The sequence below is a fragment of the Yoonia sp. F2084L genome (genome assembly GCF_023015625.1).
In the GTDB taxonomy this organism is placed as follows: domain Bacteria; phylum Pseudomonadota; class Alphaproteobacteria; order Rhodobacterales; family Rhodobacteraceae; genus Yoonia.
The window spans coordinates 1-115,343 of sequence record NZ_JALKAH010000001.1; the positions used below are offsets into that span (position 1 = coordinate 1).

A 115,343-nucleotide genomic window follows, 5' to 3' on the forward strand; every position below is an offset into this window, starting at 1 on the left:
GCTGGAACCCATCGGGAATATCCCGCCTGCAGAAGCCGAGGCAAACTTCTACGCGGCTCTGGAAAGATCAGACATGGCCGCGTAACTAAGACAAATCAGCCTCCGGCAAACCCGGCGCGGTTCATATCCCCGGTCGCCAGCCGCTTCATTGATTGGGCGAGTTGTAGAATGGCGCTGGACACCGATCGTCCAATCATCGAGGCGACAAGGCCGCCCAAAAGAATGGTCGTCAAAACAGCCAGTAGGATCGACCGATCCTTGGCAGTTTGTGCCGCGACGGCGGCCCCTTGCCGGACAACCAAAAGGTCACGCTCTTCCGCAATGAAGGCGGCCATTTCACCGCGAAACTGGTCAAAATAGAATTTTCCGCGTTCTTCGCCGACGAATTGCGCAAGCTCATCCATGGATTTTCCGCCCAACACGTCACCGCGCAGTTGCAACATCCGAGAGACGACCCGCTGATCCCATTCCTGTATGGTACTTCTGATCTCTTCCAGCCTGACAACCTGTTGTGGATTGTCGCTGACAGTTTGAATCAATGCATCCACGCGTGCCTGAAAATCGGCGCGTCCAGCATTCAACGGTTCCTGAAACTGTTCGTCACCTGCTAAAAGATAGCCACGCATCCCGGTTTCCATATTGATGGCAGCGGTCAAAATTGCCTTCGCCTCTCCGATGACGGCATATGTATGTTCAACCCACTCTACGGATGCCTGAATATCCTCACGACTTGCCGTGCCGCTGTTTAGCGCAGCGCTGAAGTCAGCGGTGCGTTGCGCAAGAAGCGTCTCTTCCACATCAATGAATTCCTGAATCTGGCCGCGAAAGCCATCAAAGTAAGTCTTGCCCTCCGCGCGTTGTACTTCGGCAGCAACGTCATTCATTGTGCGGGCTTGTAAAATCTCGCGACGCAAAGCGATCATGGGTTCGGCGACTTCACCTTGCCAGTCCTGAAGGATCGTTTTTGCATTGCCCAGCCGTGCGACCTGTGCAGGATTGTCACTGACGGTTTGTTTCAGGTCCGTCAAACCATTGTACGCGCGGTCTTTACCGCTATCGTAGTGTGCGAGGAAAGCATCTTCACCGGCAAGCAGGAAGCCACGCATCCCTGTTTCCATGTCAACAGCGGCAGCGACAATAGCTTCGCCTTCGAAAATGACTTTTTCGGTATGTGCGATCCATTTGCGTGTTTCGCCGACGTCGCCTGTGTTCCCCACAGCGATCACCCCGATGCCCACCGTAAACAGCAATGGAAACAATGCCACCAGCCGGATTTTTGTTCTCATTGAGACATTTGCAAGCAAGGATCGCAGAAACATCGTTGGCTCCGTTTTCGTTAACGAACATCTGCTTAACCGCAGTCAGTTAAGACTTTGTTGCTTGCACTGGCTTCGTCTCAAACAAGTAATGATGCGTGTCAGATGCAATCACGCTCAGAACGCGGCGGCGCATGTGTGTTCATGAACCATCCCCAAAAAGCAAAAAGCGGCCATGCCCGGGAGGAGGTGGGCATGACCGCTCTTATTTATCGGCGCCTCCCTGCGTCTCGGGAGGAGAAGAAGCAAGGCGCGTCCTCGCTGGCGTTGCTCGGGAGGAGGTGAGCGCGGCTAGCGGTATGATCGGTTCCAACCCGGGAGGAGGATGGGCGGTTCCGAAACTGGTGTCATAAAGCGGCGGCACCCGGGAGGAGGTGGATGCCGCCACCTTATTGTTGACCTCGCGCCTCGGGAGGAGGTGAAGCGAAAGGCCGTGTCCAGATCTGCCTGAAGGGAGGAGGCGGCAGATCCGAATTCCGTAACTTACTTGCCGTAGGCCGCTTCATACGCGATCGCTTTGATGGCACTGCGGGTGATACCCAAATCTGCCAGATCACGTGATGAAAGGACTTCAAGTTCGGCCAAGGTTGTGCGGTAGGTTTTGCGTTTCGCGGCGCGATCCGCCATATCAGCCCGGAATGCGGCAAAGCGCTGTCCAAGTGAGAAACCGGCAAAGCCTGTGTCTGTGTTATATGTCATTTGCTCATCTCTATTTGTATCAGTCGGATGATGTATTTCATCCTGTTGCCGTTAACATGTATGATGATGCTGCAGGTGCACAATGGTCGTTTCCGCAATGCTGCCATGCAGAAAATGCATAAACATTGCTGACCTATCATCATCAATCTGTCGCAATTTTGTGCATCTGTTTCCAAGCCCTTGCGCTTTGCCTAAAACATGCCAGATGGTGGATGGAATTTAGACACTTTTGAAACTTGAGGTCTCAATATGGCGGTTACCCGTGATGAAATCCTAGACGCGCTGTCGCGACTCACTTTGCCTGGTGGCGATGATCTGGTGTCGCGCGACATGATCCGCGCGCTGAACATCGAGGGTGGCACTGTCCGCTTTGTGATTGAGGCCGCTGATCCGGGCGAGGCATCCAAGATGGATGGGGTCCGCCGTGCTGCTGAAGATATCGTGCGGCGGTTGCCGGGAGTGGAGAGTGCGACTGTTGTGCTGACTGCCCATGGGCCAGCACCAAAGGCGCCAGAGCCGCCATCTTTGAAAATTGGCCGCCATCCGACGCCGCAGGCCGGTCCAGCCAAGGTGTCTGGTGTTGATCGCATTTTGGCCATTGGTTCGGGAAAGGGCGGTGTGGGCAAATCAACCGTTTCTTCGAACCTTGCCGTGGCCCTGGCCCGAGAAGGCCGTCGTGTCGGTTTGTTGGACGCTGATATCTACGGGCCGTCTCAGCCGCGCATGATGGGCGTGAACAAGCGACCGGGCAGCCCTGATGGCAAGACGATCATTCCTTTGCAGGCGCACGGTGTGACGATGATGTCCATTGGTCTGATGATGGAAGAGGGTAAAGCCGTGGTCTGGCGCGGCCCGATGCTGATGGGTGCGTTGCAGCAGATGCTGGGGCAAGTGCAGTGGGGCGAGCTGGATGTTTTGATCGTCGATTTGCCGCCCGGCACCGGTGATGTGCAACTGACACTCTGCCAGAAGACTGAGTTGACGGGCGCGGTGATTGTCAGCACCCCGCAAGATGTGGCGCTACTTGATGCCCGCAAGGCGCTGGACATGTTCAATTCGTTGAACACTCCCGTGCTTGGCATGATTGAGAATATGTCGACCTTCGTTTGCCCGACCTGTGGGACTGAAAGCCACATCTTCGGGCAGGGCGGCGTCGCGACCGAGGCTGAAAAGATCGGTGTGCCATTCCTTGGTGCTTTGCCCATTGATCTTGATACGCGCCTAGCAGGTGATGCGGGCACACCTATCGCTGCGGGCGACAGCCCTATGGCTGATGCCTATCGCGCGCTGGCGCGCCGGTTTATCGAAGGTGGCATCGCCTGATGGAAATCCGCGCAGCAGGGCCTGATGATTTCGATCTGATCTGGCCCATGCTGCGCGACGTCTTTCGTGCAGGCGACACCTATGCGGTCGATCCCAGAATCAGCAAGGCAAAGGCGCATGCCTATTGGATGACGCAAGCCCGCGCGACCTATGTTGCCGAAACTGACGCTGGGGTTGTCGGCACCTACTATATAAAGACGAACCAACCCGGTGGCGGCGCGCATATCTGCAATTGTGGATATATTGTCAGTCCGGTGGCGCGCGGGCAGGGGATCGCGGCGATGCTTTGTGCCCATAGTCAGGATGAAGCGCGTCGTCTGGGGTATCAGGCGATGCAGTTCAACTTTGTGCTGGCAAGCAATGACGGGGCTGTGCGCCTTTGGCATCGGCTGGGGTTTGAAACGGTTGGCACGATCCCAGATGCTTTTGCGCATCCGCAGCAGGGCCTTGTCGATGCTTACGTCATGTACCGGCGACTTTGACGTCGGAACACGCGCCTCGCGGGGCAAATGCATCACAGTTCCGGGAATTCATGGAATCAGGACACGATTCGGATCGTTGTTCTCTAATTCCGTGGCTAGAAGTTCGATAATAAGAGCATCTGTGCGCAAAATACAAAATTAATTGGGATTTTCTGGTGCCTCAATTCCATGGTGAATTATCACTATATATAGTAGATCATGACATGAATTACCCTACAATTATTACAAAATCGCCTATGAGATATCAATATCTTGTTTTGTGACAACGCAAAAAACACCATCTAGTACCATGAATTCCCAAAAAGTTGTTGCTTGGTGAGCGATGTGGTGTCACAACGGTTGCACGGTAATGACGAACACGACTTCAAAGGGGCATCTTAAGAACCCCAACCGGCACAAAGCAGGTTTCATACAGGCTTCGTCATTACCCAATAGATCCGGCGCGTGAGCGAGCAGACATCCCCCCAGGTGGCACGCGCAGTCGGACTTCCCTTTACGGGACGAGGCGGCGGATTGATCAGTGGCAGCAGATCAATCCGCCGTTCTCACATCTAAGGCAAATTTTCGGGGGCAAGTGAGGACCGAGGGACAGTGGTTCTGAGTTTTACAGGCGAACACACCCAAAAGGTGGACGGTAAGGGGCGCATGTCGATCCCTGCCGATTTTCGTCGTGTGCTTGAAGCTGGCGATCCTGAGTGGACCCCGGGCCTGTCCCCCCGCATGTACCTGCTTTATGGCGATCATCTGAAAAACCAACTGCATGGCTATACAGTTGATGAGTTCAACGCCGTTGTAAGCCAGATTAACGCAATGCCGCGTGGCTCTGCGGATAAGAAGAAACTGTCGCGCCTGATCATTGGTCAGTCGATCAAGCTGGACGTTGATAAGGATGGCCGCACGGTCATGCCGATTAAGCAGCGTCAGAAGCTGGGGCTGACGGATGGTGAGTTAACCTTTAGCGGGTTGGGTGATCATTTTGAAATCTGGAAGGCCGAGACATTTAGCAAAGAGGTTGCCGATGACCTCTCTGGCTGGTTGGGCGAACAGGAGGATGGGTATGACCCTCTCATCCTGTTGGATGGTTGAGCGATGCCTGCTGCCGCTGAAACCTCACCCCATATTCCTGTTCTGATTAGACCGCTCATCGCAGCGGTCTCGCCCGTTTCTGGGGTCTGGTTGGATGGGACGTTTGGAAATGGCGGATACACCCGTGCATTGCTGGCCGCTGGTGCGGATAAAGTGATTGGTGTGGACCGTGATCCGCTGGCGTTTGAAATGGCGGCGGAGTGGGTCAGTGCGTTTGGTGACCGGATTGAGACGGTAGCAGGCGTATTTTCGAAGTTGGATGAATATGGCTCTGATCTGGACGGCGTCGTGCTGGACCTCGGTGTCAGTTCCATGCAGCTTGATCTGGCCGAGCGTGGGTTTTCCTTCATGCGCGATGGGCCGCTGGATATGCGGATGTCTCAGGATGGACAGTCTGCGGCTGATCTTTGCAATGAGGCGGACGAAGCTGAACTTGCTGATATCATTTATCTTTATGGCGAAGAGCGCGCCTCTCGTCGCATTGCGAAGGCGATTGTGGGAGCGCGTCCCCTGACGACGACGCTGCAATTGGCGAAGATCGTGGAGGGGTGTTTGCCCCGGTCCAAACCGGGCCAATCACACCCGGCGACGCGCACGTTCCAAGCGTTGCGGATTGCCGTGAATAACGAATACGGCGAATTGGCCGAAGGGTTGATGGCCGCAGAACGCGCGTTGAAACCCGGTGGGCAACTGGCTGTTGTGACCTTCCATTCGGTTGAGGATCGTATGGTCAAACGTTTCTTGCAGGCACGGTCGGGCAATACCGCGAATGCGAACCGCTATGCGCCTGAGATTGAACAGGTCACACCCGCTTGGCGTATCGAAAAGCGTAAGGCGATTGGCCCGGATGAGGCGGAACTGGCTGAAAATCCGCGTTCGCGGTCCGCCAAGCTGCGGGTTGCGATCCGCACGGATGCACCCGCCGAAGCGATTGATCCTGCGGCGTTGGGTATGCCGATGAAAAAGAAAAAGGGGGGCCGGTAACGTGCGTGGTCTGCTTTATGTTTTGACAGCCATCGCTGTCATGGGGCTCGCGTTTTGGGCCTATCAGGAGAACTACAAAACCCAGTCTGCAATTGCCGAAGTGCGCGGCTTGCACGGTGAGATCGGTGCCGCACACGAGCGTCTTGGCATGCTGCGTGCTGAATGGGCCTATCTGAACCGCCCGGACCGCCTCGCTGATCTGGCCGACCTGAACTTCGACCGTCTGGGCCTGTTGCCGCTGATGCCTGATGCATTCGGTGCGGTTGATCAGATCATCTACCCGCTGCCCCCGATCCTGCCGATCACGAACCCGATTGAGCTGTCTTTTGACCAGCTTGAGCAGATGGAGAACGACCTATGAGCCGCGCGCCACTGCGCCCGCTGGCGCGTATCCTCAAGGCACGCGAACGGGGTGAAAACCCCGATGCGATTGAGGCCGAAAACCGCGCCCGCCGTCACGAGGCGATGGCCGATAAGCAACGCCAGCGTGCCGAAGGGCGGCTGCTTGTGCTGGGGCTTGCGTTCTTTTGCGCCTTTGGGCTGATCGGTATGCGGATGAGCGCCTTGGCGTCGTCAGTCCCGGAAGAGCCGCGCGCTTCTGCGGTTGGCAATCCTATCATTGGGCAGCGCTCTGATATTGTTGACAGAAACGGGCGTATTCTGGCGACGAATCTGCAAACTCATTCACTCTATGCCCATCCGCGTGACATGATTGACCCGGCCCATGCGGCCAAAGAACTGGCTGCAATCTTCCCCGAGTTGGACGAAGCAGAGCTGCTCAAAGACTTTGAAGGTGACCGCCGGTTCCTGTGGATTCGTCGCCAGATCAGCCCCGAACAGATGCAGGCCGTGCATGATATCGGCTCACCCGGATTGCTATTTGGTCCGCGTGAAATGCGTCTTTATCCCAATGGCCCGATTGCGGCGCATATTCTGGGTGGTGCCAGCTATGGCCGCGAAGGCGTCGCCAGTGCCGAAGTCATCGGCGTGGCGGGGGTTGAGCGCAAATTCGACGGATTTCTGCGCGATCCGGCCAATGAAGGCGCGCCACTGCAATTGTCGCTGGACCTGACCGTCCAAGCCGCAGCCGAACAGGTGCTGGCCGGTGGCATGTCGATCATGAACGCCAAGGGTGCGGCTTCGGTGCTGATGGATATTCATACAGGCGAGATTATCTCGATGGTGTCCTTGCCTGACTTTGACCCCAACAACCGTCCGCGTGTGCAGGCGACAGGTGACCAATCGGACAGCCCCCTTTTTAATCGCGCAGTGCAGGGTGTTTACGAACTGGGATCGGTGTTCAAGATCTTCACTGTCGCGCAAGCGATGGAACTTGCTTTGGTGAACCCAAATACGATGATTGACACGCAGGGACCGCTGACCTGGGGTCGTTTCCGTATCCGCGACTTTCATGACTACGGTCCCGAGTTGAGCACGACTGACGTGATTGTGGAAAGTTCCAACATCGGCACCGCACGCATCGCGATGCAGATCGGGGCAGAGAGGCAGCGGGCGTTTTTGGACTCCTTGGGTTTTCTTGAAGCCACGCCGTTGGAAATGGTCGAGGCGCCTACCGGCAAGCCGTTACTGCCGCGCAACTGGTCCGAGATTTCGACAATGACGATTTCCTACGGTCATGGTTTGTCGTCCTCGCCGGTGCATCTTGCGGCAGGTTATGCGTCATTGCTGAACGGTGGCACGCGGGTAGAACCGACGCTTTTGCGCCGCGAAACGGTGGAACAGGGGCCGCGCGTTGTCAGCGAAGCTGTCAGCGCACGGTCGCGCAGTATGTTGCGGCAGGTTGTCACCCGTGGAACCGCGTCTTTTGGCGAAGTGCCTGGGTATGAGGTTGGTGGTAAAACCGGCACGGCAGATAAACCACGTGCAGCGGGCGGCGGATACTACGACGACAAGGTGATTTCGACCTTCGCATCGGTGTTTCCGGCCAACGATCCGCAATATGTTTTGATCGTTACGCTGGACGAACCGTCTGAGAATTCAGGCGATGAACCACGCCGCACCGCAGGCTGGACCGCTGTGCCAATTGCCGCCGAAATGATCCGCCGCACCGCACCGCTTTTGGGACTGCGTCCGCAAGTGGACACGCCGCAGCAGGTCGGTGTAACACTCACGTCAAACTGATCGAGGGCGCGCACATGAAATCACTGGCGGAACTGGGGCTCACAGCACGGGGCGGGCGCGAGGCGCAGATCACCGGGTTGGCTGTGGATAGCCGCGAAGTGAAGCCGGGGTTCTTGTTTGCGGCTTTACCTGGTGCGCGCGTGCATGGTGGTGAGTTCATTCAGTATGCGTTGCGGATGCAGGCCGGCGCGATCCTGACCGATGCCAAAGGGGCAGAGATTGCGGCAGAGGAGTTGGCAGCATCTGATGCCGCCTTAATCGTCGCCCAAGACCCGCGTCAGGCGTTGGCACAGACCGCATCGCTTTGGTTCGGGGCGCATCCAGAGATTGTCGTGGCCGTCACCGGCACCAATGGAAAAACATCCGTTTCCACGTTTTGCCGCCAAATTTGGGAAGAACTGGATTTGGCGGGCGTCAATCTTGGCACCACCGGGGTTGAGGGCGCTTGGAACCATCCGCTGAAACACACGACGCCAGAGCCGATTACCTTGCATCGCGTCATGGCAGAAGCTGCAAAGAACAACGTGACCCACGTCGCGATGGAGGCGTCATCACATGGGTTGGATCAGCGCCGTCTGGATGGTGTGGTGCTGGCCGCCGCCGGGTTTTCAAACTTTAGCCAGGATCACCTTGATTATCACGAAACCTTTGAGGCGTATTTCGACGCCAAGATGGGGCTTTTTACCCGCGTGCTGTCCGAGGACGGCGTCGCGGTGATCAACCTTGATGATCCCAAGGGGACTGAAGTTGCGGCGATCTGTACCGCACGCGGCCAAGAGGTGATTGGCGTTGGCAAGCACCCGGATGCGCGCTTGCATCTGACGGGTCAGCGATTTGACGCGACTGGGCAGGATGTACTGTTTGAATGGCAAGGGCGGGCACGGCAGGCCCGGTTGGACCTGATTGGTGGGTTTCAAGCAGAGAATGTGATGCTGGCTGCCGGACTAGTGATTGCTGCGGGTGCCGAACCAGCAGATGTTTTTGATACCTTGCAATATCTCACGACGGTGCGTGGTCGCATGGAACTCGCCGCGACCCGTGAAAGCGGTGCTGCGGTGTTCGTGGATTATGCGCATACGCCAGATGCGGTTGAGACAGCGCTTAAAGCGATGCGCCCGCATGTGATGGGCCGGATCGTTGTCATCGTGGGCGCGGGTGGTGACAGGGACACAGCTAAGCGACCGATGATGGGTGCCGCTGCTGCGCAAAATGCCGATATTGTGATTGTTACGGATGACAATCCGCGTTCAGAAGACCCTACTACGATCCGCGCGGCGGTCATGGCCGGTGCTGTTCAGGCTGGTGGGTCTGATAGTATCACCGAGGTCGGTGACCGGGCCGAGGCGATCTTGCGTGGGATTGATATGCTCGCCGCCGGTGATGCCTTGCTGATTGCGGGCAAAGGACATGAGACCGGGCAGGTTGTTGGTGACACTGTGCTGCCTTTTGACGATGTGGAACAGGCGAGCGTGGCTGTGGCAGCACTTGAAGGCTGGATATGACCGCCCTTTGGACTTCGGGCGAGGCCGCGGCTGCGACAGGCGGGCAGTCCACGCAAGACTGGCAGGCAAACGGTGTGTCGATTGATACGCGGACGATCCAAGAAGGCGATCTGTTTGTCGCCTTGAAGGATGTGCGCGACGGGCATGACTTTGTGGCACAAGCGCTGGAAAAAGGTGCTGCGGCGGCACTTGTGACGCATCGCCCCGAAGGCGTGCCAGATGATGCGCCGCTGTTGATTGTGGGCGATGTATTGGAGGCTTTGGGCGCGATGGGCCGTGCGGCACGCGCGCGGACAACTGCCAAAATCGCGGCGATCACCGGATCGGTCGGGAAAACCTCGACCAAGGAAATGCTGCGTGCTGTCTTGCAGCGTCAAGGCAAATGCCATGCGGCAGAGGCATCCTACAACAACCACTGGGGCGTGCCTTTGACATTGGCGCGGATGCCAGCCGATACCGACTATGCCGTGATCGAGATCGGGATGAGCAACCCTGGTGAGATCACACCGCTGTCCCAAATGACGCGGCCCCATGTGGTGATGGTGACGACGGTTGCAGCGGCGCATCTGGCGTCTTTTGACAGCCTTGCGGGCATCGCGGTTGAAAAGGCCTGCATTATGGATGGGCTGGAGCAGGGCGGCGCTGCCGTTCTGAACAGCGATATCGAAACCAGTCAGATTTTGAAGGATCACGCGCAGGCTATGGGTGCGACACAGGTCCATTTTGGCGAAACCGGTCGCGATTGGATTTTGAAAGATGTGCGGATCACGGGCGATGTGACAGTGATCACAGCCACCGGCGGCGACGCAGAGTATCTTTTCAAGCTTTCCGTACCGGGTCGCCATTTTGCGATGAACGCTGTTGGTGTTCTGGCTGTCGCTGAAGCGCTGGGCGCTGATCCGGTGGCCGCGGCGCTGGACATCGCCGCATGGGTCCCACCAGCGGGTCGCGGGGCGCGTGAAGTGATTGTGACTGACATCGCCAACGACGGTGAAAGCCTTGAACTCTTGGACGACGCGTTCAACGCAAACCCCACCTCACTGATTGCATCCTTAGAGGTGTTGGCCGCCTCAACGCCAACAGACAACGTTGGTCGGATCGTCAAAGGGCGCAGGGTGGCGATTTTGGGTGATATGTTGGAACTGGGGCCGGATGAAGTGGAAATGCACCGCGATATGGCCGACAATCCCCATTTGCAAAGCCTAGATTTGATCCACTGCGCAGGCCCGCTGATGCGGCGTCTGTGGGATGCTTTGCCCGAAGAAAAACGCGGGCGTTGGGCCGAAACGGCCGCTGAGCTTGTGCCGCAGACAACGCGCCTTGTTGATGCAGGCGATGTGGTGCTGGTCAAAGGTTCAAAGGGCAGCAAAGTCAGTCTGGTCGTTGACGCGATCCGCAAACTCGGGCATCGCCGCCCGCAACAAGAATAAGGAACAGCAATGTTATATTGGCTCACGGCACTGTCGGATGGCGGCGACTTTTTCAACCTTTTCCGCTATATTACCTTCCGGGCAGGTGGGGCCTTTATGACCGCGCTGATCTTTGGGTTCATCTTTGGACCACCATTGATCAACGTGCTGCGCCGCAAGCAAGGCAAGGGCCAACCGATCCGTGATGATGGGCCAGAAGGGCATTTTGTCAAAGCTGGCACACCCACCATGGGTGGTTTGCTGATCGTGGGCGCTTTAACTTTTTCAACATTGCTCTGGGCGCGGCTGGATAACCCGTTCATTTGGATGGTGCTGTTTGTGACACTGTCATTTGCGGCAATCGGCTTTGCGGATGATTATGCCAAAGTATCCAAGCAGAACACCGCTGGCGTGTCTGGCAAGGTCCGCATTTTGCTGGGGATCTTGATTGCGGGGATAGCGGGGTACTGGGCCGCGGCCTATCACCCTGACGCTCTGAGCAACCAACTTGCGTTCCCTATTTTCAAGGACACGCTGGTCAACCTTGGCATTCTTTTCATCCCATTTGCGATTATCGTGATTGTCGGGGCCGCCAATGCAGTGAACCTGACTGATGGTCTGGATGGTTTGGCGATCATGCCTGTGATGATTGCAGCGGCCACCTTTGGGATCATCGCCTATGCTGTCGGACGCACAGACTTTACCGAGTATCTGGATGTGCACTACGTGCCGCAAACAGGTGAAATCCTGATCTTTGCAGCCGGGTTGATCGGCGGGGGGCTGGGCTTTCTTTGGTACAACGCCCCGCCTGCGGCTGTGTTTATGGGCGACACGGGATCACTGGCCTTGGGTGGTGCGCTGGGTGCGATCGCGGTGGCAACCAAGCACGAAATCGTGCTGGCGATTGTCGGCGGTCTGTTTGTGGTTGAGGCTCTGTCCGTGATCATTCAGGTCCTCTATTTCAAACGGACAGGTAAGCGGGTGTTCCTGATGGCCCCGATCCACCACCACTATGAGAAAAAGGGCTGGGCCGAGCCGCAGATTGTGATCCGGTTCTGGATCATCTCGCTTATTCTGGCGATGATAGGTTTGGCGACGCTCAAAGTCAGGTAGGTGCGATGCACAAGGCTCTCGTCACAGGTGCAAATCGTGGGATTGGCAAAGCCATTGCGGCTGCCCTCGTTCGTGAGGGGTTGCAGGTGGTTGTCGGCGCGCGCGATCTGTCAGCAGGTCAAGAGACCGCAGCAGAGATTGGTGCCGAGGCTGTGCATCTTGATTTGACCGATCCTGATGCATGCGACCATGCGATCAAGGACGTCACCGTGCTGGTTAACAACGCCGGGGTCCTTTGGGACGGCAATGTCTTTGATGACATGGACCGCTTTGAAACCACAATGGACGTCAGCTTGCATGGCCCGTTTTCACTGATCCGTGCGGCACTCCCCGCGATGAAGGCGGCGAAGTATGGGCGCATTGTGAACGTCTCGTCCGAGTGGGGCAGTTTTGCCCAAGGGCTTGGCGGTGGCGGTGCTTATGGCATTGGTAAGGCTGCGATGAATGCGCTGACGGTGATTGCCGACCGTGATACGTCGGATTTCATCAAGATCAACGCGATGTGCCCCGGCTGGGTGCAAACGCGTATGGGAGGCGCGGGTGCGACCCGCACACCGCAAGAGGCCGCCGATACAGCCGTTTGGCTGGCGACCTTGCCTGAAAATGGCCCCTCTGGCGGGTTCTTTCGCGATCGCAAACCGGTTGCTTGGTAGATTTACAGCTTTGGGGATGGGGCCTTTTGTCTGACATCGCGACTGTTCCCGGATTGTCTTAACTCCTGAAAATGGGCATTGATGCCGCAAAAGCGAGCGAGGAAGACGACATGATACCGGTCCAAGGATATGCTGGACAAACTGTGGCTGTGCTGGGTCTTGGTCGGACAGGGCGCGCTGCTGTCGCCGCTTTGGAAGCGGGTGGTGCGCATCCTGTGGTTTGGGACGACAGTGCTTTGGCGCGTGACGCGGCAGAGGACGCAGGGCTGGAGCTGCGCGATCTTGGCAAGGCGGGTGCGTTTGATCAGGTTGCAGCCCTTGTTGTCAGCCCTGGTATCCCGCATCTGTATCCTGCACCCAATCCTGTCATAGCGGCAGCGTGGGACGCGGATGTGCCGGTGGACAATGACATCGGCTTGTTCTTTCGGTCTTTTGCCACATCAGACTGGGACAGTTTCCATGTCACACCGCGTGTTATCGCGGTAACCGGGTCGAACGGGAAATCGACGACCGCAGCTTTGATCCATCACATCCTCGTCGAGAACGGACGCCCCGCACAATTGGCAGGCAACATTGGGCGCGGAGTGCTGGATATTGAACCCGCCCATGATGGAGAGGTCGTGGTGTTAGAGTTGTCGTCCTACCAGACTGATCTGGCCCGCAGCATGACACCTGATGTGGCTGTTTTGACGAACCTCAGCCCTGATCATCTGGATCGGCACGCTGGCTTGGGTGGGTACTTCGCCGCCAAGCGCAGGCTCTTTGCAGAAGGCGGACCGGATCGGGCTGTCATCGGCGTGGATGAGGCCGAAGGACGCTATATCGCCAACCAACTGATCGAAGGACCGGGCGATGACAGGGTGATCCGTGTTTCATCGGGACAAAAGCTTGCGGGAGAGGGTTGGAACGTTTTTGCGCGCAAAGGGTTCTTGGCAGAGCATCGCAAGGGGCGACAGGTCGGGTCCATTGATTTGCGCCCGATTGCCGGGTTGCCAGGCGCGCACAACCATCAAAACGCCTGTGCCGCTTATGCGGCCTGCCGCACGCTTGGGCTGGGTCCCAAGGGGATTGAGGTCGCGATGCGAAGCTATCCGGGGCTGCCGCACCGCAGTCAGGTTGTGGCCGAGCACGATGGTGTGACTTTTGTGAACGACAGCAAGGCGACAAATGTGGACAGTGCGGCCAAGGCCTTGCAGGCCTTTGCAAAGGTCCGTTGGATTTGCGGGGGGCTGCAGAAAGAAGGCGGGCTTGATGGGCTGCTGCCGCATCTGGGCCATGTGGTGAAAGCCTATGTGATCGGGCGTGAGGCGGAGGATTTCGCGCGCCAGCTCATCGGGGCCAAGGCTGAGGTTTGTGGCGCAATGGGCAATGCGGTTGCGCTGGCGGCCGCGGATGCGCAGCCCGGAGAGGTTGTGTTGTTGGCTCCGGCGGCGGCGTCCTTTGATCAATATGATAGTTTCGAGGCGCGAGGCGATGACTTCATTAAATGCGTGAAAGCGCTGTTGAGGTAAGGTGGATCAAGATCCACCTTACGACCCCGCTATCGCCCGTCCGGCAGCCCAACCAGATGACCATGCCCATTGGAAGTTATAGCCGCCAAGCCAGCCGGTGACATCGACGCATTCACCGATGACATAAAGTCCCGTAAGGTGCTTTGCTTCCATCGTTTTTGACGACAGCGCGCCAGTGTCCACACCGCCAAGTGTCACTTCAGCAGTGCGATAGCCTTCTGATCCCGCCGGGGTCAGCGTCCAGTCTGAGAGGCTTTTGCACAAAGCGGTCAGCTTGGCATCGCTTTGGTCCGCGATGTTGCCTGCCAGGGGCAGCTCATCCTTCAAATGCTCGACCAGACGGGCAGGCAAGTGTTGCGATAGAACCGTCGTTAGCGCCTTGCGTCCATCGCTCTGCCGTTGACCTTGAAGGTCCGACAGCAAGGTGCCCGTGGGGATCAAGTTCACGCTGATCGTTTCACCTTCGTGCCAGTAGGAAGATGCCTGCAACACAGCGGGACCGGACAGGCCGCGGTGGGTGAACAGGATTGCTTCGTCAAAGTTGGCGTTTCCCGCGCAGACGCGCGCGGGTGCGGCGACGCCAGCGAGCGGTTTGAACTTTTCGTCAGAGAACGTCAGCGGCACAAGACCGGGGCGCGGCGTGATGACAGGTAGCCCAAACTGCGCGGCGATTTGATAGCCAAGACCTGTTGCGCCCATCTTGGGAATGGATTTGCCACCACAGGCCACGACAAGGTTGCGGGTTTTCACCGATCGAGTACGGCCCTCTCGGGTCAAGGCGACCGTGAACGCTGTGCCATCATGGCTGATCTCGCCGACATCGGTTTGCAACCAAAGCTGCGCCCCTGCTTTGTCCATCTCGGCGCGCAGCATCGCGATGATGTCTTTGGCGGTGGTGTCGCAAAAGAGCTGCCCGAGTGTTTTTTCATGCCATGCGATCCCATATTGATCGACCAGATCAATGAAATCCCATTGCGTATATCGCCCCAACGCGGATTTGCAGAAATGTTTGTTTTGGCTGATGAAATTCTGTGGGCTGGTATGCAGGTTCGTGAAATTGCATCGCCCGCCACCTGAAATCCTGATCTTTTCGCCAGGTGCTTTGGCATGGTCGACGATCAACACGTCGGGTCCGGCATGAGCCGCGCACATCATGCCTGCGGCACCTGCGCCGATGATCAGAGTTTCAACATTCATGTCGGCTCGTATGGCGCAGCCGGTGAGAGAGATCAAATTTTGAAATTTGATCGTGCCTTCGGCGAAAGTTTGATTGGACGAAGAAAGCCACAGAGACGGTTTTTCAGTGGAATCGTAGTGAATTGAAGGTTAAGGTGTCGGCAGACCCGGCAAACGGGCGATGTAGGCAAAGAGCGGTGATCCATGACGGAAATGGTCTATGGGACGGTCCCGGTGCAATCCGGCGACCCGGTTCTGCCCCGGTGGTGGCGGACAATTGACAAGTGGACGATGTCTTGCATCCTGTTGTTGTTCGGGATCGGTCTGCTGTTGGGCTTGGCGTCGTCGCCCCCCTTGGCTGCCAAAAACGGGCTGGAGCCTTTTCACTATGTAACCCGTCAGGCGATTTTTGGCGGCATGGCGATGACGGTGATGTGCATTGTCTCGATGATGTCGCCTACGTTGGTGCGCCGTTTGGCTGTTTTGGGGTTCTTATGTGCCTTTGTAGCATTGGCGTTTTTGCCCGTCTTTGGCACCGACTTTGGCAAAGGCGCCACGCGGTGGTACTCACTGGGTTTTGCCTCTGTGCAGCCGTCTGAGTTTTTGAAGCCGGGATTTGTAGTGATGGCGGCTTGGCTTTTGGCCGCGTCACAGCAGTTGGGTGGTCCGCCGGGGAAGGTGTATTCCTTTGTGCTGACCATGGTTATCGTGCTGATGCTGGCGATGCAGCCGGACTTTGGGCAGGCCGCGCTGATCCTGTTTGCATGGGGTGTGATGTATTTTGTCGCCGGTGCGCCGATGTTGTTGTTGATTGTTTTAGCCGGTTTTGTGATTTTTGGTGGCGCAGTTGCCTATGCAAATTCAGAGCATTTTGCCCGCCGGATTGATGGGTTTCTTTCACCTGACCTCGATCCAAATACCCAGCTTGGCTATGCCACGAACGCGATCCGCGAGGGTGGCTTTTTTGGTGTTGGTGTTGGTGAAGGGCAGGTGAAGTGGTCTTTGCCTGATGCCCATACGGACTTCATTATCGCTGTGGCGGCTGAGGAGTATGGCCTGATTTGTGTGCTGGTGATTATCGCGCTTTACGCAGTGATCGTGGTGCGTTCTTTGTTGCGGCTGATGAAAGAGCGGGACGTGTTCATCCGTTTGGCAGGCACCGGTCTGGTTTGCATCTTTGGTGTGCAGGCGATGATCAACATGGGCGTTGCTGTGCGTTTGTTGCCCGCGAAGGGCATGACACTGCCGTTTGTGTCTTACGGAGGATCCTCGCTGATTGCGGGCGGTATTGCCGTTGGCATGCTCTTGGCGTTCACCCGAAACAGGCCGCAGGGAGCAATGGAAGATATCTTGCTGCGCCGGGCGAACCGATGACTGCGCCGCTTTTGATTATCGCGGCCGGTGGGACCGGTGGGCATATGTTTCCCGCGCAGGCCCTGGCTGAGGCGATGTTGGAGAAAGGCTGGCGCGTACGCCTATCGACTGATGCACGCGGCGCGCACTATGCCGGCGGCTTTCCTGACGCGGTTGAGGTCAGCGTTGTTGGCAGTGCGACTTTTGCCCGTGGTGGCACTTTGCAAAAGCTTCTGGTGCCACTTCGGATATTGGGCGGCGTCGGTGCCGCCAAATGGCGCATGTTTCGTGATCGCCCGACCGTCGTTGTGGGCTTTGGGGGCTATCCTGCAATCCCGGCAATGTCAGCGGCTTGGGCGTTGCGCATTCCGCGTATGATCCATGAACAAAACGGGGTTTTGGGTCGGGTGAACCAGCTTTTCGCCAAGCGTGTGCATCAGATTGCCTGCGGCACATGGCCCACGGAATTGCCCGGCGGTGTCGAAGGTGTTCATACCGGCAACCCCGTGCGCGCTGCTATTTTGGAACAAGAGCGATCGCCTTATATTCCGCCGGGGGATTACCCGATGTCGATCTTGGTCATGGGCGGCTCTCAGGGCGCGCGTGTCATGTCGGATGTTGTGCCGCCAGCAATAGCCGCGTTGCCCGAACATATCCGGCGCAATATCCGAGTAAGCCATCAGGCACGTCCGGAAGACCTTAAGCGGGTGAAAGAGTTCTATGAAAACGAGATGGTCACCGCAGAGGTGCAGACCTTCTTTGATGATGTGCCGCGCCGCATGGCGGATGCGCAATTGGTGATTTCCCGCTCGGGTGCGTCGACTGTCGCCGACGTCAGCGTGATTGGCCGCCCGGCGATCTGGGTGCCCTACGCAGGTGCCATTCGCGATGAGCAGACAGCCAACGCGCGTCAGTTGGTCGATGCAGGGGCTGCTGTGATCATGACAGAGGCCGAATTTGAGGTGGCACCGCTGGCCGAGAAGCTGACCGAACTGCTGTCGGACGAGAAGCGCATGCTGCAAATGTCCATAGCGGCCGTATCCTGCGGCGTGCCGGACGCCACGGAGCGGCTTGTACAATTGGTTGAAAATCTGGCAGAGGCAGGCAAAAGATGATGGATGGGGACCTGAAGATGAATGCAGCAACGAAACTGCCCCTTGATATAGGCCCGATTCATTTTGTGGGCATCGGCGGCATCGGCATGTCCGGCATCGCCGAGGTTTTGCTGAACCACGGCTATACGGTGCAGGGGTCTGACCTGAAGGCGTCGAAAATTACCGATCGTCTGAAATCGCTGGGTGCGATCATCTACGAAGGTCAGCGGGCCGAGAACCTTGAAGGCGCAGAAGTTGTGGTGATTTCCTCTGCCATTAAACCGGGCAATCCTGAGTTGGATGAAGCCCGCGCCAAGGGCCTGCCCGTTGTGCGCCGGGCCGAGATGCTGGCTGAGTTGATGCGCCTGAAGTCGAATGTTGCCGTTGCGGGGACGCATGGCAAGACGACGACGACCACAATGGTTGCCGCATTGCTGGATGAAGGTGAGATTGATCCGACTGTCATCAATGGCGGCATCATCCACGCCTATGGCTCAAACGCCCGGATGGGGCAGGGCGAGTGGATGGTGGTTGAAGCTGATGAGAGCGACGGCACCTTTAATCGCCTGCCCGCGACCATTGCGATTGTGACGAACATTGACCCCGAACACATGGAGCACTGGGGAACGGAAGAGGCGCTGCATCGGGGTTTTTATGATTTTGTGTCCAATATCCCGTTTTATGGCCTGGCCGTATGCTGCACCGATGATCCTGATGTGCAATCGCTGGTGGGCAAGATCACGGATCGTCGCGTTGTGACCTACGGCTTTAATGCGCAGGCTGATGTTCGGGCGCTGAACCTGACATATAAGGCGGGTGTTGCGCATTTTGATATCGCGTTGCAAGCAGAGGATGCGGTGATTGAAGGTTGTGAACTTCCGATGCCGGGGGACCACAATGTCTCAAACGCGCTCTCTGCTGTGGCGGTCGCCCGCCATTTGGGCATGAAAAAAGATGAGATCCGTGCAGCTCTTAAGGGCTTTAAAGGGGTCAACCGCCGCTTTACCAAAGTGGGTGAAGTCGATGGCGTGACGATTATTGATGACTACGGGCACCACCCGGTTGAGATCGCAGCGGTGCTGAAAGCAGCACGCCAAGCAACCGAAGGCCGTGTCATTGCAGTACACCAGCCGCACCGGTTTACGCGGCTGTCGCATCACTTTGACGAGTTTTGCGCATGCTTCAATGACGCTGATGTTGTCGGTGTCGCCGAGGTGTTTTCGGCCGGCGAAGAACCGATTGAAGGGGCCAGTCATCGTGATCTGGTTGCTGGTCTCATTCGCCACGGTCACCGCCATGCGCGCACGGTCGAGTCAGAGGATGATCTGGAGCGTTTGGTCCGCGAACAGGCCAAGCCGGGTGATATGGTGGTCTGTCTTGGGGCCGGTACGATCAGTGCCTGGGCCAATGGATTGCCTGCCCGTCTTAAGGCGTGAATGACCCCATTATCCTGATTGGTCTTTGGGTGGTCCTTGCCTTTGTGATGGCCGCATTTCCATCAAACGATAACCATTGGCGGCGGGCTTATGTGTTAATCGCTGTCGGTGTGCCGCTATTGATCTGGATATTCTGGCAGCACGGCGTTTGGTTTGGTCTGCTTGGTTTGATCGCTGGTTGCTCGGTTCTGCGCTGGCCGGTGTATTTCGTTTGGCGTTGGATCAAGCAAAGGATCACGAGGTGAAGGTATGACACAACTGATCGTTTTTGGTGGCATGTTGACCTGTGCAATGGTGCCCTTTGCGTTGCTCACATGGTTAATGCGGTCGGGGCAAATCGGGCTGTCCATGACGATCATGTCCGTGATCGGGGCGACATTGGTGATTTTCATTTATGCCAGTGGGCGACCCTTTGGGATTGATCCGCTTTTTGCGATGACAGTTGCGATGCTTGCCTGTGTGCCAGCACTATTGGGCAGTACCGCAGGGGCCCTTCTGGGGTGGCTTTTGCGGCGGCAAGACGACCGGCAAGTCTAGTATATTCTCCAACAGAAAGAAAATACTTGAACAATGTTCACATTTTGGCTAGGTACATGAACATTGTTCACAAAGGAGAAGAATCATGCATGGCGAAGAACTGGTAATTTTCGGAGTTCCACTGGCGGTGTTTTTGGCGTCGCTGTTCACATGTTTTTCGTTTGGCAAACAGCGATACAAAAAGGGGTTGGTCACGATCGGCCTGCTGTTGCTGGGCTTTACAGTTGCGATGTTATTTGGAATCGGAGCATCATCCGGTTGGGACGGGCTGATATATCTGTTTGCGCTGATCGGCATCGGTGCCCCTGCCGGGGTGGGCGCATTGCTAGGCGGGTTGGTCGGCTGGTTTAAAAAGGAAAAGACAGTAGATGCTTAAGCTTCCAACGGTGCGCGGCACCTTGACTGCGCACCGGCCTCTTGCGGATTTGACGTGGATGCGCGTTGGCGGACCTGCCGAGGTTTTGTTTCAGCCCGCTGATATTGATGATTTGTCCGCGTTTCTGGCAGCGCTCGACCCGTCTATTCCGGTGTTTCCGATGGGTGTGGGCAGCAATCTTATCGTCCGTGACGGCGGCATCTCTGGTGTTGTGATCCGCATGGGGCGAGGCTTTAACGGGATTGAGATACACGGAAACGAAGTGATTGCAGGTGCGGCCGCTCTTGATGCCCACGCTGCGCGCAAGGCCGCAGATGCTGGGCTTGATCTGACCTTCTTGCGTACCATTCCTGGTACCATCGGCGGGGCAGTGCGCATGAACGCCGGGTGTTACGGCACATATATCGCCGATGTCCTGACATCTGTCACAGTTGTTTTGCGTGATGGCACCGTCAGTGAAATTGGCGTTGATGCGCTGCAACTTGCCTACCGCCAAAGCGTATTGCCTGATGGCGCGGTGATTGTTTCTGCGCGGTTGTCGCCACCTGCGGCGGATCCCACGGCGCTGCATCAACGTATGACAGATCAGCTTGCAAAACGTGACGAAACCCAACCCACCAAGGACCGAACCGCTGGGTCAACCTTCCGCAATCCTGCTGGTTTTTCTTCGACCGGGCAGGCGGATGACGTACATGACCTGAAGGCCTGGAAGGTCATTGATAACGCCGAGATGCGCGGCGCGCGCATTGGTGGTGCCGTCATGAACACCAAGCATTCCAACTTTCTGACCAATGCGGGGGACGCCACCGCCGCCGACCTTGAGGATTTGGGCGAGTTGGTGCGGAAAAAGGTTTACGCTAGCCAAGGGATTGAGCTACAATGGGAAATTAAGCGGGTCGGTCATCGTCTGGGTGAAGACACCGCAAAATAACAGGCCAAAATGGTCATGACCTTAGGCAAAGGTCGCAATAAATGACGGGTCGCAAAAGGCCCGCGTAAAAGGCGGTAGGGTATGTCGAGCAGGACAAACCCGAAAGTTGTTGTCCTTATGGGCGGCCCCTCAGCGGAACGCGAAGTTTCGCTAAGCTCGGGCCGTGAATGTGCGGCAGCTTTGCGGGAAGCGCAATGTGAGGTGATCGAGGTCGATGCAGGCCGCGATGTCGCTGCGCGTCTGATCGAGATTGCCCCAGATGTTGTCTTTAATGCCCTGCATGGTCGCTGGGGCGAAGATGGTGCGATCCAGGGCATCCTTGAATGGTTGCAAATCCCATACACGCACTCGGGTATTCTGGCTTCGGCGCTGACGCTGGATAAGCAGCGGACGAAGGACGTTTATCGCAAGGTTGGCCTGCCTGTTGTTGATAGCATCTTGGCTGCTGCCGATGATGTCCGCGCAGCCCACGTCATGCCGCCGCCTTATGTGGTGAAGCCCTACAACGAAGGTTCCAGCGTCGGTATTTACATCGTTAACAAAGACGCCAACGGCCCGCCGCAACTGGCCGATGATATGCCAGATGAGGTGATGGTCGAAGCTTTCGCGCCGGGCCGCGAGTTGACGACGACCGTCATGGGTGATCGTGCTTTGACGGTCACGGATATCATCACCGACGGGTGGTACGACTATCACGCGAAATACGCCCCCGGCGGTTCCCGCCATGAATTACCCGCCGATATCCCCGCCGAGATTTTCGATGCTTGCATGGATTACGCCGTGCGCGCCCACGACGCGCTTGGTTGTCGCGGTGTGAGCCGCACCGATTTCCGTTGGGATGAGGCGCGCGGTTTGGACGGCCTGATCCTGTTAGAGACGAATACCCAGCCCGGTATGACGCCCACATCACTCACGCCTGAACAGGCGGCACATGTGGGCGTCAGCTTTCCCGAGCTTTGCCGTTGGATGGTGGAGGACGCGTCATGCGATCGCTGATCCGCCGCACAGTTGTCGACGCTCCGCGCCGCGATCCCGCGCCATCGCGGCTCGACTATCGTTATCAGCGGTTGATGCTGACGCCCGGGTTCCGCGCCTCGGTGCGGATTGGTGTGCCGATTGTCCTGATCCTGACGATTGCGGGCTCTTGGTTTTCGCAGCCAGAGAACCGTGCAGAGTTGGCCGCGACAATTGAGGAAACCAAACAGGATTTCCAGCAACGCCCGCAATTCATGGTGCAGACCATGAACCTTTCAGGCGGTGATCTGGAGATAGCGGCGCAAGTCTCGGCTTTGTTGCCGCGGGAATTTCCGGTCTCATCCTTTGATCTTGATCTGGAAAAAATCCGTGCTGATATCGAAGCGCTGGACCCCATCAAATCGGCCAGCGTGCGGGTCGGGCAGGGTGGCGCGCTTGAGGTGGCGTTGACCCCGCGTGTTCCTGTTGCCCTATGGCGTGACGGGGCGACGTTGCGCCTGATTGATGCTGATGGCGTGCAATCCGGTCAGATTACTGCGCGTGCAGACCGCCTTGATCTGCCGCTAATCGCGGGTGACGGGGCCGAAGACAACATCGACGAGGCGCTGAACCTTTTTGCGGCGGCCGGTCCTTTGATCGACCGGGTCCGCGGATTGGTCCGCATGGGCGAGCGGCGTTGGGACATGGTTTTGGATCGCGATCAACGCATCCTCCTGCCGTCTGAGGGTGCTGTCGCAGCACTGGACCGGGTGATCGCGCTCAATGACGCTCAAGACATGCTGAACCGTGATGTGGCCGTTGTCGATATGCGTAATGCCCACAGGCCAACGCTGCGCATGAATGAAGAGGCAGCCACCGCGCTGCGTCGGGTCAATACAACAACAATTGAAGATAGGGCAGATAACTGATGGGCGATCTATACGACAGCCAACGGGCAATGCGGCAAATGCGTAAAGCGGCGATGCAGCGGGGCGTGGTGGCCATTCTGGATGTCGGCACATCCAAGATCGCGTGTCTGGTACTGCGTTTTGATGGACCTGAACAGTTTCGCAGCAGCGATGGCATTGGCTCGCTCGCCGGACAATCGCAGTTTCGCGTGATTGGTGCGGCGACCACTCGTTCGCGCGGTGTGCGCTTTGGTGAAGTGGATGCGATGCAGGAAACAGAGCGCGCGATCCGGACTGCCGTGCAAGCCGCACAAAAGATGGCAAACGTGCGCGTGGATCATGTGATTGCCTGTTTGTCTGGCGCTCGCCCACGGTCTTACGGCCTCGATGGCACGCTTGATGTGTCGGGTGGTACTGTGACCGAACAGGATATCAGTCAGGTCATGGCGTCTTGCGATGTGCCTGATTACGGCGCGGACCGAGAAGTGCTTCATGCGCAACCGGTGAATTTTGCATTGGATCATCGCTCTGGTTTGGCGGACCCACGCGGGCAAATCGGGAATGTGCTGAAGACGGATATGCACATGCTGACCGTTGATGCACATGCGATTGAGAACATCTTTTACTGCATCAAACGCTGCGATCTTGAACTCGCCGGGCTGGCCTCGTCGGCCTATGTGTCGGGCATGTCATCGCTTGTTGAGGACGAGCAGGAACTGGGCGCGGCTTGTATTGATCTGGGGGGCGGGTCCACGGGCATTTCGGTCTTCATGAAAAAGCATATGATCTACGCGGATTCTGTGCGCATGGGCGGTGAACATGTGACCTCTGACATCTCGATGGGTTTGCAAATTCCCGCGAACACGGCCGAGCGGATCAAGACATTCTATGGTGGCGTTATGGCCACCGGTATGGATGATCGGGAAATGATCGAGATCGGTGGTGATACCGGAGATTGGGAGCATGACCGGCGCACCGTCAGCCGGGCAGAGCTTATCGGGATCATGCGGCCGCGCGTTGAAGAAATTTTGGAAGAGGTGCGCGAGCGTCTGGATGCGTCGGGGTTCGAACATCTGCCAAGTCAGCAGATTGTTCTGACGGGGGGTGGCAGTCAAATTCCGGGTCTTGATGGTCTGGCCAGCAAAATCCTTGGGCAGCAGGTGCGTCTGGGGCGGCCGCTGCGCGTGCAGGGTTTGCCACAAGCCGCAATCGGACCGGCATTCTCCAGCGCAGTTGGCCTCACACTCTTTGCAGCAAACCCACAAGACGAATGGTGGGATTTTGAAATTCCCGCAGATCGTTATCCGGCCAAATCGCTGAAACGGGCCGTGAAATGGTTTAAAGACAACTGGTAATGCGCAATATCTTGCTGATCTGTCGATATCCGGCGGAATAAGGCAAATTTTTGTCCAGATTTGGTGGATATTTTGTGTTTTTGTCGTGACCTTTGTGCATCACTTCGTTAATGTGAGTCCCAATAAGCAGTAAACGCCCGCGGGCACGGGCAAATAAAAAACAGGCGGATCGAGTTATGACATTGAATCTCTCCCTACCGGGGCACGAAGAACTGAAGCCACGCATCACCGTTTTCGGTGTGGGCGGCGCTGGCGGCAACGCTGTGAACAACATGATCGAGCAAGAGCTTGATGGCACGGAGTTCGTGGTTGCAAATACTGATGCGCAGGCGCTGCAACAGTCGCGCGCGACGGCGAAAATCCAGATGGGTTTGAAAGTGACCGAAGGTTTGGGCGCAGGCGCACGGGCAACCGTTGGTGCCGCTGCTGCCGAAGAAAGTATTGAACAGATTGTTGATCACCTTGCTGGTGCGCACATGTGCTTCATCACCGCAGGTATGGGTGGGGGAACCGGAACAGGTGCCGCACCCATCATCGCACAAGCCGCCCGCGAGTTGGGTGTTCTGACCGTTGGTGTTGTGACCAAGCCCTTCCAGTTCGAAGGTGCAAAGCGCATGAAGCAAGCGGAAGAAGGCGTTGATGCGCTTCAGAAAGTTGTCGATACGCTGATTATCATTCCGAACCAGAACCTTTTCCGTCTGGCCAATGAAAACACGACCTTTACCGAAGCCTTCGCACTTGCTGATGACGTTCTTTACCAAGGCGTAAAAGGTGTGACCGACCTGATGGTCCGTCCTGGTCTGATCAACCTCGACTTTGCAGATGTCCGTGCCGTGATGGATGAAATGGGCAAAGCGATGATGGGCACCGGCGAAGCTGACGGTGAAAACCGCGCTGTTCAAGCCGCTGAAAAAGCCATTGCGAACCCACTTTTGGATGAGATCTCGCTCGAAGGTGCAAAAGGCGTGCTGATCAACATTACCGGTGGTTATGATCTGACACTGTTTGAACTTGATGAAGCCGCCAACAAGATCCGCGAAAAGGTGGATGGTGATGCGAACATCATCGTCGGCTCCACGTTGGATACTGGCATGGAAGGCAAGATGCGCGTGTCTGTTGTGGCGACGGGTATCGACGCGTTGGAGAAGTCGACAGAAACGCCTGTGCCGCGCCGCTCAATGGCCGCACCACTCGCACCTGTCGCTGAAGTTGAAGAGATAGCCCAAACACCGCGGCCGGAAGTAGCCGCTGTTGCAGCAGTCGCTGAGCCAGCATCCGCGCCTGCGCCACAAGAGCGTACATTGTTCGAAAATCTGGATGTGCCAGCACCGCAGCCAGCCGCAGCTTACCAGCCACAGCCTGCGCCTCAACCTGCTCCGGCTCCGCAAGCGGTAGAGACCAACGATTTGCCGCCCCCCGCCTATACACCGCGTGCTGAGCCAGCACTGACTGAGGCAGATAACTTTGTGGCACCCCGCGCAGCCGCCCCGGGCACACCTTCACCGGAAGCGCTGGCCCGTTTGCAAGCGGCCGTCAGCCGTGTGCCGAATAGTGAAGCCCCCCAGCAGCAACCACAGGCAGCCGCCGCTGCACCAGTGGCCAGCGAGGCGGACAAACCGCGCTTTGGGATCAACTCTTTGATCAACCGGATGACCGGTGCTCAGACTGACGGCGCACAGCAGCAACCTGCACGCACACAGCCACAAGTCACGGCGTTGCATCAGGAGCCTGAGCACGGTGACGATCAGGAAAAGATCGAAATTCCGGCATTCCTGCGCCGTCAAGCAAACTAAACCCGGCAAACCTGATGCATTGACGTCACGTTTGTATGGCAAGAAAGGTCGCCGTTTGGCGGCCTTTTTTCTTTTGTTTTGAATGGGTTAAAAATGAGGCCTTACGAATGCCACAGTTTGTGACAGCCATGTTTCAGACCGTTGTAAAGAGTGAGTTGAGACATCAGCGGTAGCACCCTAGTTGGGTTGCAGGGACGAAAATGCTGTGAAGGCGAAACACGCGTGCAAACGACACTGAAATCTGACGTCATTTTTGAGGGCACTGGTTTGCACTCTGGCGAAGCTGTGCGTGTTGTTCTGCATCCTGCGTCGGCGAATACGGGCATTGTGTTCCGCCGCACCGATGTTGCTGGTTTTCCAACGCTCCTTGCTGATTTCCGCGATGTGATTGTCTCACCGCTGAATACCCGGCTCAGCAATGCAGACGGCGTGACTGTTTCAACGATCGAACATTTGATGGCAGCGCTTGCCGGTTGTGGCGTTCATAACGCGTTGATCGACATTGATGGCCCCGAAGTGCCGATATTGGATGGCAGCGCCGCAAGCTTCGTGCGTGGTATTGTAAAGGCGGGTTTGACCCGGCTCTCTGCTCCTTTGCGCGCTATCGAGATATTGCGCGAAGTCGAAGTGTCGGATGGTGATGCCACAGCAAAGCTGGCGCCTGCTACGACCCTGCAGATTGATTTCGAAATTGAGTTCAAGGATGCCGCGATTGGCCGTCAGAAGAAGACACTGAACATGGCAAACGGTGCCTTTGTGCGCGAGCTGTGTGACAGCCGTACGTTCTGCCGTTCTGCTGACGTTGATGCGATGCATGCCAATGGTCTTGCGTTGGGTGGTTCCGTTGAAAACGCAGTTGTCGTTGATGGCGACAAGGTTTTGACACCGGGTGGCCTGCGCCATGCCGATGAAGCTGTGCGCCACAAGATGCTTGATGCACTGGGTGATCTTTACACTGCTGGCGCGCCGATCCTTGGCCGCTACACTGGATCGCGGGCTGGGCATGCGATGACGAACAAGCTTTTGCGGGCGTTGTTTGATCAGCCGGATGCGTGGCGTTTTGTGCAATGTGACGTGAAAATTGCGGCACGTTTGCCCGGCGTTGGCGTCAGCGCCGCCGATCTGGATGCTGTCGCTTAGCGCTGACCCACTTACAGTTGATGACAGAGGGATCAAAAGGCATTTTGCCCCCGATTTTTCTATGTTAGACCACAAGCTAACCGCCGGGGCACCGTCCCAAAGGGCGAGCAGTCAAGTGTGAATGAGGACGCATTAATGTCAGTCAGAAAGGGCAGCAACGGCCGTTGGATGTTTCGGGTCGGCGCAGTTGTCAGCTTTGCACTTTTGGCGGCCTGCGCCGATGATCGTGGTGGCGAGCCGCTGGATGATCTGAGCGCCCAGCAGATTTTTGAGCGCGGTGAGCGGCAGATTGAACGGGGTCGTCCCGATGATGCCGCGTTCACCTTTGGCGAGATTGAGCGACTCTATCCCTATTCAGAATTCGCGCAGCGCGCATTGATCATGCAGGCCTTCGCGTACCACCGTGATGAGGATTATCCCAACAGCCGTGCTTCTGCGCAGCGCTATCTTGATTTTTATCCGGCAGAAGAAGATGCGTCTTATGCGGCCTATCTTCTGGCGCTGTCTTATTATGATCAGATTGACGAAGTCGGTCGCGATCAGGGCCTGACGTTCCAAGCCTTGCAATCGCTGCGCCGGGTGATTGAGCAATATCCAGACAGTGAATATGCCCGCACCTCCGTGCTGAAGTTTGATCTCGCGTTTGATCATTTGGCAGCTAAAGAAATGGAAATCGGGCGGTTTTATCTGAAGCGCGGTAATTATGTGGCCGCGTCGAACAGGTTCCGTACTGTCGTTGAAGACTTTCAAACCACCACCCACACCGCCGAGGCTTTGCACCGTCTGGTGGAGAGTTACCTTTCGCTTGGACTTGTGGAAGAGGCGCAGACGGCCGGCGCGATCCTGGGTTATAACTATCAATCCAGTGAATGGTATGAAGCCAGCTTTGCCTTGCTGACAGGGCAGGGGTTGTCTGCCGATGCCGCTGGCGACAACTGGCTCGCCTCGATTTACAGGCAGGTGCTGCGCGGTGAGTGGCTATAAATATCGCGGGGGCAGCCCCGCCCTTTGGGCTCTGACATGCTGCGTGGCTTAGATATCAGGGATATGCTGATTATTGATCGGCTGGAACTTGCGTTTCAGCCGGGTTTGAACGTGTTGACCGGTGAAACAGGTGCGGGCAAGTCGATCTTGCTTGATGCTTTGGGGTTCGTCCTTGGATGGCGTGGTCGCGCCGAGTTGGTCCGGCAAGGGGCCGAACAAGGCGAGGTCACAGCATGGTTTGATCTGCCTTCCGGACACCCGGCTTTTGCCGTTTTGGACGAAGCGGGGATCAGGGCCGATGATGAGTTGATCCTGCGCCGCATCAACACCCGCGATGGCCGTAAAACCGCGTGGATCAATGACCGGCGCGTCAGCGGTGAAGTGCTGCGCAACCTATCCGAGACGCTTGTTGAGTTGCACGGCCAACATGATGATCGCGGGTTGCTGAACCCACGTGGGCATCGGCAGATGCTGGATAGCTATGCCGGGCTGGACGGTTTGCTGGACAAGACGCGCGCCAGTTGGCGGACGCTCTGTGATGCGCAGCGCGCGCTGGCCGCCGCTGAAGCTAAGATCGCCGAAGCGCGCGCCGAAGAAGATTTCCTGCGCCACGCCGTCGCTGAACTCGATACGCTAGCACCTGAGGCAGGGGAAGAAGCCACGCTTGATACGCAGCGCCGACTGATGCAGGCGGCCGAGAAGATCCGCGCGGATATTAGCAAAGCGGCGGATGCTTTGGGGCTGCAAGGGGCTGAAGGTATGGTGGGTGATGCGTCGCGCTGGCTGCAAGGTGTGGCTGGTGATGCAGAAGGCCGTCTAGATGCGCCGTTAGAAGCGCTGGAGCGTGTGTTGCTGGGGTTGGATGACGCGCAGCGCGGCGTTGCAGATTGCCTTGATGCGCTGTCGTTCAACACGTCCGAGCTGGAAGACGTTGAAGAACGCCTGTTTGCCATTCGCGGGCTCGCCCGTAAGCACAATGTGCTGCCAGATGAGCTCCGCAGTTTCGCGGATGATCTGCGCAACCGTTTGGCCGTTTTGGACGATGGCGCGCGTGATTTGGCGGAACTCAGCGCTGCCGTACAGGCGGCTCATGCGAATTATGATGGTGCAGCTTTGGCTCTGCGTCGTAAACGCCAAAAGGCCGCCGTAAACTTGGACGCCGCGATGGCCAAGGAACTTGCCCCATTAAAGATGGAACGCGCAGTTTTTGCCACAACACTGGCCGACGCTGAGCAGGCTGGACCAGAGGGCAACGATGCAGTCGCCTTCACTGTTGCAACAAACCCCGGTGCGCCTGCGGGTCCGCTGAACAAAATTGCATCTGGCGGTGAGCTCAGCCGGTTCCTTTTGGCATTGAAGGTCTGCCTGACCCAAGCCTCTGACGGGTTGACGATGATCTTTGATGAAATCGACCGTGGTGTCGGAGGTGCGACCGCTGATGCCGTGGGGCGACGTCTGGCCGAGTTGGCGGCAGATGGTCAAGTGTTGGTCGTAACGCACTCACCTCAGGTGGCTGCGTTGGGCGGACATCACTGGCGGGTTGAGAAGCAGCAAACGCGTGATGAAACCCGCTCCACCGTTGTCGCACTGGATGAGGGCGCGCGCGTGGATGAGATCGCCAGAATGCTATCCGGCGATACAGTGACGGATGCTGCAAGGGACGCTGCGCGGGCATTGATCAAGGCCTGAAATGAAGCGGGCGTCGCACGAATGCGACGCCCTGAACATATACCTGTTACCCAGCCCACTCATACTTGTATATCTCGGCCACTCACCTCCGCGACATACAATGTTCATTTCCAGAAGAACTCAAAAGAGCCTTCAGTAACCATCAGTACTATCTAGCAAAATTGCTGGTCAGTACTTTTCTACTCACCAATTACACGAGCAATACACGCTCCATAGAAGCTAGGTAACAGAATCGGACAGAGGCCAGCAACCTGTACCAAAGTATGTCACTATTGCTGACCTAACTATCCTGAGTTGTTCGCGATCGGGTGAAGTTGCTTGGGATTTGCTGGGACAGACATGCAGATTCGTCCCGGAATCACCACTAATCAAGGCTATGCTGCTTTGTGGGCTGAATTTTAGTCGTCGGGGTCAAAATGTGGAATTTCAAGCAGTGCTTGTCGAATTGCACGCTTAGGTGGTTCTGGCGACCTTACGTCAGGCTGCCTTTTGGCCCGTCCTATTTGCCTCAAAGTTAATGTCAGTTTTGTAACGATGGACGGCCATGGCGCTGGTAGTGACACTGATTGGTTGCCATTGGGGTCGTGCAAAGCAGCGACAACCAGTTATCAGCGTGAAATCTTGGGTATCCTGAGTCATTTCTGGCCTGTCTTTGCAGACGCAGTGTGCGTCATGGTAAAACAAGCCGCGCTATTCAATGGGTTCTCAGTTGAGCAATCAAAGCGCGCCTTAGCTTTGCTGGGTTACTGTCGTTTTGTTTTCGATGTCCTGGCGCGGTGCAAATGACCACCAAAGGCTTGCGCCCATACCAACAACGCCAGCAAGCACATAGGCAACAAAAGCCGCAAAGAAGCCCGAACCAGACATTAGCATGGCGGCTGCAGCAATAATGCCTGACACGAAACCGAAGGCTATATATACGATAAACATCAACTACTCCTTCATGCTTGGGACTGACACGAAGCGAACAATTTGTGCGCTACGCCTGAACATGCCCAAAGATAGTGTCGAATTTTTGTTCAGAACCTGTCCAGAATGCACGCTTGGCGTTAACATAGAATTAACGCTGCAACTTTATTAACGCTGCAACTTTGGACGGACCCGAATTCCTCCACATATCCACCCGACCATATAGCCGCCTAAGTGTGTTTGCCAAGCGAGCGCTCCGTCGTACCACACGTAAAGAGCGACATTTAGCCCAATTAGAAGGCCAATAATGGCTATAATCGGCAGATTGTCGCGTATTTTGCCACTTCTTTCCCGCCATTGCCACCGCAGCCAAACCCCGGCCAAGCCAAAAATAGCACCCGAAGCGCCGACCATTGGTGTATTTTCAGCACTTAATGCGGCATAGCAAATTGCGCCGCCTAAGGATGTGAGGATGAAAATGACGACAAAGCCCCGTTGTCCGGTGCGATGACAGATCACAGGTCCAAATGACCACAGTGACACAGCGTTCCCAAGCAGGTGACCGACCCCGCCGTGCAAAAACGTATAGGTGATGAACATGGTGACAGGCTGGCCGCGGAAATGCGGTTGCCATTCACCCAGCAGACCCGGCCAGAAAGCACCAAATTGAAATGCCACCAGCCGCCAGATGGGTGATCCGAACACGCCATGGTCCGCAGCAAGCAAAACGCCTTCAATCCCAATAATAATAACAAGGATCGTAGATATAACGCCCGGCAGGGCAGGTCTAACCGACCGCATTCCGCCCTAGGGTCGCCAAGAGATCGGGCGATCAAGTGCCAAGAATACTGTATTACTGCTGGTACGGGTCCCGTCATCATCGCGCACATTCACACGACCACCGATGCTGAGATCCCAGACTTCTGTCAGGCTGATCCCGTAGCTGGCCGATAGACTACCCGTTGCAAGCACATCACTGCCGTCTGGATTGCTGGCCTGTCCAAAGTCAAACCCAAACCGGATATTGCGGACAGGGCTCAGATTTCGCCGATAGCCGGCTGTAATTGTCGTTGTGGCTCGATCCGCGCCTGCGCTAAGACTGCGGATTGCGCTGAAATCAACTTGGCCTGCTGGTCGGGGCAAACTATAAGCGATTTGCCCCGTCATCCGGGCATCTCCGTCTTCGTCCTCAACCACGCCAATCGTGCCGTTCAAGGTACGTCCGGTTAGTTCAAACCGGCGATCAATGGCCGCTGCCCAGAAGACATCACCCTCGATGTCGCGGGTGGCGCTGACACGGGTGGTCAAATCGCCCAAGGGACGATTAAATGTCAGGGCAGTGCTGAGTGTCGTAAAATCCTCTGGTCCGCTGCCGACTTCGTCGGTCTGGGTGTAGCTTAGATCAAGGTTGCCTGTGGTCACTTCATTAAAATTCAGGCGCAAGCCTGCACTGACGCGGCCTGTGTCTTCATCAACAAGCGTCGCATTGGCGTCCTCGTAACGCAAAGCGCGCTGGCTCAGGCTGATGCGATACCCCAGCGGCGCCGTTTCACCCCATCGCAGCGTTGCGCTGATCGTGCCATCGTTGCGAATACCGCTGCCGGTCAGATCTTCGAAGTCGTCCGGCAGAACCAATTCGCCACCAGCGTCGATAAAGTCCGAGGCGTCACGCAGGAAAGAGATATCAGCACGGGTGATACGCGCAGACACATCCAACACTGCATCCGCGCTATTGCGGCGATAGGTCAGACTGACCGTGCTGTCGTCGTTGCTGAAGTCACCGTCCGAAAGCCGGACGCCTGTGTCCAAACCATAAGCGAGGCGGTCGGTGCGTGTCTCGGTGACAGCACCGAAGCTTAGGCTGGTGACGCTGTCAAACCCATCTTCGGTTTGTGTCGTTGCAAGATCACGATCCGTCGTGGCCTCAAGTAACTGGCTGAAGTCGAGTGTGAAGAACACGCCACCAGGTTCGGCCTCTTGCGCAGTAGCGGCGATAGGGCAAAGCGAAGCGACCGCCATCAGGCTGCGTAGATATTTCATGCCCTGGCCCCCCAGCGGTTCCTGATCTTATTCAAAAAGCTTGCGTTGCGGGATGATGATCACATCCCCTTCGCGCATGCGCACAGCACCGTTGCGGCTGCTGCCATCGAGGATTTTGTTATAGTCGATCGTATAGATCTCTGATCCGCGGCGCAGTTGGATGCGCTTGATTGCAGCGAAGTTCGTGAAACCGCCGAATTCAGCAAAGGCCTGCAACAGGGTGCTGCCGGGCTCAAGCTCGATCCGGCCCACGGTTGTTGCCTCACCGACCACAAAGATATTGGTCACAGGGTCGTCTTCCTCGGGTGCCAATGCCTCAAGCCCAACAAAGACACTGGGGCGACTGACGAAACTGTCTTCAAGCCTGCCCGCGAGGTTTGCCTGAATTTGTGCAAGCGTAAGCCCGCCGGCCCGTAACGCACCCGCACCTGGCACGGATATGCTGCCATCAGGCGAAACAAGAACGGATCGGTTCAGGCTGGCATCTTCGATAACCTCGATGCGCAGGGTATCACCGGGTTGCACCCGGTACTCTTGCGCGATGGTTGCCGTTGAAAACAGCATGATAGTCAGAACGGAACCAAGAAAAGTGACAAAGCGGATCATAGAACGGCCTCTTTAAACGACACATTGATAATGCGGACAGAAGGGGCCCGCTTTCTTACGATCTTAACGTCATACCCCAGTCGTCCCAACGCAAAACCAGCCTTCGCGCGGTTCATAACCGCGAAATGGTGCTTTATTGACTCAGTTCTTGCAGCTTTGCGCGGGCAAGATCGAACTGGGGCAGGGTACTTTCACCTGCAAGCTCTAACGCGCGGTTCAGTTGTGCCCGCGCTTTTTCAGCTTCGCCAAGGGCGGCGTAGGTCATACCAAGGTGGTATTGCACCAATGGATCATCGGGCAAACCGGCAGCTGCCGGTTCCAGATAGGTCCGCGCTTCTTGATAGTTTTGCTGCCGATATGCGATCCAGCCATAGGTGTCTTGAAATGGTGGTGCATCCAATTCGCGCAGACGTTTGGCGATGGTTGCGGCCCGTGCGATGCTGTCGGCATCTTCCTTATGGGTCGCAATCAAGGACGCGAGGTTGTTGGCAATCATCACAGCGTTTGAGTTCGCGGCATACATTTCTTCGTAGATCGCGATGGCACCATCAATATCGCCGCGCTCTTCGCGGTGGCCCGCACTGATCCAGCGCAGGTTCATGGCTGCGGGCTGCTGGTCAATCGCCGCTTCAACTATGGCGACCGCCTGTTCGGACTGATCAGTTGAGATCAGCAAATTGTAGAGCCGCAGAACAGGGGCTTCTGCCTGCGGGAAGGCCGCGATCAGGTCGCGGAATACGGTTTCCGCCGCGTCAAAGTCACCCGAAATTGCAAAAAGACTGGCGTTGAGCATCTGCAAGGTGCTGTCGGCTGGATAGTCTGTCAAAGCCTGATCAAGATAGCTGCGTGCTGTCTCGATATTGCCGGATTGCAGGTGAATTTGGACCACTTGGGTGATGGCGTCGATGTCAGCGTTGCCCTCGTCAATCTCGCCTTGAAGAAAGGCAAGGCTGTCCTCGACCCTGTTCTGTCCCAACAACAAAGCGGCTTGAAGTGATGTCGCGGCCTCTTGTGCGGCGGGCGTGCCGAGGGACCGCAAGGTGTTGGCAATGCCCTGCGCCTCAACCCATGCGCCTTCGCCCAATAGAACACGCGCCAAAGCTGTCATGACCTCGACGCTGCGGGGATTTGCAGTGCGGGCATCGCTGAGAACGTTGCGGGCCGCTGCCGTCCGCCCGTCACGCAGCAGGAACGTTGCATAGCGTATCGTTTCTGCCGGTGCAGATCCCGAGACATCAACCGCCAACGCCAATCGTTCCCCTGCCAGCGCAAGGCTGCCTTCGCGTTCATGCGCGTGTGCCATCAGCGTCAAAATCTCTGCGTCTCGTGGTTGCTGGCCCAAGGCTCGCCGTAGATCAAGGATCGCGTCAGGGGCCTGATCGGCCTCGATCGACCATGCCGCGCGCAGTTTGAGGGCTTCAACATTCGACGCATCCAGCGCAAGGATTGTATCGACCTGCGTGCGGGCTGCATCAATGTCACCATATGCGATCAGAAGACGGGCAAGTGTATTGCGGATCCGCCATGTCTGTTCGTTTGGTTCTGCCGCACTGAGGATTTGCTGGAACGTTGCAATTGCGGGTTCTTGTTCCCCTTCTTCAAACCGGATCACGGCGGCCAAGGAACGATAGATATCTGCGTTGGGGGTGCCGTCATTGGCCGTCGCAAGGCGGTCAAGCTCTTGTTTGGCTGCTTGGGATCCTTGCGTGGTCTGGATAAGTTGCACGACAGCCAAATGACCTTCGGGTGCTGCAGTCACATCACCAGCGAGTTCGCGCAGATAACGTTCAGCCCCTTCCAGATCGCCTTGGGTCAGATACCAAGCGATCAGCGATTGTGCCAATTCTTGTTCTTCAGGGAAGAGGGCCACCATGCGGCGCAGTTGTGCACCCACGCCGTCCATATCCTGCACCTGAACCAGCAGCCGCAGCCGCAACGTTTGGTAAAGATTACTGTCGGGATTGGCCGCTATTGCCTGTTCGATCAGCGGCATCGCATCAAGCGGGGCATCGCTGCGCAAGATATCATCAATCACGATACGCCGCGCAACATCATCATCCGGATTTGCTTCAAGCAGTTCGCGTGCTTGTGCCGCAGATCTTTCCAGCCCAGCCGCGTCCGTTGCCAAAGTGGCGGCGCGATAGTCAAGTGCAGCACCTATTGCTTGCGCCCGTGGGTCATCGGGCAGCAATGCCAAGGCGGCTTCGCCATGACGGCGCGCTTCGTCCCAGTTGTTAATGTCGACAGCCACCGACGCAAGGATCAACCGGACATCCGCGGTGTCAGGGTATTGTTCAATCAGGCGCAGATATTGGCTGTACGCGGCCGGAACATTCCCCTGCTCAAGCCGAATATCCGCAAGGGCGCGGCGGGCCTCTTGATGAAACCCATCATGCTGAAAAACATTCAGAAATTCGATGGCTGCACGATCCAGATCGCCCGCTTCCATCAGGCTGAGCCCCGATTGATAAAACGCGTCTGCCTTTTCTTCGTCTGTCTTACAGGCAGCAAGCACCGTTAGACTTACGAAAATCAGGCAAACGCGCAGAAAGCTTTGCATTATAATACCTTACGTTGACTGCCGGTCTGGATCGAACGTTAGTATCCGGTCCCTTTGACCACAACGCGCACAGTCGCCAACAGCAGTTTGATATCGTGAGCAAACGACATGTTCGCGACATAGTCCGTGTCAAAACGTGCACGGTCAGCAAATGTGCTTTCGTTACGCTCAGACACCTGCCAGCTGCCAGTGATGCCGGGACGTTGCGTGTAGTACGCACGGCCAGGATACATATCCATTTGCTCAGGCAGCATTGGACGTGGACCAACAAGGCTCATGTCGCCGATCAAGACGTTCCACAGTTGCGGCAACTCATCCAGAGAGCTTTTGCGCAATAGGCAGCCGATCTTGGTGATGCGTGGGTCACGCTTCAATTTCTGTGTCAGCGCCCACTCCGCCGCAGCGTCGGGATTTTGTGCCAGGTAATCGCTGAGAAGCGCATCTGCATCTGCAACCATCGTGCGCAGCTTCCAGATGCGATACATGCGACCACCACGACCAACGCGGTCCTGACAATAAAATGCGGAACTACCATCACGTGATACCATAAGCGCCAAAATTGCGATTACGGGAACGACAAAAGGAAGTGCGATCAAAACACAGGCAAGGTCAAAGGCGCGCTTGAGGCCAAACTCATAAGGACCCACTTGCGGAAGCGTTGGGGTGATAACGCGCGATTTCGCATGTTTAGGAACTTCAGACAAATCTGTAGTCATTGGAATTGCTCACTCGTTTCTAAAGTACACGTGCCCAAAAATTACGACACATTTTTAACATTGTGGGGTCCGTTGAACCCCGGTCGATTAAATGATTCTTCAATAAGGCAGTCATAACAGCCGCAGCGGCTCTCGTGAACCTATCTTAACGGATAGTTAGCCATAAAAACAGACTTATATTGGTCATAAAAAGCTTTCTGACGTCCGAATAAGAGTTTGATAATGCGAGTTATTCCTCATTGTTGCGGCCTCGGAACCAATGTGTCTTCTATCAGTGTTTACCTAAAGTAAGCGATTCCATACCTTTCGGCTCTCACTGGTGTGAAAACTAGTTATCAGATAGGAATCGGTCTGTGACGAATCGCACCTTTGTCGGCGATCTACGGCCTGACGTAAAAATTTTTTGGGGTTCAGATGAATCACGCGATTAACATCTATCTTGATCATTTTGGATTGCAGGAACGGCCCTTTACGCTGGTCCCGGATCCAGACTTTATTTACTGGTCTGCGATGCATGAACGCGCTTACGCGATGTTCGAATATGGTATCGTGACCCGCGCACCAATCACACTGATCACTGGCGAGGTTGGGGCAGGTAAGACGACACTGCTGCATCATTTGCTGAAGTCGCTTGATGAGACCTACCAGATCGGCCTGATTTCCAATGCACATGGCACGCGGGATGAGTTGCTGCGCTGGGTGTTGCAGGCTTTGGATCAACCAATTCCGCTGCAAGCCGACTATGTCACGCTGTTTGGGCAGTTCGAGGCGTTTTTGATTTCCCAATACAGCGAAGGCCGCCGCGTCATTCTGATCTTTGATGAAGCGCAGAACCTCAGCCGCGAGTCCCTTGAAGAGCTGCGTATGTTCACCAACATCAACGCCAATAAAGATGAATTGCTACAGTTGGTCTTGGTCGGTCAACCCGAGCTGCGCGACAATGTGCGGCATCCCGCTCTGACCCAATTTGCCCAGCGTGTCGCATCAAGCTTTCATCTGCCAGCGTTGAACGCCGAGGCCGTGAGCAACTATATTAATCATAGGCTTGAGGTCGCGGGCGCCCGCGGTGCCATATTTACGCCAACAGCCTGCGATAAGATTTTTAAAGAGACACGCGGCGTGCCGCGACTTATTAACCAACTTTGTGACTTCTCGCTTCTTTATGCCTATACAGACGAGGAGGACATGGTGACTGAAAAGATCGTCAAACAAGTCCTGAGTGACGGTGTCTTTTTCGGTGGTGGCGTGGTGGTTGATGATCCGGAGAAGAATGCGTTCCGGTCAGATGATTTGAATTGAATGGTAAGTGATGGATATTAAATTCTATCTGGCAGTTTTTTGGCGTCGGTTCCCTTATTTCATTATATTGGTGTCTCTGGGGACCGCGGCCGGTCTGGTTGTTGCATTAACAATGCAGCCCATCTACGTGGCCGAGGCCCGTTTGGTCGTCGAACAGCAGCAAATCCCTGACGATCTTGCGGCCTCCACGGTGCGCACGGATGCGTCCGAACAGTTGCAAATCATCAGGCAGCGCATTTTGACGCGGGACAACCTGCTTGAGATGGCAAACCGGCTGGGGATCTATCGGGATGTGGCACCCGAGGATCGCCTCACACCTGATGAGCGGGTACAGGATCTGCGGCAACGCATTAACATCATCACAACGGGAGGTTCGCTCGTACGTGGTCAAGCGACGGCAATCATCGTTAGGGTGAATTTTGATGCGCCATCCGCGCAGATGGCAGCCGCAGTCACCAATGAGGTGGTGACACTTATCTTGCAAGAGAACGTCGAGATGCGAACGACTGTGTCAGGCCAGACACTTGAATTCTTTTCGCAGGAAACAGAGCAGCTTGAGCAGGAGTTATCGCAGATCAGTGCCGAGATGTTGGCGTTCCAAGAAGCCAATCTTGATGCCTTGCCTGACAGCCTTGATTTTCGCCGCGCGCAGCAAGCAGCAGAACAAGAGCGCCTTTTGGAACTGGAACGTGACCGCAGCCAATTGCGGGATCGGCGCGATAGGCTGGTGGATCTTTTTGAACAAACCGGCGAAGTCGGGTTGGTCGGCGCAGTCGCCCGGACCGCAGAAGAGGCCGAGCTACAGGACTTGCAGGATGAACTGACCAGATCATCGGCCGTTCTATCAGCCGGCAATCCACGTATCTCAATACTGCGTGCGCAGATTGCGGCGCTGGAACAGATCGTGTCTGAGCAACAGGCAGCTGCAAGTTCCGCCGGTGTTGGCGAGGAAGGGGCCCCGTTGACGCCTTTCGAGCTGCAGCTTGCCGATCTTGATGGCCAGATTGCCTTTATCGACGAACAAAAAACACTGATTCAAACGAACCTCGATCGCCTGTCGGCTTCCATTGCGGCGACACCTGGCAATGCTCTGACATTGGCAACGCTAGAACGGAATTTCGACAACTTGCGCGCGCAGTATGATCGTGCGGTCCAAAACCGTGCTGCCGCTGAAGTCGGTGATACAATCGAGGCATTGTCTAAAGGGCAACGCATTGCGGTGCTTGAGCAGGCGATTGCCCCTACAAACCCATCCCGCCCGAACCGTCGCCGGATTGCGGCGATGGGTGTGGCCGGTGGACTTGCGATGGGGTTCGGGCTGATCATCCTGCTTGAGCTGCTGAATTCCGCCGTGCGCCGCCCAGCCGATGTGATTAACGGGCTGCAAATTACGCCGATCATGACGATGCCGTATATTCGAACGAAGGGTCAGATATGGCGGCGACGCTTGCTGATACTCGCTGTACTGCTGGCCGTTTTGGTCGGTCTGCCAGCGGCACTTTGGTACATCAATGAAAACATTCGACCGTTGCAACCCATCTTTGATGAGGTGCTGCGCCGGGCCGGTCTAGGGTAGGGGCAAGACGATGGATAAGATTCAAGCCGCAATCGCGAAAGCGCGCGCCGCCCGCAATGAGTTGGGCGGCGAAGCACCTGATATCCCTGCGCCAGCGCCAATGGCCAAAGTGCCGCTGCGGCGGCCCGATGCCATATCAAGAATTCTCGCACCCAAACCGCCGTCACCAAAGATCGCGCGCACATTGGCATGGCAGCCCTTGGCCACCTTTGCACCAAACGCCAAACAGATGGAGCGCAACCGGATCGTCACCTTTAGCACCTCTGGCAAAAAGGCATCTGGTGCCATTGCCTATGACATGTTGCGGACAAAGATTCTGCAAGAGATGCGTGCGAATGGATGGAGGCGGCTTGCCATCACCTCGCCGGGTCCAAAATGCGGTAAGACGACGACGGCGCTGAACCTTGCATTTTCACTGTCCAAGCAACCTGAAACCCACACGATTGTTGCGGAGATGGATATGCGCAGGCCGTCGTTGGCCAAGACGCTGAGTATCTCAGGCGATGTCAGCTTTTCAACGGTGATTGAGGGGAAAGCCGATTTTGCCGATATGGCGATGCGCCCCCGCCCGAACCTCGCGCTTGCAGTGAACCATACGCGTGCGCGTAACCCGTCAGAGCTTTTGCAAAGCTCGACGATCGGGAAAGTATTGTCTGAGATTGAAAAGCAGTTCGACCCGGATCTGACGATTTTTGATATGCCGCCAATGCTTGTCACCGATGATACGATGGCCTTTATGGGACAGGTGGATTGTGTGCTGCTAGTGGCTGCGGCTGAGTCGACGTCGCTGGGTGAAATCGACATTTGCGAGCGTGATCTGGCGGCGCAGACCAATGTACTTGGTGTGATGTTGAATAAGTGCCGCTATATGGACAATGAAAGCGGCAAAGGCCGCTACGATTGATCTGATCACAAAGCAAAAGGGCCAGCACGAGGCCGGCCCTTTCCAATGTCGCGGTCAATAGCCCCTATTTACGCGATATCTGTCTTGCGCCGCATCATGAACGCACCGCCAAGTGCGGACAGCAGCAAAATCAAACCTGCTGGCAATGGTATGGCTGCCACATCAATGCGCAGCGCCATATCGTCAAAATCCCGGTCTCCGGTCGCAATGTCGTCAAACAAAACGTAGAACGAATCTGCGTCAATCTGGATAAAACCCATCGCATAATGCGGAGAGTTGGGGTTTGCCAAACCGTTGTTAAGGAACTCACCAATCGCGCGAAGTGGTGCATACGTTCCAAAAGCAAAGTCCAAAAGACCACTTGTATCCTGAATGACAGTAACCTGGTCACCCACATCGCTGGCGTTGTGTCCGCGATTGAAGAAATCACGACTTCCGGCACTTGCCGCATAGTTTCGGTTCCCGGCTTCGGCGCCAATAAAGGTGTAGGTGACATTTGCAGAACCGCCGGTCAGATCCAGAAACAGCCCATTACCAATGCTTTTCTGGTCGCCAGTAATAATGTCGATTGTTGTGTTGAAGCCTGCGTTGACATCGTTGCGGGTGACCAGATGTGTCTGGTCTGTCCCGACAAAGTTGAGCGTCGCTGCGCTCGCCGCGGTGGCAGAAAGCATCATTGCAGATGCCGCGATAAGTAAGAAGTTCTTGGTCATATATCCACCGTTTAACAAATACGCGGCTGCGGGACAGCAGCGTCGTTAACTAAATCCTAATACTTTGTGCGATGATGCGTGGTGGCTGAGCAAGCAAAAAACGGCGAAATGTGGCACAAAGGATAGTTCGCAGGTGCGATAGCCCAATATCTGACCTTTATCTCAGATCAATTGATCATTTTGACGGGTAATGTTCCCGATTGCGAAACAGCGCAAAAAAATCGAAGGACGATTCGATCCGTCAAATCAGTGACGATTTGATCCCGGACCAAGACCTAATCGGATGGTCCACATGGATAACCCAAGGCTGACAGGTCACAGTCAAGCAACGCCGCGAGGCGCGCATTCGAGCCGCTATAATACGTGCCGATACTGTCTGTTGCGATACGCTCTACCTTTTTCTCAAACCGCTGCCCGAGATTTGTATACTTTTTGGTGAAATCGTCGATATAGCGGACCAACCTGTTTTGGGCGCGCATCGCCAGCGGGTAGTCTTTGTAGTCGGCAGGCAAGTTGCCGGGGTGGTCTACAAACTTGTTAAACACCCGCTCGACCTGTGCTGCTGCGCCGCTGCGCTTTTGATGCACCGCTTTCTTTTGCTCTGGTGGCGTCAGTGTGGTGCCAAGCAGGCCGTTGATCTTTGCGAAGTAGACATCAGGTTGCTGTGCTAGCAATTCATGCGGCAACATCAGCAGCTGGTCATCGGGGAAGTGTTGACTGAAAATGCCATGCATCAGGTCATATTCAAAATGCTCCTTACGGATGACGGGCCGTCGGCCGATCCGAATGTCGGTATCATCAATCAGTCGTTCCAAAGTGTCGGTCCCACCTTGCCTGATGTACTGAAAATACTGCGACACGATCATCGACACCTGTTCGCGGCAGCAGATCAACACCCGCGCATCTGGAAATGTCTTTTTAAGGCGGGCTGCAACTGTTTCCGCGTAATACCAACCTTTAATCGGGTAACCTGACAGATCTTCGTGCGAAATCACCGGAATACGGTCTTGGTACGTACCAAAATCGTCCCGCACGGCGTTAGCGTCAAACTTTTGCGGATGCTCAAGCACAAAGTGCTCAATTGCGGGGGCCGGATGCGCGCCCCAAGGCCGCACAAACACCGTTTCATCCGCGAATATCTTCTTTTGCAAGAAGGTCGATGCCGTTTTTTGATACCCGATATGGATCAGGGGGCGTTGCGTCATACTGATGTCTTTCAGGAATGAATTTTGCTGATGTCAGGCCGTTGTTGTCGCTGCATCAGTGGTATTATTCTTGTGCTGTGTGGGGTCAAGATAGCGTTTGATCAGGTCAGAACGATGCTTGAAGACGCTGACATCGTCGAAAGGGGCGCCGTCCTGTCGTGCACGTGCGATCAAATCTGTCAGCTTGTCGCGGTCGTTTGCCAAGTCGATCAGTATCTTGGCAAGACCATCAGTGTCACCGATAGGAACAAGCGCACCGCCGCCGGATGCAGAAATCAGATCAGCGGCGTAGGCCCCGTCGAACCCCACAATCGGTGTTCCTGCGATCAGGCTTTCTATCAGGCAGCGTGGCGATTCCGGTGTGGTGTGGCAGAACAGGAAAACATGTGCGGCCTGCATTTGTGCGGCAACCGCACCGGCGTCATCGACGAAGCCGTGAAGCGTTGTCTGGTGCTGCAACCCGTCTGCCTGCAACTGCGCGCGCAGGTCCTCCAGCAAGGGACCGTCACCCAGCCAATGCGCCTCGAAGTCGATGCCTGCCTGATGCAGCTTTTGCAAAGCTGTCGCCCACAAAAGCGGGCCTTTCATTGCCGTCGCACGGCCTGCATAGACGATCCGAAGCGGGTCCTTTGCAGCACTGGCTTGCTTTGCTTTGAAAGCGTCTTCCGTAATATGCGCGTCCCGGCCTATGTGAATGTCGTGGACGATCTGGGGATTGCTGCAATAGGGGGCGTAGGTGTCATAGGTTTGCTGGCCGTGAAAAAGCCCAAGGGCGGCGCGCCTGATCACGTATCTCTCTAACTGCGCCATCGGTCGATGAATAACGCGTTTCTTGATACGGCTTTTCAGCGGGCCAGTTTTGGCCTCGATCCTTGTGACCTGCGATTCAACACGGTCGGTCCAGGCTGCAAATTGGCGTCCCATCTTATGCGCTTGCTGCGATGCGACAGCACCCCAGTCGCCAACCAAACCACCGATCGCAAACGACAGGTAGTCCGCGCGATCAATCTCGTCGCGGATAACGGCTTTTGTTTTCCGGTAGGTTTTTGCGAATTTCGCAAGGCTCCATGCTGTCGGGAGGGCCACAATTGTAATCCGCGCGGCATTTTCACCAACCTGATCAAAAGGCACCCAGCCAATAGGCGGCTGTCCGTCCTGATGCGGCATCATGACGGTGACATGGTCAAAGTTCGCAGCCCAAAGCCGCAAGCCATTCGCAGCCTGCCGTTCGACAATCCAGCCGTCGGGCGTTCCAAAGACGGGAACCGGCGCATAGATCAGAAGGCGGCCTTCATCCGGCTTTTCCTGCGTCATACATCCAGCCCCGGCACAAAGCGCGGCAGGACAGTGGTCGTTTCCCGGAACATATCCTGCAGACGTGCTTCGGCCTCAGCCTCGGTTTCGTCCGGCAAGATCGGTGTCGTCAGACGTACCAATGCGCCATCCGTGCGACCAATCGTGATGCTGTCCCAAAGCAGATACATCTTAGCGGCAAAATCCCATGCCGTATGCCGCCCGTGTTGTTCGAACCAGTAGTATACAAGCATGCGGGTCTGGCCTTTTTGAATGACAGCGCGATTGAGGTTGTAGGGCTCGGCAAACCCCATCTGCGGGGCAATGTCGATGCGATCAAGTCTCGCGATTTCCCAGCCTGCACCGGGCAGGCACACCTCAGGTGAATGCGTGCCGCCTTTGGTTTGATCATAGTACCATGCGATGAACAGACCGACGGGGGCCGTTTCAGCCTCGGTTCTGAATTGCACCGAATGATAGTCGTCCGCTGCCAGCGACTTCTGCACGTCAGGTGACAAAGCTTCGGGGATGCCACCCTTCCATGCGCCCAGCCGGGTCGGGAACACGGCAAAAGGTTCACGATCAACGGTTGTGGTGCCGACTTGCGCGCGCGTTTCCCACGCCAGCGCGCCCGCGCCCAACAGCAGCGCTGAAAAAATCAATGCGCGTGAGGGTGCGATCAACGCTACGCGGCGGGCTTGAGTCGCCCAGCCAGTGGTATCAAGATCAAGCGCGTCAACAAGGCTCATCTTGGATCCGGTAAAGCGCAGCATGGCCCAGGCCAGAATAAACAGCAGCACGACGCAGATCATGAAGATGATCCAGCCTTCAAAGAAATGCGTGAACCCTTCAAGGTATTCGAGCCCCACGTAGTTCACCAACCAACCTGCAAAAGCGATCCGTACCGAGTTCATGACGATAGTGATTGGCACCGCGGCCAGCAAAAGCACGGCCTTGTGCCAGACGCTGCCTTTGAAAAGCACCGCGAAGATGTAGGAAAACGACATGATCGGGAACAGGTAACGTAGGCCCGAGCAGGCCTCGGCCACGTGGAGTTTGTAGACACCCAGGTCGATGATGTTGCCTTCCAAAAACACAGGCACACTGATCAATTGCAACATCCAGACGCCAAGCTCGGATGAGATGATCTGCAGGTATGTCGATACCTTGTAGTAAATCAGGCCGGGCAGGGGCAGCATGTAGACCAGATGCACAACCGGCGGCCAAAAGAGCTTGCCCTGCTGCCAGCCCCAAGAAATCAAAAGGATTGCGCCAACCCATAGGATGATCGCATAGGCGACAACCTCGTCAATTTGGCTCAGCTTGCCAATCAACCCAAAGAGTACCGCAAAGATCAGAAGTGCGATGCCCGCGCCACGATCCGTAACTGGCCCGGGTTTGATCGGGACTTCCTTGAGTTGTCTCAGGAACAGCAACAAAGATAGCACGGGGATCAAAGGCCCGTGGCTGTATTCGGGCAGTTGCCACGCCACAAAAAGAGCGTTCAACCCTTCTTGAAAGAACAACAGCGCTGCGATGGTCGCGACCACAAGCCAGAAGACGCCCGCGCTCAAATATGACGCAAAAGCAGCTGGGGGAATTTGTTCGCGGGTTGCGGTCATGAAGAATCACTTGTTACTTTTAGCAATACGATGCCTTTTAAAGCCAAATTCAGACAATCCAATGGCCGTAGGTTTACACGATCATGTCACGCGGTAATAGATCGCTGGCCGAAAAAGACGCAGGATGAGGGATCATTTCTTTGCTGACCGTATATTCTTTTAAAGTGAAAGCTATTCATGCCAAACCATAGAGGCAGTTTATCGTGACAGACGTTGCCATATCGCAAGAGGCGACGCCCCGGTTTGAGACCTATCAGGCGACCCAACACTTTGGCAGCCTCAACGGTTTGCGGTTTTTGTGCATCGCGGCCGTCCTGTGGCATCATGGGCCGGTTTGGACGTCACTTGACGCACCCGCGCAAATTCTGACCCGTGGGTTTGTCGGCGTTGATTTTTTCTTTGTACTCAGTGGCTTCCTGATCACAACGCTTCTGCTGCGTGAGGCTGCAACGAATGGAAGGTTTTCGCTTCGGGGCTTTTATTGGCGGCGTGCCTTACGCATCGTGCCGGTCTATTTCTTCGTCGTCACGATCGTGGCGTTCTACTATATCGGGATCAAAGGTGAGACGCAGTATCTTGAACAACTGCCCTACTACTATCTGTTTTTGTCAAACTTCCTGACGTCCGACATTCCGCTGTTGTCGCCCACATGGTCACTTGCCGTGGAAGAGCAGTACTATCTGATCTGGCCGCTAATGCTGATGATTTTGCCGCGCAAGCTGCTGATGCCTGCGTTGGTGTTCACCATAGTGCTGAACGTGGTTGCGGTTGTGGGGTGGCTGACCCCGCTTGGCATCACCGCATTCGACTGGGGCGTGTTGCGTTTTGCGATGTTCAATACGACCTATGCACCGATCCTGATCGGCTCTGCGCTGGCATTGTTGCTGCACCAACAGCGCGGCTTTGCCGTTCTTGCGCGATTGTTCGGTAATGCGCCGGCTGCTGTTGGGACGTTTTTGCTGGTGCTGGCATTGCTCCAATGGCTGCCGTCTGATCTGCGCGGCTGGCCTAATTTGGTGCTGCATCTGACGATGGCTGCGGTTTTGATCACCATAGTGGTCCGTGAAGACAACGCGCTCAGTCCGGTGTTACGGTTTCGCCCGCTCGCACGGATCGGCGAAATCAGCTACGGTATATATCTCTATCATCTGATAGGTTTGCATGTGACGAACGTGGCTTTGGGTCGGCTGGGGCTTGGGGAACAGGGTTGGTTGATTTTGGGCGTCTATTTTTTGCTTTCAGTCGTGATTGCCGAAATCAGCTTTCGCACGTTTGAAAGCTTTTTCCTGAGCTTCAAACACAAGAAATGGGGCAAGGCACCGCGCAGCGTTTAGAAGGCGTCTCTGAAAGAAGCGAGGTCATTGAAGGCGAGATTATTTTGAGAGGCGGGGTCTTGATCTGTCGACCCGCACCTTAACTATGAAAGGCATCCGGTCTAGTCTTGTGCGCAAGCGCGGCCCAGTGGGCACTTTTTATCAGTTATTTATTAAGCAAGGAAATGTTGATGCCACGATTTTTTTCCAAACAACAAAAGCTTCATGACAAACAGCAAACGCGCCCGAAATTTGCGGCCCTGTTGGTGGCGCTGGTGTTGATGGGCGGGACGCAGACAGTCTCTGCGCAACCTGCAAATGGGCTTGAAAACCCTACACTCTCTCTCAATCTCGCTGGTGCAAACGATTTTAGCGCAGGCTTTCAATTCATTGACCTGATGAAAATGATGCGCCCCTGGATTGGTCATGAAGCCAAAAATGGCTGGGGTGGCATGAACGAAGCCGAGTTGCGGGCGGGCGGTTTTCTGGATGCTGACGGATGGGTCAAGGCGATCCCACCTGGCTTTGATCGTGTCGGTACGCTGTGGGAATGGTCGAGCATGCGCGATGATGCCGGCACCGGTCACGCTGGCACCTATGTGCTAACCTACGACGGTCAAGGTGAAATCAACCTGCGCGGCAGTGCTCGCGTTCTTGGGTCCAGCCTTGGGCGGATCAACTTTATCAATGAGGATGCCGGGACGTTCATCATGGATATTGTCCGCACCGATCCGAACGGCACAGGTGACTACATCCGCAACATCTCGATCGTGGCGGAAAGGCATATGGACCTGCATCAGGCGGGTGCCGTATTCAACCCCGCTTGGCTGGAAACCATCGCGGACGCGCGCGAATTGCGCTTTATGGATTGGATGCACACGAATGGCTCCACGGTCACCTCTTGGGACGACATGCCTTCGGTCAACGGACCTGCATCGCGACGTGGGATGCCGGTGGAACATATGGTGCGGCTGGCAAACGAAGTTGGCGCCGATCCGTGGTTCACGATGCCGCATCTGGCCGACGACACCTACATTCGCAATTTCGCGACTTACGTGCGTGACAACCTTGACCCGGAACTGACCGCGCGCGTCGAATACACCAACGAGGCCTGGAATTTTGCCTTCAGCCAAACGCATTGGCTGCGCGATCAGGCCTCGGCGGCTTGGGGTGAAGAGGCTTATGTCGATTATCATGCAAAGAAGGCGGTCGAGACTGCGTTGATCTGGGAAGACGTCTATGGAGATGAGGCCGATAGCGGCCGTCTGACTAATGTGCTGGGTGCATTCGTGGCGAATACTTGGTTGAACAACCGGCTGCTGAAAGCGCCCGTATGGCGCGAAAATGAGCCTGATGCCTTTGTTGATCCAAAGTCGGTCTTTGAGGAAATTGCGATTGCCACCTATTTTGGTGTCCCGACCATGGGCAACGCGGAGATGCGCGCAGAGCTGATCGCGAAAGTGAATGATCCTCAGGTAGACGCGCAGGCGTGGCTGGCAGAACGCTTGCTTGACCCCGACTACAACGGCTCTATCCCGCAGATTGCTGAGCTTATTGCGCAGAGCTCGCAGATTGCCGCAGATAACGGGCTGCGTCTTGTCACTTATGAAGGCGGCCAGCACGTCCATCATTCATTTGCAGTCGCAAGCATGACAGAGCAAGATCTGGCAGCGTTGAACGCCTTTATGAAGGATTTTATACGTGGGCCTCATATGGCGACATTGTACCAGGCCCTTTGGGATACATGGAAGATGCACGGCCATGGTGCCTTCATGCAATTCACCGACATTGGCGGGAGCAGTCGCTGGGGCACATGGGGCTTGCGCAACAGCCTGACGGACACCAACCCACGTGCTGATTTGTTGGTTGCGTTGAATGCGGCGACGACACCTTGGTGGGATGGCGCAAAGGGCGGTGCATTCCGTCAGCAAGGTGTTACCACATGGGGGACCTCGGATGCCGATATGTTGGTGGGCACCGATCAGGAAGATTACCTGATGGGTGGACGTGGCGATGATACATTTGCTGGCGGATTGGGTGATGACGGGATCAACGGCGGCCCCGGGTTCGACCGCGTTGAACTGACGGGTGATCCATCGCAGTACACGATGCGCGTAGACGGGGACGGGTACCGCTTGAACGGTCCTGAAGGCCGCGATTTCATCATTCATGTTGACGCCCTGACATTTGCTGATGGGCAGCAGATCGGCATGGACGAATTGCAGATCGACCCAGGTGGTGCGGTCGTATGGCCTGCTGTCGTTGAATAGTGGGCCGTCCCTGACCCTGAGATAGATTGGGAATTGGGGTTAACCGAGCCATATTCTTGCCGCATCAATCGGCCAGAAAGTTGGTGGCAGGGTGCATTATTGGCCATGTGTATCGAGTATGAAGATCAATCTGATTTGAAAGAACAGATTTAAAGGACGACAAATTGCACTCTTATCGTAGAGATATTGATGGGCTTCGCGCGCTTGCAATTCTGCCGGTGCTGCTCTTTCACTTTGATATTCCCGGCTTTTCTGGCGGATTTGTCGGTGTTGATATCTTCTTTGTCATCTCGGGCTTCTTGATCGGCGGTATCCTTTGGGCCGAGTTGCAGGAAACTGGCCGCATTCGATTGGGCCATTTCTATCTACGCCGTATTCGCAGGCTCGCGCCGGTCTATTTCGCCGTCATTCTGACCTGTCTTGTGGTTGGCTGGTTCATCATGTTGCCGTTTGATTTTCGCGCTTTGGGCAAGGAAATCATCAGCTCATCCGTTTACCTCTCCAACGTCTACTTTTTCACCGAGGCCGGGTATTTCGACACTGCGGCGAAGGAAAAGATCCTGCTGCATACGTGGTCACTTTCGGTCGAGGAACAGTTTTATATCTTTCTGCCGCTGACCCTTTTGTTACTGAAAGGCGTGCGCTCATCGTTGCCTGTCGTTTTGGCTGTTCTGGCGGCCGCCTCATTGATCGCGTGCATCTTGATGACACCGCAGTCACCGACCGCCGCGTTTTATTTGTTTCCTTTCCGCGCGTGGGAAATGTTGGCTGGCGTCCTGCTGGCGATTGCGGGGCATCAGTTGAAACTGCAATGGGATGTGCATGCCGCGCTGTCTTGGGCGGGTATTGCGCTGTTGGTGGCGGGTGTAACCTTGCTAAGTTCCGACCCAAGTTTTCCGGGTTGGAAAGCACTGATCCCTGTCCTCGGTGCGGTGCTGATGATCGCAAATGGGCGCAACGATAACATCGTTAATCGTCTTCTTTCTTCACGCGTTTTGGTCTTTATCGGGCTGATTTCCTACTCACTTTACCTGTGGCATTGGCCGATTGTGACCTTTGCGGCTTACTATTTTGGTGATACCGGCACATTGTGGTTCCGCCTGTTTCTGATTGGCCTGTCAATCGGCGTCGCCTACATAAGCTGGCGCTACATCGAAGGTCCGACGCGGCGAGCCAAAGTTGCACCCGGCAAAATCTTTGTGGGTGCCGGGGCTGCGACGGCCATGACGCTTGGGATGGGGGCGCTGCTGTACTTGCAGGATGGGCTGCCCAGCCGGTTCAATCCCGACGTTCGCACCCACATCGCGGCAACAGGGGATTTCTTGCAAGACTGGCGGCGTTGCGAGGTTCCCGCGACCGGTGATTTTGCCGGCATTGAGATCTGCCCCATAGGCCCAGAAGGCCCCGCAGAGGTTCTGATCTGGGGCGATAGCCATGTGCGTGCTTTCAAAGAAGGTTTGGAACAAGCCGCCTTTGAGGCGGATACGCCTGCGCTGATCATCTGGCGCGCGGGTTGTCCGCCTGTGTTTGGGATCGAGAAGGTTGAGAATACGTCGACACCCATCCAAAATGCTGCCTGTGGTACGGCGAACCGCCAGATCGAAACTGTGCTGCGGAACGGCCAAGACTTTCCGACAGTTCTGCTGATCGGGCGCTGGGCGTATTATGCGCAAGGCAGCGGAGTAGGCGATGACAGCCACAACACCATCAGTCTGTCCGGGCTGAACACATCTGCGGGTACGCAGGTTGATGTGTTGACCACCGAAATGCAGGCCAGCGTTGAACAGATGCAGGCGCATGGGCGTGAGGTTTACTTGCTTCGGCAAGTCCCTGAAATATTTCACTATAGTTCGCGCAACGTTGCTCGCGGATTGGTCCATGGCCGCTTGTCACAGGATGATGTGGCACAGATGGCAGTCACATCACTGGCCGATCTGACGCAGCGCAACGCAGAAGCCGACCTCATGAGTGCAGCAATTGGTGCCAAGACAATTGATCCATGGCCAGAGTTTTGTGATGACACAGCCTGCTCGGCGATGGCGGGCGGTTTTGCGGGTTACTTTGACAACAATCACATCACCAATACCAACGCTCGCCGCATCCGGCATCTGTTTGATCCAGTATTCGTCGAGGCAACGGAATGACCCCACAAGACGCGCTTGCCCAAGAGTGGGATGTCATTGTGATTGGCGCAGGGATGGGCGGTGGCATGATCACGCGCAGCCTTGCAGAGCAAGGTTTGCGCGTCTTGGTGCTGGAACGAGGACCCGAGGGTTACGCACATGAGCAGCAAGCGCTTAACGTGAAGATCACCGATCCGCATGCCCGCCATATTCGCAGCTTCTGGCCTACCAAAGTGCATGGGACCGTCGATGGTCGTCCGTCGGCGTTTTTTGCCGCATTGGGCAGCGGGCTTGGTGGTTCGTCTGTGTTCTATGCGGGCACGCTTGAACGGCCAGAGCGCCATGATCTTGAACCAACCGATCAGATGCCTCACCCCACGGGTGGCTGGCCGGTGGGCTACGACGCATTTGTCCCATATTTTGCCAAAGCAGAAGAGCTTTTGCACATCTCGGGAACACATGATCCATTGTCGACAGAGCCGCCCACGCAGTTGAAAGAACCGCCCAAGATTGATGCCAATGAAGCAAAGATGCTTGATGATCTGGCCGCCAGCGGCTTGCATCCTTACCGTCAGCATCTGGCGCTGCGGAACCTGCCGGGCTGCATGTCATGTCTGGGTCGCAAATGTCCACGCAACTGCAAAATGGACGGGCGATCAGCCGGGATAGTCCCGGCGCTTGCGACGGGCAACGCCCATGTGCTGACCGAATGCACCGCGACCCAAATCCGGTTTGAGGCCGGGCAAGTCACTGGCGTTGACGTGTCTTATTCCGGGGCCGAAACCACATTGAAAGCGCGGACCTATGTGCTTGCAGCAGGCGCTTTGCACTCACCGCGGCTGTTACTAAAATCACAAGATGCAGGCGGGCGGGTTTGCGCAAATTCCAGCGATTGGGTTGGGCGCGGACTCATGTTTCATCTTAACGAGATGTTTGCGCTTTGGCCCAAACGTGATGGCCGTTTCAGTGGCGCAACTAAGGCGATTTCGTCCCGCGATCTTTACGCGGTGCAAGGCAGCCGTATGGGCACCATCCAGTCAATGGGCTTGCCTGCATCCTTTGGAAACATCGCGGCCTATCTTGCAGGGCGTCTTGATCAGTCACCTTTGCGTCGGCTCGGCAGCTTGCGCTACCTGACGAACATCGTGGCACTGATTGCGGCACGTATCATGGGCGAAGCGAAGGTTTTCGTGGGGATCGTCGAAGATCTTCCTTACCCGGAAAACCGGGTACTCTTGCATGACGCAGACCCAGATATGCCTTGTTTTACCTATACGCTTAAGCCGGAACTTCTAAAGCGCCGCCAGCTGTTTCGGCAAACGATCAAGAAAAGGTTTCGCGGGTTTCGGCCTATGTTGATGGGGCTTGCTCCGCAGCTGAACTACGGCCACCCATGCGGCACACTGCGGTTTGGTTCAGACAGTAAGTCATCGGTTTTTGACGCAGACTGCCGGTCGCATGATCTGGACAATCTTTATATCGCGGATGCGTCGTTCTTTCCGACCTCTATGGGGGTCAACCCAAGCCTGATGATCGCGGCAAACGCCCTGCGCGTTGGCGATATCATTGCCACGCGCGCCAAATCGGAGATCAATGTTGAGTAATAGTAAAAAAAGCGCAGGTGGTGTGATTGTTGTCACCGGTGCGGGCAAGGGGTTGGGGAAGGCTCTGTGCCTCAAACTGACACAACAAGGCCATAGGGTCGCAGCGTTTAGTCGGGCGGCTTCGTCTATAGACGATATGACCCAGTCGCTCCCCGATGATCAGTTCCTTGCGGTCACTGTCGATGTTGTGGATCCAGCGGCGGTCGCGGCGGGCTTTGATGACGTTCGGCAAAAGATGGGACCAGTTTCGGCTTTAATCAACAATGCAGCTGTGTATCCACGGCGGGACATTCTGGATGAGACTTACGAGAGTTTCATGCACACGGTCGCGGTCAATCTGGGTGGCATGGTGGCCTGCACACAAGAGGCCTTAAAGGACATGGTCGCGGCAGGCGAGGGACGCATCATCAATGTGACCAGCTATGCGGGCTGCGCACCTGCACCGGCAAGTGCGGCCTATTCGGTGTCAAAGGGTGCAACGCGTATTTTCACCAATGCGCTTTTGGCTGATTTGGGGGACAGGTTTCCCAAAATTGTCATCAACGAATGGCTTCCGGGGCAGTTGAACACGGATATGGGCATACCGGATGGAATCGCGCCCGCGCAGGCGGCGTCCTGGGGGGCAAAGCTGATCGAGATGAAAGATCCTGCTGTTGCAGGTCTCGTCTTTGATCGTGACCGGTCGGTGCCGCCACCTGCTGGGTTCAAAAGGCGCGTCTTGAACCGGCTCTTGCGGCGGCAGGCGCGCGTTGTCCATCTCGGGTAGTGCTAAGGGTTGCCCGTTGTACGGACTTGGTATCGCGTACATGCGGACGCCTTTCAAAACGCCCGAGTAACGCGCCAGCAAGAAGCCAGGTCAATGGGGTCAATCCAGAATTGGGGATCAGGTCAATCAGATTTGCCACCAGAATAAGACACAGGCCTTGACTGGCGATTGAGTTGCGAAGTTCTCCTCGACTGAAGAAATAAGCAAAGATTGGCAGCGTAAGCAGCCCAAATTGCGCCAGATAGCCAACCCAGCCTGAAACACCAAAAATGATCACCCACATGCCATCGGGGACTGATGTCACCCGGCCATCCCATTGACTGTATAGCAGGTTACGCCCCCAGCCGCCCCAACCCAGAAGCGGTTTTTCGGCGGCGCGTGCCAGCAAGATGTCTTCATTGTCGAGCCTGAATTTAAATGACTGCGCCCGCTCTTCGTTGATCGCCAATGCAAGTTCGTGGATTTGCTCTACAGGTGCCAGACCGGCCGAACGCACCATCGGGTAAAGCAGTACGATGAACGCAAACGCTGCAGCCAAATAGCGCCATTGGTGCGGTTTGGCCAGAAGCATGAAGGGCACAAAGATGCACGCGATCGCGAGGGCCCCAAGCGTTTTACAAAGAATGAGGATGACGAAGAGATAACATGCGACATAAAACGGCAATCCCTTGTCGCCCGCAGGAAGTGTCACCCCACGGCCCAACCGACCGGCGACTGGTTTATGCGATGCGTGAATTCTGTACAGTGTGAATGCCGCAATGACAGCCAGCAGAATAAACAGACCGACGCGCAAACCATGTTGGATAAACACCATCGGGCGGAAACCGTCACCGCGGACCTGTTGCCCGAACTGATGTGCGTGAAACCCGTAGAGCCATCGGTGAAGCTGGGGGCTCAAGCGTATCTCAACCAGGATCAACAGCGAATATACCAAGGCACCGATCACAAGCGCCCAAAGCAAACGCATATGAGCTTCATGCGTATTCAGGTAGCGCCGCGCCAGCAGGAACGGCAACAGCATTACCGCCGTGCTGAGCATCATTGAGAAGATGTCATAGGTGCGCAGACCCGCGATCATGCGTATGCCCGCGTTGACCCAGTCAGCATTTGTCATCACGATACCAACGGGCGCGATGAACAAAACAAGGATGCACAAATTCGCTAATTTGCTTTGGCGCGGCACAGTCGCTGCGACGGTCTCACTGTCAGGTACGGCAGCAGCGCCGCGCTGCGGTCGGGCAGCACCCCGGCGCAACTGTGCATGCGGTTTTGCCATCAAGCACATGATCCCCGCCATCAGACTTGGCACCAGTGTCTTGTCCAAGGCAGGAAGCAGCGGCAGATCGACTTCTGTCAATTCCGGTAGGAAGAGATATCCAGACAGGATCGACCATATCAAAGCCTGCTCCAATGGCAGGCGCCGAAACAGCACGATCACCACAATCGGAAAGCTAAAAAGCACAATAAAGGCAAATGTATTTGGCATCAGCGTATCAGGCGTTTCTCTGCTTGGGTCGAACTTGTAAATACTTTGGGCGCGTCGTGTCCGCACCATTTAAAGACAGCTTGGATGCCGCGTAATCTGTGCTATGTTGAGACGTTATTTTTCGTTTGGCAACGCATTCTCACGCAGCTTTGTATACATGGTATCATTCAGTCATCCATATCGTAAGGTTCAGCATGAAGACGTCTGCCAAACCGATGCAGGAATGACAGCTCAGATGTCGCGGCGATCATCTTCATGACAGACCCACATCAGGATATTGGCGTCGTTATCATCGGCCGCAATGAAGGTGCCCGCTTGCTGGCCTGTCTTGCATCCTTGGGGGCGGACTGTGCGCGTGTGGTCTATGTTGACAGCGGGTCGACGGATGGATCGGTGGCAGCCGCACAGAATGCCGGTGCAGAGGTAGTGACTTTGGACACAGATGTGCCGTTCACCGCCGCCCGCGCCCGCAACGCAGGGATCGCCGCGTTAGAGCAGGGGGCCGTACCGACATTTGTTCAGTTTATTGATGGGGACTGCGCCTTGGATACGCAGTGGATTGCGACGGCGCGCAGGTTCCTGACCGACAATCCAGATGTCGCCGTGGTTTGTGGACGGCGGCGTGAACGCTTTCCGGACGCATCTGTCTACAACCGCATGTGTGACGCGGAATGGGACACACCTGTCGGAGAGACACAGGCTTGCGGGGGCGATGCACTGATGCGCTGGCAGGCGCTTGACGCCGTTGGCGGATACAACCCCGATCTCATTGCAGGCGAAGAGCCAGAGATGTGTTTGCGGATGCGCCGAAAGGGGTGGAAAATCTGGCGGCTGGATGCCGAGATGACATTGCATGATGCCGCGATGACGCGACTGGGGCAATTTTGGAAACGGGCCGAGCGCGCGGGCTATGCCGCTGCAGAAGGCCGGGCGATGTATGGTATCGCACCAGAGAAACACGGTGTCACGGCCACGCGGCGTGCGGTGCTATGGGGGATGGTCATACCGCTGATCATAGTGATCGGCTTGCTTGTTGCAGGCCCGATCGCATTGTTGTTGATGCTTATCTATCCCGCCCAGGTGGCCCGGCTTGCCTTACGCGAAGGCGGCGGTCGCTTTGCCTGGGAACAAGCCACACTCTTGACCTTGGGCAAGTTTGCTGAGACCCGCGGCATCGTTGCGTACCATTGGCGCAGATGGCGCGGCCATCAGGCGCAACTGATCGAGTATAAATGACAGATCCGACACCACAGCCCGCACCGCAGCCAGTCTCGCTTGGGCGGCGTGTTCTGAAGGCGGGCAGTTGGAGCCTTGTTCAGGTCGTCGTGGTCAACGGTTTGCGGCTTGCAAGTAACCTGATCATGACGCGCCTGTTGCTGCCGGATGCTTTTGGCCTGATGGCCATGGTCGGCATTCTGATCGCAGGTATGACGCTTTTTACCGATATCGGGATCAACCGTTCGGTAGCGCGCGAACCTGACGGTGATCAGGATCACTTCTTGCGGGCCGCGTGGGTTTTCAGGATTTTCCAAAGCATCCTGATTGCGTCAGGGGTGCTGTTGGCGGCGGTCTGTTTGTGGACCTTCGCGCCCACCTATGCAGCACCCGGGTCGGTTTACGCTGATCCGCGCCTGCCCGGACTTGTCGCAATCTCGGCTATCGTTCCTTTGATGTTTGGGGCGGAATCCATGTCGTTTGCGCTCGCGATGCGCAATCTCAAGCTTCAGTATGTCACCGTGATTTCGATCATTACACAAGCCATCCAAATTGGCGTAATGATCGTCTTTGCTTCGTTTTCCCCAACCGTATGGGCGCTGCTTGCGGGTATGATGACCGGTACCTTGCTTAAGAGCGTGGCCAGCCATCTCTTTGTACCGGGCCCACGCATGGGCTTTGTGTGGGATCGCGAAATCGCACTGCGCCTGTGGCACTACGGCAAGTGGTTGATGGGATCGTCCATTTTCTCTTTCGTGGCGCTGAATGCGGACCGGATCATTCTGGGGGGTCTAATGAGCGTTACCCTGTTCGGGATATTTGTCATTGCGCAGATCTGGATTGGGACCGTATCGATGGTGATCGGCCGTTTGATTGATCAGGTTGGTTTCCCCACGATCAGCGAAATGATCAGGACACGTCCCAAGGACGTACCACGGCTTTATCGCAAGCTGCAGACCGGCGTCGATGTTATGTGCATCGCGGCGTTTTTGACGATGCTGTTTGGAGGGCAACTGCTGATTGATTTGCTCTACACCGACACCTACGAAACCGCCGGCCGCTATACGCAGATCCTGTCGTTGTCTTTTTTGACGTTGCGGTTTTACAGTTTGAACACGCTGATCATGAACATTGGCAAGAGCAAGGAGATGATGTTCATCTCTGCCATGCGCGCAGCATCAATTTGCGTATTATTGCCGCTGGCGTATCATTATCTTGGGTTGGATGCGGCACTGCTGGTTGTCGCCTTGAATCCGCTAATTTCAAGCTTCTATGCGCTATCGCTCTTACGGCCGTTTCTGGGCGAAAAACAAGTGCGGTTTGATTTGCTGTGGGTGCTGCTGACCTTGTTGATCGCAGCATCTGTCTTCTATTACATCTAGGGCTACACGTCGGCGGATCAAAGCGTGGCAGAGCGTGTAGGTCACACCCCTGCCGGTCAGTCTCGACCGCGCCGCCAGATAAAGTCTTGGCCGTTCATTGTGCGCTTGGCCCTCAGATTGCTGACAAAGTAGACCGTCACAAATACCGCCGCGGAAAACGGCGTGCGAAACAGCCGCCAGATATTGTTACTTGTCTTGTTGCGCTGGCGGTCGTTGCTGATCAAGGCGGGATATTGTTCTTCAAGTTCCATATTTCCTTCGCTCCAGCGATGGCGGACATGCATCAGGTTGCCAAAACCTTCTGGGAGCGGCCAGTCATAGGTCGCTTTGGTTTTGAATCGCTCATGCGGCGCAAACTGAAGGCGCACAAAGCGGTCGTCGGAATAGATTGCGGGAAACTCGGCCCAGCGAGCGCGGCCCGCGCCATTCATTGCATAAAGGCCGATGCCCGGCACACCATCGCGAACAAAGGGCAGGTTGGACCACACCTTTGCGTAGGCACGGCTGACAATGCTGGCTGGGCGCGGAATGTTGATCGTGCCACTCGCATAGCGCGGTGCATTATCATCCAGCAGTTCAGATAACTCGCGCAGAAGGGTAGGGCTGATGATCACATCGGCATCGAGAAACGCTCGCGTTGGATATTTTGTGATAGCTTCCGCCTCGTTCAATGCGTTCATCTTATTGCCGCGAACGATGTCGAGCACCTTCAACGTGAACCCTTTGTCTTCTAATGCGGGTATCTTTGCCTGCGCCAAGGCAACGGTTTTGTCCTTACACCCGTTTGCCGCAACGATGACTTGAATCCCATGATCTGCGGGGAGGTCACTTTGTGCCATCACCGCATTCAGACAGGCCTCAATGTAGTTCTCTTCGTTGTAGCTGGGGATAATGACTGTGAGCACTGAAAAACCTATAGGAAATGGGTATTCGGGATATGCCGCCATGCGCGCAATGAAGCAAGAGCGGTATAGACCAATACATGCGATACCCGGCCACGTTGGTCAGCGATTTAACGATTTAATATGCGCCTAAAAGCAAGCCAAGGCCAGCCGGTGACAGTGTCAGCGACGAGTTGGCAATATCATGCAGCGGCAGATTTGCCAGCTCTGCGCTTCAATCCAAGTGCACCCAAACCCGTCAAAAGCAGCAGCCCACCTGCGGGCAGGGGTACTGCGGGTACAACAGGTGCCAGATCACCGGCAAAAGCCAACGAATCTGTATCAGAACTCCAGGTCATGTCACCCGTGAACCCGCCATCGGCGAGGCCTGTAAAATCAACAAGCAGATGTGTGAACGCATCTTCGCCTGTCAGGTGATCACCGATCTGTACACGATCCGAATAGCTTGCCCTAATTTCGCCTTCGAGCGCGTCGCTGTTGCCGGACCGCACACGGAATTCATGACCGACCTTGGTGGTTGGAGAGTTCCGGGGGTCTGAATCTACGTAGTCACCAACGTCCCAAATTGCGTTCGCACCAACGAGGTCAAACGCGAGCGATGCCAAGCTTTTTACAGCATTGATTGCAAAGCGACCATTAATTACGTCAATTGTTAGGTCGTTACTGATATGATCGGTCCCGGCTTCCCAGATTGAGTATGGGTTGGTGTAAACCCAATCCCAGACTTCAGTCGTGCCATCTGTGTAGGTGGCCAAAATGTCCATACCGACGAAATCACGGATTGCGGTTGCAGTATTACTCCGGATCCCATGCTCGGAATGATACGCCAGTTCCAGATCATAGCTGACCTCAACTGTCGCGGCGTGCACCGGCGATAAGAACGCCATTCCGGCGAAAGCTGTGGGGAAAAGGACCGCGCTGAGGAACTTCATAATGTACCAATCAATCAAAAACTAAAAAGTTACTAACACAAAAAAGACCGATGAGAAGCGATTCATGTAGTTTTTGCCCTAATTGATCAACAACCGGTCATTTTTGTATGATGCAAGCGAAGTAATCACAGCTCAATTCGGACATTGTTTCGGAAGGCGATGCAATGATTAACTGCCTGAAGTTGGGATAACCTGACTGGACTGTCGGTGCATCATCACGAATAATAGAGAGGATCTTGGTTAGCGGCTTCTTGTTGCTGATCTAAAGGTGACATATTTTTGACTATTCTTTGCAGTACCCAAGTGCTTGGCACGATAACATGTGGTTGATTTAATGGTTCTGAATTTATCTGACTTTGGCGCGGCTGAAACCGACATTGCGATTGTCGGCATGGCTGCCCACTTGCCTGGCTCGGACACGGTCGCAGCCTATTGGGACAACCTCAAGAACGGGATCGAATCGATCCGCCACTACAGCAAAGAAGAGCTGTTGGCGGCGGGCGAAGCGGCGCATCGCCTCAATCGTCCCGACTATGTGCCTGCGGCAGCCCCGCTTGATGGCTATCAGAACTTTGACACTGAATTTTTCGGCCTCTCCGCCAAGGAAGCCGCGATCATGGACCCCCAGCATCGGCGTTTCCTTGAGGTATCGTGGGAGGCATTGGAAAACGCGGGCCATATGCCCGAACACGCCAAGGGCCCCATCGGCGTCTTCGCGGGTTGCGGCATGGGCAGCTATTTCTACTTTAACATCTGCTCGAATCCCAAACTGGTCGACAATGTTGGTATGTTCCTGCTGCGCCACACGGGCAACGACAAGGATTTCCTGTCCACCCGTCTGAGCCATATCCTTGACCTTAAGGGGCCCAGCGTGAATGTACAGACCGCCTGCTCGACCTCATTGGTTGCCACGCATTATGCCGCGCAGGCCCTGTTGTCGGGGGAATGCGATACTGCCTTGGCCGGAGGCGTCACCATCGAGCTGCCGCAGGATCGCGGATATATCTACAAGGAAGGCGAAGTGCTGTCGCCGGACGGCCATTGCCATGCCTTTGACCACCGTGCACAGGGCACCGTGTTTGGATCGGGTGCCGGTGTGGTTGTCCTGCGTCGTCTGAAAGATGCAATCGCCGATGGCGATCATATCTGGGCGGTGATCAAGGGATCAGCGATCAACAACGACGGCGCTGCCAAGGCCGGTTATCTGGCCCCTTCTGTTGATGGGCAGGCCGAGGCCATTGCTGAGGCACAGATGATCGCGGACACCCCCGCCGACACCATCGACTATGTCGAATGCCACGGCACCGGTACCTATCTTGGTGACCCGATCGAGGTTGCCGCGCTGACCCAGGCGTTTCAGGAAACAACCGATGAGGTCGGTTTTTGCCGCATCGGTTCGGTCAAGACCAATATCGGCCATCTGGATACGGCCGCCGGTGTTGCCAGTCTGATCAAGGCCTCGCTGTCGCTGCACCACAAGCAGATCCCGGCGTCATTGGGTTTTGAAAAGCCGAACCCGGCGATTGATTTCGAAACCTCGCCGTTCAAGGTCAATGATACGCTGACCGATTGGATCAGTCACAAGGGCCCGCGCCGGGCCGGTGTGAATTCACTGGGGGTGGGTGGCACGAACGCCCATGTGGTTCTACAGGAAGCCCCCGTTTTGCCTGCATCTGAACAGTCTGAATGGCCGTTCCAGATTCTGACTGTTTCGGGCCGGAACAAGGCCGCACTTGATGCCAACTGTGCCGCACTGGCGGCCCATCTGCGCGATAACCCCCAACAGCCGCTTGCCGATGTGGCATGGACCCTGCAAAAGGGCCGCCGCGCGTTTGAGCGTCGCCGTGTGGTCGTGGCCGAGACCCATGAAGATGCCGCTGCACAGCTAGAAAAGAACGATCCGCGCCGCGCGTTCAGCCATACGGTCGTGGGCGAAGACCCGGACTACGTTTTCATGTTCCCCGGCGGTGGCGCGCAATACGCAGGCATGGCGCGGGATTTGTATGAGACTGAGCCGGTTTTTGCGGAATGGATGGACCAAGGCCTCGATATTCTGCAACCCAAGCTGGACTACGACATTCGCGCGCTTTGGCTGCCAGAGCCAGGTCAGCAAGAGGCTGCCGACGCCAAGCTGACCCAGCCGTCTGTGCAATTGCCGCTGATCATGATCGTTGAATATGCGCTGGCGCAATTGTGGATGAGCTGGGGTGTTAAGCCCGCCGCCCTGACCGGTCATTCGATGGGTGAAAACACCGCCGCCTGCGTGGCTGGCGTCATGTCGTTCGAAGACTGCATCGGGCTGGTGCATCTGCGTGGCAAACTGTTTGATACCGTGCCAGCGGGCGGCATGTTGTCGATTGCCCTGCCCGCAGATCAGCTTGAACCGCTTTTGGGGGATGATCTTGATCTGGGTGCGGTCAACGCGCCGCAGCTAAGCGTGGCAACAGGCCCGCAATCCGCCCTTGATCATCTTGAGGCGCGGCTGAAGGCCAAGGATATCGACTGCCAGCGCATTCCAATCGATATCGCGGCACATTCGCGAATGCTGGAACCGATCCTGAAGGACTTTGGCGACTACCTGCGGTCGATTGACCTGCACGCGCCGCAAATTCCTTTCACCTCGAACCGCACAGGCGCGCTGATCACAGATGAGCAGGCGCAGGACCCCGACTATTGGGTTGGCCATTTGCGCGGCACGGTCCGGTTCGCCGATTGCCTGACCACGCTCGCCGAAAAAGACGACCGTGTGTTCATCGAAGTTGGCCCCGGCAAGGCGATGTCCTCGCTCGCGGGACAACACGGCAAGGTGACGGCGAACCAAGTGATTTCCAGCCTGCGCCACCCCAATGACGACATTGCAGATGACGCCTATTTTATGGCGATGCTGGGCCGCGTCTGGGCTGTCGGCGGTACGTTCGACTGGGGGCAGATCTGGGGCGACGCGCGGCGCTTGCGCGTGCCGCTGCCCACCTACGCGTTCCAGCATGCCGCGTATTTTATCGAACCCGGTACGATCACATCAGACGAGGCCAGCGAATGGCTGACCCGCGCGGAGACACCTGAAAACTGGGGCTATCGCCCCGCGTGGCTGCCCCGGTATGCCGCTTGTGATGTGGACGTGACCGGCGATCTGTCCGAGGTAGAAAAGCAAACTTGGCTGGTCTTCGCAGATGATGCGGGCTTGGCAGGATCAGCGGCGCAAAGGTTGCGCGATGCAGATCACGATGTGATCACTGTGCGTCCCGGCGATACGTTCGCTCGCGATGGCGAAGGCGGTTATTTCATTGCCCCTGAACGGGGCCGCGAAAGCTATGACCAATTGATCGCTGATCTGAATGCGCGCGACCTCATCCCCACCCGTATTCTGCACGGTTGGATGATCACGGCTGACGACAGTTTCCGCCCCGGCTCCAGCTTTTTTCACCGGGTGCAGGAACAGGGGTTCTATAGCCTGTTCTTCCTTGCGCAGGCCATCGGCGGCGAAGACCTGCCCGGCGATATCCACATGACTGTGCTGACAAATGGAGCAGCGCAGCACAAAGACGAAGCGCTGCCGTATCCTGAAAAAGCGACCCTCGCAGGCCCCGCCCGCGTTGTTCCGCGCGAATTCCCACATGTGACGGTGGCAACGCTTGATCTGCTGCTGCCCGCCCCGACAGGCCGTAAAAAGCGTGGCCTGACGAAGGCAGAGACTGACCAACTGGTTGATCACATCCTCGAAGATGCATTGGCCGATCCCGGTAATAGCACTGCGCTTGTGCGCAATGGCAAACGGTTCGAACTGACCTATAAACCTGCAGCATTGACCGATCTGCCGGACGGCCCGCTGCCTGTGCTGAAAGATAAAGGCGTCTACCTGATCACCGGTGGTTTTGGTGGCATCGGCCTGACGCTGGCGGAGGCCCTGATCAAAAACAGCAACGCGCGCATAGCACTCGTGTCGCGCAGCGGTCTTCCCCCACGCGATGCTTGGGAAACGACATTCAAAAACACGCCGCCCACAGCATCACTCGCCCGCCGCATCAAGGCGGTGCAAGCGTTAGAGGCATTGGGCGGTGAAATCCTGCCCGTTGCCGCAGACGTCAGCAATGTCGAAGATATCCGCGACGCGCGTGCCCAGATCGAAGCGGCCTTTGGCCCCGTTAACGGCGTGATCCATGCCGCAGGTCACATCGACGACGCCCCGATCATGGCCAAGGATGTGACCAGCATCGAAGACGTCTTTGCCCCCAAAATTCACGGCACGCAGGTCCTGGACGAAGTGTTCCCCGACGGTGATTTGGACTGGCTGGTACTTTTTGCTTCCAGTTCCACCGCGACGGCACCCATCGGGCAGGTCGATTATGTGGCCGCGAACGAGTACCTCAACGCCTATGCCAAATCGCGCAGTGGTGGCGAAACCACCGTGCGCGCGATCAACTGGGGCATCTGGGCGGATGTGGGTATGGCTGCGGATGCGATGGAAGCCCGGACCGGCACGGTCGCACCTGCCGAAGTCATCGACGTGAACGCCCCAATGCTTGATCAAGCGACGTTCGACCGAGCAGGCGCGCGGGTGTTCACGGCGTCTTATACTGTCGCTGACCGGTGGTTCCTTGATGAACACCGCACCAAGGCGGGCGACGCGCTGGTGCCCGGTACCGGCTATTTGGAAATGGCTGCCGAGGCGCTGCAAGAGATGGGCGAGACAGCGGAATTTGAGATCCGCGACCTGTACTTCCTGCGCCCCTTTGCCGTGGGCGACACAGGGTCAGTCGACCTGCGGCTGAGCCTGCCGCGCAGCGACGCGGGCTATGAGTTGTTGGTCGAAAGTGGCACAGACAGCGCCTTCGCGCAAAACGCACAAGCCAGCTTGCAAATCCTGCCACTGGCCGCCCCGGCACCCTTGGATATCCCCGCGATTGCCGCACGTTGTGAAGCGCCCATAGAGGCAGGCGACCTCGGCTGGATCGCGTCGCCGCAAGAGGCCCACCTAAAATTCGGCCCGCGCTGGCGTGTTTTGCAGTCAACTGCATTTGGAGACGGCGAAGGGCTTGCGACATTGGCGTTGCCGGAAGCCGCCGTGAATGATCCTGCTGCAGGTTACCGCCTACATCCGGGCATGATGGACCTTGCCACCGGTTGGGCGATGAAACTGATCAAAGGTTATGCCGCGCAGCACCTTTGGGTGCCAGTGTCCTATCGGTCGGTTAAGGTTTACGCTCCGCTGCCCGCGCAAATCGTTAGTTGGGTGCGCAACGCGCGCGACAATACATCCGACGGTGACATTGCGAGCTTTGACATCACGCTGGCCGCCCCTGACGGCACCATTTGCGTTGAAATAACTGGCTTTTCAATCCGGCAAATGGCTGAACTGGCAGGTTTCGGTGCGCAAGAAGAGGTGAAGACTTCTCAGGCTGAAGATGAAGCCGCACGCCCCCTGTCCCCCGCAGAAGAACGCCTGCGCCACAACCTGTCGCAAGGTATTCGCGCCGAAGAAGGGGCGGACCTGTTCCTGCGTGCGCTGATCAGCCCGCATCAGCAGGTCATAGTGTCATCGCTCGATCTGGATGCGCTGATTGCGCAAGCCGGCCAAAGCGATGACGAGGATGCCGAGGACGGGCAGAAATTCTCGCGTCCGCAGCTCGACAGTGATTTTGTCGAACCCGAAGGACCCATCGAAGAACGGCTGGCCGCGTTCTGGCAGGACCTGCTCGGCGTTGACCAGATCGGTGCAGAGGACAGTTTCTTTGACCTTGGCGGCCATTCTCTGATCGCGGTCCGCCTGTTCGCGCAAATCCGCAAAGCGTTTCAGGTCGATTTCCCCATTTCGGTCCTGTTCGAGGCGCCCACAATCCGCAAATGCGCCGCGCTGATCGCCGAACGTGGTGTCACGGTCGAGGGTGAGGATGCACAAGCTGACGCGCCTAAGGCGCCGACCCGCCGGTTCACCCATCTGGTGCCCATGCATCAGGGCGAAGGCGGGCGCAAACCGCCGTTTTTCCTTGTTGCCGGCATGTTTGGCAACGTGCTGAACCTGCGGCATCTGGCCCATCTGATTGGCAGCGACCGGCCTTTTTACGGGTTGCAGGCGCGTGGTTTGCTGGGCGACGAAGAACCCCACCGCACGATAGAGGCGGCGGCCACGGATTACATTGCCGAGATGCGGCAAATTCAGCCGCATGGGCCCTATCATCTGGGTGGTTTTTCGGGTGGCGGGATCACCGCCTATGAGATCGCGCATCAGTTGCGTGCGCAGGGCGGAGAGATCGCCGCACTCGTCTTACTTGATACGCCTTTGCCGGTGCGGCCCGGTGTGGACCGCGCGGACAGGCTGCGCATGAAGTTGCAGGATATCCAGCGTGGCGGGCCGGGGTATTTCTTCAACTGGGCGAAATCACGCATCGCCTGGGAACTCGAAAAGCGGCAAGGCCGCGATGAGAGCGCCGAGGAAGGTCAGCAGTTCCACAATCTTGCGATCCAGGACGCGTTTTTGGAAAGTGTGGGGGCGTATCAGGTCAAACCGTGGGACGGCACGCTGGCCTTGTTCCGACCGCCACTTGTTGCTGAATGGACGGTTGGTGGACGGCTGATCAGTCGCGAACGCGTCTATCTTTACGACGATAACGACTGGACCAAATTTGTGCCGCATATCGAGGTGTTTGAGGTGCCGGGCGATCATGACAGTATGGTGCTGGAGCCCAATGTGCGTGTGCTGGCCGCCCGTATCCGGCGCTATTTGGAGCGTCCGGTTGTGGCTGCACCGATCTCTTACAAGGAAGCGGCTGAATAGATGTCTGACCCGCGTATTCTGACCATCGTGTTGAATTACAAAACCGCAGAAATGACACTGCGCGCCGCTGATGCGGCCCGTGTCGCCATGCAAGGCCTGCCCGGTGAACTGGTGATTGTTGATAACGACAGCCAAGACGGTTCGTTTGATACCATCAGCGCGCATGTGCTGGCGAGCGGTTGGGACAATACACGTGTGATCCAGTCAGGTCGCAACGGCGGCTATGGTGCGGGCAATAACGTGGGCATCAGGTCCGGCATGTCGGATGGCAGCAGGCCGGATTACGTTTATATTCTGAACTCTGACGCCTTTCCCAAACCGGATGCCATCAGAGTGCTTTATGAGCACTTGAACACCACACCCAGCACCGGCTTTGCTGGCAGCTTCATCGAAGGCGAAGATGAGGTGCAGCACATCACGACCTTCCGCTTTCCCTCGATCTGGAGTGAATTGGAAGGATCCATTCACTTTGGGCCCGTCAGCAAACTGTTGAAGTCCTATCGCGTTCCCCGCGAGCTGACCGAGACTGTGCCAGTTGACTGGCTTGCCGGGGCCAGCGTGATGATGCGCCAGGATGTGCTGGACGACATCGGGCTCTTTGATGAGACGTTTTTTCTCTATTTTGAAGAAACAGACCTGTGTCGTCGCGCCCAAAAGGCAGGTTATCAGGTGATGTTTTTGGCCGATAGCGTTGTCACGCATCTGGGGTCGGTATCCACAGGTATGAAAGAATGGAAGCGTGTCCCCGACTACTGGTTCGCTTCACGCTGGCATTATTTCAGCAAGAACCACGGACGCGCATACACAGCCTGCGCGACCTGTTTGCACTTGATCGGCGGCAGTCTGCATTGGCTGCGCTGCAAACTGACGGGCAAGACCCACAAAGGTGCGCCGCATTTTCTGCGCACCTTGGCCCGTCACGATGCAAAAGCCCTATTTACGCCTCAGCGGGAGCGGCCCATGCAGCCAAGCCCCCAAATTGGAGAATGATTTGATGTCTGCTTTCCGCGCCGTTGTTATCGGCAATGAATCCCTCGCGATCCAATGTGGTGAGATGCTGCGCGAGGCTGGTCATGCGATCGCTGCTGTCGTTACCCGAAATGCTGATGTTGCGGATTGGGCCGAGACCGCTGGTTTGCATGTTGTGTCCTCCGATGCTGATTTGGTTGCGGCCTTGTCAGACATCCCCTTTGATTGGCTGTTATCCATCGCGAACCTCGATATGATCCCCGATGCCGTGCTGGCGCTGCCTGCGCGCGGGGCAGTTAATTTCCATGATGGTCCGCTGCCGCGCTACGCGGGATTGAACGCTCCGGTCTGGGCTTTGCTGGCTGGTGAGGTTGAGTATGGCATTAGCTGGCATATGATTTCCGGTGGTGTCGACGAAGGTGGCCTGCTGGCGCAAAGCTTCTTTGATGTGACCCCCGATGAAACGGTTCTGACGCTGAACACCAAATGCTATGCCGCAGCGATTGACAGCTTTGGCACGGTGATCGAGAAACTGAGCAGCGATGCACCCGTCGTGACGCCCCAAGACCTGTCGCAGCGCAGCTATTTTGCCAAGAACGACCGGCCTGCCAATGCTGCCCGGCTTGATTTCAATCAGACGGCGCGCAAGATCACGACCTTGGTGCATGCGCTTGATCACGGCGACTATTGGAACCCTCTCAGCTGTCCCAAGATCGCGACAGACGAAGGCGTGTTCCTTGTTGGTAAGGCGGTCGCCGAAAAGACGACTTCGGATGCGGGGGCAGGGACCGTTATCGCGGTGGGCGACGATTATTTGACCGTTGCGACGGCAACGGCCCCGGTGACTTTGCGTGGTTTGCGAAGTGCGGTGGGTGATACGGCGGTGGCCAGTGATATTGCTGCTGTTGGCGATCAATTGCCCGCTGTGGTGGCTGATGAGACGCTGAACGCTGCGCTAAAAGCAACGCTGAAGTACGAGGCAAAGTGGCGCAAAACGCTTGAGGCGATGCCGCCTGCGACCCTGCCGCAGATCGACATAAGTGCAGCGCAGGGCGAAGTGATAGGACTGCCTCTCACCGGTGATCCTGCCACGCTGGCCGATGCCTTGCGTCAGCTTGGGGACGCTTTGTCGGACGATCCGGTAACGCTGGCACTGGCCGTCGCACATGACCATCACGGTTACCTCAATGACTGGGTCCCGGTCGCGGCGGGCGATGATTTGGCTATAGTGAAAGATCGCGGGTCGTTCGCGGCTGATCTTTGTGCGCGCATTCCCGGAGGCGTGAAAACCCCCGCGCTGGGCCTGTCCGAACAGGCGCATATTGCCGGAACGGCGCTGACGGTGGCTGGCAACACGCTTTTTGCTGACACAGGCAAAATCGGTGCTGAGACAGCACAGCTTTGGGCCGCACGGTTGTCGCATATAGCGGCGCAGATCGCAAAAGGGGATGCCGTCACGTTGCTGCCTGATGCCGAACGTCAACAGGTTTTGTATGACTGGAACGCGACCGAAACAGACTATCCTGCCGATCTTTGCATTCATCAGGCGTTCGAGGCGCAGGTCGCCCGTACACCTGATGCCGAGGCGCTGGCTTTTGAAGGCGAAAGCCTGACCTACGGTGAACTCAACAACCGCGCCAATGCGTTGGCGCATCTGTTGCGTGACAAGGGTGTCGGCCCTGACGTGATTGTCGGCCTTCATCTGCGCCGGTCCGCAGAGCTGTTGATCGGGGCGTTGGCGATCATGAAGGCGGGCGGTGCCTATCTGCCGATGGATCCGGCTTATCCGGCTGACCGCACCGCACTCTACATCGAAGACAGCGGGACCAAAGTGATTGTCACCGATAGTACGCTTGCCGCGGAACTAAAAACCGACGCCGGGACGGTGCTGGTTGATGCGTTGCCCGGCGGTGGTGAGACCACCAACCCCGACAGCGGCGTCACCGGCGCGCATTTGGCCTATATGATTTACACATCCGGTTCGACCGGCAGGCCCAAAGGCGTGATGGTCGAACATCGCAATGTGTCCAACTTCTTTACCGGCATGGACGACCGGATCGCGCATGATCCGCCGGGTGTCTGGATGGCTGTCACGTCACTGTCCTTCGATATCTCCGTGCTGGAATTGTTCTGGACACTCGCACGTGGTTTCAAGCTGGTCATTTCCGGCGATGAAAACCGGGCGCTGGTTGCTGGTGAAGGCAGAGCGCCGGGTGTGGGCATGGACTTCAGCCTGTTTTATTGGGGCAACGACGACGGGATCGGACGCGACAAGTACCGTTCCTTGCTGGAAGGCGCGCAGTATGCCGACAAAAACGGGTTCTGCGCCGTCTGGACACCGGAACGGCATTTTCATGCATTTGGTGGGCCATATCCCAACCCGTCCGTGACCGGGGCGGCTGTTGCGGCTGTCACACAAAACCTTGCCGTGCGGGCGGGCTCTTGCGTCGCGCCTCTGCACCACACGGCGCGGATCGCCGAAGAATGGGCCGTTATCGACAACCTGACCAATGGGCGCACCGGGCTTGCCATCGCGTCAGGGTGGCAGCCAGATGACTTTGTGCTGCGCCCGGAAAATACACCACCCAAGAACAAGCCCGCGATGTTTGACGCGATCCGTGATCTGCGCAGACTTTGGGAAGGTGAGACGGTGGAATTCCCGCGTCAGAACGGCGAAATGCACGGTGTCGTCACCCAGCCACGGCCGGTTTCGAAAAAGCTGAATGTCTGGGTTACGACCGCTGGCAACCCTGAGACATGGAAAGAAGCAGGCACCAACGGCTGCAACGTCCTGACCCACCTGCTGGGGCAAAGCGTTGATGAAGTCGCTGAAAAGATTGTGATTTATCACGACGCTTTGCGCGCAGCCGGGCACAACCCTGATGACTTTACGGTCACCTTGATGCTGCACAGCTTCTTGTCCGACACCCGCGACCACGCCCGCGAAATCGCACGCGAGCCGATGAAAGACTATCTGCGTGCCGCCGCTGGTCTGATCAAGCAGTATGCCTGGGCCTTTCCTGCATTCAAAAAGCCGAAAGGCGTTGAGAACCCGATGCAGATCGACCTTGGGTCGCTGGACGATGACGAAATGGACGGTATTCTTGAATTCGCGTTTGAGCGGTATTTCAACGACAGCGGTCTGTTTGGCACGGTCGAGGATGCGATTGAACGGGTCAAGCAGGTCAAGGCGATCGGCGTGACCGAGGTTGCCTGCCTGATCGACTATGGCATCGACGTGGATTTGGTGCTGGAAGGACTCAAACCACTCGCCGAGGTTGTGGCGGCTAGCAACCAAGAGGTTGCACAAGGCGATTATTCCATTGCGGCCCAAATCCTGCGCCACAAGGTCACGCATCTGCAATGTACCCCATCCATGGCGCAGATGCTGACCATGAACGACGAGGCGCGCGTCGCGCTATCGCAGATCAAGCACATGATGGTGGGGGGTGAAGCTTTGCCCGGTGCCTTGGCTGATGAATTGCGTACCCTGACGGGTGGGCATGTGGAAAACATGTACGGGCCCACCGAGACGACGATTTGGTCGACAACACAGACCGCTGAGCCGGGGCAGGGTGCCGTTCCGATTGGCACGCCCATTGCGAATACACAGGTCTATGTGCTGGATGATCACATGCAGCCGACACCTATTGGCGTCCCCGGTGAGCTTTACATCGGCGGTGCGGGTGTCACCCGCGGGTATTTCCAGCGGGACGATTTGACCGCCGAACGCTTCCTGCCCAACCCATTTGCCGAAGGGCGCATGTATCGCACCGGCGATCTGGTGCGCTGGCGGGCTGATGGCCGGATTGATTTCCTTGGTCGCGCTGATTTTCAGGTCAAGCTGCGCGGCTACCGGGTTGAGCTGGGTGAGATTGAAAGCGTGATTGACCAGCATGAGCCAGTGCAGCAATCCGTTGTGATCGCCCGTGAGGACACGCCCGGCGTGGTGCAATTGGTCGGTTATCTATTGGCCGATGGGCCGGTTGATGAGGCGGCCTTGCGCGTTGAGATGTCGAAGTCCTTGCCGGACTATATGGTGCCGCGCCACTTCGTGACTTTGGATGCGTTCCCTCTCACACCCAACAAAAAGGTAGACCGCAAGGCACTGCCAGCCCCGGTTTTGGGACAGGCTGCACCAGTTGTGGTGCAGACGGTCAAACCAGAGGTTGCCGCCGCCCCGGTCAATCTTGGGTCAGAGGCCGAGATCAGCGACCGGATTGCCGCGATCTGGTCGGCGATGCTGGGTGTGCCGCAGATTGGGCCAAAAGACAGCTTCTTTGATCTGGGCGGACATTCATTGCTGGCCGTTCAGGCGCATCGGGAAATCCGAAGCACGATGGGTGTTCAAAAACTGTCGATCACCGATATTTTCCGGGCGCCAACTTTGGGTGCCTTGGCGAAAATCGTAGCACAGAAGGCCGGAGGGGACGCAGCACCGGCGAAATCCCCAGAACCTGTACCCGCACCTAAGCCGGCCACGCCTGCACCCGTCGCTGTTGTAGCTGAGGCCGCAAGCCCTGCTGGCGATCCCTTGCAGGACGCCATGGCCCGCCGTCGCGAAATGCGTGAACGACGGCGTAATCGGTAATGGACGGGGTGCGGGCCGCATTGCAGAGAATGCTCGGCCCGGATGTCGGCGTCGGTGTTGTCGACCCCAGAGAGGGTGAAGGTGACCTGTGGCCCAATGAAGCCGAAATCATCGCACGGGCGGTGCCAAAACGCCGCGCTGAATTCGCAGCCGGTCGTCAGGCTGCGCGCGAAGCGATGCAAGTGCAGGGCGTCAAACCCACGGCTATTTTGCAAGGCGCTGACCGTGCGCCGCTTTGGCCCAAGCGTATGGTCGGATCAATTGCCCATTGCGATACATGCGCGATTGCGGCTGTCGCGTGGGACGGGGATCATCAGACGCTGGGCATCGACGTTGAACCGGCAACGCCTCTCGCCTCTGACCTGATCGACATCCTGTGCACTGGACACGAGCGCGACTGGCTTCATACACAATCAGAACCGGGCCTTGCAGCCAAGATGATTTTCAGCGCCAAAGAGGCTGTTTATAAAGCACAATATCCGCTGACCCATCGCGTGATTGGGTTTGATGCGGTGACGCTCACCTTGGCCTCGGATCGTTTCGAGGTGCGAACCGATCTCAATATACCCAAACTGAAAGGCGCGATCTTGATCCAAGAGGGTCTGATCCTATCTGTTGCTCATGTCTAAACGTCTGATTCTATTCATTCTTGCACCTGTTCTCATTGTCCTTGGCGCTTTGGGCCTTTACGCCCGCGATCCGGCACCTTTGGATGCGGAAAGCTTTGCTGCACTCTACACAGAACCCGCGCCCAGCATTGACGGACCACGGCAGGTCTATCACCTTGGTCACAGTCTGGTGGGCCGTGATATGCCAGCGATGCTGGCGCAATTGGCAGGCGAAGGGCACGGCTTTGCCAGTCAGTTAGGCTGGGGTGCGACGCTGCGGTCACATTGGGATCCCGATGTGCCGGTCAATGGGTTTGAGCAGGAAAACGCGCACGACAAATACCGTGATGCGCATGAGGCCGTAGGATCAGGCGCGTACGACGCGCTGGTCCTGACCGAGATGGTCGAGATTGCGGATGCCGTGCGCTATCATGATACGCCCGTGCATTTGCACAACTGGGAGCGGAAAGCCCATGCGCAGGGTGCCGCCGTCTATCTTTATGAAACGTGGCATCCGTTGAATGACCCTGTGGGCTGGTTGACTCGTCTGGATCGCGACCGGCAGCTTTATTGGGAAGATGCAGTGCTGCGACCAGCGCTGGCGCGGGCTGATGAACCTCGGCCGATCTATGTGATCCCCGGTGGTCAGGTAATGGCAGCCTTTGCCCGTGCCTTGGAAGAAGAGGGGCCGGTCGGCCCTCTGGAAAGCTACAGTGATCTGTTCAGCGACAACATTCATTTCAATGACTACGGGGCCTATCTGATGGCGCTGACCCACTATGCCGTGCTTTATCAGCGCGCGCCCATCGGTCTACCACATCAGCTTTTACGCGCTGATGGTACGTCTGCCGATGATCCGGGTTTGCAAGCGGCGGCTTTGATGCAGCGGGTTGTCTGGGATGTTGTATCAAACTCACCAATGACCGGGGTCCCTGCGGCCTTCCAATAGGTCAATCTTTCGGGAACAACGCCCGTAGCTGGGCCGCGTTCTGCGCCTGATCATGCGCGGCAATCACCCGCGCGCGCCCTTCTTTTCCCATTGCTGCCAACGTGGCTGTATCGGCTGACAAAGCCTGCGCCACCGCATCGCGCAGTGCAGGCACGTCGCCCGGCGGAACAATCCATCCACAGTCTGCATCAACCAATTCAGGGATACCGGTGATCTGGGTCGTGACCACGGGCCTGCCCATCGCAAGGCTCTCCATCAAGACGATGGGTAAGCCTTCGGCAAAGCTGGGCAAGGCAAAGACCCGTGCGCCTTTGATTGCTGCGCGCACTTCTTCGCCCGTACCCCATCCGGCCAGCGTGACGTGATCGTGCAAGCCAAGTTCAGCTATCCGCGCCTCAATCCCTGCACGGTCTTCTCCGTCACCGATGAAAACCAGATCAAGGGTGGGGTGATCCGCGATCAATGGGGCCACGGCTTCAACCAGTAGCGCTTGCGCTTTGGCAGGGCAGAGCCTGCCGACACAGACGATCCGGGCGTTTTCAGGGGGCGGCGAGAGTTTGAATTCATCCAGATCAATGCCGCAGCGCACAACATGCACCTTGTCTGCGTGGTCACCGCCCGTTGCGTCCAAAATCACACCGCGCGCGTAATCGGTGATCGCCGCGACAAAGGTGCTATCGGCCACCTTTGCGGGCAAACCACTGCCTACCGGATCATCGAATTCGTCAGGTCCGTGTGCTGTAAAACTGTAACTCGGGCCACCCATGCGGTGCGCCAACAGCGCAACTGCGGTGGAGTTCATAGAAAAATGCGCATGCACGTGGTGAATGCCTTGCGCCTTCGCCGCTTGCTTAAAGAACACCGCCTCGACCAGATAGGCCACGTTCTTCAGGCCCGTGCTGCCCGGACGCGTTGCAAGGTGGAACATGGTCTTGAAGGCGCGCAAGAAGCCAAGCGGGTTCGTTGCAACCTCTTTCAGTGTTCGCGCGGCCAAAGCGACCGCGCCCTGCTTGAGGATATAGGTCGTCTTACCCACCTCATCGCGGTCACGCGGGTCGACAGGCACTTCCGCCCAATCGCGGATCGCAAAGCGGGTCACCGGCACACCTGCGGCTTCATGCGCGTGGATTTCGCGACGGATGAATGTCGTCGAGGTAATCGGATAGGTGTTCATCAGATAGGCAAGGCTCATGCTAAAGCAGCCCGCGCAGATAGGCACCATATTCGGTTTTGGCGTAACGATCAGCGAGTGCTGTCAGCTGCGCGTCATCAATCCAGCCCGCACCGTAAGCAATCTCTTCGGGGCAGCCGGTTTGCATGCCTTGACGGCTTTGCAACGTGCGCACGAAGTTGCCCGCATCCAGCAAACTGGCGTGGGTGCCAGTATCAAGCCAGGCATAGCCACGCCCCATGGTTTCGACGTTCAACGCGCCGTCATGAAGATAGCTTTCCAGCAAGGTGACGATTTCCAGCTCTCCTCGCGCACTGGGCTTGATTGCGCGCGCGCGGTCAGGCGCGGTGCCATCCAGAAAATACAGTCCCGTGACAGCATATTGCGAAGGCGGAACTGCGGGCTTTTCGATGATTTGGGTCACCCGGCCGGTCGCATCCATGCCCACCACGCCATAGCGTTCCGGGTCAGCGACCCGGTAACCAAAGACGGTGCCGCCTGCGGTCTGCGCATCTGCACTGGCCAGCAGTTCCGGAAGTCCATGCCCGAAAAAGATGTTATCCCCCAGCACCATAGCCGAAGGTGCGCCATCCAGAAACATTTCGCCAATCAGATAGGCCTGCGCCAGCCCGTCGGGGCTGGGTTGGACCAGCCACGTGATTTGCACACCCCATTGCGACCCATCGCCAAGCAAGTTCTGGAACTGCGCCTGATCCTGTGGGGTGGTGATGATCCCGATCTCGCGGATCCCGGTCAGCATCAGGACGGACAGCGGATAATAGATCATCGGCTTGTCGTAGATCGGCATCAGCTGCTTTGAAAGCCCTTGCGTAATGGGCCAAAGCCGCGATCCGGTGCCGCCAGCCAGTATCAATCCCTTACGTCTACTCATACTCTTGTCCTAGTTAGTGGTTTGGGCGATATTATAGCTGGCCCAACATTTTTGTTAGTGCCGCGCGCCAATCCGGTCGCTTAATGCCAAAGGTTTCTTCAATACTCGTACAATCCAGCCGTGAATTCGCCGGGCGTTTGGCAGGCGTTGGGTAGTCGGCCGTTGTGATGTCGGTGACCGTGACATCGCGCTTTGCCACGTCAAAGATGGCGCGCGCAAAATCGGCCCATGATACACCGGGCGCGCCGCTGAAGTGATAAATGCCACTGGCATCTTGGCCTGCAGTCATCGCCTTTGCCATCGTGATGCAGGCGTCCGCAATCGCGTCAGCCGGGGTTGGTCCGCCAATCTGATCGCCAACGACTGTCAGCGCATTGCGGGTTTGGGATAGTCGCAGCATTGTTGTGGCAAAGTTCTTGCCTGTCGCATCAAAAACCCAAGCCGTGCGCAGAATGGCATGCGTGCCACCCGCAGCCACAACGGCCTGTTCACCGGCCAGCTTGGTGCGCCCGTAAGCGCCCAAAGGTCCCGTCGCATCGTCGGTTTGCCATGCGGGCCCTTCTGTGCCGTCGAAAACATAGTCGGTCGAAATATGGATGAAGGGTATGCCCTTTGCGGTGCAGGCCAGTGCCATCGCACCGGGGGCATCGGCATTGATCACCCGGGCGGCGGCTTCGTTTTCCTCTGCGGCATCGACAGCGGTCCATGCTGCGGCATTGATCACCGCGTCCGCGTTGCTCTGAGTGATTGCTGCGGCGCAGGCGTCTGGGTCACTCAGGTCAGCAGCGTTGCGTCCCAACGCCGTAATCTGAACCCCAGCGTCTGGTCCCGCAGCGATGAGCGCGCGGGCGACTTGCCCCGTTTGACCAAAAACAAGGATATTCATGCAGTACCCAACCGCGTGCCGACACCATCACGGTCCAGCAAAGGCTGCCACCAATAGCTGTTTTCAAGATACCATGAAACAGTCTTGGCAAGCCCTTCTTCCAGCGTGACTGAAGGCCGCCAATTCAGTTCGTCACGCATCCGGCTTGGATCAATCGCATAGCGAAGGTCATGGCCGGGGCGGTCAGTGACGTAAGTAATCAGGTCTGCATGGGGCGCGCTATCGGGGCGATGTTGATCCAGCAGATCGCAAATCATCTTCACCAGATCAATGTTGCGCGCTTCGTTTTCACCGCCAATGTTGTAGCTGCGGCCGATCTGCCCACGGGTCAGCACGGTCAGCAAGGCGTCGGCGTGATCTTCGACATAAAGCCAATCGCGCACGTTTTCGCCTTTACCGTACACAGGGATTGGTTTGCCGTGCAGCGCGTTGAGGATCACCACAGGGATCAGCTTTTCAGGGAAATGATATGGTCCGTAGTTGTTGGAACAATTGGTCAGCACAACAGGCAGGCCGTATGTTTCAGCCCATGCCCGGACCAGATGGTCGCTGGCGGCTTTGGATGCAGAGTAGGGACTGCGCGGATCATAGGGCGTGTCTTCGGTGAACTGACCCTCAGACCCCAAAGAGCCATAAACCTCGTCGGTTGAGATGTGATGGAAACGGAAAGCATCAGGCTTGCCGCGTGCTTCCCAATAGGCGCGAGCCGCTTCCAGCAAGGTGTAGGTGCCGGTGACATTCGTGGCGATAAAGGCGCCGGGGCCGTCGATGGAACGGTCCACATGCGACTCCGCGGCCAAATGCATGATCGCATCGGGCGCATGGCTGGCAAGGATGCGGTCTAATGCAGGTCTGTCGCAAATATCCGCGTGCTCGAACGCGTAAAGTGGGCTGTCTGCAACATCCGCCACATTGGCCAGACAAGCCGCATAGGTCAGCGCATCCAGGTTCACGACGCTATTACCTGCCGCAACAGCCTGCCGCACAACGGCTGAGCCGATAAAACCCGCACCGCCGGTGACGAGGATTTTCATGGCGTGGCCTCGTAGACAAATGGTGATTTGAAATCTTGAAAGGATGCGGCGGCGGCGTCTTTGTCCGACAATACCGCTTCGCTTGCATCAATGCCCCAGTCAATCGCGAGGTCGGGATCGTCAAAGCGTACGGCACCTTCGCACATTGGCGCGTAGGTGGCTGAGCATTTATATGCGACCATACAATCAGGCGTGCGGGTGATGAACCCGTGCAAGAACCCTGCGGGGATTAGCAACTGATTGCCTGTGGTATCCGACAATTCGACCGCAACCCATTTGCCATAGGTCGGCGCGCCTTTGCGCACATCAACCGCAACATCCAAAATGACCCCCTGCAACACGCGGATCAGCTTGGCCTGCGCTGCCGGTGGGGCCTGATAATGCAAACCCCGCATTGTGCCCTGATCTTTGCTATAAGACTGATTGTCCTGCACAAATTCGGTTGTAATGCCCAAGCCGGCTAGCGTTTCTGCGTTGTAGGTCTCGCTGAAATGGCCGCGTCCGTCCGCAAAGCGACGCGGTGTAATCTCGACGACACCGGCAAGCTGGGTTTCTTTTATCATATTTGAATTATCCGGCGGGCTAAAATTACGATCAAGATGGGTTGTGCTTATTTGTTTGCAGCAAAAAAATCCATGCCTGTCGTGTAGAATTCCAGTCGTGGGATGCATGTATCAAGACCCTCCCGATGATCTGCGACGACCGGCCCCGGATGCAAAGCCGATGAATTTCCGCTTGGAAGCACCCAAAGCATGAAATAGACCTGAAAAGACGTCAGGGGCTTGCGTCTGTCGTGTGATATTCGACAGCGCAACCGCGCCTCGCAAGAAAGCCAACCTGATGGGTAAGCCAGTCAAAGCGTTGCTACAGCAAGGGATTGCTGACGCAACGACGGCTTGTCGTGACGCCGCAAAGGCCATGAAAACCCATGGCCCGAACCAGATCCAGTTCTGGTTCATTGCTTTGGCGATTGGTATTGCGGCAGGCTTTGCCGCTGTTTTGTTCCGACTGGGTATCTACGCCATTCAAACCACAGCCTATGGAACCGATGATGTTCTGACACTGCATTCTTTTGCGGCAGGGCTGGCGTGGTATCAGATTTTGCTGATCCCGATATGCGGCGGGTTGATCGTTGGCCTGATCCTTGATCGGTTTACCGATGATGGGCGGGTCCGGTCGGTGGCCGACGTGATCGAAGGGGCCGCACTGTCCGAAGGCCGCGTCGAAGTCCGGCGGGGGCTGGCATCGGCAGCCGCATCAATGATCACGCTGTCCACGGGTGGGTCATCTGGCCGCGAAGGGCCAGTGGTACACCTTGCCGCCGTCATCTCAACCGGTGTTTGCCGCTGGATCAACGCCAATGGGATCACGGGCCGCGATTTGCTGGGCTGCGCTGTCGCGGCGGCTGTCTCTGCCAGCTTTAACGCCCCTATTGCCGGAGCCTTGTTCGCGCTGGAGGTCGTTCTGCGTCACTTTGCTGTGCATGCTTTCGCCCCGATTGTGATTGCCTCTGCCGTTGGCACCGTTATCAACCGGCTGGTGTTTGGTGACGTGACCGAGTTCGCTTTGCCAGTTCAGAATGCCCTTGGGTTCTACGTGGAACTGCCCGCGTTTCTGATCCTCGGTTTGGTTTGCGGGCTTGTCGCTGTCGCCTTGATGAAGGCGATTTTCTGGGCGGAAGACTTCGGCAATTACGTGCAACGTGAAACCGGTATTCCACGCTACCTACGCCCTGCGATCGCTGGCGCGATGTTGGGGGCATTGGCAATCTGGTGGCCGCATATCATTGGTGTCGGATATGAGACAACATCGGCCGCGCTGACGGGCGAATTGGTGCTGTATGAGGCCATCGTCTTTGTCATCCTCAAGGTGGCCGCCGTCGCCATCACGATGGGGGGGCGTATGGGTGGTGGGGTTTTCTCGCCTTCTTTGATGGTGGGTGCACTGACGGGTTTGGCTTTTGGCCTGATCGCCACACCGATTTTTCCAACCGTATCAGGCAGTGAAACGCTTTATGCACTTGCCGGTATGGGTGCGGTCGCGGCGGCAGTGCTGGGCGCGCCGATTTCAACCACGTTGATTGTGTTCGAACTGACGGGCGATTGGCAAACAGGTCTTGCTGTTATGGTCGCTGTGTCGCTGTCGTCCGCGCTGTCATCGCGGCTTGTGGACCGGTCGTTCTTCCTGACCCAGCTTGAGCGGCGCAATGTCCACCTGGCCGCCGGACCGCAGGCCTATCTTTTGGCCACCTTCAAAGTGTCGTCCATCATGCGTGCGGTGCACGACAAGAACGCCGCTTCAGAAGAGGAATGCTGGGATCTGGTGCGGGACGGTGTGTATGTTGACGGTAATGCCACGCTTGAGCAGGCGATGCCTATGTTTGAGGGCCAAGGCCACCGTTTTATCCCGGTCGTGACCTTGGGTGGCGAAGATAGCCCGCCAGAGCTTTGGGGCGCCTTGTTTCAGGTCGATGCGCTGCGTGCGATGAACCGCGCCTTGTCAGAAACCGCAGCAGAGGAACATTCCTAAACCTGCTCGACGGCCACTTTTTCAGAGAAGAAGGCGAGGTGGTCCTTAATCGCGGCGACGGCCTCTTTTGGGGCCTCATAGGACCAAGCCGCATTCGCAATTGGCCCGCTTTTGGCTTCAATGGTGAAATAGCTCGCTTCACCCTTGTAGGGGCATTTTGAGGTTAGATCGGTTGGTTCAAGAAACGCCATCGCAAGGTCTTCGCGCGGAAAATAGATCACCGGCGGATAATCACCTTCAACCAGTTCCAGCGCATTGGTGCTTTCCCCGATGACAGCGCCTGCTGCGCGGACAACCCAAGTGCCTGTGGCAGGACGGATTTTGATGTGATCAGCCATGGTGATTTCCTTTTCGTCAAAAGTCGCCAGTGACCGGCAAGCCGGACCAACGCATGCGTGTTGAATGACAGTTTGATGTCAGAGCGGCGCGCAGGCTTTGGTCAGCCAATCGCGTGTCTGCGCATCCAGTCGGGAAGCAAGAAGCGACAATGTATCGTTATGATAACGATCAATCCAGCCCCGTTCTGCATTTGTCAGCAGGTCCGTATTGATCAGCCGCCGGTCAAAAGGCACATAGGTCAGCGTTTCAAAGGACAGCATATCGCGATCGTCGCCGCCAGTAAGGGCAGGGGCTTCGATGACGACAATCAGGTTCTCGATGCGAATGCCGAATGCGCCTTCGCGGTAATAGCCCGGCTCGTTTGACAGAATCATCCCGGTTTGCAACGCCACCTCCGACCTGCGCGAGATGCCTTGCGGTCCTTCATGCACGCTCAGATAGCTACCAACACCATGTCCCGTGCCATGATCATAATCCTGACCTGCCATCCACAAAGGCGCGCGCGCCAGCGCATCCAGATGCTGTCCGCCAACGCCTTTGGGAAAGCGGACACGGCTGACCGCGATCATGCCTTGCAGGACGCGCGTATAGCAGGCCTTGTGCTCATCCGTGGGCGTGCCAATCGCCATCGTGCGGGTGATATCAGTGGTGCCGTCAATGTACTGCCCGCCGCTATCGACCAATAACAGGTCACCTTGCGTGACAGGGCGGTTGGTTTCTTCGGTGACGCGGTAATGAACAATAGCGCCGTTGGGTCCAGACCCGCAGATGGTTTCAAAGCTGATATCGCGCAGCGCATTGGTTTGCATGCGGAACCCTTCAAGCGCTTTGACGACATCAATCTCGGTCAGTCCGCCTTTGGGGGCCTCTGCGTCCAGCCATGCCAGAAAGCGCACCATCGCAACGGCATCGCGTTCATGAGCAGCTTTTGCGCCCGCGATTTCGGCGTCGTTCTTGCATGCTTTGGGCAAGATGCACGGGTCTGTACCTTGCACCACATCGCACCCGGCTTCACGCAAAGTGCTGGCGACGATATCAGGACAGGTGCGCTTGTCGATCAGTACCTGGCCTTGCAGGCTGTTTAGCATGGCCATGAAACGGCTAACGTCATGCACGGTGACGGCATCCCCAAGGTGATCAGCAATAGCATCAGTCTTACCAGCCCCGGAAAACAAATCCACGCGCCCATCATTGTGCAAAACAGCAAAGGCCTGCGGCACCGGATTGCGCGCAATGTCCGTACCCCGGATATTGAGCAGCCAAGCAATGCTGTCCGGCAAGGTCAGCACCGCTGCGTTTTCAGTCATCTGTGCTGCCAACCGCGCACGCTTTGCGTCATGCGCCTCACCCGCATGCGCAAGCGCATGGGCGGTGAAAGGGGCATCAGGTGGAGCAGGTTGGTCATCCCAAATCGCGTCCACAAGGTTGTCGGTAGGGACCAGTTCAAACCCGGCGAGTTTCTCGCGCAGCCCTGCGATCTCGGACACGGTATGCAACCACGGATCATAGGCCAGTCTGCCGCCACCCGGCATCTGCTGCTTCAGCCAATCAACCAGTTGGACTTCTGGCCAATGCACCGCCGTAAAGGCATTGGCGACCTGCGCGCGGACCTGCACGCGGTAGCGCCCATCAATGAAGACACCGGCGACATTCGGCAACACCGCGCAAAACCCCGCAGAGCCCGAAAACCCCGTCAACCACTCCAGCCGCGCATCACGCGGGGCGACATATTCACCTTGGTGCGCGTCGGCACGCGGCACCAAAAACACGTCAAACCCGCGCTTTATCATTTCGTCACGTAACGCCGCCAGTCTTGGCGGCCCTTGATCCGGTGAAGATTGCGCCTCAAACGTCTGAAACATAAGTGAAACCCAATCTACTTTCTTCGTCCAATCAAACTTTCGCCGAAGGCTAGCCCGCCTTCCGCATCCCCAGGACACGGGCGCGTTTTCGTGGATCGCTGTCAAACAAGCTTGCCAACTGTTCGGTCATTGCACCGGCAAGTTGTTCCACATCCGTAATCGTCACCGCGCGCTCATAGTAGCGGGTCACGTCATGCCCGATACCAATCGCCACCAGTTCAACCGCCTTGCGTTTCTCGACCATCGCGATCACGTCACGCAGGTGTTTTTCCAGATAGTTCGCAGGGTTAACGGACAAAGTTGAATCGTCGACAGGCGCACCATCAGAGATCACCATCAGGATCTTACGCTGCTCTTGGCGGCCAACAATGCGGCGGTGCGCCCATTCCAGCGCCTCACCGTCGATGTTCTCCTTCAAGAGACCTTCTTTCATCATCAGCCCCAGATTGGGCCGGGTACGGCGCCATGGCGCATCGGCAGATTTATAGATGATGTGACGCAGATCGTTCAGACGACCGGGTGTCGCTTCACGCCCATCAGCCAGCCATTTTTCACGGCTCTGGCCGCCTTTCCATGCCTTCGTGGTAAAGCCCAAAATCTCGACCTTCACATCGCAACGCTCAAGCGTTCGCGCCATGACGTCGGCACAAATGGCGGCAATGGAAATCGGGCGGCCGCGCATAGAGCCGGAGTTGTCCAAAAGCAGCGTCACAACCGTATCGCGGAAATCAGTGTCTTTTTCGACCTTGAAGGACAGCGGCGTCGTAGGCGAGGCAACGACGCGTGCCAAGCGGCCCGCATCCAGAATACCCTCTTCGCGGTCAAACTCCCACGACCGGTTCTGCTGGGCCTGCAAGCGGCGCTGCAATTTGTTGGCAAGCCGGGATACGGCCCCCTTCAGCGGCTCAAGCTGCTGATCCAAATAAGCACGCAAGCGCTCCAATTCGACAGGTTCGGCCAAATCCTCGGCCCCGATCTCTTCGTCGAATTCAACTGTCGACACTTTGTAGTCAGGATCAGCATCAGACACCGGCTGTGGGGCAGGTGGCTCAAGCGGGGCCTCACCTTCGGGCATTTCGGCTTCTTCACCCATCTCAGCATCAGCCTGATCGTCCATGCTGACCTGCGCTTGGCTGGCATCCTGTTGATCTTCCTGAGACTGCTCCGGCGTGCCTTCGGCCTCTTCGCCTTCGCTATCGTCCTCGCCCGTGCTATCGGGCTCGTCCTGATCGTCGTCAGACCCGTCTTCGGCCTCGTCTTCTTGATCATCGTCAAGCGTATCAGGATCGTCGCCCAATTGATCGCCGTACCCCATGTCGCTGATCAACTGTCGCGCGAATTTCGCGAATGCCTGCTGATCATTCAGCGTATCCGTCAGGTTTTCCAGCGTGCCGCCGCAATGATCCTCAATAAACCCGCGCCACAGCTCCATGACGTTTTCGGCGCCTTTGGGCAGATCACGCCCCGTCGCCAAATGGCGGATCAGATAGCCAGCAGCAACCGCCAAAGGCGCGTCAGAGGCTTGACTGATCTGATCATAGCCCTTGCGCATCGCCTCGGTTCCGATTTTGACGTCGATATTGCCAGCCGTGCCGGGCATATATTCTGCGCCAACGGCCTCAATCCGGGCGGTTTCCATGGCCTCGTACAAATCCTGCGCCATCTGGCCTTGCGGCATATAGCGGGCCGATACCTTGGGATCATGAAATTTGTGTCGCAGTGCAAAGGCATCCGCCGTACCACGCGCCAGCAACACCTCGTCGCGTGTCATCCGGCGCGAAACCTGAGGCAAGCGGATCGTGTCAGCGGTTTGCCCTGCGGGATCAACCGAATAGGTGACCGCCAACTCGGGGTCATCCGCCATGACTTTGGTCGCTTCGGCCAATGCCTTTTTGAAAGGATCGGCAGGGTTGTCAGATGGTTTGTTCATCGCGGGGTCCTTTGCTCCGCCACAAACTAGAACTGCGGCGGGGTAAAGACCAGTCCCGGAGGGGTGGAAAGCTACTCTTCTACGAATTCAGGTTCTTCGAATGTGATGCCGGCCTCTGGTGCGATCTCAAACGGGTCTTCGGCCAGTTGGTGCAATGTGACCAATTCAGCGGCACCGGGCAGGATCGCGCCCGTTTCATCCACAAAGGCCAGACGCGGGCGGAACGTCTTTCCGCCCAGTTCGATTTCGCCTTCATCGAATAGATAGGCTAGTTCTGTCACGATGCCTTCGACGTTGGCCTTGGCCATCTCTTCGCTCATGTTTTCGGCAAATAGCGGCAGCAAGGCATGGGCGATTAGGGTTGATGCCGTTTCGGCCAGATCCTCATGGCTGACCACGTAGTCGTCGGGCAGCGCTGTTCCAATTGTCATCTTCATGTGGTGGCTCCGGTCCAAAGATAATTTGCTGATATCATTCCTAGAAAACCGGCTTCCGTATGACAAGCCTGTGGCATTCCCAAATCGTTCGACTTTAACTTAACAAAAGCCCTGTACATTCGCGTTCATAAAGGGTGGCTTGCTCGCGCGCCCAGATCGCATCGCTGGCATCTTGATTGAAGGTCGCGCGTGTCAAAAGGACGTTATGCGCCTGCTTTCCAGTCAGCCGCCAATGCAATACCTGACGGCCCATGTCTGGTTCCATGATCGCCGAGATCAGCTCTAACACCGTCGCGCGCTGCGCTTTGGTCTGTTCTGATGCATCGCCGTCAAACATCCACTGATGTTCCATCACGGCAGACAGGCGGCCCGCACAGGTCGCAAATGTTTGCAATTGTGCATTGTCTTGCGCCCGCAGTGCTGGGGCGAGTGAAATCAAGACAGCGCAGGAGGCCAGAAAAGTTTTCATACTGCATGTAATCCGGGCAATGTGGCGAAATTATAGCCCATATTGCACGCAGATTATGAAGACATGGTTTCGCTCAATGTGCGATCGCGAAAATGAAAAGACCCCGCCGTGCGAACAGCGGGGTCTTCCGAATTAATCCCGTCGTGGTCTATTCAGCCGAGGCTCAAGCTTGCCGCACTCTCTGGCAGTTCCTCATCAAAGCAGCGCTGATAGAACTCAGCCACTGTCTGACGTTCCAGTTCATCACATTTGTTCAGGAAGGACAGACGGAAGGCGTAACCCACATCTTGGAAGATGCGCGCGTTTTCGGCCCATGCAAGAACAGTCCGGGGTGACATCACCGTAGACAAGTCACCATTCATAAAGGCGGTTCGCGTCAGGTCAGCGACGGTAACCATCTGGCTAATCTGTTTGCGTCCACTTTCAGTATTAAAGTGTGGCGACTTCGACAGGATGATCGCGGCTTCGGCGTCATGGCTGAGGTAGTTCAATGTCGCAACCAGTGACCAGCGGTCCATCTGCGCTTGGTTGATCTGCTGTGTGCCGTGGTAGAGGCCAGTTGTGTCGCCCAAGCCAACAGTGTTCGCCGTCGCAAACAGGCGGAAGTATGGGTTCGGCGTGATAATCTCGTTCTGGTCCATCAGCGTCAGCTTGCCATCTGTTTCCAGCACGCGCTGGATCACGAACATCACGTCGGCGCGACCTGCATCATATTCGTCAAACACAATCGCAACCGGGTTGCGCAGCGCCCACGGCAGGATGCCTTCGTGGAATTCAGTGACCTGCACGCCATCACGCAGCTTGATGGCGTCCTTACCAATCAGGTCGATCCGGCTGATGTGGCTATCAAGGTTCACCCGGACGCAAGGCCAGTTCAGGCGCGCTGCGACCTGTTCGATGTGCGTGGACTTACCCGTCCCGTGATACCCTTGGATCATCACGCGGCGGTTATAGCCAAAGCCCGCAAGGATCGCCAAAGTCGTGTCGGGATCAAACTTGTAGGTGCTGTCAATTTCAGGCACGCGATCAGACCGGTCAGCAAACCCTTTGATCTTCATTTCACTGTCGATGCCAAAGACTTCGCGGACCGAGATATCCTCGGTTGGTTTTGCTTGCATGTCCGTCATACCGTCCGCCATCTTTGGTACCTTTTTCAATCGTCGTTCAGTCTTGGGTCGGAAATGCAACATAAACCGAGGCGCTGCAAGGGAAAGGGCGCATTTGCCTTGTGAGATGCAACAAATGACAGCCGATCACATGCGCGTGGTTTCATGCCTTAGCGCTAGGCGTCCAGATGCGTAGGCGGGTATATTGTGGCAAACATAAAGGAATACTCCATGATCAATCGTCGTACATTTACGCTTGCCGCGCTCAGCAGTGCCGTGGCCCCCGCCGCTTTGCAGGCGCAGCAGTTTGAAATCACCCGTACAGAGGCCGAATGGCGCGCGATGCTGACCGACGCCCAATACCGTGTGATGCGCGACGAAGGAACAGAGCGAGCCGGCAGTTCGCCTTTGGACAAAAACTATGCCGATGGGACATATTACTGTCGCGGTTGTGATCTGGCGCTTTATCCATCGGCCACCAAATACGACAGTGGCACAGGCTGGCCCAGCTTTTACGACAGTCTGCCGGGGTCCATCGGCACCAAACCCGATCGCAAGCTTTTCCGCGTGCGTACAGAGGTGCATTGTCGCCGCTGTGGCAGCCATCTTGGGCATATCTTTGATGATGGGCCGCAGCCGACCGGCAAGCGGCACTGTTTGAACGGTGTCAGTTTGGTCTTTCGTGCCTGAAGGACGGTCTTTAGTTCGGGTTAATACAACCTAAGCGATTCTATTTGCTAACAAAGTGTGAACAGAAAACCGCCTCAGAAGGGCCCAGAGGGTTAACAAGCGGTAAACTGCTCGCCGCTATCGTTTCAGCGTTGGAATAAATGGTATGGATTTCCGTACCTTGTTCACTTTCCAGCGTGCAACAGCCGGTTTGTTCTTGAGGAACGGATCAATTTGTGGCAATTTCTTGCCTATAAGAAAATTATTTCTTGTGACGTTTGGCACAGACCACATTTCGGTCGAATGGCTAACGTTCATTACTAACGAGTTATGGGGGATAAACGCTATGTTCGCGCGTTTTGCAGACAAAATGTACCTGACGAAAGGCGAAAAGTCTTTCGTTATTGCCTACGCCGCAGTGATTGCTGTGGCTGCTGGCATCACGGTGTTGATTGTATCCGGTCTTGAAGGCGTAAATGCCCAGCCGGTTGGATCACCACTGTTCGTTCTTTGGACAATCCTGGCCGGTGGACTAAGCGGCGCGGTCGCACTTTATACGGCGCGCGGCTGGATGGGACGTACGGGCGCAATGGGATTTGGGCGTGCCATCATCGGAGCAATTGCCGTTGCGCTGATCGCGTCAGTTGCCGCGGGTATGCTGATTGCGCCAGTTTTCGGTGCTGCCTATGCGCCGGTGCTGTTGATTTCAGAGTTTATTGCCAAGCCTTGGCTGGCGATTGCTTGGTTTGTTGTCCTGATCGGGGCGCATATGCTGATGGGTGTGCTCACTGAAGAACGCGCCTTTGGCCTCGGACGTTCGGCCAAACAACGCGCCACCGAGCGGTTAAGCACGCTGTCGCGCACGCAGCTCTACCACCGCGATTGATATCACAAACACTTTTAGCAGAGTGGATTGGGGCGCCTTCGGGCGCCTCAGTCTTTTTCGCGGAAGTTGCGGCTTACTTTGATCTGATCCCAGGCCCAAACAACCTCTGACAGCTGTTCTTCCTGGCTGCGATCGCCGCCATTCATGTCCGGGTGCAGCACTTTGATCAGCGCCTTGTAGGCTTTGCGAATCTCTTGTTTGGACATGTTGTCTTTGGCTTCCAAAATCTCAACCGCACGGCGTTCGGTGGGGGGCAGCTTGCGCCCCGATGCCGCACCACGTCCCGGATTGCGGGTTGCGTTTTCGCCAAGCACCTGATGGGCGTCATCCACACCCAGACGCGCCCATGCGGCCTCTTCCACCGTGCGCTTGAACGGCTTTGTGGGGCGTTCCCAGACACGGTCGCTGTCCATTTGGGCCGCAAGCTCTGCCTCTGACGTACTGTCAAAGAAATTCCACTTCAGATTGTATTCGCGCACGTGCTGCTGACAAAACCAAAAGAAGTCGTCCAAAATGTCCGGTGATTTGGGCGCGCGGTACTTGCCTGCCTCTTGGCAGCCTTCGTGATCGCATACCCGCGTTGACGTCTCAGACGCGCCAGACATCCCACGGCGTCCGCGCGGGTTCTTCTTCTTTGAACTCGACACAGACATGTCGAAACCAAAAGGATCATCTTTCTTCATGGCGCGTGGTACCTTTTCGACTCGGAGAAGACACATTAGACTGTGTGGCTAAAGATTGAAGAGGGCAGGCAAAAATAAATGGCACTTGAAAGCGAAATTCGTGATGCGTTGGGCGGTCTTACGCCAGAACATGTCGAAGTGATTAACGAAAGTGCCTTGCACGCAGGGCATGCGGGCGATGATGGGTCAGGTGAAAGCCATTGGCGGATTGTGGTGAAGGCGGCGTCGCTGGACGATATGTCGCGCGTGGCGCGCCACCGCGCCATTCACGCGGCTTTGGGAAAAGACATCATTGGGCGTATTCATGCGCTCGCGATTGATATTCGGTAGTTATTCGGCGGCGACATCTGCCGATGGTCCGGCTTTTTTGTCCGAAACGGGTTTCACATCCGTGTCGGGCGCTGCGTCATCGTCGGTACTTGGCTTCGGGGTGGCAACCAGCTTCTTTTCGATAAGGCGCTCTTCACCGGTTTTCGGAGGTGATGATACAACCGGCGGCTCTGGCGGCGCCGCGACCGATTTGGCGACTTCCTTGGCGCGGCGGAACACCAGCATGTTTTGGTAGACGGTGGTTTTGCCCATTAACCCTTCGCGTTGTTCGCAGGGCAGTGTATCGGCGCGCTGATATTCCCAGCCATCCGCAGCCCATTCATTAATCGCCGTCTGCAGCGCATTGGCAAAGCGATCTTCGGCCGTTTTCACGCCTTTCGCCTTTAGTCCGCGCGTTGGTGCCGGTACGATTTTATACTCAAAGGTCATGGCCTCACCCCTGTTTCCACCCAGACGCGTGTATCAAAACTGTGCGCCCGTGCCAACGCCTAACGCATGCGCCGTGGCAAAGCGCCGTCAAAGCCCCAGTTTCGCTGATACAATCTGGTTCACCGCAGCAGGGTTTGCCTTGCCGCCAGTGGCCTTCATCACCTGACCCACAAACCAGCCGACCAGTTTGGGATTGGCTTGCGCCTTCTCCACCTGCGCGGGGTTTGCTGCGATGATTTCATCGACAGCCGTTTCAATTGCACCGGTATCCGTGACCTGTTTCATGCCTTCGGTTTCGACAATCTCGGCAGGATCGCGGCCTGTGGTGTAGCAGATTTCAAACACGTCCTTGGCGATCTTGCCGTTGATGTCACCTGCTTTGATCAGACCAATGAGTTCACCCAATTGGCTGGCGGCCACAGGGCTATCTTCGATGCTGTGATCTTCTTTCTTCAGTCGCCCGAAGAGTTCGTTGATCACCCAGTTCGCTGCCAGCTTGCCATCGCGTCCTTCGGCCACTTTTTCAAAGTACTCCGCGTTTGCGACTTCTGCTGTCAGGACGGATGCATCGTAGTCTGACAATCCAAAGTCACTGATAAAGCGTGCTTTCTTCTGATCCGGCAGTTCTGGCAAAGATGCTTTGATATCATCAACCCAAGCCTGCTCGATCTCCAGCGGTAACAGATCAGGGTCAGGGAAGTAGCGGTAATCATGTGCCTCTTCCTTGGACCGCATGGACCGCGTTTCGTTCTTGTCGGGATCATAAAGGCGCGTTTCCTGCACAACTTCTTTGCCGTCCTCGATCAAGGCGATCTGGCGGCGCGCCTCATAGTCAATTGCCATCTGGATGAACCGCATAGAGTTCATGTTCTTAATCTCGCAGCGCGTTCCAAGGTGGCTAAAGTCTTGGGTTTCCCAGTATTTTTCGTAATCACCGGGACGGCAGACCGATACGTTCACATCTGCCCGCAGGTTGCCGTTTTGCATGTTGCCGTCGCAGGTGCCCAAGTAACGCAGGATTTGACGTAGTTTCAGCACATAGGCTGCCGCTTCCTCGGGCCCGCGAATATCGGGGCGGCTGACGATCTCCATCAGTGCGACACCGGTGCGGTTCAGGTCGACGAAAGACATCGCGGGATCCATGTCGTGAATGGATTTACCAGCGTCCTGCTCAAGATGGATACGCTCAATGCGCACATTGCGGGCTTCGCCATTGCCCATTTCAACCAACACTTCGCCTTCGCCAACGATCGGGTGGTAAAGCTGCGAAATCTGATAGCCCTGCGGCAGATCAGGGTAGAAATAGTTCTTGCGATCAAAAGCTGACATCAGATTGATCTGAGCATTCAACCCCAGCCCGGTTTTCACTGCTTGGGCGATGCAGCCTTCGTTGATGACAGGCAGCATGCCGGGCATACCTGCATCCACGAATGCGACGTTGCTGTTTGGTTCGGCACCAAAAAGCGTGGATGCGCCGGAAAACAGTTTGGCGTTGGTTGCGACCTGCGCATGGACCTCAAGCCCGATCACCAATTCCCAATCGCTAGTGGCGCCGGCGATAACTTTGGGGGCCGGGGCTGTGTACTGGAGGTCGAGCATGGGGCGCTTCCTTTGTCTGCGTTCGCCTTCGTTTAAAAGAAGGCGCAGGCAGCTTCAAGAGAACATGATGGCCCTATTTCCCAATCGCAGGCCGTGCAAACGCGCGGGACGTGGCAACAAGGTTCACGGTAGGCGCATCCTTCCCACCCAAAGCCAGCGTAGCGCGGCGCAGCATCTCTATCCCGGCTTCAGAGTTGCGCGGGATGGAGGCCGCCGAAATCGGCTCGCCCACGGTGACCTTGAAGGGCTGGCGCGCCTTGTTCAGCGTTTCATGAAACAGCGTGATGTCGCGCAATGTTGGGTGGATCAGATCAAAGAGGTAAAACAGCGCTGAATTGCGCGCCTGAATGTTGACCGGGATCACCGGCAGATCGAACTTGCGCGCGATCATCGCGGCTGAGGCCATCCAAGGCCGTTCATACAAACGTAGCCCGCGCCGTTTGGCCAAACGACCAGAAGGGAAGATAACGCCAAGCCTACCAGCTTCGGTTGCCGTGCGCACATATGCCATTGTCTCGCGGGTTTTGGCATGGCTGCGCTGCTCGGTGCGCCACTCGACCGGTGCAATCATCGTTTCCATCTGTGGAAACACGCGCAGGATATCCCGGTTGGCGAAGAAATAGGCGTCAGGACGTGCGGCGGCGATCAGCCCGTTCAGGATGATGCCATCAGCGATCCCGGTAGGGTGGTTGGCCACAATCAGCGCGGGACCATGCGCGGGGATATGCCCCAAGCCGGTGGCATCCACCATTTTGGCCAGACGCTCTGCCATGGTATGCATGATTTGCTCTGACGGCGCGTATTCCAATGATTTGGCGATTTCAACGGTGGTGTTGTAACCAAGAATTCGGTTCAGGCACCGCTTGGCGATGCGTGTTCCGGGGCGACCACTGTACAGCCACGGGGCGCGTTCAGCGATCAGCGGGTCAATGCGATGTTCCATAAGCCATCAATGCGCAGCCTCATGTAACGGTTCCACGACAATCTTATGACAGCGGGACAACGGCAAAAGCTTGCAAAAAATGCCCAATGATTAGGCAAAAATTAGCCCAAAATGCGGGTGACGATCTCGGCGGTATCGCGCGACAGGTCAGGCGTTCGCGCTATACGTGTGAGGGCAGCGCGCATTTTGTCTTGTCTGTCAGTGTCATAGCGCCGCCACGTGTCAAAAGATGTCGTCATACGCGCGGTGGTTTGCGGGTTGAGCGGGTCCAGCTTGATCAGCCAGTCGGCCAGCAGATCATAGGCAGCCCCGGATGCATGGTGAAACCCGGCGGTATTGGACTTCAGCCCGCCAAAAACAGCCCGGAACCGGTTCGGGTTCTTGATGTCGAAGTCCGGGTGCGCCGTCAGGCGTTTTGCGGTTGCGGCGGCCTGATCCGGTGCCGCAAGGCTGACCTGTAAGCCAAACCACTTATCCATCACCAACCGGTCATGTTGCCACTGTTGCGCGAAGGCCGTGAGTTCATCCGCGCCCTTTGAGATTTGCAGTAAGGCCCGCAGCGCCCCAAGTTGCTGGGTCATGTTGTCGGCTTGCGCAAATTGCCGTGCCGCCTGTTTGCCACCATCAAGCTTGCTGATCAAAGAGACCGCCGCATTGCCAAGCGCGCGCTTGCCCGCAGGTCCGGCATCAGGCGTATAGGGACCAGTGACGATCATGTCGGCGTAAATGCGGGGCAAAGTATCCTGCAAATGCTGAGCGATATGCAGTTTGAGTGTCTCATGTGCTTGGTTGATCGCTGCCGGATCAGGGGTGTCCCCCGCATCAAACAAGGTTTGTGCGGTGTCTTCCTCACTCGGCAGGCGAAGAACCAGTGCACGGAACGCGGGATCCAGCGTATCATCGCGCAGCACCGCGGCCAGCCCATCAAGAAACGCCTCATCTGGCGTTGCATCGTCTCGTATCATCCGCATCAACAGGTCTTGGGCCAATGTGCGCCCCGCGTCCCATTTGTTGAACGGGTCGGTGTCATGGGCCAGCAAAAATGCGCGCTCTGCGTTGGTGCGTTCGTGATGCACGATCACGGGGGCAGAGAAGTTTCGCAAGACAGAGGGCACCGGCTTGTCCGCCAGACCGCCAAAGGTGAAGGTCTGTTCGGCATCCGTGAGTTCCAGCACCGTGGTTGGCACCACCTCTGCGCCATTGTTGTTCAGCAGGCCGACGGCAATCGGTATCAGCAAAGGTTCCTTCTTGTCTTGGCCCGGTGTCGCGGGGGTCTCTTGCCGCAGATGCAATCGATATGTGCCGTCTGCGTAGTCATCGGTCACCGTTATGCGCGGTGTGCCCGCCTGACTGTACCATTTGGCAAATTGTGACAGGTCGCGCCCGGTTGTGTCCGCAAACAGCTGCAACCAATCCTCGATCGTGGCGGCATCCCCGTCGTGCCGTTCGAAATAGAGGTCAAGCGCTTTGGCATAGGCGTCATCACCCACCAAAAGCTTGAGCATCCCGATAACCTCGGCGCCTTTCTCGTAAACCGTTGCGGTGTAGAAATTATTGATCTCAACAAAGCTGTCAGGTCGTACCGGGTGGGCAAGAGGGCCGTTGTCTTCGCGGAACTGATAGGCGCGCAGGACGATTGCATCGTCGATGCGTTTGACGGCATGGCTGCGCATGTCACCAGTGAATTGTTGATCGCGAAAGACGGTCAGCCCTTCTTTCAGGCAAAGCTGAAACCAATCGCGACAAGTGATGCGGTTGCCTGTCCAATTGTGAAAATACTCATGGGCGATGATCGCCTCAATCGTCTCAAAGTTCGCGTCAGTGGCGGTTTCGGGCGAGGCAAGCACGGCAGAGGCGTTGAAGATGTTCAGCCCCTTGTTTTCCATCGCGCCGGCGTTGAAGTCGTCAACCGCAACAATGTTGAACAGGTCCAGATCGTACTCGCGGCCATAGACATCCTCATCCCATTTCATTGATGCCTTTAGCGCCTTCATGCCAAAGACGCATTTGCCTTCATCCCCGCCGGGGCGGACCCAAATGTTGAGGTCGACATCACGACCTGATTTGGTGATGAACGTATCAGAATGCGCAACAAGATCGCCCGCAACCAGAGCAAAGAGGTAGGCGGGCTTGGGCCATGGGTCATGCCATTCGGCCCAGCCATCGCCCGCAGCCACCGGATTGCCGTTGGACAGCAGAACTGGCAAGTCGCCTTCAATCCGCACCGTAAACACCGCCATCACATCAGGGCGGTCGGGATAATAGGTGATTTTGCGAAACCCTTCGGCTTCGCATTGGGTGCAATACATCCCGTTCGACATGTAAAGCCCCTCAAGGGCGGTGTTCGTGGCCGGGCTGATCTCAACCTCAGCCTCGAATATGAAAGGGGTGTCGGGAACAGCGCAGCGCAGACCCTCAGCGCTAAGGTCCGGGGTGATGGGCTGGCCGTCAATCTTCGCACTGATCAGTGCCAAATCTTCGCCGTGCAAGAAGAAGACGTTGCTTACAGCCTTAGGGTTCGGTCGAAAGGCAATGCGTGAGACAACACGTGTGTTTGTCGCCCCGAGCTTGAAGGTCAGATGCACCGCATCCACCAGATGACTTGGCGGGGTATAGTCAGCCAGGTAGATTGTCTGCGGGGCGGCATCTTTCATGGAACAATCCTCTGTTGGTTTGGCGCAAAGGTAGAGCGGCAACGCAGGTTGTGCCACCGCGAATATGCACGTTGAAATGCGCCCCTACCGCCTTACTTCCCGGACATGCCTAAGATGCGCCGCAAAGCTGACCTGCCACAAAAAACCTGTGCCACCTGTGGCCGGCCTTTTGCATGGCGCAAGAAATGGGCCAAGGTCTGGGATGAGGTCCGCTATTGCTCAGAGCGGTGCAAATCACAACGCAAGGCGGAAGCCGCTGATCCCACGTAAACAAAACCTGCCCTCGTTTGTTGCCTATCGGAAATAATGGCACTAGGTCCTTCGCGTGGCGGTCGTGTGCCGTCGTATGCAAGTGACGCAATAGGAGAGTTGTCATGACGGATCGCATTGAAAAGCATGGTCTGAAAGTCGCGGCAGAGCTGGCGGAGTTCATTGACAACCGGGCGCTGGACGGCACCGGTATTGATGGTGATACCTTCTGGAAAGGCTTTGCGGCTCTTGTGACCGAGATGACGCCGCGCAATCGCGCAGCCTTGGCAAAGCGCGATGAGTTACAAGCGACGATAGATGCGTGGCATGTCGAACGGCGTGGTCAACCACTGGACCGCACCGCCTATGAGGTGTTCTTGAACGAGATCGGGTATCTGGTGCCCGAAGGCAACGACTTCGCAATTGACACCACCAATGTTGATCCTGAAATCGCGACAGTTCCCGGACCGCAATTGGTTGTTCCCATCACCAACGCCCGCTTTGCACTGAATGCGGCTAACGCGCGCTGGGGCAGCCTTTATGATGCGTTTTACGGCACCGATGCGATGGGCGTACAGCCGCCCAATGGGCCATATGATCGTGGGCACGGTGCCCGCGTTGTTGCCCGTGCCCGTGTGTTTCTGGACGAAGCTTTCCCGATTACAGGCACCAGCCACGCAGATGTGTCGCGATACTATGTCCGTGATGGCGCGCTGCTGATCGACGACAATCCCTTGCGCCACCCCGAAAAGTTCGTGGGCTACCGGGGCAACTCCAAAGCGCCGGACGCCATCCTGCTGCGCAACAATGGTTTGCATGTTGAATTGGTCTTTGACCGGGCCCACCCCATCGGCAGCCGTGATCAGGCTTTGCTGGCTGATGTGCGTCTGGAAAGCGCTGTCTCCGCCATAATGGATTGCGAAGACAGCGTGGCTTGTGTGGATGCTGAAGACAAAGTTGAGGCCTATACCAACTGGCTGGGCCTGATGCAGGGAAACCTGACCTCAGAATTCCAAAAGGGCGGTCAAACGATGACACGCCGCTTGGCAGATGACATGCTCTATACCGCACCCGATGGCAGCGATTTGTCGGTCAAAGGCCGGGCGCTCTTGTGGATTCGTAATGTGGGCCACCTGATGACGAACCCTGCGATCCTTGACGCCAATGGCGATGAGGTGTTCGAGGGGCTGATGGATGCGATGATCACGGTGATGATCGCCATGCATGACCTCAAACGCGAAGGTGGCAACTCGGCCCTGGGGTCGGTCTATGTGGTGAAGCCAAAGATGCACGGCCCTGATGAGGTTGCCTTTGCAAACGACATCTTTGCCATGGTCGAAGACGCGCTGGGCTTGCCGCGCAACACTGTCAAAATTGGCATTATGGACGAAGAACGCCGCACGACAGTGAACCTCAAGGAATGTATCCGCGCGGCCAAGTCGCGTGTTGCATTCATTAACACCGGCTTTCTTGATCGGACTGGTGACGAAATCCATACCTCGATGGAGGCCGGGCCCTTTAGCCGCAAAGATTTTATCAAACGTAAACAGTGGATTGGTGCCTACGAGGATCAAAACGTCGATATCGGTCTGGAGTGCGGGTTCTCCGGCAAGGCACAGATTGGCAAAGGCATGTGGGCCATGCCCGACATGATGGCGGCGATGCTGGAACAAAAGATCGGCCACCCGCAGTCAGGCGCGAACTGCGCATGGGTGCCTAGCCCCACCGCCGCCACGCTGCATGCCTTGCACTATCACAAAGTGGATGTGATGGCCGTGCAGGCCAAGCTGCTGAAGGGGGGGCGGCGCGCCTATGTTTCTTCGATCCTTGATATTCCGCTGGCGCAGTATCAACGCTGGACCGACGCCCAAAAGATCAAGGAGATAGAAAACAACGCGCAGGGTATCCTTGGCTATGTTGTGCGCTGGATTGATCAGGGTGTTGGCTGCTCAAAGGTGCCCGACATCAATGATGTGGGCCTGATGGAAGACCGCGCAACCTGCCGCATTTCAAGCCAGGCGCTTGCCAACTGGTTGCACCATGATGTGGTCAACGAAGAACAGGTCATGGAGGCGATGCGCAAGATGGCCGCGGTTGTGGATCGTCAGAACGCGGATGACCCGGCTTATCGCCCGATGGCACCGGATTTCACCGGGATCGCCTTTCAAGCGGCCTGTGATCTGGTCTTCAAAGGTCGCATTCAGCCGTCCGGTTACACCGAGCCTGTTCTGCATCAGCGCCGGCTAGAGCTAAAAGCGCAACGTAATCACTAAGAAACAGGAGTTTCACTATGGCTGAGATTTCAGCAAACAAGGCCCGCGCAATTATCCGCAAGGCGCTTGCCAAGGGCGATGAGATGGGGTTCAAACCGCTGTCTGTTGTGATCCTTGATGCAGGCGGACATGTGAAGGCGTTTGAACGGTCCGATGGGGCGGCTCCGGGGCGTTTTGGTATTGCACACGGTAAGGCTTACGGCTCGATCATGCTGGGTATGGCTGGGACTGCGCAGATGGCGCGGGCTGAACAGCAGGCTTACTTCATGGCGGCGGTCAACGGCGTGTATGGCGGGCAGGTTGTGCCGGTGCCGGGTGGTGTGTTGGTGCGTGACAAGCGCGACAACGTGATTGGGGCGGTCGGCGTGACTGGCGATACATCTGACAATGATGTCATCGCGGCCATGGCCGGGATTGAAGCTGCTGGTTTGACAGGCGAAGCTTAGCAAACACACGCACATGCCGCCTGAAATAGCGGCATGTGCACAGTTTCGGCGCGTGCGCGCGCCACATCGCCTTTTAAACGGCAAAATTCAGCGCTAGATAAGGTGAAACCGGAAAGGAACACCGATGGCGCGGCCTGTTGTTGGCATTATCTCGAACTCACATTTGATCAACGAAGAATACCTTGTGCAGGGTGCCGGCGCGATGAACGTGCGCGCCTTGGCAGAAGTGTCAGAGGTTGTGCCGATCATTATTCCGGCAGCACCAGATTTGGTGACGGTTGATGAATTGATGGCGACCTGTGATGGCTTTTTCTTCCCCGGTGGTCGCCCCAATGTACACCCCGAAGAATACGGCGAGGAAGAAACCGAAGCCCACGGCACGTTCGAGCGCAACCGCGACCGTCTTACGCTGCCGTTGATCCGTTCGTGCGTGTCGCGCGGTCAGCCGGTGATGGGTGTCTGCCTTGGGTTTCAGGAAATGAACGTGGCGATGGGCGGGTCGCTTTACCCTGAAATCCGTGACCTGCCGGGCCGCGACAACCATCGCATGCCACCCGATGGTACCCTGGAAGAAAAGTTTGAACTGCGCCATGAGGTGACCCTGACCGAAGGTGGCCCGTTCCATCGTCTATTTGGCAGTGCCAAAGTGATGACAAACACGCTTCACGGCCAAGGGATCAAAGAGCCGGGACCGCGGATCGTCATCGACGGCCACGCGCACGACGGCACGCCCGAGGCGATCTATGTCAAGGATGCGCCGGGTTTCACGCTGTCCGTTCAGTGGCATCCCGAATGGAACGCGGACGCTGATCCCGTATCGCGCCCCTTGTTTGAGGCATTTGGCGAGGCTTGCCGTGCGTGGACTGCGGGCGCGTTGCGCAAAGCGGGCTAAACCCCGCGTGATCTGATTTGTATCAAGTCCCCGATCTGTCTTGCTGGTATGCTTCGCACAACAGCAAGGAGTATGAAAATGAACATTCTGATCGCCTACGCGTCAACCGAAGGTCAAACCCGCAAGATCGCCCGATACTGTGCCGACTACCTGATCGGGCAGGGGCACTCTGTCGAACTGGCAGGGGCCAGTGATGCCCGTGATGCCGAACTGGCACGCTTTGATGCGGTTCTGCTGGCGGGGTCCGTCCATGCCGGCATGTATCAAAAACCCCTCGTCAAATTGGCCAAGAGCAAAGCCGCAGCGCTGGCGCAGGTGCGATCCGCCTTCATGTCAGTGTCCTTGGCTGCCGCAGGCAACGACCCTGATGACTGGGTTGGACTTGATCAATGCGTCAGCCGCTTTGCCAAGAAAACCGGGTGGACGCCACCCACCGTGATGCATGTGGCCGGGGCTTTCCGCTTTTCGGAATATGACTTTTTCAAATCATGGGCGATGCGCTGGATCGCATCGCAGAAGAATGAAGAGGTCGATCCGGGGCAGGACAAGGAACTTACGGATTGGGCCGCCCTGAAGAAGACGCTTGATGAGTGGCTGGCCGGAACCTGACGACCAAGTCCACATCTGCGGCATTGCAAAGCGTCACGGATTGCGAAACAGTCGCGTAAACGATTACGAGGCCTGCAATGAAACGCTCACGTATCAACGATATCATGGCGGAAGCGGATGAAATGATCCGTTCATACGGGTTTGCTCTGCCGCCGTGGGCCTATTGGACGCCCGATGAATTCAAGGCGCGTGCCAGCGATGCGCAAGCGGTGATAGATGCCCGCTGTGGCTGGGACATTACTGACTATGGGGCTGGGCGTTATGATAAGATGGGCTTGTTTCTATTCACCCTGCGCAACGGTCGTCTGGCTGATCTGCGGCGCGGTGGTGGTATGTGTTATGCTGAGAAGCTATTGATTTCAAAGCAAGATCAGCTTTCACCAATGCATACCCACGTGATCAAGGCCGAGGACATCATTAACCGTGGCGGGGCCACGATGGTCATTGAGCTTTATGGGTCTGACCCTGACGGCAACTTCGATGAAGCTGCGGGCGGTGTCGTCATGTGTGACGGGATCAGGCGCAGTTTTGCCCCCGGCGAGAAGCTGAAATTCGCACCGGGCGAAAGCGTGACGCTGATGCCCGGCGACTGGCACGCGTTCTGGGGCGAAGGCGGCGATGTTCTGATCGGCGAGGTGTCGACCGTCAATGATGATGAGACCGACAATATCTTCCGCGAGCCGATCGGCCGGTTCGCGGATATCGAAGAAGATACCGCGCCGATGCATCTTTTGGTCAGTGATTACAAAACCTGGCTGACCTAAAGGATCAGATCAAAGGTCTTGATCAGCGGTAACTCCCGCGCCCGTGTCCCTGTCAGATCAAACAGCGCATTGCCTAATGCGGGCATGGAGGGTGGCGTGCCAGGTTCGCCCGCACCGCCCATGAATGGATTGGTTTCCAACAGGCGAACTTCAAACTCCGGCACGTTATGCATACGCATCGCGTCGTAATCGTAGAAGTTGCTTTGTTCGGCCATCCCATCAAAGAATGTGATCTCGCCCTGCATCGCAGCAGAGAAGCCGTAGATCGCACCTGAAGTCATCTGGGCTTCAGCGATACTTGGGTCCAGTACCGTGCCCAGATCGGCGGCAATCCAGCATTTGTTGATCTTGATGCCGTTGCCAGTGTCTTCAACCTCGACCACTTCTGCGACAGGCGTGCCGAAAGAGAAGTTAAAACCGATACCACGGCCGATGTTATCAGGTGTCGCGCCGGTCCAGCCTGACATGTCGCCGACGGCCTCGATCACGCCAGCCGAAGGCGCGTGTTCTGCGCGGGCAAGATCCAACCTGAACTGGAGTGGATCAGCCCCAGCCGCATGTGCCATTTCGTCGATAAAGGTATCTAGCATGAAACCGTTGATCGAAGCACCCACCGAGCGCCAAAAGCCAAGTGGCACGTCAATATCCGTCAGATGCCCGGCAATGCGAAAGTTTGGGATCGCATAGGGTTGGTCTGCGGCACCTTCAACGTGCAGCCTGTCAGGTCCGGGCGGCACCGTCCCGAGTTGACGCAGTGAAGAATTGTGGAACACCGAAGGTGCGGCAATCTTGCCGTCAAGCAAGGCCGCGGTGCCGTTCTGCACCACGCCGCGGAATTGCGCGATGGCGGCGGGACGATAAAAGTCGCGACGGATATCTTCTTCGCGGCTCCAGGTCATGCGAATTGGCGTGCCGGGTATTGTAGCGGCAATGCGTGCCGCTTGCGTTGAGAAATCCAATTCGCCCCGGCGTCCGAAACCACCACCCAGCAGCGTGGTGTGCAAAGTGACCTGCTCAGGCTCCAAGCCGACCGCTTTGGCGCAAGCATCGCGGATCATGGTGGGCGCTTGGTTGCCGGACCAGACCTCTAATGCGTCACCGGTATAAAGGGCTGTCGCACTCATCGGTTCCATCGTGGTGTGGGCTAGCCACGGTACATAGTATTCCGCCGTAATTTCAGTGCCTTCAACGCCGCTATTCACGTCGCCATCGTCGCGCACAAGGCTATCGGCCTCGGTGTCCAGAGACGCCGCAATAGCGGCGCGCAGCCCGTCGGTATCGGCAGGATAGCTGGCTGGTTCCCAGTCAATCTCGACGGCCTCTGCGGCCTGTAGCGCCAGCCATGTATTGCTGGCAACGACGGCGATACCATCGCCCATGTCGATGATCGCCTCGACCCCGTCCATGTCTTTGGCAAAGCTGTCGTCATAGCTGACCATACCCGCGCGCGTGGGGCTAAGCCGCACAGTCGCGAATTTCATCCCGTCCAGCTTTTTGTCTGACCCGAAATCAGCGGTGCCGGTTGATTTGGCCACCATGTCGGTGCGGGGCATTGATTTGCCAAGGTACTTCCAGCTTGATTTGTCGCGCAGCGCGACATCTGGCGGCGTGATGTCGCGGACGGCTTCGGCCAGATCGGTATAGGCAATCATCGTTCCATCAGGTGTCACAACATTGCTGTCCTTCGTGGTCAGTGTGGCGACATCCACGCCCAAGCGATCTGCTGCGGCAAGTTTCAAGGCTTCACGTGCAGAGGCACCGGCATGGCGCATCCGTTCGTAGAAATCCTTCATTGAGGTCGATCCACCTGTGGCTTGCAGGTCAAGCAGTTTGCCGACCTTGCCGACCTGTTCGCGCATTCCATGTTTGAACGGGGTGTCTTTGTAATGCGCACCGGGCAAGGCCATGCCAAGGAAGACCGAGTTATAATAAGCTTGCGCTGGTGGGCCGTGCAGCACGGTGATGTCGGTCCATGCGACATCCATTTCTTCTGCCACCAACGCCGCCAGCGTCGTATGCACGCCTTGTCCCATTTCAGCGCGCGGCGCGATCAATGTCACACCGTCCTGATTGATCAGAACGAAGGGATTGAGCGTCGCCTCACCATCGCCTGCAATCAGCGGGTTCGGGGCCTCTTTGTTGATCTGATATGCGCCAAAGGCAACACCACCGACGATCGCGGCCGAGCCAATCAGGAAAGTCCGCCGGGCGATTGTTCTGACACGTCCCATGCTTATGCCTCCTCTGCCAGACGCTGCGCGGCGTCTTTGATTGCGGCGCGGATGCGCGGGTAAGTTCCGCAGCGGCACAGATTGCCCTGCATGGCGTCATCAATGTCTTGGTCGGTCGGCTGCGGGGTTTCGGCCAGCAAAGCCGCCGCATTCATGATTTGCCCGGATTGGCAGTAGCCACATTGGGCGACCTGATGATCGACCCACGCCTGCTGGATGGTCGCCATATTATCCGGGGTGCCAAGCCCTTCAATCGTCGTCACATCGCCCCAGACATCCGCCAAGGCGACCTGACAAGACCGGACCGCTTCACCATCAATATGCACTGTGCAGGCCCCGCAAGCGGCAACACCGCAGCCAAATTTCGTGCCGGTCAGTCCGACTTCGTCGCGCAGCACCCAAAGCAAGGGCACATCGTCGGGCAGGTCCACATTGTGGGCGGTTCCGTTGATCGTGATCTGCGTTGCCATGTTGCATGCTCCCAAAGTGAACGGTTCAGTTTAGAATATGGGGTATGGCGCGTGCTGACAAGTAGGTGACGGTTGAAAACGCTGTATCACGTCGACATCAGGCAACGTTCAACCCTTTGATCTGCCCCAGCAGCGCCGGAATTTTCTCCTTGAACCGGAAAAACCCGTGGGTGGCATGAGGCCAGGCGGCCGCATCATAAGGGCGGATCACTTGCACCAAAGGAACACCGTTCAAGGTGTCCTGAGTGGGCCCTGTCGGTAGGTAGGATGTGACGATTTGTTCAATGTCGTTGGTGTTTGCCCATTCGGTGATCGTGTCCGGCGTGACCTTTGCCACATCGCCTAACCGGTCGACAAACCGCGCTGTGCAATCGGCCAGTGCGCCAGCGACAAAGCCAGCGACACCCGTGCTGACGGCCAACGGGCTGCGCTGGGCCGTGGTTTGCACAACTGCGGTCGCAACCGGATTGATCTGGTTGATCAACCACCCTGGCGACAGGTCTTCCTCGGTGATCAAAAGACCAGTGCGCCGGGTTGGATCGATGATGTCAGAAACCGGCACGGCACCGCGTGCTGGGTGCGGCGCGCCGTCCAACGGAGCAGCAAAGCTGGCAAGTCCTGTCGGTTGAAACCGTCCTTCGGTGTATTTGGCGATGTTATCCGGGCGTGCAAGGTAGGTTTTCCCTATGGTCTGCAAGCCACCGACCCAGCGCCATGACAGTGTATTGGATGCGGGATCGCCATCGGCCAAATGCCGCATGAAGAAATCCGCACCAAGGGTCCAGGGCAGCCGCAAGGTGAATATCCAGATCGAGGCAAACCACATGCGCGCATGATTGTGCAGGTAGCCTGTATCGGTCAGTTGTTTGGCCCAGTGATCGAAACACTCAATGCCGGTCTCACCTTTGCAGGCGGCCTCCCACTCCTGTCGCAACCCGCTTTCCGTTTGGACCCGATTTAAGCTGGCCTGAAATTCCGTGCGGTACATCGCCCAGACGCTTGGGCGCAGTTCTAACCAGCCTTTCCAATAGGTGCGCCAATAGACCTCTTGAATAAACTTTTCAGCGGCCTGTGGGCTGTGGCGGGCCAATGTCGCCTTGAGCACGTCGTCCTCAGTGATCAGGCGATGCCGAATATAGGGCGACAGAGCCGACACATGGGCCAGATCATCGTAATTACGTTTGCTGGCATAGTCGCGCCCTGCGCGGGGCACAAAGACTGACAGGCGGGTCAGAGCGGCGGCATAGGTTGGGTTAAACATGGGTTTGAGTTAACGCGGGTCTTGCGTGTTTCAAGCGCCACAATTGCCGCGTCGTTCTTGACACCGGGCGATGGTCAGGCCAACGCTGCCACCATGCTTGATTTACGCCCTGTGGGATATGTTATCGGCCTGCTTGTGGCGTCGCTTGGGATCACCATGCTGGCGCCTTTGGGTGCTGACTTATTGGCGGGCAACGGGCATTGGTTTGTCTTCTTTGAAAGCGCGGTCGTCACGGTGCTGACCGGCGGTTTGATTGCGTTAGCCTGCGCGAATGGTGTCACGCAAAGACTGTCGCTGCGCCAGACGTTCCTTTTGACATCGCTGGTTTGGCTGACGCTCCCTGTTTTCGGGGCCATTCCATTTGTAGTGGGCGCAACCGAGGCGAATTTCACAGACGCGTTTTTTGAAGCGATGTCGGGGCTGACAACCACAGGGGCCACGGCCATTGGCGGGCTGCACGACCTACCCGACGGGCTTAAGCTGTGGCGCGGTATGCTGCAGTGGCTGGGTGGTGTGGGGATCATTGTCGTCGCGATGGTCTTCTTGCCCGAATTGCGGGTCGGGGGTATGCAGATATTCCGATCCGAAGGCTTTGATACCAGTGGTAAAATCCTGCCGCGCGCGGGTGAAATCGCGACCAGCATTTCCTTTATCTATGTCGGCCTGACCATTGCCTGTATTGTGGCCTATTCCGCGACCGGCATGGGGGGCTTTGATGCAATCGTGCATGCCATGACGACCGTATCGACAGGAGGCATGTCGAATTATGACGCGTCTTTCGCGACCTTCGGGGCAGGGGTGCATTATGTTGCTGTGGTCTTCATGATCCTTGCGGCTTTGCCCTTCGTACGATTTGTCCAACTGCTCGCGGGGACAGCACAGCCTTTGTTTAAAGACGGCCAAATTCAGGTCTTTTTGATGATCGTAATCCTTTGCGTCTTGTTGATGACGTCCTGGCTTTGGGGCCGAGGTGGGCAGTTTACAGAGGCCGGGTTTCGTGATGCCTTGTTCAACGTCACGTCAATCATGACAGGCACAGGTTATGCCAGTGCTGACTACATGACATGGGGCACCTTCCCGATCGTGATGTTCTTTCTGATCGGCCTGATCGGTGGGTGCGCGGGCTCGACATCCTGTTCCGTCAAAGTATTCCGCTATCAACTGGTTTTTGCGGCAATCAAAAGCCAGATCCGGCAAATTCACTCACCACATGGCGTCTTCACCCCGCGCTATGATGGTCGACCGATCAGCGAAGATGTCCTGAACTCTGTCATCGCCTTTCTGGTGGCGTTTATTCTGTCGCTGGGCGGCACCGCCGTGCTGCTGGGACTGACCGGTCTGGATTTCATCACCTCCGTTTCGGGTGCTGCGGCCGCTTTGGCGAATATCGGCCCGGGCCTCGGCCTCGAAATCGGGCCTGCCGGGAATTATGAAAACATCAACGATACCGCGAAATGGATATTGGCGATTGCCATGTTCGTTGGTCGCTTGGAAATCATGGTTGTGCTGACGATCCTATCCATCAAATTCTGGAGACCCTGAGGATGACAATCCGCCCCCTTGGCGCACAAATCTCGCATATGCTGAAAGACCGCGGGGTGGATGTGATCTTTGGCATTCCGGGCGTGCACAATCAGGAAATGTACCGCGGGATCGAGGAGGCGGGCATCACCCATGTGCTGGCGCGCCACGAACAAGGGGCCGGGTTCATGGCCGACGGCTATGCCCGGGCGACGGGCAAGCCGGGGGTGGCCTATGTGATTTCAGGGCCGGGGCTGTGCAATATCATGACGCCGATGGGGCAGGCCTATTCGGATTCGGTGCCGATGCTCGTGATATCATCGGTGTTGGATGAGACCGAGGCCAAGCGCGGGCAGCTGCACCAGATGAAAGATCAGGAAGGGGCGGCGGCAGCGGTGTGTGATTGGTCGGTGACAGCGCGGACGGCTGAGGCGAGCTATCAGTTGATTGATCGGGCCTTGATGCAGATGGAAACCGGTGTTCCGTCGCCCAAGCACATACAGGTCCCGATTGCGCAACTTGAAGCGAATGCAGACCCGGCACCGGATCGCGCGGATGAATGGCCTTACCGCCCAGAGGCGGCCCCATTGCAGCGGATCGCCCTGATCGACCGCATCAACGCGGCAAAGCGCCCATTGTTCATTTTCGGTGCTGGCGCTGCACATGGTGTGGAGCGATGGCTGTCGCATTTCCTGCGGTTGAATGCTGCGTCCTTCACCACATATGCCGGGCGCGGTATCATCCCCGATGACAGCCCGCTCCATTTTGGCGCGACGCTGGCGCGAGCAAGCAGTGCGGCGGTGATCGCTTCTTCCGATCTGGTTGTCGCAGTTGGGACACGGCTGAGCGAGGTGGATTTGTGGCGTGATCATCTGGGCAATGATGCACCGTTGGTACGCATCGACCTTGATCCAGAGGTTTTGTCGGACTGCCACAAAGCAGATACGCGCATTCTGGCGGATGCCAGCGCGCATTTGACCGAAAGCTTGATGCAATTGGGCGGTGAAAAGCAAACGACTTGGACCGGAGCAGAGGTGGCGTCCACCCGCGCCCGCTGGCGCGCCGAAATAGACGCCGAACGCCCCGGTATCCTGCCAGTCGCCGATGCCCTCAAACAAACCGTCCCCGCCAATACCATGTTCTATTCCGACATGACCCAATTCGCCTATTCCGCCAAAGAGGTCTATCCGATGGACCGCCCCGGTCATTGGCACCACCCTTACGGCTTTGGCACCCTTGGTTATGCGCTGCCGGCTGCGATTGGCGGCAAGATCGGCTTAGGTGATCAACCTGTCATCGCAATCCTTGGCGACTACGGTTTTCAGTACACGGTGCAGGAACTCGCCGTTGCGGTTGAACTGGAACTGACCCTGCCCATCATCATCTGGGACAATGGCAAGCTGGGTGAGATCGAAGACAGCATGGTCCGCGCACAGATCGCCCCCAATGCGGTCATCCAGCGCAACCCAGATTTCCTGAAACTGGCCGAGGCTTATGGGGCCGCCGCCGCCGAACCCACCGATCTGGACGCGTTCAAATCGGCCATCCAAACCGCCTTGCAGGCCAAAGGCCCCACAGTCATTCGCGTCAAATCCGATATAGCGCTTACCAGCAACTGACTAACACAGTCACGTTTGCTGCTTTGCGCGACAGCGCCACGGATGTCAGGGCCTGTGCCGCAACTCCTTGGTTTGGTGCCATACCCTGTGCCTCTAGGAAGGCGACGATCTGTGCGGCATCGAGTGAGAACTGCACATCAGCAGGTAGTGTTTGTGCACTGTCAATACGAGGCAGCAGCATCCCCAAGACCTGACCGGTTTCATCCAAAACCGGACCACCCGCATTGCTGGGCTTTGTATCCACGGAAAGGCGTTTGATCCGGTCGTCGCCATCAAGGCTGCGGATGTCCTCAAGCGCACCAAATGTCAGGGTCGGCGCGTTCAACACGCCATTGAACGGATAGCCAGCAACGGCGACCCGATCCTGAAGCCGCGGAATAGCGGATTGGAACGATGCCACATCAATCGGCGTCAAAGGATCGAGAGGCCGCAAAAGTGCGACGCCAAGATCGAGGTCCGTGCTGATAACTTCGGCCCGCGTGTTGCGATCAAATGTGATGCGCTCACAGCTTTCGACTGCTTCTGTTGTGGTGATCAGCGCGCCGTCGTTCGCCACATAAAAGCCCGAGCGCGACAACTGCGGTTGCCGGACAGCAAGGCCCGCAACCATATCAATGGCCTGATCTTCACCGGGGGGCACCAGATTGGGGTCCAGCGTGCCATCAAGGCGGGTAAAACTTGATTGCATTACATCCAGAACACGGGCGCGCCGACGATCATCGCCTTCGGGCCAGACCAGGATAAAGCCTTTGATTTCGCCATCCTGCAAACTGGCGGTTGCGTAGGTGTGTAGACCGTCACCGATGCCCTCAATCTCAAAGCTGTCGCCGCGCAAGCTGCGTCGCCCCTCTGGCGGAATGACGTCGAGGATCTGCAACACCTCGTAAAGGCCGATCAGACGCCCGGTATCACCGCGCTGCGAGATCAAGAGCACTTGCGCTTGCGGCAAACCATTTTGCCCCGCAAACTTTGCAAAGGGCGGTTGGTACTCAGAAAATGCCACGACAGCTGCGGGGATCTGCATTTGGATGCCCGCCGCCTGATCACGGGCCAGCTCCATACCCACATCAATCAGCACCGCATTGTATTGTTGCAGCAGCAATTCACGCTGGCGGGCGGTGAGTACCCCGGTTGGGTCCTGCGCATTGGCTGCCTGCCAGCTTTCCATGGCACTGCGGGTGCCCCGGCCAAATGAGCCGTCAATGGCTGCGTTATAGAACCCTGCCCATCGCAACGCTTTTTGCAGTTCTTCACGGGCTTCGCGTGACAGCGCGCGCTCTGACGTCCGGGCTTCGCGCAGTGTTTCTTGCGGGGCGGTCAGTGGTATTTGAGGCAAAGCGCTTATCTCTTGGGCAAATGCCTCTTCTGCCGACGGGCCGCGAGGCGCCGCGACCCCGCCACCAATCGGCCAGAACTGTTGTTCAAATTGTCGCCCATTCTGCAAATAGCTGTCGGATGGAATTTGTCGGGTGCTCAGCAACCGCGACAGTTCTGCCCGTGCCAGATTTTCGCTGTATGGGCCAAGTACGATGCCGTAAAAACCGCGCCCCAGATAGTAGCCCTGTACATCATCAAAGCTGCGGGCGTAGTTGCGGGCGCGTTCGGTGGCCTCGCTCAGTGTCTGGCGGGCCTCAATTTGCACCCAGAATTGATCTTGCGCTTGGGCCGCAACGGCAGACAAACAGAAAAAGAGACCGGCAAAGAAAGCCTTGAACATCGTGAACCCCGAACATCGCATCGCAGATTTGCACGTGTGTTGGCCGGGCTGGCGTCGTTGTGCAAGTCAAAGTCGCGTTAGATGGGGGCCCGCGCCGCAATAAATCGCCACCCGTTGCCCAATTGACCCTTCTTGCCCGGCACCCTATTGAGCCTGCAAAGCAAACGAGGGTTCCACGATGGCGGATAAACCACGCAGTTTTCAGGACATCATCCTGCGGCTTCAGACATATTGGGCCAGCAAGGGCTGTGCGATCCTTCAACCATATGACATGGAAGTGGGCGCTGGTACGTTTCACCCCGCCACAACCCTGCGTGCGCTGGGCAGCAAGCCTTGGGCGGCAGCCTATGTGCAGCCTTGTCGGCGGCCTACTGACGGGCGTTATGGCGAAAATCCCAACCGTTTGCAGCACTACTATCAATATCAGGTGTTGATGAAACCATCACCACCGGACATGCAGGATCTCTATCTTGGGTCGCTGGAGGCCATCGGGATTGATGCCTCGGCCCATGACATCCGCTTTGTCGAGGATGACTGGGAAAGCCCAACTTTGGGTGCTTGGGGTCTTGGCTGGGAAGTCTGGTGTGATGGCATGGAAGTCAGCCAGTTCACCTATTTCCAGCAGGTTGGCGGACATGATTGCAAACCAGTCTCTGGTGAACTGACATACGGGTTGGAACGTCTTGCGATCTATATCCTAGGCGTTGATCACGTCATGGACATGCCGTTCAACGACCCCCAAACGCCGATTCCTCTGACTTATGGCGATATCTTCAAGCAGACCGAACAGGAATACTCGCGCTGGAACTTTGACATCGCGGACACCGAGGTGCTCTTGCAGCACTTTGTAGATGCTGAGGCCGAATGCCAGCGTATTCTCGATGCGCCTGCGCAAGACCCGAAAACCGGCCGCATGATCATCATGGCGCATCCCGCCTATGACCAATGCATCAAGGCGTCTCATGTCTTTAATCTGCTTGACGCGCGCGGTGTCATTTCGGTGACCGAACGGCAGGCCTATATCGGACGGGTGCGCGCGCTGGCCAAGGCCTGCGCTGACGCTTTCGTGCAAACCGAAGCGGGCGGGGCGGCGGCCTGATGGCACGGGTGGTTATTGTGGCAATGCTTCTGTCGGCGGCGGTCCTTGGTGGGGTCCTCTACTACCAGCAGGTCTATGCCTATTATGACGAAGTGCAGGCAGACGCGGATGCCGTGATGCTGACCTCTGTCAGCACCGGCGAGGCTGAACCCATCGTCGTGCAGAACTTTGAAGGCATCGACGCGATCAGCAGCCCGCTGCGTTATCGCGCCTGCTTTGAAACGACGCTGAGCCAAGCGATGCTGACCGAAACCTTTGTGATCGTTGAAAACGCAGAACCGCGCGTCGCGCCCGGCTGGTTTGACTGTTTTGATGCGGTGCAAATCGGGGCTGATCTGCGCACCGAAGCGATTGCCTTCATGGGCATCGAGAACGTGCAATACGGCATCGACCGGATCGTCGCGATCTACCCTGACGGGCGCGGCTATGCCTGGCACCAGATCAATGCATGCGGCGAGGTTGTGTTTGACGGCAACCCCGTTCCCGAAGACTGCCCACCCCTTCCTGAAAGCACCCAGTAATGCCTGATCTTCTGATTGAACTCTTCTCCGAGGAAATCCCCGCACGGATGCAAACCCGTGCCGCGGATGACCTGCGCAAGCTGGTCACGGATGGTCTGGTCGAGGCGGGACTGACTTATGCAGGTGCTGCAGCGTTTTCGACTCCGCGCCGTTTGACACTGTCGATTGACGGGCTGACGGCGGAAAGTAAGGCTGTGCGCGAAGAGCGCAAAGGGCCAAAGGTTGGCGCGCCGGATCAGGCCATCGAAGGCTTCCTGCGCGGTGCTGGTGTGGCGCGCGAAGACCTTGAGGTCCGCGATGATAAAAAGGGTCAGGTTTACTTTGCCGTGATCGAAAAGCCGGGGCGGATGGCTGCGGATATCATCGCTGAAGTGCTGGAAAAAGCAGTGCGGAATTTCCCTTGGCCCAAGTCGATGCGCTGGGGTGAGGGTAGCCTGAAATGGGTGCGTCCGCTACACTCTATCCTTTGCATTCTGACGGATGAGGCCGGGGCCGCCGTCGTGCCACTTGACGTTGATGGCATTAAATCCGGGAACACAACGCAGGGGCATCGCTTCCTTGCGCCGGATCCATTTTCTGTCATGAATTTAGATGACTACGAGGCGAAGCTCAAGCGCGAAAATGTCGTGCTGCGTGCCGATGAACGGGCCGAGGCGATCTGGAACGAGGCGACAACGCAGGCCTTTGCGCTGGGCCTTGAAGTCGTCGAGGACAAGGGGCTGCTGGCAGAGGTAGCGGGGCTGGTCGAGTGGCCTGTTGTCTTGCTGGGCCAGATTGATGACGCGTTTCTGGGCCTGCCGCCCGAGGTGCTGCAAACCTCGATGAAAGAGCACCAGAAATTCTTTTCCGTGCGCAACCCCAAGACCGGCCGGATTGAGCGTTTCGTGACCGTCGCCAACATGGAAACCTCTGACAATGGCGCGACCATTCTGGCCGGCAACCAAAAGGTGCTGTCAGCGCGTCTGGCCGATGCGAAATTCTTCTGGGAGAACGACCTGCGCGTGGCGAAGGCGGGGATGCAGCCGTGGCTGGATAGCCTCGCGAATGTCACCTTCCACAACAAACTGGGCAGTCAGAAAGACCGGATTGAACGCATCGCGGCGCTGGCGCGCGCGATTGCGCCAAGCGTGGGTGCTGATCCTGATCTAGCGGAGCAGGCAGCGCGCGTCGCCAAGGCCGATCTGTCTTCGGAAATGGTCTATGAATTCCCTGAATTGCAGGGGTTGATGGGGCGCTACTATGCCGCTGAGGCGAGCTTAGACGCACAGGTCGCTGCGGCCTGCGAAGAACACTATTCCCCGCTGGGGCCATCGGATGATGTGCCGACGGCGCCGATCTCGGTCGCCGTCGCGCTGGCCGACAAGATCGACACGCTGACAGGGTTCTGGGCGATTGATGAGAAACCGACCGGGAGCAAGGACCCGTTTGCGCTGCGCCGCGCGGCGCTGGGGGTTATTCGGTTGGTTTTGGAGAACGGACTTGCTTCGGAATTGAAAGCGGTGATTGAGCACGCTTACGACAAGTTATTGGAGCACTACAAGAGTCGCTTCGCTCTGACTTTCAAGACAACCTCGGGCAGTCATCGCCAACCGCATGCCGATACGCTTGCAATGAAAGAACCTGCCGCATCCGATCCGTTTTGGTGGATTGATCTTTCAATTTTGTCGCAAAACTTCGCCGATGATGCAGACGCTTTTGATGCGTTAACCAAGCGTGATATGTTTGACGAAACGAAATTCGCTCGTTTGTTCGAGAAAGAGCCCGTCGTTGAGAGCCTCCTCTCCTTCTTCCACGACCGTCTCAAAGTATTCCTCCGTGACAAGGGCATCCGCCACGATATCATCGACGCCTGCATCGCGATGCCGGGCAATGATGACCTGACGCTGCTGGTCAAACGGGCCGAGGCGCTGGCCGAAACCCTTGCCACCGACGATGGCGAAAACCTGCTGCAAGGCTTCAAGCGCGCCAATAACATCCTGACCCAGGCCGAGGAAAAGGATGGGGTGGAGTATTCCTATGGGGCCGACGTCAAATTCGCCGAAGATGACGCCGAGAAGGCGCTTTTCGCGGCCCTTGATGCTGCAGATGCAAAGATCGCCCCGGCGATGGCTGCCGAAGAATTCAGCACGGCAATGACCGCTATGGCGGCACTTCGCGCACCGATTGATGCATTTTTCACCGATGTGCAAGTCAACGCCGACAGTGAAATCCTGCGCCGTAACAGGCTTAACCTGTTGTCACGGATCAGAAATATCTGTCTGAGCGTCGCCGACCTGACCAAAATCGAAGGCTAGACGCAAAAACTGTAAACTTAGGTATACAGATCGCTGTTTTGTCTTCTATGCTGCACCTGAACAATAATCGGTGCCGCAGTGCAGCAACAGACAACATATGGGCCTTTGACGCTTATTACACCGACAGCCGCCATGAAGGCGTCGGTGCACGGTGGGCGTGCGAAATGCCTGCAACGTCTGGTGCGTCTGGACATGCCGGTGCCTGTCACCGTTGCGCTATCTTTTCAAGCTGTCCACGAAGCAGCCTTGGGCAATCTGCCTGACATGACAGCACTTTTGGCGCCCTTTGGTGATGCTCCACTTTTGTCGGTGCGCCCGTCCAGCCAAGACCCTGATTGGGGGGGGCCGAGTGCGATCCTGAACGTCGGCATGAATGACGCGCGGCTGGCCGAACTGACCCAACGGATCGGTGCGGAACCTGCCACCAAGCTATATCTGCGGTTCGTGCAATCCTACGCAATCCATGTGGCGCGTCTGGACCCGGATGAGTTTTATTTGCCCGATGTGGCCGACGCGGCCAGCCTGAAGACGATGCTGGACACGTTTGAATTCGAGACTGATGAAACCTTCCCGCAAGACCCCGCCGTGCAATTGGCAGAGGTGCTGCGGTCAATGGCCCGCGCCTGGGATGGCACAACCGCCCGCCTGCTGCGCCAAGCGAAAGGCGCGCCTGCGAATGCGGGTCTTGGCCTTGTGGTGCAGGCGATGGCCTTGGGTGCCGGGCAGGGTGAATGCGGCCAAGGCGTGATGCAATTTGTTGATTCCACCACTGGCCAGCCAAAGATTATTGGCCGCTACATCAGCGAAAGCAAAAGCCAAGGCTATGATGTCGCCCCCGATACCGAAGGCGCGATTTATCTGACCCGTGATCCGCGCGGTCCTGCGCTTGAAGATATCTGTCCCGCGCAATACGCCCAACTGGTGTCTTACGGTGATATCTGCCGCCGCCGCCTGCGCGAAGACATGGAAGTGAAGTTCACGCTTCAGGATGGGGTTGTGCAGATTCTGGATGCGGTGCGCGTCCAGCGTACATCGCGCGCTTCGGTTAAGATCGCGGTCGCTTTGGCCGAAGACGGTGTGATCCCGCGCGAAGAGGCGGTGATGCGGGTAAAGCCCTCGGCCCTGTCCGAGCTGTTGCACCGGCAGATTGACCCTAACGCCGACCGCGATGTGATTGTCGGCGGAATTGCCGCGAGCCCCGGTGCGGCCTCTGGGCGGATCGTTCTGACCGCGCATGATGCGCAGGCCAGCGCCGCGCGTGGCGAGCCATGTGTTCTGGTCCGCCGCGAAACTACACCCGAAGATATTCGTGGCATGCATGCTGCCAGCGCTGTTTTGACAATGCGCGGTGGTGTCACAAGCCATGCGGCAGTGATCGGCCGCGGGATCGGTCTGCCTTGTGTTGTTGGCGCATCTGATCTGACCATTGATCGCAAGAATGGCCGCATCATCACCCCGGATGGCCGCCAGTTTCAGGCGGGTGAGACGATTACCGTTGATGGCAGTACCGGTCAGATTCTGGTCGGCGAGCCCCCAATGCTGGAGGCCGCACTTGATGGTGCATTCCAGACGCTTCTAGAATGGGCGGATGAGTTTCGCGACATTGGTGTGCGTGCCAATGCCGACACGCCCGCAGACGCCCAAACGGCCCAGAACTTTGCCGCCGAAGGTATTGGCCTGTGCCGGACCGAGCATATGTTTTTTGATGGCGACCGTCTTGGTGTGATGCGCGAAATGATCTTTGCCGAGGAAAGCGATGATCGGCGTGCCGTTCTTGATCGCTTGCTGCCGATGCAACGCGCCGATTTTCAGGCCTTGTTTGAGATTATGGCCGGGAAAACGGTTTGTGTTCGGCTGTTTGACCCACCGCTGCATGAATTCCTGCCCTCTGATAAGGCAGGTATGCGGGATTTGGCCGAACAGGTCGCTTTGCCCATTTCTGACGTCATAGAACGGGTAGAGGCAATGGCCGAATACAACCCGATGCTGGGGATGCGCGGCGTTCGTTTGGGGATCGCGATCCCCGAAATCTACGACATGCAGGCGCGTGCGATTTTTGAGGCGATGGTCGCCGTCAGCGAAAAGGGAATTTCGATTAACGTCGAGATCATGATCCCGCTGGTTAGTGCCGTGCGCGAAGTCGAATTGATGAAAGCGCGTATTGATGGTGTCGCCAATGCGGTGCGGGCCAAAAGCAATGCGCAGTTCGCCTACAGTCTGGGTGTGATGGTCGAGACACCACGTGCGGCCTTGCGCGCCCAAGATATCGCGGCCCATGCTGAGTTCATCTCTTTTGGCACCAATGATCTGACACAGATGACCTATGGTTTGTCGCGCGACGACGCGGGACGCTTTATGTCTTCATACGTGCAGCAGGGTGTTTATGCCGAAGATCCGTTTCACACCCTTGATATCGAAGGTGTGGGCGAGTTGATTTCAATGGGCGCCGAGCGGGGGCGGGCAGGGCGGCCGGATGTGGTGCTGTCGCTTTGTGGCGAACATGGCGGTGACCGTTCCGCCATCGCATTCTGCCGCGCGCAGCAGTTCGACTACATCTCATGCTCACCGTTTCGTGTTCCCGTTGCGCGACTCACCGCCGCTCAGCTTGCTCTCGCCGAGCGGGTGCTCAGCTAACTCACCACCAGATATTGTGGCATATATGCCGCGATGGGCTCAGTTTTGGGAAATAGTCCCTGCCGCCGCCCTGTCTGTGTTGCCGCTTTCTGAACAGTCCGGGCCAAGGGGTAGACCTTCCCACTGGTTTCCCTTAAGGACAGCCGCGCTAGCGCGGGGCAATGCCGCGTCGTTTCCTGGGTGGGAAAAATGACTGTTATTAAGGCGATTATCGCCGCAATTTCTGCGGCAACCATTTGTGTTGGGGCATCTGCCGCCTCAGCCGATGAACTACTTGCAAGCCGGTTGGGTGCGATTCTGGGTCAAGAGCGTCAGGCGCTTTCTGTTGTGCCCGATAACCGCCTCAGCGCGTTGACAAGCCTGCCGCCTGCGGGCGAGCGTGGCGTCGCCACGCAAAGTGGCGTGATCTATGATCGTGAGTTTTTGGCGGCACAGCCTTTCGTGGAAGGTGGCGCTGAATGGGAGTGCTTGTCCGAGGCGCTTTACTTTGAGGCCCGCGGCGAAAGCGTTCGCGGCATGTTTGCTGTGGGTGAAGTGATCCTGAACCGCGTCGACAGCGATGCCTACCCCGACACGCTTTGCGGTGTGATCAATCAGGGTACTGGCCGCCGCTATGCCTGCCAG

The 115,343-nt window shown here is 56.8% G+C and carries 93 protein-coding genes (1 of these 93 running past the window's edge); 57 read left to right on the forward strand and 36 right to left on the reverse strand.

What is annotated here, in order from left to right:
• Positions 1-95: 95 nt before the first annotated feature.
• Positions 96-1,286 (reverse strand): CHASE3 domain-containing protein, encoded by a 1,191-nt coding sequence (locus tag MWU60_RS00005; RefSeq protein ID WP_247224992.1) that lies wholly within the window; start codon positions 1,284-1,286, stop codon positions 96-98.
• Positions 1,287-1,799: 513 nt separating this feature from the next.
• Positions 1,800-2,015 (reverse strand): DUF1127 domain-containing protein, encoded by a 216-nt coding sequence (locus MWU60_RS00010; protein WP_247224993.1) that lies wholly within the window; start codon positions 2,013-2,015, stop codon positions 1,800-1,802.
• Between the two features lie 249 nt (positions 2,016-2,264).
• On the opposite strand from MWU60_RS00010, the gene MWU60_RS00015 reads away from it, so the two are divergent.
• From MWU60_RS00015 to murD, 11 genes are all read left to right on the forward strand, one after another.
• Entirely contained in the window at positions 2,265-3,338 is a 1,074-nt protein-coding gene (locus MWU60_RS00015; RefSeq protein ID WP_247224994.1) for an Mrp/NBP35 family ATP-binding protein, read from the forward strand.
• Positions 3,335-3,820, forward strand: a complete 486-nt coding sequence (locus MWU60_RS00020; protein WP_247226122.1) for an N-acetyltransferase — start codon at positions 3,335-3,337, stop codon at positions 3,818-3,820. The genes MWU60_RS00015 and MWU60_RS00020 overlap by 4 nt, the downstream gene beginning before the upstream one ends.
• Positions 3,821-4,411: 591 nt before the next feature.
• Positions 4,412-4,906 carry a cell division/cell wall cluster transcriptional repressor MraZ gene (locus tag MWU60_RS00025; protein WP_247224995.1) on the forward strand — a complete coding sequence of 165 codons (495 nt, stop codon included), beginning with the start codon at positions 4,412-4,414 and terminating at the stop codon, positions 4,904-4,906.
• Positions 4,907-4,909: 3 nt separating this feature from the next.
• Positions 4,910-5,890 (forward strand): 16S rRNA (cytosine(1402)-N(4))-methyltransferase RsmH, encoded by a 981-nt coding sequence (gene rsmH / locus MWU60_RS00030; RefSeq protein WP_247224996.1) that lies wholly within the window; start codon positions 4,910-4,912, stop codon positions 5,888-5,890.
• A gap of 1 nt (position 5,891) precedes the next feature.
• The gene (locus tag MWU60_RS00035; RefSeq protein ID WP_247224997.1) at positions 5,892-6,251 is read left to right on the forward strand and encodes a cell division protein FtsL; all 360 of its coding nucleotides are present in this window, start codon (positions 5,892-5,894) and stop codon (positions 6,249-6,251) included.
• Complete coding sequence (locus MWU60_RS00040; protein ID WP_247224998.1) at positions 6,248-8,032, forward strand: penicillin-binding protein 2; 1,785 nt, start codon at positions 6,248-6,250, stop codon at positions 8,030-8,032. The genes MWU60_RS00035 and MWU60_RS00040 overlap by 4 nt, the downstream gene beginning before the upstream one ends.
• 14 nt (positions 8,033-8,046) lie before the next feature.
• Positions 8,047-9,534: a UDP-N-acetylmuramoyl-L-alanyl-D-glutamate--2,6-diaminopimelate ligase gene (locus MWU60_RS00045; protein ID WP_247224999.1), complete on the forward strand. Its 1,488-nt coding sequence runs from the start codon at positions 8,047-8,049 to the stop codon at positions 9,532-9,534.
• Positions 9,531-10,964 (forward strand): UDP-N-acetylmuramoyl-tripeptide--D-alanyl-D-alanine ligase, encoded by a 1,434-nt coding sequence (gene murF, locus MWU60_RS00050; RefSeq protein WP_247225000.1) that lies wholly within the window; start codon positions 9,531-9,533, stop codon positions 10,962-10,964. The genes MWU60_RS00045 and murF overlap by 4 nt, the downstream gene beginning before the upstream one ends.
• A gap of 9 nt (positions 10,965-10,973) precedes the next feature.
• Entirely contained in the window at positions 10,974-12,056 is a 1,083-nt protein-coding gene (gene mraY / locus MWU60_RS00055; protein ID WP_247225001.1) for a phospho-N-acetylmuramoyl-pentapeptide-transferase, read from the forward strand.
• Positions 12,057-12,061: 5 nt separating this feature from the next.
• Positions 12,062-12,709 (forward strand): SDR family NAD(P)-dependent oxidoreductase, encoded by a 648-nt coding sequence (locus tag MWU60_RS00060; protein ID WP_247225002.1) that lies wholly within the window; start codon positions 12,062-12,064, stop codon positions 12,707-12,709.
• Positions 12,710-12,819: 110 nt separating this feature from the next.
• Positions 12,820-14,220 carry a UDP-N-acetylmuramoyl-L-alanine--D-glutamate ligase gene (gene murD / locus MWU60_RS00065; RefSeq protein ID WP_247225003.1) on the forward strand — a complete coding sequence of 467 codons (1,401 nt, stop codon included), beginning with the start codon at positions 12,820-12,822 and terminating at the stop codon, positions 14,218-14,220.
• 18 nt (positions 14,221-14,238) lie between these two features.
• Here the strand turns inward: murD and MWU60_RS00070 are convergent, their stop codons facing one another.
• A complete protein-coding gene (locus MWU60_RS00070; RefSeq protein WP_247225004.1) occupies positions 14,239-15,417 on the reverse strand; it encodes an NAD(P)/FAD-dependent oxidoreductase in 1,179 nt (392 codons plus the stop codon).
• Positions 15,418-15,600: 183 nt separating this feature from the next.
• On the opposite strand from MWU60_RS00070, the gene ftsW reads away from it, so the two are divergent.
• The 14 genes from ftsW to recN all read left to right on the forward strand — a co-directional run bounded on the left by ftsW (position 15,601) and on the right by recN (position 29,946).
• Positions 15,601-16,770 (forward strand): putative lipid II flippase FtsW, encoded by a 1,170-nt coding sequence (ftsW, locus tag MWU60_RS00075; protein WP_247225005.1) that lies wholly within the window; start codon positions 15,601-15,603, stop codon positions 16,768-16,770.
• A complete protein-coding gene (locus MWU60_RS00080; RefSeq protein WP_247225006.1) occupies positions 16,767-17,864 on the forward strand; it encodes a UDP-N-acetylglucosamine--N-acetylmuramyl-(pentapeptide) pyrophosphoryl-undecaprenol N-acetylglucosamine transferase in 1,098 nt (365 codons plus the stop codon). Before ftsW ends, MWU60_RS00080 begins: the two co-directional genes overlap by 4 nt.
• Positions 17,865-17,881: 17 nt before the next feature.
• Positions 17,882-19,279, forward strand: a complete 1,398-nt coding sequence (gene murC / locus MWU60_RS00085; RefSeq protein ID WP_247225007.1) for a UDP-N-acetylmuramate--L-alanine ligase — start codon at positions 17,882-17,884, stop codon at positions 19,277-19,279.
• Positions 19,276-19,524, forward strand: a complete 249-nt coding sequence (locus MWU60_RS00090) for a DUF2484 family protein (protein WP_247225008.1) — start codon at positions 19,276-19,278, stop codon at positions 19,522-19,524. Before murC ends, MWU60_RS00090 begins: the two co-directional genes overlap by 4 nt.
• Before the next feature lie 4 nt (positions 19,525-19,528).
• Positions 19,529-19,816, forward strand: a complete 288-nt coding sequence (locus MWU60_RS00095) for a UDP-N-acetylmuramate--alanine ligase (protein WP_247225009.1) — start codon at positions 19,529-19,531, stop codon at positions 19,814-19,816.
• 85 nt (positions 19,817-19,901) lie between these two features.
• Positions 19,902-20,192: a hypothetical protein gene (locus MWU60_RS00100; RefSeq protein WP_247225010.1), complete on the forward strand. Its 291-nt coding sequence runs from the start codon at positions 19,902-19,904 to the stop codon at positions 20,190-20,192.
• A complete protein-coding gene (murB, locus tag MWU60_RS00105) occupies positions 20,185-21,123 on the forward strand; it encodes a UDP-N-acetylmuramate dehydrogenase (protein WP_247225011.1) in 939 nt (312 codons plus the stop codon). Before MWU60_RS00100 ends, murB begins: the two co-directional genes overlap by 8 nt.
• A gap of 117 nt (positions 21,124-21,240) precedes the next feature.
• Entirely contained in the window at positions 21,241-22,119 is an 879-nt protein-coding gene (locus MWU60_RS00110) for a D-alanine--D-alanine ligase (protein WP_247226124.1), read from the forward strand.
• Positions 22,107-23,006, forward strand: coding sequence for a cell division protein FtsQ/DivIB (locus tag MWU60_RS00115; protein WP_247225012.1), 900 nt, complete (start codon positions 22,107-22,109; stop codon positions 23,004-23,006). Before MWU60_RS00110 ends, MWU60_RS00115 begins: the two co-directional genes overlap by 13 nt.
• Positions 23,006-24,340, forward strand: coding sequence for a cell division protein FtsA (gene ftsA, locus MWU60_RS00120; protein ID WP_247225013.1), 1,335 nt, complete (start codon positions 23,006-23,008; stop codon positions 24,338-24,340). Before MWU60_RS00115 ends, ftsA begins: the two co-directional genes overlap by 1 nt.
• Before the next feature lie 176 nt (positions 24,341-24,516).
• Positions 24,517-26,133, forward strand: a complete 1,617-nt coding sequence (gene ftsZ, locus MWU60_RS00125; RefSeq protein ID WP_247225014.1) for a cell division protein FtsZ — start codon at positions 24,517-24,519, stop codon at positions 26,131-26,133.
• A 222-nt stretch (positions 26,134-26,355) separates the two neighbouring features.
• Positions 26,356-27,273 (forward strand): UDP-3-O-acyl-N-acetylglucosamine deacetylase, encoded by a 918-nt coding sequence (gene lpxC / locus MWU60_RS00130; RefSeq protein WP_247225015.1) that lies wholly within the window; start codon positions 26,356-26,358, stop codon positions 27,271-27,273.
• A 135-nt stretch (positions 27,274-27,408) separates the two neighbouring features.
• Positions 27,409-28,257 carry an outer membrane protein assembly factor BamD gene (locus MWU60_RS00135; protein WP_247225016.1) on the forward strand — a complete coding sequence of 283 codons (849 nt, stop codon included), beginning with the start codon at positions 27,409-27,411 and terminating at the stop codon, positions 28,255-28,257.
• Positions 28,258-28,293: 36 nt separating this feature from the next.
• The gene (recN, locus tag MWU60_RS00140) at positions 28,294-29,946 is read left to right on the forward strand and encodes a DNA repair protein RecN (protein ID WP_247225017.1); all 1,653 of its coding nucleotides are present in this window, start codon (positions 28,294-28,296) and stop codon (positions 29,944-29,946) included.
• Between the two features lie 729 nt (positions 29,947-30,675).
• On the opposite strand, the gene MWU60_RS00145 is transcribed toward recN, so the two are convergent.
• The 6 genes from MWU60_RS00145 to MWU60_RS00170 all read right to left on the reverse strand — a co-directional run bounded on the left by MWU60_RS00145 (position 30,676) and on the right by MWU60_RS00170 (position 36,765).
• Positions 30,676-30,876, reverse strand: a complete 201-nt coding sequence (locus MWU60_RS00145; protein WP_247225018.1) for a hypothetical protein — start codon at positions 30,874-30,876, stop codon at positions 30,676-30,678.
• Positions 30,877-31,023: 147 nt separating this feature from the next.
• The gene (locus MWU60_RS00150) at positions 31,024-31,656 is read right to left on the reverse strand and encodes a rhomboid family intramembrane serine protease (protein ID WP_247225019.1); all 633 of its coding nucleotides are present in this window, start codon (positions 31,654-31,656) and stop codon (positions 31,024-31,026) included.
• A 6-nt stretch (positions 31,657-31,662) separates the two neighbouring features.
• Positions 31,663-32,895, reverse strand: a complete 1,233-nt coding sequence (locus MWU60_RS00155; RefSeq protein ID WP_247225020.1) for a hypothetical protein — start codon at positions 32,893-32,895, stop codon at positions 31,663-31,665.
• Between the two features lie 27 nt (positions 32,896-32,922).
• Positions 32,923-33,501: a polysaccharide biosynthesis/export family protein gene (locus MWU60_RS00160; protein WP_247225021.1), complete on the reverse strand. Its 579-nt coding sequence runs from the start codon at positions 33,499-33,501 to the stop codon at positions 32,923-32,925.
• Positions 33,502-33,634: 133 nt separating this feature from the next.
• On the reverse strand, positions 33,635-36,061 hold the full coding sequence (locus tag MWU60_RS00165; RefSeq protein ID WP_247225022.1) for a tetratricopeptide repeat protein: 2,427 nt from the start codon (positions 36,059-36,061) through the stop codon (positions 33,635-33,637).
• A gap of 38 nt (positions 36,062-36,099) precedes the next feature.
• Positions 36,100-36,765 (reverse strand): sugar transferase, encoded by a 666-nt coding sequence (locus MWU60_RS00170; protein WP_247225023.1) that lies wholly within the window; start codon positions 36,763-36,765, stop codon positions 36,100-36,102.
• A 426-nt stretch (positions 36,766-37,191) separates the two neighbouring features.
• Between MWU60_RS00170 and MWU60_RS00175 the strand changes: the two genes are divergently transcribed.
• Genes MWU60_RS00175 through MWU60_RS00185 form a run of 3 tightly spaced genes read left to right on the forward strand, consistent with a single transcriptional unit; the run spans position 37,192 to position 40,556 of the window.
• Complete coding sequence (locus MWU60_RS00175) at positions 37,192-38,076, forward strand: AAA family ATPase (protein WP_247225024.1); 885 nt, start codon at positions 37,192-37,194, stop codon at positions 38,074-38,076.
• 10 nt (positions 38,077-38,086) lie between these two features.
• The gene (locus MWU60_RS00180) at positions 38,087-39,652 is read left to right on the forward strand and encodes a Wzz/FepE/Etk N-terminal domain-containing protein (protein ID WP_247225025.1); all 1,566 of its coding nucleotides are present in this window, start codon (positions 38,087-38,089) and stop codon (positions 39,650-39,652) included.
• A 10-nt stretch (positions 39,653-39,662) separates the two neighbouring features.
• Positions 39,663-40,556, forward strand: coding sequence for a CpsD/CapB family tyrosine-protein kinase (locus MWU60_RS00185; protein ID WP_247225026.1), 894 nt, complete (start codon positions 39,663-39,665; stop codon positions 40,554-40,556).
• 68 nt (positions 40,557-40,624) lie between these two features.
• On the opposite strand, the gene MWU60_RS00190 is transcribed toward MWU60_RS00185, so the two are convergent.
• The 4 genes from MWU60_RS00190 to xrtD form a co-directional block, all read right to left on the reverse strand.
• Complete coding sequence (locus MWU60_RS00190) at positions 40,625-41,269, reverse strand: VPLPA-CTERM sorting domain-containing protein (protein ID WP_247225027.1); 645 nt, start codon at positions 41,267-41,269, stop codon at positions 40,625-40,627.
• 275 nt (positions 41,270-41,544) lie between these two features.
• Positions 41,545-42,474 carry a sulfotransferase gene (locus MWU60_RS00195; protein WP_247225028.1) on the reverse strand — a complete coding sequence of 310 codons (930 nt, stop codon included), beginning with the start codon at positions 42,472-42,474 and terminating at the stop codon, positions 41,545-41,547.
• A gap of 33 nt (positions 42,475-42,507) precedes the next feature.
• Positions 42,508-43,788 (reverse strand): glycosyltransferase, encoded by a 1,281-nt coding sequence (locus MWU60_RS00200; protein ID WP_247225029.1) that lies wholly within the window; start codon positions 43,786-43,788, stop codon positions 42,508-42,510.
• Positions 43,785-45,389 carry a VPLPA-CTERM-specific exosortase XrtD gene (xrtD, locus tag MWU60_RS00205; protein WP_247225030.1) on the reverse strand — a complete coding sequence of 535 codons (1,605 nt, stop codon included), beginning with the start codon at positions 45,387-45,389 and terminating at the stop codon, positions 43,785-43,787. Before xrtD ends, MWU60_RS00200 begins: the two co-directional genes overlap by 4 nt.
• Positions 45,390-45,592: 203 nt before the next feature.
• Between xrtD and MWU60_RS00210 the strand changes: the two genes are divergently transcribed.
• From MWU60_RS00210 to MWU60_RS00230, 5 genes are all read left to right on the forward strand, one after another.
• Positions 45,593-46,723 carry an acyltransferase gene (locus MWU60_RS00210; protein ID WP_247225031.1) on the forward strand — a complete coding sequence of 377 codons (1,131 nt, stop codon included), beginning with the start codon at positions 45,593-45,595 and terminating at the stop codon, positions 46,721-46,723.
• Positions 46,724-46,893: 170 nt separating this feature from the next.
• Positions 46,894-48,972, forward strand: a complete 2,079-nt coding sequence (locus MWU60_RS00215; protein ID WP_247225032.1) for a hypothetical protein — start codon at positions 46,894-46,896, stop codon at positions 48,970-48,972.
• Positions 48,973-49,136: 164 nt separating this feature from the next.
• Positions 49,137-51,116 carry an acyltransferase family protein gene (locus MWU60_RS00220; RefSeq protein ID WP_247225033.1) on the forward strand — a complete coding sequence of 660 codons (1,980 nt, stop codon included), beginning with the start codon at positions 49,137-49,139 and terminating at the stop codon, positions 51,114-51,116.
• Positions 51,113-52,699: a GMC family oxidoreductase gene (locus MWU60_RS00225; RefSeq protein ID WP_247225034.1), complete on the forward strand. Its 1,587-nt coding sequence runs from the start codon at positions 51,113-51,115 to the stop codon at positions 52,697-52,699. Before MWU60_RS00220 ends, MWU60_RS00225 begins: the two co-directional genes overlap by 4 nt.
• Positions 52,689-53,465, forward strand: a complete 777-nt coding sequence (locus MWU60_RS00230; RefSeq protein WP_247225035.1) for an SDR family oxidoreductase — start codon at positions 52,689-52,691, stop codon at positions 53,463-53,465. Before MWU60_RS00225 ends, MWU60_RS00230 begins: the two co-directional genes overlap by 11 nt.
• Here the strand turns inward: MWU60_RS00230 and MWU60_RS00235 are convergent.
• Positions 53,404-54,951 carry an O-antigen ligase family protein gene (locus tag MWU60_RS00235; RefSeq protein ID WP_247225036.1) on the reverse strand — a complete coding sequence of 516 codons (1,548 nt, stop codon included), beginning with the start codon at positions 54,949-54,951 and terminating at the stop codon, positions 53,404-53,406. The two genes, MWU60_RS00230 and MWU60_RS00235, sit on opposite strands and share 62 nt — an antisense overlap.
• A 255-nt stretch (positions 54,952-55,206) precedes the next feature.
• Here MWU60_RS00235 and MWU60_RS00240 point away from each other — a divergent pair, with 255 nt between their 5' ends.
• Both MWU60_RS00240 and MWU60_RS00245 read left to right on the forward strand, forming a co-directional pair.
• Positions 55,207-56,187 (forward strand): glycosyltransferase, encoded by a 981-nt coding sequence (locus MWU60_RS00240; RefSeq protein ID WP_247225037.1) that lies wholly within the window; start codon positions 55,207-55,209, stop codon positions 56,185-56,187.
• The gene (locus MWU60_RS00245; protein WP_247225038.1) at positions 56,184-57,548 is read left to right on the forward strand and encodes an oligosaccharide flippase family protein; all 1,365 of its coding nucleotides are present in this window, start codon (positions 56,184-56,186) and stop codon (positions 57,546-57,548) included. Before MWU60_RS00240 ends, MWU60_RS00245 begins: the two co-directional genes overlap by 4 nt.
• A 56-nt stretch (positions 57,549-57,604) precedes the next feature.
• On the opposite strand, the gene MWU60_RS00250 is transcribed toward MWU60_RS00245, so the two are convergent.
• Complete coding sequence (locus MWU60_RS00250; protein WP_247225039.1) at positions 57,605-58,453, reverse strand: glycosyltransferase; 849 nt, start codon at positions 58,451-58,453, stop codon at positions 57,605-57,607.
• 179 nt (positions 58,454-58,632) lie between these two features.
• The gene (locus MWU60_RS00255) at positions 58,633-59,337 is read right to left on the reverse strand and encodes a VPLPA-CTERM sorting domain-containing protein (protein ID WP_247225040.1); all 705 of its coding nucleotides are present in this window, start codon (positions 59,335-59,337) and stop codon (positions 58,633-58,635) included.
• Positions 59,338-59,716: 379 nt separating this feature from the next.
• On the opposite strand from MWU60_RS00255, the gene MWU60_RS00260 reads away from it, so the two are divergent.
• From MWU60_RS00260 to MWU60_RS00280, 5 genes are read left to right on the forward strand one after another with little or no spacing between them, the layout of a single operon-like run.
• Positions 59,717-66,154, forward strand: coding sequence for a type I polyketide synthase (locus MWU60_RS00260; RefSeq protein WP_247225041.1), 6,438 nt, complete (start codon positions 59,717-59,719; stop codon positions 66,152-66,154).
• Positions 66,155-67,144 (forward strand): glycosyltransferase family 2 protein, encoded by a 990-nt coding sequence (locus tag MWU60_RS00265; protein ID WP_247225042.1) that lies wholly within the window; start codon positions 66,155-66,157, stop codon positions 67,142-67,144.
• 4 nt (positions 67,145-67,148) lie between these two features.
• Positions 67,149-71,714, forward strand: a complete 4,566-nt coding sequence (locus tag MWU60_RS00270) for a MupA/Atu3671 family FMN-dependent luciferase-like monooxygenase (RefSeq protein WP_247225043.1) — start codon at positions 67,149-67,151, stop codon at positions 71,712-71,714.
• Positions 71,715-71,743: 29 nt separating this feature from the next.
• On the forward strand, positions 71,744-72,343 hold the full coding sequence (locus tag MWU60_RS00275) for a 4'-phosphopantetheinyl transferase superfamily protein (protein ID WP_247225044.1): 600 nt from the start codon (positions 71,744-71,746) through the stop codon (positions 72,341-72,343).
• Positions 72,336-73,271 (forward strand): hypothetical protein, encoded by a 936-nt coding sequence (locus MWU60_RS00280; protein ID WP_247225045.1) that lies wholly within the window; start codon positions 72,336-72,338, stop codon positions 73,269-73,271. The genes MWU60_RS00275 and MWU60_RS00280 overlap by 8 nt, the downstream gene beginning before the upstream one ends.
• A gap of 1 nt (position 73,272) precedes the next feature.
• Here MWU60_RS00280 and MWU60_RS00285 read toward each other — a convergent pair whose 3' ends face one another.
• Genes MWU60_RS00285 through rfbC form a run of 5 tightly spaced genes read right to left on the reverse strand, consistent with a single transcriptional unit; the run spans position 73,273 to position 77,817 of the window.
• Positions 73,273-74,463, reverse strand: coding sequence for a glycosyltransferase family 4 protein (locus MWU60_RS00285; RefSeq protein ID WP_247225046.1), 1,191 nt, complete (start codon positions 74,461-74,463; stop codon positions 73,273-73,275).
• Position 74,464: 1 nt separating this feature from the next.
• Complete coding sequence (gene rfbA / locus MWU60_RS00290; RefSeq protein WP_247225047.1) at positions 74,465-75,334, reverse strand: glucose-1-phosphate thymidylyltransferase RfbA; 870 nt, start codon at positions 75,332-75,334, stop codon at positions 74,465-74,467.
• A 31-nt stretch (positions 75,335-75,365) separates the two neighbouring features.
• Positions 75,366-76,220: a dTDP-4-dehydrorhamnose reductase gene (rfbD, locus tag MWU60_RS00295; protein ID WP_247225048.1), complete on the reverse strand. Its 855-nt coding sequence runs from the start codon at positions 76,218-76,220 to the stop codon at positions 75,366-75,368.
• Positions 76,217-77,254 carry a dTDP-glucose 4,6-dehydratase gene (rfbB, locus tag MWU60_RS00300; RefSeq protein WP_247225049.1) on the reverse strand — a complete coding sequence of 346 codons (1,038 nt, stop codon included), beginning with the start codon at positions 77,252-77,254 and terminating at the stop codon, positions 76,217-76,219. The genes rfbD and rfbB overlap by 4 nt, the downstream gene beginning before the upstream one ends.
• Complete coding sequence (gene rfbC / locus MWU60_RS00305; RefSeq protein ID WP_247225050.1) at positions 77,251-77,817, reverse strand: dTDP-4-dehydrorhamnose 3,5-epimerase; 567 nt, start codon at positions 77,815-77,817, stop codon at positions 77,251-77,253. The genes rfbB and rfbC overlap by 4 nt, the downstream gene beginning before the upstream one ends.
• A gap of 355 nt (positions 77,818-78,172) precedes the next feature.
• Between rfbC and MWU60_RS00310 the strand changes: the two genes are divergently transcribed.
• Entirely contained in the window at positions 78,173-79,783 is a 1,611-nt protein-coding gene (locus MWU60_RS00310; RefSeq protein ID WP_247226125.1) for a chloride channel protein, read from the forward strand.
• On the opposite strand, the gene MWU60_RS00315 is transcribed toward MWU60_RS00310, so the two are convergent.
• The 6 genes from MWU60_RS00315 to cobS form a co-directional block, all read right to left on the reverse strand.
• Entirely contained in the window at positions 79,780-80,121 is a 342-nt protein-coding gene (locus tag MWU60_RS00315) for a DUF427 domain-containing protein (protein ID WP_247225051.1), read from the reverse strand. The genes MWU60_RS00310 and MWU60_RS00315 overlap by 4 nt on opposite strands.
• 78 nt (positions 80,122-80,199) lie before the next feature.
• The gene (locus tag MWU60_RS00320) at positions 80,200-81,984 is read right to left on the reverse strand and encodes an aminopeptidase P family protein (RefSeq protein WP_247225052.1); all 1,785 of its coding nucleotides are present in this window, start codon (positions 81,982-81,984) and stop codon (positions 80,200-80,202) included.
• A gap of 49 nt (positions 81,985-82,033) precedes the next feature.
• On the reverse strand, positions 82,034-83,914 hold the full coding sequence (gene cobT / locus MWU60_RS00325; protein WP_247225053.1) for a cobaltochelatase subunit CobT: 1,881 nt from the start codon (positions 83,912-83,914) through the stop codon (positions 82,034-82,036).
• A 71-nt stretch (positions 83,915-83,985) separates the two neighbouring features.
• Positions 83,986-84,351 (reverse strand): hypothetical protein, encoded by a 366-nt coding sequence (locus MWU60_RS00330; RefSeq protein WP_247225054.1) that lies wholly within the window; start codon positions 84,349-84,351, stop codon positions 83,986-83,988.
• 94 nt (positions 84,352-84,445) lie between these two features.
• Positions 84,446-84,820 (reverse strand): hypothetical protein, encoded by a 375-nt coding sequence (locus tag MWU60_RS00335; protein ID WP_247225055.1) that lies wholly within the window; start codon positions 84,818-84,820, stop codon positions 84,446-84,448.
• Positions 84,821-84,972: 152 nt separating this feature from the next.
• Positions 84,973-85,959, reverse strand: a complete 987-nt coding sequence (gene cobS / locus MWU60_RS00340; protein WP_247225056.1) for a cobaltochelatase subunit CobS — start codon at positions 85,957-85,959, stop codon at positions 84,973-84,975.
• Positions 85,960-86,160: 201 nt separating this feature from the next.
• Between cobS and msrB the strand changes: the two genes are divergently transcribed.
• Together msrB and MWU60_RS00350 are read left to right on the forward strand one after the other, a co-directional pair.
• Positions 86,161-86,616, forward strand: a complete 456-nt coding sequence (gene msrB / locus MWU60_RS00345) for a peptide-methionine (R)-S-oxide reductase MsrB (RefSeq protein WP_247226126.1) — start codon at positions 86,161-86,163, stop codon at positions 86,614-86,616.
• Positions 86,617-86,965: 349 nt separating this feature from the next.
• The gene (locus MWU60_RS00350; RefSeq protein ID WP_247225057.1) at positions 86,966-87,481 is read left to right on the forward strand and encodes a hypothetical protein; all 516 of its coding nucleotides are present in this window, start codon (positions 86,966-86,968) and stop codon (positions 87,479-87,481) included.
• Positions 87,482-87,528: 47 nt separating this feature from the next.
• Here the strand turns inward: MWU60_RS00350 and MWU60_RS00355 are convergent, their stop codons facing one another.
• Positions 87,529-88,164: a DnaJ domain-containing protein gene (locus MWU60_RS00355; protein WP_247225058.1), complete on the reverse strand. Its 636-nt coding sequence runs from the start codon at positions 88,162-88,164 to the stop codon at positions 87,529-87,531.
• A 78-nt stretch (positions 88,165-88,242) separates the two neighbouring features.
• Here MWU60_RS00355 and MWU60_RS00360 point away from each other — a divergent pair, with 78 nt between their 5' ends.
• A complete protein-coding gene (locus tag MWU60_RS00360; RefSeq protein ID WP_247225059.1) occupies positions 88,243-88,494 on the forward strand; it encodes a BolA family protein in 252 nt (83 codons plus the stop codon).
• Here MWU60_RS00360 and MWU60_RS00365 read toward each other — a convergent pair whose 3' ends face one another.
• The 4 genes from MWU60_RS00365 to pepN all read right to left on the reverse strand — a co-directional run bounded on the left by MWU60_RS00365 (position 88,495) and on the right by pepN (position 94,119).
• Positions 88,495-88,923, reverse strand: coding sequence for a DUF4177 domain-containing protein (locus MWU60_RS00365; RefSeq protein WP_247225060.1), 429 nt, complete (start codon positions 88,921-88,923; stop codon positions 88,495-88,497).
• 87 nt (positions 88,924-89,010) lie between these two features.
• Entirely contained in the window at positions 89,011-90,522 is a 1,512-nt protein-coding gene (gene gatB / locus MWU60_RS00370; protein WP_247225061.1) for an Asp-tRNA(Asn)/Glu-tRNA(Gln) amidotransferase subunit GatB, read from the reverse strand.
• Positions 90,523-90,595: 73 nt separating this feature from the next.
• On the reverse strand, positions 90,596-91,465 hold the full coding sequence (locus MWU60_RS00375) for a lysophospholipid acyltransferase family protein (protein WP_247225062.1): 870 nt from the start codon (positions 91,463-91,465) through the stop codon (positions 90,596-90,598).
• A gap of 101 nt (positions 91,466-91,566) precedes the next feature.
• A complete protein-coding gene (pepN, locus tag MWU60_RS00380; RefSeq protein ID WP_247225063.1) occupies positions 91,567-94,119 on the reverse strand; it encodes an aminopeptidase N in 2,553 nt (850 codons plus the stop codon).
• Positions 94,120-94,224: 105 nt separating this feature from the next.
• Here pepN and MWU60_RS00385 point away from each other — a divergent pair, with 105 nt between their 5' ends.
• The 6 genes from MWU60_RS00385 (at position 94,225) to MWU60_RS00410 (ending at position 99,352) form a co-directional block, all read left to right on the forward strand.
• The gene (locus MWU60_RS00385; RefSeq protein ID WP_247225064.1) at positions 94,225-94,389 is read left to right on the forward strand and encodes a DUF2256 domain-containing protein; all 165 of its coding nucleotides are present in this window, start codon (positions 94,225-94,227) and stop codon (positions 94,387-94,389) included.
• Positions 94,390-94,493: 104 nt separating this feature from the next.
• A complete protein-coding gene (locus tag MWU60_RS00390; RefSeq protein WP_247225065.1) occupies positions 94,494-96,641 on the forward strand; it encodes a malate synthase G in 2,148 nt (715 codons plus the stop codon).
• A 17-nt stretch (positions 96,642-96,658) separates the two neighbouring features.
• Entirely contained in the window at positions 96,659-97,087 is a 429-nt protein-coding gene (locus MWU60_RS00395; RefSeq protein WP_247225066.1) for a heme-binding protein, read from the forward strand.
• Positions 97,088-97,211: 124 nt separating this feature from the next.
• The gene (locus MWU60_RS00400; RefSeq protein ID WP_247225067.1) at positions 97,212-97,979 is read left to right on the forward strand and encodes a gamma-glutamyl-gamma-aminobutyrate hydrolase family protein; all 768 of its coding nucleotides are present in this window, start codon (positions 97,212-97,214) and stop codon (positions 97,977-97,979) included.
• A 78-nt stretch (positions 97,980-98,057) separates the two neighbouring features.
• Positions 98,058-98,588: a flavodoxin domain-containing protein gene (locus MWU60_RS00405; RefSeq protein ID WP_247225068.1), complete on the forward strand. Its 531-nt coding sequence runs from the start codon at positions 98,058-98,060 to the stop codon at positions 98,586-98,588.
• Positions 98,589-98,665: 77 nt separating this feature from the next.
• Entirely contained in the window at positions 98,666-99,352 is a 687-nt protein-coding gene (locus MWU60_RS00410) for a D-lyxose/D-mannose family sugar isomerase (protein ID WP_247225069.1), read from the forward strand.
• Here MWU60_RS00410 and MWU60_RS00415 read toward each other — a convergent pair.
• The 3 genes from MWU60_RS00415 to MWU60_RS00425 form a co-directional block, all read right to left on the reverse strand.
• Entirely contained in the window at positions 99,349-101,583 is a 2,235-nt protein-coding gene (locus tag MWU60_RS00415; protein WP_247225070.1) for a molybdopterin cofactor-binding domain-containing protein, read from the reverse strand. The two genes, MWU60_RS00410 and MWU60_RS00415, sit on opposite strands and share 4 nt — an antisense overlap.
• Positions 101,584-101,585: 2 nt before the next feature.
• Positions 101,586-102,053 carry a (2Fe-2S)-binding protein gene (locus tag MWU60_RS00420; protein WP_247225071.1) on the reverse strand — a complete coding sequence of 156 codons (468 nt, stop codon included), beginning with the start codon at positions 102,051-102,053 and terminating at the stop codon, positions 101,586-101,588.
• A gap of 97 nt (positions 102,054-102,150) precedes the next feature.
• Entirely contained in the window at positions 102,151-103,314 is a 1,164-nt protein-coding gene (locus MWU60_RS00425) for an FAD-binding domain-containing protein (RefSeq protein WP_247225072.1), read from the reverse strand.
• 93 nt (positions 103,315-103,407) lie between these two features.
• On the opposite strand from MWU60_RS00425, the gene MWU60_RS00430 reads away from it, so the two are divergent.
• Positions 103,408-104,856, forward strand: a complete 1,449-nt coding sequence (locus MWU60_RS00430) for a TrkH family potassium uptake protein (RefSeq protein WP_247226128.1) — start codon at positions 103,408-103,410, stop codon at positions 104,854-104,856.
• 2 nt (positions 104,857-104,858) lie between these two features.
• Positions 104,859-106,454, forward strand: coding sequence for a 5-guanidino-2-oxopentanoate decarboxylase (locus tag MWU60_RS00435; protein WP_281493171.1), 1,596 nt, complete (start codon positions 104,859-104,861; stop codon positions 106,452-106,454).
• Here MWU60_RS00435 and MWU60_RS00440 read toward each other — a convergent pair.
• Positions 106,441-108,171, reverse strand: coding sequence for a serine protease (locus MWU60_RS00440; RefSeq protein ID WP_247225073.1), 1,731 nt, complete (start codon positions 108,169-108,171; stop codon positions 106,441-106,443). The genes MWU60_RS00435 and MWU60_RS00440 overlap by 14 nt on opposite strands.
• Before the next feature lie 178 nt (positions 108,172-108,349).
• On the opposite strand from MWU60_RS00440, the gene MWU60_RS00445 reads away from it, so the two are divergent.
• The 5 genes from MWU60_RS00445 to MWU60_RS00465 all read left to right on the forward strand — a co-directional run.
• On the forward strand, positions 108,350-109,270 hold the full coding sequence (locus MWU60_RS00445; RefSeq protein ID WP_247225074.1) for a glycine--tRNA ligase subunit alpha: 921 nt from the start codon (positions 108,350-108,352) through the stop codon (positions 109,268-109,270).
• The gene (locus MWU60_RS00450) at positions 109,270-109,791 is read left to right on the forward strand and encodes a DUF6446 family protein (RefSeq protein WP_247225075.1); all 522 of its coding nucleotides are present in this window, start codon (positions 109,270-109,272) and stop codon (positions 109,789-109,791) included. The genes MWU60_RS00445 and MWU60_RS00450 overlap by 1 nt, the downstream gene beginning before the upstream one ends.
• Positions 109,791-112,085 (forward strand): glycine--tRNA ligase subunit beta, encoded by a 2,295-nt coding sequence (gene glyS, locus MWU60_RS00455; RefSeq protein WP_247225076.1) that lies wholly within the window; start codon positions 109,791-109,793, stop codon positions 112,083-112,085. The genes MWU60_RS00450 and glyS overlap by 1 nt, the downstream gene beginning before the upstream one ends.
• A gap of 132 nt (positions 112,086-112,217) precedes the next feature.
• A complete protein-coding gene (locus tag MWU60_RS00460; protein ID WP_247226130.1) occupies positions 112,218-114,719 on the forward strand; it encodes a putative PEP-binding protein in 2,502 nt (833 codons plus the stop codon).
• 189 nt (positions 114,720-114,908) lie between these two features.
• Positions 114,909-115,343, forward strand: partial view of a cell wall hydrolase gene (locus MWU60_RS00465; RefSeq protein ID WP_247225077.1) — the 5' portion only. Its footprint extends 234 nt past the window's final position; 435 of the gene's 669 nt are visible here — the first part of the coding sequence; it begins with the start codon at positions 114,909-114,911; the stop codon falls past the right edge of the window.

Excerpts from the sequence above, each read along its gene's own strand:
- MWU60_RS00395 (WP_247225066.1), top strand. The coding sequence starts at position 96,659 with ATGGCTGAGATTTCAGCAAACAAGGCCCGCGCAATTATCCGCAAGGCG.
- MWU60_RS00225 (WP_247225034.1), top strand. The coding sequence starts at position 51,113 with ATGACCCCACAAGACGCGCTTGCCCAAGAGTGGGATGTCATTGTGATT.
- MWU60_RS00165 (WP_247225022.1), bottom strand. The coding sequence starts at position 36,061 with ATGCAAAGCTTTCTGCGCGTTTGCCTGATTTTCGTAAGTCTAACGGTG.
- MWU60_RS00185 (WP_247225026.1), top strand. The coding sequence starts at position 39,663 with ATGGATAAGATTCAAGCCGCAATCGCGAAAGCGCGCGCCGCCCGCAAT.
- MWU60_RS00425 (WP_247225072.1), bottom strand. The coding sequence starts at position 103,314 with ATGTTTAACCCAACCTATGCCGCCGCTCTGACCCGCCTGTCAGTCTTT.
- MWU60_RS00110 (WP_247226124.1), top strand. The coding sequence starts at position 21,241 with ATGGGCGGCCCCTCAGCGGAACGCGAAGTTTCGCTAAGCTCGGGCCGT.
- MWU60_RS00445 (WP_247225074.1), top strand. The coding sequence starts at position 108,350 with ATGGCGGATAAACCACGCAGTTTTCAGGACATCATCCTGCGGCTTCAG.
- MWU60_RS00355 (WP_247225058.1), bottom strand. The coding sequence starts at position 88,164 with ATGAAGAAAGATGATCCTTTTGGTTTCGACATGTCTGTGTCGAGTTCA.
- MWU60_RS00320 (WP_247225052.1), bottom strand. The coding sequence starts at position 81,984 with ATGTTTCAGACGTTTGAGGCGCAATCTTCACCGGATCAAGGGCCGCCA.
- MWU60_RS00045 (WP_247224999.1), top strand. The coding sequence starts at position 8,047 with ATGAAATCACTGGCGGAACTGGGGCTCACAGCACGGGGCGGGCGCGAG.
- glyS (WP_247225076.1), top strand. The coding sequence starts at position 109,791 with ATGCCTGATCTTCTGATTGAACTCTTCTCCGAGGAAATCCCCGCACGG.
- MWU60_RS00260 (WP_247225041.1), top strand. The coding sequence starts at position 59,717 with ATGGTTCTGAATTTATCTGACTTTGGCGCGGCTGAAACCGACATTGCG.
- MWU60_RS00060 (WP_247225002.1), top strand. The coding sequence starts at position 12,062 with ATGCACAAGGCTCTCGTCACAGGTGCAAATCGTGGGATTGGCAAAGCC.
- MWU60_RS00095 (WP_247225009.1), top strand. The coding sequence starts at position 19,529 with ATGACACAACTGATCGTTTTTGGTGGCATGTTGACCTGTGCAATGGTG.
- cobS (WP_247225056.1), bottom strand. The coding sequence starts at position 85,959 with ATGGCGGACGGTATGACGGACATGCAAGCAAAACCAACCGAGGATATC.
- MWU60_RS00400 (WP_247225067.1), top strand. The coding sequence starts at position 97,212 with ATGGCGCGGCCTGTTGTTGGCATTATCTCGAACTCACATTTGATCAAC.
- cobT (WP_247225053.1), bottom strand. The coding sequence starts at position 83,914 with ATGAACAAACCATCTGACAACCCTGCCGATCCTTTCAAAAAGGCATTG.
- MWU60_RS00375 (WP_247225062.1), bottom strand. The coding sequence starts at position 91,465 with ATGGAACATCGCATTGACCCGCTGATCGCTGAACGCGCCCCGTGGCTG.
- MWU60_RS00350 (WP_247225057.1), top strand. The coding sequence starts at position 86,966 with ATGTACCTGACGAAAGGCGAAAAGTCTTTCGTTATTGCCTACGCCGCA.
- MWU60_RS00100 (WP_247225010.1), top strand. The coding sequence starts at position 19,902 with ATGCATGGCGAAGAACTGGTAATTTTCGGAGTTCCACTGGCGGTGTTT.
- MWU60_RS00315 (WP_247225051.1), bottom strand. The coding sequence starts at position 80,121 with ATGGCTGATCACATCAAAATCCGTCCTGCCACAGGCACTTGGGTTGTC.
- recN (WP_247225017.1), top strand. The coding sequence starts at position 28,294 with ATGCTGCGTGGCTTAGATATCAGGGATATGCTGATTATTGATCGGCTG.
- murC (WP_247225007.1), top strand. The coding sequence starts at position 17,882 with ATGAATGCAGCAACGAAACTGCCCCTTGATATAGGCCCGATTCATTTT.
- MWU60_RS00145 (WP_247225018.1), bottom strand. The coding sequence starts at position 30,876 with ATGTTTATCGTATATATAGCCTTCGGTTTCGTGTCAGGCATTATTGCT.
- murF (WP_247225000.1), top strand. The coding sequence starts at position 9,531 with ATGACCGCCCTTTGGACTTCGGGCGAGGCCGCGGCTGCGACAGGCGGG.
- MWU60_RS00460 (WP_247226130.1), top strand. The coding sequence starts at position 112,218 with ATGAAGGCGTCGGTGCACGGTGGGCGTGCGAAATGCCTGCAACGTCTG.
- rfbD (WP_247225048.1), bottom strand. The coding sequence starts at position 76,220 with ATGAATATCCTTGTTTTTGGTCAAACGGGGCAAGTCGCCCGCGCGCTC.
- MWU60_RS00330 (WP_247225054.1), bottom strand. The coding sequence starts at position 84,351 with ATGAAGATGACAATTGGAACAGCGCTGCCCGACGACTACGTGGTCAGC.
- MWU60_RS00430 (WP_247226128.1), top strand. The coding sequence starts at position 103,408 with ATGCTTGATTTACGCCCTGTGGGATATGTTATCGGCCTGCTTGTGGCG.
- rsmH (WP_247224996.1), top strand. The coding sequence starts at position 4,910 with ATGCCTGCTGCCGCTGAAACCTCACCCCATATTCCTGTTCTGATTAGA.
- MWU60_RS00155 (WP_247225020.1), bottom strand. The coding sequence starts at position 32,895 with ATGAAATATCTACGCAGCCTGATGGCGGTCGCTTCGCTTTGCCCTATC.
- MWU60_RS00200 (WP_247225029.1), bottom strand. The coding sequence starts at position 43,788 with ATGACGCAGGAAAAGCCGGATGAAGGCCGCCTTCTGATCTATGCGCCG.
- MWU60_RS00190 (WP_247225027.1), bottom strand. The coding sequence starts at position 41,269 with ATGACCAAGAACTTCTTACTTATCGCGGCATCTGCAATGATGCTTTCT.
- MWU60_RS00150 (WP_247225019.1), bottom strand. The coding sequence starts at position 31,656 with ATGCGGTCGGTTAGACCTGCCCTGCCGGGCGTTATATCTACGATCCTT.
- MWU60_RS00265 (WP_247225042.1), top strand. The coding sequence starts at position 66,155 with ATGTCTGACCCGCGTATTCTGACCATCGTGTTGAATTACAAAACCGCA.
- ftsZ (WP_247225014.1), top strand. The coding sequence starts at position 24,517 with ATGACATTGAATCTCTCCCTACCGGGGCACGAAGAACTGAAGCCACGC.
- MWU60_RS00280 (WP_247225045.1), top strand. The coding sequence starts at position 72,336 with ATGTCTAAACGTCTGATTCTATTCATTCTTGCACCTGTTCTCATTGTC.
- MWU60_RS00310 (WP_247226125.1), top strand. The coding sequence starts at position 78,173 with ATGAAAACCCATGGCCCGAACCAGATCCAGTTCTGGTTCATTGCTTTG.
- MWU60_RS00080 (WP_247225006.1), top strand. The coding sequence starts at position 16,767 with ATGACTGCGCCGCTTTTGATTATCGCGGCCGGTGGGACCGGTGGGCAT.
- ftsW (WP_247225005.1), top strand. The coding sequence starts at position 15,601 with ATGACGGAAATGGTCTATGGGACGGTCCCGGTGCAATCCGGCGACCCG.
- MWU60_RS00175 (WP_247225024.1), top strand. The coding sequence starts at position 37,192 with ATGAATCACGCGATTAACATCTATCTTGATCATTTTGGATTGCAGGAA.
- MWU60_RS00275 (WP_247225044.1), top strand. The coding sequence starts at position 71,744 with ATGCTCGGCCCGGATGTCGGCGTCGGTGTTGTCGACCCCAGAGAGGGT.
- MWU60_RS00270 (WP_247225043.1), top strand. The coding sequence starts at position 67,149 with ATGTCTGCTTTCCGCGCCGTTGTTATCGGCAATGAATCCCTCGCGATC.
- MWU60_RS00240 (WP_247225037.1), top strand. The coding sequence starts at position 55,207 with ATGACAGACCCACATCAGGATATTGGCGTCGTTATCATCGGCCGCAAT.
- MWU60_RS00440 (WP_247225073.1), bottom strand. The coding sequence starts at position 108,171 with ATGTTCAAGGCTTTCTTTGCCGGTCTCTTTTTCTGTTTGTCTGCCGTT.
- MWU60_RS00360 (WP_247225059.1), top strand. The coding sequence starts at position 88,243 with ATGGCACTTGAAAGCGAAATTCGTGATGCGTTGGGCGGTCTTACGCCA.
- rfbC (WP_247225050.1), bottom strand. The coding sequence starts at position 77,817 with ATGATAAAAGAAACCCAGCTTGCCGGTGTCGTCGAGATTACACCGCGT.
- MWU60_RS00115 (WP_247225012.1), top strand. The coding sequence starts at position 22,107 with ATGCGATCGCTGATCCGCCGCACAGTTGTCGACGCTCCGCGCCGCGAT.
- MWU60_RS00135 (WP_247225016.1), top strand. The coding sequence starts at position 27,409 with ATGTCAGTCAGAAAGGGCAGCAACGGCCGTTGGATGTTTCGGGTCGGC.
- MWU60_RS00005 (WP_247224992.1), bottom strand. The coding sequence starts at position 1,286 with ATGAGAACAAAAATCCGGCTGGTGGCATTGTTTCCATTGCTGTTTACG.
- MWU60_RS00420 (WP_247225071.1), bottom strand. The coding sequence starts at position 102,053 with ATGGCAACGCAGATCACGATCAACGGAACCGCCCACAATGTGGACCTG.
- rfbB (WP_247225049.1), bottom strand. The coding sequence starts at position 77,254 with ATGAAAATCCTCGTCACCGGCGGTGCGGGTTTTATCGGCTCAGCCGTT.
- rfbA (WP_247225047.1), bottom strand. The coding sequence starts at position 75,334 with ATGAGTAGACGTAAGGGATTGATACTGGCTGGCGGCACCGGATCGCGG.
- MWU60_RS00230 (WP_247225035.1), top strand. The coding sequence starts at position 52,689 with ATGTTGAGTAATAGTAAAAAAAGCGCAGGTGGTGTGATTGTTGTCACC.
- MWU60_RS00450 (WP_247225075.1), top strand. The coding sequence starts at position 109,270 with ATGGCACGGGTGGTTATTGTGGCAATGCTTCTGTCGGCGGCGGTCCTT.
- MWU60_RS00385 (WP_247225064.1), top strand. The coding sequence starts at position 94,225 with ATGCCTAAGATGCGCCGCAAAGCTGACCTGCCACAAAAAACCTGTGCC.
- mraY (WP_247225001.1), top strand. The coding sequence starts at position 10,974 with ATGTTATATTGGCTCACGGCACTGTCGGATGGCGGCGACTTTTTCAAC.
- ftsA (WP_247225013.1), top strand. The coding sequence starts at position 23,006 with ATGGGCGATCTATACGACAGCCAACGGGCAATGCGGCAAATGCGTAAA.
- MWU60_RS00285 (WP_247225046.1), bottom strand. The coding sequence starts at position 74,463 with ATGAGCCTTGCCTATCTGATGAACACCTATCCGATTACCTCGACGACA.
- pepN (WP_247225063.1), bottom strand. The coding sequence starts at position 94,119 with ATGAAAGATGCCGCCCCGCAGACAATCTACCTGGCTGACTATACCCCG.
- MWU60_RS00180 (WP_247225025.1), top strand. The coding sequence starts at position 38,087 with ATGGATATTAAATTCTATCTGGCAGTTTTTTGGCGTCGGTTCCCTTAT.
- MWU60_RS00070 (WP_247225004.1), bottom strand. The coding sequence starts at position 15,417 with ATGAATGTTGAAACTCTGATCATCGGCGCAGGTGCCGCAGGCATGATG.
- MWU60_RS00335 (WP_247225055.1), bottom strand. The coding sequence starts at position 84,820 with ATGAAAACTTTTCTGGCCTCCTGCGCTGTCTTGATTTCACTCGCCCCA.
- MWU60_RS00255 (WP_247225040.1), bottom strand. The coding sequence starts at position 59,337 with ATGGCGTTCTTATCGCCGGTGCACGCCGCGACAGTTGAGGTCAGCTAT.
- MWU60_RS00195 (WP_247225028.1), bottom strand. The coding sequence starts at position 42,474 with ATGACGCAACGCCCCCTGATCCATATCGGGTATCAAAAAACGGCATCG.
- MWU60_RS00215 (WP_247225032.1), top strand. The coding sequence starts at position 46,894 with ATGCCACGATTTTTTTCCAAACAACAAAAGCTTCATGACAAACAGCAA.
- MWU60_RS00390 (WP_247225065.1), top strand. The coding sequence starts at position 94,494 with ATGACGGATCGCATTGAAAAGCATGGTCTGAAAGTCGCGGCAGAGCTG.
- murB (WP_247225011.1), top strand. The coding sequence starts at position 20,185 with ATGCTTAAGCTTCCAACGGTGCGCGGCACCTTGACTGCGCACCGGCCT.
- MWU60_RS00015 (WP_247224994.1), top strand. The coding sequence starts at position 2,265 with ATGGCGGTTACCCGTGATGAAATCCTAGACGCGCTGTCGCGACTCACT.
- gatB (WP_247225061.1), bottom strand. The coding sequence starts at position 90,522 with ATGCTCGACCTCCAGTACACAGCCCCGGCCCCCAAAGTTATCGCCGGC.
- MWU60_RS00235 (WP_247225036.1), bottom strand. The coding sequence starts at position 54,951 with ATGCCAAATACATTTGCCTTTATTGTGCTTTTTAGCTTTCCGATTGTG.
- MWU60_RS00435 (WP_281493171.1), top strand. The coding sequence starts at position 104,859 with ATGACAATCCGCCCCCTTGGCGCACAAATCTCGCATATGCTGAAAGAC.
- MWU60_RS00040 (WP_247224998.1), top strand. The coding sequence starts at position 6,248 with ATGAGCCGCGCGCCACTGCGCCCGCTGGCGCGTATCCTCAAGGCACGC.
- MWU60_RS00410 (WP_247225069.1), top strand. The coding sequence starts at position 98,666 with ATGAAACGCTCACGTATCAACGATATCATGGCGGAAGCGGATGAAATG.
- xrtD (WP_247225030.1), bottom strand. The coding sequence starts at position 45,389 with ATGACCGCAACCCGCGAACAAATTCCCCCAGCTGCTTTTGCGTCATAT.
- MWU60_RS00010 (WP_247224993.1), bottom strand. The coding sequence starts at position 2,015 with ATGACATATAACACAGACACAGGCTTTGCCGGTTTCTCACTTGGACAG.
- MWU60_RS00365 (WP_247225060.1), bottom strand. The coding sequence starts at position 88,923 with ATGACCTTTGAGTATAAAATCGTACCGGCACCAACGCGCGGACTAAAG.
- MWU60_RS00160 (WP_247225021.1), bottom strand. The coding sequence starts at position 33,501 with ATGATCCGCTTTGTCACTTTTCTTGGTTCCGTTCTGACTATCATGCTG.
- MWU60_RS00245 (WP_247225038.1), top strand. The coding sequence starts at position 56,184 with ATGACAGATCCGACACCACAGCCCGCACCGCAGCCAGTCTCGCTTGGG.
- murD (WP_247225003.1), top strand. The coding sequence starts at position 12,820 with ATGATACCGGTCCAAGGATATGCTGGACAAACTGTGGCTGTGCTGGGT.
- MWU60_RS00415 (WP_247225070.1), bottom strand. The coding sequence starts at position 101,583 with ATGGGACGTGTCAGAACAATCGCCCGGCGGACTTTCCTGATTGGCTCG.
- MWU60_RS00405 (WP_247225068.1), top strand. The coding sequence starts at position 98,058 with ATGAACATTCTGATCGCCTACGCGTCAACCGAAGGTCAAACCCGCAAG.